Annotated in this window: 71 protein-coding genes and 2 pseudogenes (1 of these 73 only partly in view); 54 read left to right on the forward strand and 19 right to left on the reverse strand. The window is 71.2% G+C overall.

The features are described 5' to 3' along the window. The 6 genes from ACFWJX_RS07620 to ACFWJX_RS07645 all read left to right on the forward strand — a co-directional run. A protein-coding gene (locus ACFWJX_RS07620; protein WP_383238262.1) for a spermidine/putrescine ABC transporter substrate-binding protein crosses the window boundary here: on the forward strand, positions 1–977 show its 3' portion. 271 nt of this gene lie to the left of the window's left edge; 977 of the gene's 1,248 nt are visible here — the last part of the coding sequence; the start codon falls outside the window, past its left edge; the stop codon is at positions 975–977. A gap of 4 nt (positions 978–981) precedes the next feature. After that, entirely contained in the window at positions 982–2,133 is a 1,152-nt protein-coding gene (locus tag ACFWJX_RS07625; protein ID WP_383238264.1) for an ABC transporter ATP-binding protein, read from the forward strand. Continuing rightward, the gene (locus ACFWJX_RS07630; protein ID WP_383238267.1) at positions 2,133–3,062 is read left to right on the forward strand and encodes an ABC transporter permease; all 930 of its coding nucleotides are present in this window, start codon (positions 2,133–2,135) and stop codon (positions 3,060–3,062) included. The genes ACFWJX_RS07625 and ACFWJX_RS07630 overlap by 1 nt, the downstream gene beginning before the upstream one ends. After that, positions 3,063–3,863, forward strand: coding sequence for an ABC transporter permease (locus ACFWJX_RS07635; protein ID WP_383238270.1), 801 nt, complete (start codon positions 3,063–3,065; stop codon positions 3,861–3,863). Between the two features lie 22 nt (positions 3,864–3,885). Further along, positions 3,886–5,319 (forward strand): NAD(P)/FAD-dependent oxidoreductase, encoded by a 1,434-nt coding sequence (locus tag ACFWJX_RS07640; RefSeq protein WP_383238272.1) that lies wholly within the window; start codon positions 3,886–3,888, stop codon positions 5,317–5,319. 151 nt (positions 5,320–5,470) lie between these two features. Then, entirely contained in the window at positions 5,471–5,923 is a 453-nt protein-coding gene (locus ACFWJX_RS07645) for a hypothetical protein (RefSeq protein WP_383238275.1), read from the forward strand. Positions 5,924–6,227: 304 nt separating this feature from the next. Here ACFWJX_RS07645 and ACFWJX_RS07650 read toward each other — a convergent pair whose 3' ends face one another. After that, on the reverse strand, positions 6,228–7,853 hold the full coding sequence (locus ACFWJX_RS07650) for a PucR family transcriptional regulator (protein WP_383238278.1): 1,626 nt from the start codon (positions 7,851–7,853) through the stop codon (positions 6,228–6,230). A 116-nt stretch (positions 7,854–7,969) separates the two neighbouring features. Continuing rightward, positions 7,970–10,453, reverse strand: a complete 2,484-nt coding sequence (locus ACFWJX_RS07655) for an ATP/GTP-binding protein (protein WP_383238281.1) — start codon at positions 10,451–10,453, stop codon at positions 7,970–7,972. Positions 10,454–10,720: 267 nt separating this feature from the next. On the opposite strand from ACFWJX_RS07655, the gene gabT reads away from it, so the two are divergent. The 5 genes and pseudogenes from gabT to ACFWJX_RS07680 all read left to right on the forward strand — a co-directional run bounded on the left by gabT (position 10,721) and on the right by ACFWJX_RS07680 (position 16,221). Further along, on the forward strand, positions 10,721–12,055 hold the full coding sequence (gabT, locus tag ACFWJX_RS07660; RefSeq protein WP_383238284.1) for a 4-aminobutyrate--2-oxoglutarate transaminase: 1,335 nt from the start codon (positions 10,721–10,723) through the stop codon (positions 12,053–12,055). Between the two features lie 135 nt (positions 12,056–12,190). Continuing rightward, a pseudogene (locus ACFWJX_RS07665) lies at positions 12,191–12,405 on the forward strand (phosphoesterase); the annotation flags it as partial. Between the two features lie 243 nt (positions 12,406–12,648). After that, positions 12,649–13,521 carry an alpha/beta fold hydrolase gene (locus tag ACFWJX_RS07670; RefSeq protein WP_383238288.1) on the forward strand — a complete coding sequence of 291 codons (873 nt, stop codon included), beginning with the start codon at positions 12,649–12,651 and terminating at the stop codon, positions 13,519–13,521. A gap of 13 nt (positions 13,522–13,534) precedes the next feature. Beyond that, positions 13,535–14,206, forward strand: coding sequence for a phosphatase PAP2 family protein (locus ACFWJX_RS07675; RefSeq protein ID WP_383238291.1), 672 nt, complete (start codon positions 13,535–13,537; stop codon positions 14,204–14,206). A 569-nt stretch (positions 14,207–14,775) separates the two neighbouring features. Beyond that, complete coding sequence (locus ACFWJX_RS07680) at positions 14,776–16,221, forward strand: aldehyde dehydrogenase family protein (protein WP_383238294.1); 1,446 nt, start codon at positions 14,776–14,778, stop codon at positions 16,219–16,221. Between the two features lie 142 nt (positions 16,222–16,363). Here the strand turns inward: ACFWJX_RS07680 and ACFWJX_RS07685 are convergent, their stop codons facing one another. Continuing rightward, on the reverse strand, positions 16,364–19,204 hold the full coding sequence (locus ACFWJX_RS07685; RefSeq protein ID WP_383238297.1) for a glycoside hydrolase family 3 C-terminal domain-containing protein: 2,841 nt from the start codon (positions 19,202–19,204) through the stop codon (positions 16,364–16,366). A gap of 384 nt (positions 19,205–19,588) precedes the next feature. Here ACFWJX_RS07685 and ACFWJX_RS07690 point away from each other — a divergent pair, with 384 nt between their 5' ends. From ACFWJX_RS07690 to ACFWJX_RS07725, 8 genes are all read left to right on the forward strand, one after another. Beyond that, positions 19,589–21,283 (forward strand): extracellular solute-binding protein, encoded by a 1,695-nt coding sequence (locus ACFWJX_RS07690; protein WP_383238299.1) that lies wholly within the window; start codon positions 19,589–19,591, stop codon positions 21,281–21,283. 26 nt (positions 21,284–21,309) lie between these two features. Beyond that, positions 21,310–22,344, forward strand: coding sequence for an ABC transporter permease (locus ACFWJX_RS07695; RefSeq protein WP_383238301.1), 1,035 nt, complete (start codon positions 21,310–21,312; stop codon positions 22,342–22,344). Then, entirely contained in the window at positions 22,341–23,291 is a 951-nt protein-coding gene (locus ACFWJX_RS07700; RefSeq protein ID WP_383238304.1) for a carbohydrate ABC transporter permease, read from the forward strand. Before ACFWJX_RS07695 ends, ACFWJX_RS07700 begins: the two co-directional genes overlap by 4 nt. Positions 23,292–23,549: 258 nt before the next feature. After that, the gene (locus ACFWJX_RS07705; protein WP_383238307.1) at positions 23,550–25,775 is read left to right on the forward strand and encodes a WD40/YVTN/BNR-like repeat-containing protein; all 2,226 of its coding nucleotides are present in this window, start codon (positions 23,550–23,552) and stop codon (positions 25,773–25,775) included. Then, complete coding sequence (locus ACFWJX_RS07710; RefSeq protein ID WP_383238310.1) at positions 25,775–27,742, forward strand: beta-galactosidase; 1,968 nt, start codon at positions 25,775–25,777, stop codon at positions 27,740–27,742. Before ACFWJX_RS07705 ends, ACFWJX_RS07710 begins: the two co-directional genes overlap by 1 nt. After that, the gene (locus ACFWJX_RS07715) at positions 27,739–29,931 is read left to right on the forward strand and encodes a glycoside hydrolase N-terminal domain-containing protein (RefSeq protein WP_383238313.1); all 2,193 of its coding nucleotides are present in this window, start codon (positions 27,739–27,741) and stop codon (positions 29,929–29,931) included. Before ACFWJX_RS07710 ends, ACFWJX_RS07715 begins: the two co-directional genes overlap by 4 nt. Before the next feature lie 47 nt (positions 29,932–29,978). Further along, positions 29,979–30,692 carry a hypothetical protein gene (locus ACFWJX_RS07720; protein ID WP_383238316.1) on the forward strand — a complete coding sequence of 238 codons (714 nt, stop codon included), beginning with the start codon at positions 29,979–29,981 and terminating at the stop codon, positions 30,690–30,692. Between the two features lie 27 nt (positions 30,693–30,719). Continuing rightward, positions 30,720–30,854, forward strand: coding sequence for a hypothetical protein (locus ACFWJX_RS07725; protein WP_383238319.1), 135 nt, complete (start codon positions 30,720–30,722; stop codon positions 30,852–30,854). Positions 30,855–30,934: 80 nt separating this feature from the next. On the opposite strand, the gene ACFWJX_RS07730 is transcribed toward ACFWJX_RS07725, so the two are convergent. Further along, a complete protein-coding gene (locus ACFWJX_RS07730; RefSeq protein ID WP_383238322.1) occupies positions 30,935–32,983 on the reverse strand; it encodes a TIM-barrel domain-containing protein in 2,049 nt (682 codons plus the stop codon). Positions 32,984–33,096: 113 nt separating this feature from the next. Continuing rightward, positions 33,097–34,110, reverse strand: coding sequence for a LacI family DNA-binding transcriptional regulator (locus tag ACFWJX_RS07735; RefSeq protein ID WP_383238325.1), 1,014 nt, complete (start codon positions 34,108–34,110; stop codon positions 33,097–33,099). Between the two features lie 280 nt (positions 34,111–34,390). Here ACFWJX_RS07735 and ACFWJX_RS07740 point away from each other — a divergent pair, with 280 nt between their 5' ends. The 8 genes from ACFWJX_RS07740 to ACFWJX_RS07775 all read left to right on the forward strand — a co-directional run bounded on the left by ACFWJX_RS07740 (position 34,391) and on the right by ACFWJX_RS07775 (position 44,841). Further along, positions 34,391–35,269 carry an endo-1,4-beta-glucanase gene (locus ACFWJX_RS07740; RefSeq protein WP_383238328.1) on the forward strand — a complete coding sequence of 293 codons (879 nt, stop codon included), beginning with the start codon at positions 34,391–34,393 and terminating at the stop codon, positions 35,267–35,269. A gap of 42 nt (positions 35,270–35,311) precedes the next feature. Beyond that, on the forward strand, positions 35,312–37,246 hold the full coding sequence (locus ACFWJX_RS07745) for an acyl-CoA dehydrogenase family protein (RefSeq protein WP_383238331.1): 1,935 nt from the start codon (positions 35,312–35,314) through the stop codon (positions 37,244–37,246). 116 nt (positions 37,247–37,362) lie between these two features. Next, positions 37,363–38,619 carry a 1-deoxy-D-xylulose-5-phosphate reductoisomerase gene (gene dxr, locus ACFWJX_RS07750; RefSeq protein WP_383238333.1) on the forward strand — a complete coding sequence of 419 codons (1,257 nt, stop codon included), beginning with the start codon at positions 37,363–37,365 and terminating at the stop codon, positions 38,617–38,619. Next, positions 38,616–39,920 carry a M50 family metallopeptidase gene (locus tag ACFWJX_RS07755; protein WP_383238335.1) on the forward strand — a complete coding sequence of 435 codons (1,305 nt, stop codon included), beginning with the start codon at positions 38,616–38,618 and terminating at the stop codon, positions 39,918–39,920. The genes dxr and ACFWJX_RS07755 overlap by 4 nt, the downstream gene beginning before the upstream one ends. A 170-nt stretch (positions 39,921–40,090) precedes the next feature. After that, on the forward strand, positions 40,091–41,248 hold the full coding sequence (ispG, locus tag ACFWJX_RS07760) for a flavodoxin-dependent (E)-4-hydroxy-3-methylbut-2-enyl-diphosphate synthase (protein WP_383238338.1): 1,158 nt from the start codon (positions 40,091–40,093) through the stop codon (positions 41,246–41,248). A 305-nt stretch (positions 41,249–41,553) separates the two neighbouring features. Then, on the forward strand, positions 41,554–42,402 hold the full coding sequence (locus ACFWJX_RS07765) for a GNAT family N-acetyltransferase (RefSeq protein WP_383238341.1): 849 nt from the start codon (positions 41,554–41,556) through the stop codon (positions 42,400–42,402). A 79-nt stretch (positions 42,403–42,481) separates the two neighbouring features. Beyond that, on the forward strand, positions 42,482–43,012 hold the full coding sequence (locus ACFWJX_RS07770; protein WP_383238344.1) for a GNAT family N-acetyltransferase: 531 nt from the start codon (positions 42,482–42,484) through the stop codon (positions 43,010–43,012). Between the two features lie 125 nt (positions 43,013–43,137). Further along, entirely contained in the window at positions 43,138–44,841 is a 1,704-nt protein-coding gene (locus ACFWJX_RS07775) for a proline--tRNA ligase (protein WP_383238346.1), read from the forward strand. Between the two features lie 42 nt (positions 44,842–44,883). On the opposite strand, the gene ACFWJX_RS07780 is transcribed toward ACFWJX_RS07775, so the two are convergent. The 3 genes from ACFWJX_RS07780 to ACFWJX_RS07790 are packed head-to-tail and all read right to left on the reverse strand — an operon-like array spanning position 44,884 to position 46,891. After that, positions 44,884–45,777 (reverse strand): aminoglycoside phosphotransferase family protein, encoded by an 894-nt coding sequence (locus ACFWJX_RS07780; RefSeq protein WP_383238349.1) that lies wholly within the window; start codon positions 45,775–45,777, stop codon positions 44,884–44,886. Positions 45,778–45,803: 26 nt separating this feature from the next. Next, a complete protein-coding gene (locus ACFWJX_RS07785) occupies positions 45,804–46,346 on the reverse strand; it encodes a ferritin-like domain-containing protein (protein ID WP_383238352.1) in 543 nt (180 codons plus the stop codon). Further along, positions 46,343–46,891, reverse strand: coding sequence for a hypothetical protein (locus ACFWJX_RS07790; protein ID WP_383238354.1), 549 nt, complete (start codon positions 46,889–46,891; stop codon positions 46,343–46,345). Before ACFWJX_RS07790 ends, ACFWJX_RS07785 begins: the two co-directional genes overlap by 4 nt. A gap of 288 nt (positions 46,892–47,179) precedes the next feature. On the opposite strand from ACFWJX_RS07790, the gene rimP reads away from it, so the two are divergent. From rimP to ACFWJX_RS07835, 9 genes are all read left to right on the forward strand, one after another. Then, positions 47,180–47,698 carry a ribosome maturation factor RimP gene (rimP, locus tag ACFWJX_RS07795; protein ID WP_383238357.1) on the forward strand — a complete coding sequence of 173 codons (519 nt, stop codon included), beginning with the start codon at positions 47,180–47,182 and terminating at the stop codon, positions 47,696–47,698. Between the two features lie 2 nt (positions 47,699–47,700). After that, positions 47,701–48,687, forward strand: a complete 987-nt coding sequence (nusA, locus tag ACFWJX_RS07800) for a transcription termination factor NusA (RefSeq protein WP_383238360.1) — start codon at positions 47,701–47,703, stop codon at positions 48,685–48,687. Positions 48,688–48,789: 102 nt separating this feature from the next. Then, positions 48,790–49,086: a YlxR family protein gene (locus ACFWJX_RS07805; protein WP_359058210.1), complete on the forward strand. Its 297-nt coding sequence runs from the start codon at positions 48,790–48,792 to the stop codon at positions 49,084–49,086. A gap of 147 nt (positions 49,087–49,233) precedes the next feature. Further along, positions 49,234–52,356: a translation initiation factor IF-2 gene (gene infB / locus ACFWJX_RS07810; protein ID WP_383238363.1), complete on the forward strand. Its 3,123-nt coding sequence runs from the start codon at positions 49,234–49,236 to the stop codon at positions 52,354–52,356. A 179-nt stretch (positions 52,357–52,535) separates the two neighbouring features. After that, the gene (locus ACFWJX_RS07815; RefSeq protein ID WP_383238366.1) at positions 52,536–52,832 is read left to right on the forward strand and encodes a DUF503 domain-containing protein; all 297 of its coding nucleotides are present in this window, start codon (positions 52,536–52,538) and stop codon (positions 52,830–52,832) included. Between the two features lie 44 nt (positions 52,833–52,876). Then, the gene (gene rbfA / locus ACFWJX_RS07820; protein ID WP_073498925.1) at positions 52,877–53,329 is read left to right on the forward strand and encodes a 30S ribosome-binding factor RbfA; all 453 of its coding nucleotides are present in this window, start codon (positions 52,877–52,879) and stop codon (positions 53,327–53,329) included. After that, positions 53,326–54,231: a tRNA pseudouridine(55) synthase TruB gene (gene truB / locus ACFWJX_RS07825; RefSeq protein ID WP_383238370.1), complete on the forward strand. Its 906-nt coding sequence runs from the start codon at positions 53,326–53,328 to the stop codon at positions 54,229–54,231. Before rbfA ends, truB begins: the two co-directional genes overlap by 4 nt. 252 nt (positions 54,232–54,483) lie before the next feature. Beyond that, on the forward strand, positions 54,484–57,909 hold the full coding sequence (locus ACFWJX_RS07830) for a trypsin-like peptidase domain-containing protein (protein WP_383238373.1): 3,426 nt from the start codon (positions 54,484–54,486) through the stop codon (positions 57,907–57,909). Positions 57,910–58,079: 170 nt separating this feature from the next. Continuing rightward, on the forward strand, positions 58,080–59,033 hold the full coding sequence (locus tag ACFWJX_RS07835) for a bifunctional riboflavin kinase/FAD synthetase (protein WP_383238376.1): 954 nt from the start codon (positions 58,080–58,082) through the stop codon (positions 59,031–59,033). Positions 59,034–59,112: 79 nt separating this feature from the next. Here the strand turns inward: ACFWJX_RS07835 and ACFWJX_RS07840 are convergent, their stop codons facing one another. The 3 genes from ACFWJX_RS07840 to eccE all read right to left on the reverse strand — a co-directional run bounded on the left by ACFWJX_RS07840 (position 59,113) and on the right by eccE (position 64,952). Continuing rightward, positions 59,113–62,496, reverse strand: a complete 3,384-nt coding sequence (locus ACFWJX_RS07840) for an SCO5717 family growth-regulating ATPase (RefSeq protein WP_383238379.1) — start codon at positions 62,494–62,496, stop codon at positions 59,113–59,115. Positions 62,497–62,856: 360 nt separating this feature from the next. Further along, the gene (locus ACFWJX_RS07845) at positions 62,857–63,621 is read right to left on the reverse strand and encodes a hypothetical protein (RefSeq protein WP_383238382.1); all 765 of its coding nucleotides are present in this window, start codon (positions 63,619–63,621) and stop codon (positions 62,857–62,859) included. After that, on the reverse strand, positions 63,618–64,952 hold the full coding sequence (gene eccE, locus ACFWJX_RS07850; RefSeq protein WP_383238385.1) for a type VII secretion protein EccE: 1,335 nt from the start codon (positions 64,950–64,952) through the stop codon (positions 63,618–63,620). The genes ACFWJX_RS07845 and eccE overlap by 4 nt, the downstream gene beginning before the upstream one ends. 199 nt (positions 64,953–65,151) lie before the next feature. On the opposite strand from eccE, the gene eccB reads away from it, so the two are divergent. The 8 genes and pseudogenes from eccB (at position 65,152) to ACFWJX_RS07890 (ending at position 73,253) form a co-directional block, all read left to right on the forward strand. Continuing rightward, positions 65,152–66,678, forward strand: coding sequence for a type VII secretion protein EccB (eccB, locus tag ACFWJX_RS07855; RefSeq protein WP_383238388.1), 1,527 nt, complete (start codon positions 65,152–65,154; stop codon positions 66,676–66,678). A gap of 14 nt (positions 66,679–66,692) precedes the next feature. Continuing rightward, positions 66,693–67,946 carry a type VII secretion-associated serine protease mycosin gene (gene mycP, locus ACFWJX_RS07860; RefSeq protein ID WP_383238391.1) on the forward strand — a complete coding sequence of 418 codons (1,254 nt, stop codon included), beginning with the start codon at positions 66,693–66,695 and terminating at the stop codon, positions 67,944–67,946. A gap of 117 nt (positions 67,947–68,063) precedes the next feature. Then, positions 68,064–68,243: pseudogene (locus tag ACFWJX_RS07865) on the forward strand (WXG100 family type VII secretion target); the annotation flags it as partial. Positions 68,244–68,919: 676 nt separating this feature from the next. After that, positions 68,920–69,354 (forward strand): hypothetical protein, encoded by a 435-nt coding sequence (locus ACFWJX_RS07870; RefSeq protein WP_383238394.1) that lies wholly within the window; start codon positions 68,920–68,922, stop codon positions 69,352–69,354. Beyond that, on the forward strand, positions 69,354–71,132 hold the full coding sequence (locus ACFWJX_RS07875; protein ID WP_383238396.1) for a hypothetical protein: 1,779 nt from the start codon (positions 69,354–69,356) through the stop codon (positions 71,130–71,132). Before ACFWJX_RS07870 ends, ACFWJX_RS07875 begins: the two co-directional genes overlap by 1 nt. A 28-nt stretch (positions 71,133–71,160) precedes the next feature. Continuing rightward, positions 71,161–72,441 carry a S8 family serine peptidase gene (locus tag ACFWJX_RS07880; protein ID WP_383238399.1) on the forward strand — a complete coding sequence of 427 codons (1,281 nt, stop codon included), beginning with the start codon at positions 71,161–71,163 and terminating at the stop codon, positions 72,439–72,441. Positions 72,442–72,534: 93 nt separating this feature from the next. Next, positions 72,535–72,873, forward strand: coding sequence for a WXG100 family type VII secretion target (locus ACFWJX_RS07885; protein WP_073494890.1), 339 nt, complete (start codon positions 72,535–72,537; stop codon positions 72,871–72,873). A 77-nt stretch (positions 72,874–72,950) separates the two neighbouring features. Further along, entirely contained in the window at positions 72,951–73,253 is a 303-nt protein-coding gene (locus tag ACFWJX_RS07890; RefSeq protein ID WP_383238402.1) for a WXG100 family type VII secretion target, read from the forward strand. 748 nt (positions 73,254–74,001) lie between these two features. Here ACFWJX_RS07890 and ACFWJX_RS07895 read toward each other — a convergent pair. From ACFWJX_RS07895 to eccCa, 5 genes are all read right to left on the reverse strand, one after another. Beyond that, a complete protein-coding gene (locus ACFWJX_RS07895) occupies positions 74,002–74,538 on the reverse strand; it encodes a hypothetical protein (RefSeq protein WP_383238404.1) in 537 nt (178 codons plus the stop codon). A gap of 44 nt (positions 74,539–74,582) precedes the next feature. Beyond that, positions 74,583–76,880: a DUF6571 family protein gene (locus ACFWJX_RS07900; RefSeq protein WP_383238407.1), complete on the reverse strand. Its 2,298-nt coding sequence runs from the start codon at positions 76,878–76,880 to the stop codon at positions 74,583–74,585. After that, positions 76,880–77,401 carry a hypothetical protein gene (locus ACFWJX_RS07905; protein WP_383238410.1) on the reverse strand — a complete coding sequence of 174 codons (522 nt, stop codon included), beginning with the start codon at positions 77,399–77,401 and terminating at the stop codon, positions 76,880–76,882. The genes ACFWJX_RS07900 and ACFWJX_RS07905 overlap by 1 nt, the downstream gene beginning before the upstream one ends. 107 nt (positions 77,402–77,508) lie before the next feature. Further along, entirely contained in the window at positions 77,509–77,730 is a 222-nt protein-coding gene (locus tag ACFWJX_RS07910) for a hypothetical protein (RefSeq protein ID WP_383238413.1), read from the reverse strand. 64 nt (positions 77,731–77,794) lie between these two features. Then, positions 77,795–81,766 (reverse strand): type VII secretion protein EccCa, encoded by a 3,972-nt coding sequence (gene eccCa / locus ACFWJX_RS07915; RefSeq protein WP_383238415.1) that lies wholly within the window; start codon positions 81,764–81,766, stop codon positions 77,795–77,797. 316 nt (positions 81,767–82,082) lie between these two features. On the opposite strand from eccCa, the gene eccD reads away from it, so the two are divergent. Then, positions 82,083–83,588, forward strand: coding sequence for a type VII secretion integral membrane protein EccD (gene eccD, locus ACFWJX_RS07920; RefSeq protein ID WP_383238418.1), 1,506 nt, complete (start codon positions 82,083–82,085; stop codon positions 83,586–83,588). A 144-nt stretch (positions 83,589–83,732) separates the two neighbouring features. Then, a complete protein-coding gene (locus tag ACFWJX_RS07925; RefSeq protein ID WP_383238421.1) occupies positions 83,733–84,371 on the forward strand; it encodes a hypothetical protein in 639 nt (212 codons plus the stop codon). Here the strand turns inward: ACFWJX_RS07925 and ACFWJX_RS07930 are convergent. Next, positions 84,272–84,565: a DUF397 domain-containing protein gene (locus ACFWJX_RS07930; RefSeq protein WP_383238424.1), complete on the reverse strand. Its 294-nt coding sequence runs from the start codon at positions 84,563–84,565 to the stop codon at positions 84,272–84,274. The genes ACFWJX_RS07925 and ACFWJX_RS07930 overlap by 100 nt on opposite strands. A 326-nt stretch (positions 84,566–84,891) precedes the next feature. On the opposite strand from ACFWJX_RS07930, the gene rpsO reads away from it, so the two are divergent. The 5 genes from rpsO (at position 84,892) to ACFWJX_RS07955 (ending at position 90,317) form a co-directional block, all read left to right on the forward strand. Beyond that, positions 84,892–85,179 carry a 30S ribosomal protein S15 gene (rpsO, locus tag ACFWJX_RS07935; RefSeq protein WP_073494901.1) on the forward strand — a complete coding sequence of 96 codons (288 nt, stop codon included), beginning with the start codon at positions 84,892–84,894 and terminating at the stop codon, positions 85,177–85,179. A gap of 294 nt (positions 85,180–85,473) precedes the next feature. Continuing rightward, entirely contained in the window at positions 85,474–87,693 is a 2,220-nt protein-coding gene (locus tag ACFWJX_RS07940; RefSeq protein WP_383238428.1) for a polyribonucleotide nucleotidyltransferase, read from the forward strand. Then, positions 87,690–89,069, forward strand: a complete 1,380-nt coding sequence (locus ACFWJX_RS07945; RefSeq protein ID WP_383238431.1) for a M16 family metallopeptidase — start codon at positions 87,690–87,692, stop codon at positions 89,067–89,069. The genes ACFWJX_RS07940 and ACFWJX_RS07945 overlap by 4 nt, the downstream gene beginning before the upstream one ends. Positions 89,070–89,092: 23 nt before the next feature. Continuing rightward, on the forward strand, positions 89,093–89,845 hold the full coding sequence (dapB, locus tag ACFWJX_RS07950) for a 4-hydroxy-tetrahydrodipicolinate reductase (RefSeq protein WP_383238434.1): 753 nt from the start codon (positions 89,093–89,095) through the stop codon (positions 89,843–89,845). Between the two features lie 13 nt (positions 89,846–89,858). Continuing rightward, positions 89,859–90,317, forward strand: coding sequence for a hypothetical protein (locus ACFWJX_RS07955; protein ID WP_086766410.1), 459 nt, complete (start codon positions 89,859–89,861; stop codon positions 90,315–90,317). A 63-nt stretch (positions 90,318–90,380) separates the two neighbouring features. Here the strand turns inward: ACFWJX_RS07955 and ACFWJX_RS07960 are convergent, their stop codons facing one another. Both ACFWJX_RS07960 and ACFWJX_RS07965 read right to left on the reverse strand, forming a co-directional pair. Next, entirely contained in the window at positions 90,381–90,935 is a 555-nt protein-coding gene (locus tag ACFWJX_RS07960; RefSeq protein WP_359058242.1) for a hypothetical protein, read from the reverse strand. Positions 90,936–91,025: 90 nt separating this feature from the next. Beyond that, positions 91,026–91,262: a hypothetical protein gene (locus tag ACFWJX_RS07965; RefSeq protein ID WP_383238437.1), complete on the reverse strand. Its 237-nt coding sequence runs from the start codon at positions 91,260–91,262 to the stop codon at positions 91,026–91,028. Positions 91,263–91,480: 218 nt separating this feature from the next. Between ACFWJX_RS07965 and thyX the strand changes: the two genes are divergently transcribed. The 3 genes from thyX to ACFWJX_RS07980 all read left to right on the forward strand — a co-directional run bounded on the left by thyX (position 91,481) and on the right by ACFWJX_RS07980 (position 95,126). Beyond that, positions 91,481–92,221 (forward strand): FAD-dependent thymidylate synthase, encoded by a 741-nt coding sequence (gene thyX / locus ACFWJX_RS07970; protein ID WP_383238440.1) that lies wholly within the window; start codon positions 91,481–91,483, stop codon positions 92,219–92,221. A gap of 192 nt (positions 92,222–92,413) precedes the next feature. Next, a complete protein-coding gene (dapA, locus tag ACFWJX_RS07975) occupies positions 92,414–93,313 on the forward strand; it encodes a 4-hydroxy-tetrahydrodipicolinate synthase (protein WP_383238443.1) in 900 nt (299 codons plus the stop codon). A 127-nt stretch (positions 93,314–93,440) separates the two neighbouring features. Beyond that, positions 93,441–95,126, forward strand: coding sequence for a ribonuclease J (locus ACFWJX_RS07980; RefSeq protein WP_383238446.1), 1,686 nt, complete (start codon positions 93,441–93,443; stop codon positions 95,124–95,126). Positions 95,127–95,393 lie beyond the last annotated feature (267 nt).

Here is a 95,393-nt window from a genome sequence, read left to right on the forward strand (position 1 = left end):
CGGGCAAGCACCACCCGACGCTCGACGCGTTCACGAAGCGGACCGGCATCAAGGTCAAGTACACCGAGGACATCAACGACAACAACGAGTTCTTCGGCAAGATCAAGCCGCAGCTCGCCGCGGGCCAGGACACCGGCCGCGACATCGTCGTCCTCACCGACTGGCTCGCCGCCCGCCTCATCCGCCTGGGCTGGGTCCAGAAACTGGACCCGTCCAACCTGCCGCACGCGTACGCCAACCTGTCGGGCCAGTTCCGCAGCCCCGACTGGGACCCCGGGCGGGCGTACTCCTACCCCTGGCAGGGCATCTCCACGGTCATCGCCTACAACAAGAAGGCGCTCGACGGCGTCGAGGTGAAGTCGGTCTCCGACCTGCTCGACAACCCCAAGCTCAAGGGCCGCGTCGGTTTCCTCACCGAGATGCGCGACAGCATCGGCATGACACTGCTGGACATGGGCAAGGACCCCGGGAAGTTCACCGACGACGACTACGCGGCGGCGATCGCCCGCCTCCAGAAGGGCGTCGACAGCGGGCAGATCCGCCGCTTCACCGGCAACGACTACACGTCGGACATCACCAGCGGCGACTTCGCCGCCTGCATCGCCTGGGCCGGTGACGTCGTCCAGCTCAAGGCCGACAGCCCGGACATCGACTTCCTGATCCCGGACAGCGGTTACCTGACGTCCAGCGACAACATGCTGATCCCCAACAAGGCCCGTCACAAGACGAATGCCGAGCGGCTCATCGACTACTACTACGAGCCCCGGCCGGCCGCCGAACTCGCCGCCTACATCAACTACGTCTGTCCCGTCGACGGCGTGAAGGACGAGCTGGCGAAGATCGACGAGGATGCGGCGAACAACCCGCTGATCATCCCCGACAAGGCCATGCAGGCCAAGTCCCACGCCTTCCGCTCACTGAGCGCGAAGGAAGAGACGGCCTATGAAGCGCAGTTCGCGAAGCTCACTGGGGCGTGACGAGATGAAGACGACGACCGACGCCGGCGGCGATGTCCGCCTCTCCGGGATCAGCAAGACCTACGGCTCCTTCACCGCCGTCCACCCGCTCGACCTGACCGTCCCGCAGGGCTCCTTCTTCGCCCTGCTCGGCGCCTCGGGCTGCGGCAAGACCACCACCCTGCGCATGATCGCCGGCCTGGAGGAGCCCTCGTCCGGGACCGTCCACCTCGGCGACCAGGACGTCACGGCCCTCCCGCCCTACAAGCGGCCCGTGAACACCGTCTTCCAGTCCTACGCCCTCTTCCCGCACCTCGACATCTTCGAGAACGTCGCCTTCGGCCTGCGCCGGCGCGGCATCAAGGCCGTGAAGAAGCAGGTCGGGGACATGCTGGACCTGGTCCAGCTCGGTGAGCAGGCCCGCAAGAAGCCGCACCAGCTCTCCGGCGGCCAGCAGCAGCGCGTCGCCGTGGCCCGCGCCCTGATCAACCATCCCCAGGTGCTCCTCCTCGACGAGCCCCTCGGCGCCCTCGACCTCAAGCTGCGCCGCCAGATGCAGCTGGAGCTGAAGCGCATCCAGACCGAGGTCGGCATCACCTTCGTGCACGTCACGCACGACCAGGAGGAGGCCATGACCATGGCCGACACGGTCGCCGTGATGAACGCGGGCCGCGTCGAGCAGCTCGGCTCGCCCGCCGACCTGTACGAGAACCCGCGCAGCACCTTCGTCGCGAACTTCCTCGGCTCCTCCAACCTCATCGAGGCCGAGGTCGACTCCAGGAGCGGCGAGGACATCGTGCTCAAGGCGGGCGGCGGCAAGCTCGTGCTGCCCGAGGCCCGCTGCGCGGCGCCGGCGGCGACCGGCGGCAAGGTGCTCGTCGGCATCCGCCCGGAGAAGATCTCCCTCACCCACGCCGACGACGCGGGCGAGATCCCGGAGGGCCGCAACCGCATCACCGGCACGATCGCCGCCACGTCGTTCATCGGCGTCTCCACGCAGTACGTCGTCGACAGCGCCGTCTGCCCCGAGTTCGAGGTCTACGTCCAGAACGTCGACCGCGACACCCGGCTGGCCCCCGGCGCCGAGGTCGTCCTGCACTGGAGCCCCGCCCACACCTTCGGCTTCGACGCCGGACAGGCCATCGACGCCGGCCTGGAAGAAGAGGCGGCGGTCTGATGGCGACCCTCACGGAGGCGCCACCGCCTCTCGCCCCGACCGCCCCGGAGACCGGGCCGCCCCGCAGACGGGGCCGCTGGACGCCGTACTGGCTGCTGCTGCCCGGCATGCTCTGGCTGCTCGTGTTCTTCGCGCTGCCGATGATCTACCAGGCCTCCACGTCCGTGCAGACCGGCTCCCTCGAAGAGGGCTACAAGGTCACCTGGCACTTCGCGACCTACTGGGACGCGCTGAGCGACTACTGGCCGCAGTTCCTGCGCTCGGTCCTCTACGCGGCCGCCGCGACGATCCTGTGCCTGGTGCTGGGCTACCCGCTGGCGTACCTGATCGCCTTCCGCGCGGGCCGTTGGCGCAACCTGATCATGGTCCTGGTGATCGCGCCGTTCTTCACCAGCTTCTTGATCCGCACCCTCGCCTGGAAGACGATCCTGTCGGACGGCGGGCCCGTCGTCGGCGCCCTCAACACGCTGCACGTGCTGGACGTGACGAGCTGGCTCGGCTGGACCGCGGGGGACCGCGTGCTGGCCACGCCGCTGGCCGTGGTCTGCGGCCTGACGTACAACTTCCTGCCGTTCATGATCCTGCCGCTCTACACCTCGCTGGAGCGCATCGACGGACGGCTGCACGAGGCGGCCGGCGACCTGTACGCCAGGCCCGTCACCACCTTCCGCAAGGTCACCTTCCCGCTGTCGATGCCGGGCGTGGTCTCCGGCACGCTGCTGACCTTCATTCCGGCGTCCGGCGACTACGTCAACGCCGAACTCCTCGGCTCCACCGACACCCGCATGATCGGCAACGTCATCCAGACGCAGTTCCTGCGGGTGCTGGACTATCCGACGGCCGCGGCGCTCTCCTTCATCCTCATGGCCGCGATCCTTTTCATGGTCACCTTCTACATCCGCAGGTCCGGGACGGAGGATCTGGTCTGAATGCCCTTCGTCAACTGGTTCAAGAGGAAATTCGTCGTCATCGCGGGGCTTCTGACCCTCGCCTATCTGCTGCTGCCCAACGTCGTCGTCACGGTGTTCTCCTTCAACAAGCCGAAGGGGCGCTTCAACTACGAATGGCAGCAGTTCTCCACGGACGCCTGGAAGGACCCCTGCGGGGTCTCCGGACTGTGCGGCTCCCTGTCGCTGAGCCTCCGGATCGCCTTCTGGGCGACGCTCGGCGCGACCGCGCTCGGCACGATGATCGCCTTCGCGCTCGTCCGCTACCGCTTCCGCGCGCGGGGCGCCGTCAGCTCGCTGATCTTCCTGCCCATGGCCATGCCCGAGGTCGTCATGGCGGCCTCGCTGCTCACCCTGTTCCTCAACATGGGGGCGCAGCTGGGCTTCTGGACGATCCTCATCGCGCACATCATGTTCTGCCTCAGCTTCGTCGTGACGGCCGTCAAGGCCCGCGTCATGTCGATGGACCCGAGGCTCGAACAGGCGGCCCAGGACCTGTACGCCGGCCCGCTCCAGACCTTCCTGCGGGTCACCCTGCCGATCGCCGCGCCGGGAATCGCCGCGGGCGCGCTGCTCGCCTTCGCGCTCTCCTTCGACGATTTCATCATCACCAACTTCAACGCGGGCTCGACCGTCACCTTCCCCATGTTCGTCTGGGGCTCGGCACAGCGCGGAACGCCCGTCCAGATCAACGTCATCGGTACGGCCATGTTCCTCGTCGCCGTCCTGATCGTCCTGACCTCGATGGTCGTCAACAACCGCCGCAACAAGCAAAAGGCGTAAGCGCCTGTAGGGAGTTGGAATCATGGCCCCAAGCGCCATGAGCCGTGGCAGAGACAATCACTGGACGACGTCGCTCTCGGAGGCGCAGCCGGTTCCCTACTGGCTGGAGGATCCGGGAAAGCCCCACCCCGAGCCCGCGCTCACCGCCGCCACGACCTGCGATCTGCTGGTCGTGGGCGGTGGGTACAGCGGACTGTGGACCGCGCTGATCGCCAAGGAGCGCGAGCCGCAGCGGGACGTGGTGCTGCTGGAGGGCCGCGAGGTGGGCTGGGCCGCCTCGGGCCGCAACGGAGGCTTCTGCGCGGCCTCCCTCACCCATGGCCTGGCCAACGGGCTGACCCGCTGGCCGGACGAGATCCACCGGCTCGAAGAACTGGGCGCCCGCAACCTCGACGAGATCGAGGCGGCGATCGCCCGGTACGGCATCGACTGCGACTTCGAGCGCACGGGCGAGATCGACGTGGCGACCGAGCCGTACCAGGCGCGCGAACTGCGCGACTGGTACGAGGAGATCGACGCCAAGGGCCTCGCCGAGGGCGTCGAGTTCCTCGACGGCGACGCGGTCCGCGACCAGGTCGCCTCGCCCACCTTCCAGGCGGGTCTGTACGACCGCCGGGGAGTGGCCATGCTCCACCCCGCGAAACTGGCGTGGGGCCTGAAGCAGGCGTGCCTCCGCCTCGGCGTCCGGGTCCACGAGCACACCCCCGCGCTGACGCTGAGGCCGCACGGCGCGGGCATGGCCGTACGCACCCCGTACGGGCAGGTCCGGGCGCGGCAGGTCGCGCTCGGCACGAACGTCTTCCCCAACCTGGTCAGGCGGGTCCGCGCCTACACCGTGCCGGTCTACGACTACGCGCTGATGACGGAACCGCTGAGCGCCGGACAGCTCGACGCGATCGGCTGGAAGAACCGGCAGGGCCTCGGCGACAGCGCGAACCAGTTCCACTACTTCCGGCTCTCCGCCGACAACCGCGTCCTGTGGGGCGGCTACGACGCGATCTACCCGTACGGCGGCCGGGTGCGCGCCGAGTACGACGACCGGCCGGAGACGTACGCCAAGCTCGCCGAGCACTTCTTCACCTGCTTCCCGCAGTTGGAGGGGCTGCGCTTCACGCACGCGTGGGGCGGCGCGATCGACACCTGCTCGCGCTTCTCGGCGTTCTTCGGCACGGCCCACCGGGGGAAGGTGGCGTACGCCGCCGGTTACACCGGGCTCGGGGTGGGCGCGACCCGGTTCGGCGCCGAGGTGATGCTCGACCTGCTGGCCGGCGAGCCCACCGAGCGGACCTCGCTGGAGATGGTCCGTAAGAAGCCGCTGCCCTTCCCGCCGGAGCCCTTCGCCTGGACCGGCATCGCCCTCACCAAGTGGTCGCTGGCGCGGGCGGACTCGCACGACGGACGGCGCAACCTGTGGCTGCGGACGATGGACCGGCTCGGGCTGGGCTTCGACAGCTGACGCCTCGACAACTGACGCTTCAGCAGCCGACGATCCGGTGCCGTGTGAGCCGGTTCACTCCAACGAGGGTGTCCGACCTGCGTAATGCCCGCCGGAAACCTCCCTCTCCCTTGTGACGCGCACGCGTCGACGAGACACAGGGAGGTCCCACATGGCTGGGGCGAAGACGGCCGTCGAATGGCTGGCATCCGTCGCACCGGACCCCGAGGCCTGCCGCTGGGAATGGGAGCGCAACCCCCTCGGGGTCGCGCTCCTGCCCGCGGGCAGGGCCTGGGACGTGCTCATCCTGCCGGGCGAACTCGGCTATCCCACACTTGACGTCCTCACCCGCATCCTCGACCGGCCCGGACCCGTGCTGGCCGACTTCGGGGACAACCGGATGGGGTTCCTCGTGCCACCGGGCACGGCCGCCCGCTGGCTCGGCACCGGCATCCGCACGGCAGGGCCCGGCACCTGGATCGTCGTGCCCTATCCGGGCCGCTCGACCGGCGCCGTCCGCTGGCTGGTCCCGCCGGACGGCTCCGGCACGCTGACCGACCCGGCTCTCCTCGAACTGGCCATGCACGAGGCGGCGGCCGGCCCCGCGGGGGGAGCGATGGGCTGACCCACCCGCCCGGCTGACCCACCCGGCCGCCCGCATCGCCACCGTCCCCGGCCACCGACCTGGCCGGGCCGGGGAACCCAGCCCTGTCGGGAGGCGACCCGGGCTGACGGATACGCCCCGCCTGCCGCCGGGCTCAGTGAGGCGGCATCGGCCACCGCGCCCCGAGCCGGGCTCGACAGCCGTGCCGCCCGTACGTCCCGCCACCGACCTGGCCGGGTCAGTTAGCCAGCTCCGTCGGGAGGCGACCCGTTCACCGGCTTCGGCCGCCCGCGCGGCCGGCGCGGCGCTCACCGCTGCCCGGCGGCTACTCCGGTGCCGTCGCCTTCAGCGCCAGCCACAGCTCCATCCGTACGTCCGGGTCGTCCAGGGAACGGCCCAGGATCTCCTCGACGCGGCGCATGCGGTAGCGCAGGGTGTGCCGGTGGACGCCGAGGTCGGCCGCCGCCGCGTCCCACTGGCCGTGCCGGGAGAGCCAGGCGCGCAGGGAGGCCACCAGATCGCCCCGGCCCGTCGCGTCGTGCTCGTGCAGGGCCCGCAGCAGACCGTCCGCGAAGGCCTTCACCGCGTCGTCGGCCAGCAGCGGCAGCACCGAGCCCGCCGCGAGCTGCTCGTGCTCCACCAGGACCCGGCCCCGGCGCCGCGCCACCGACAGCGCCTGCTCCGCCTGCTTGTACGCGGCCGCCGCGGCGATCGGACCGGCCGGCCCGGACAGGCCGACGATCAGTTCGTCCTCCTCGCCCTCGGCCCCGGACACGCGCGCGTCCTCCAGCGCCGCCGCGTACGAGGCGACGGCCGCGGCCGCCGCGCCCTCGTCGGCGGCCAGCGCCACCAGCCGCTCGCCCTCGGGCACCACGAGGACCGTCTCCCCGGACCGGGCGGCCGCCGACTCCACGACCTCGGCGAGGGCGCCCAGGGTGTCCTTGGCCCGGTCGGCGGAGCCGGGCCCGCGCGAGGACGCGTCGGCGTGGCCCCGCACGGACGCCGGCTCGGCCACCAGTACCCGGAACGGGGCGTCCAGCAGACCGCCGTACAGCTCACCGGCGACGGCCCGCGCGTGGTCCGGCTCGCCCGCCAGCAGCATGCGCAGCACCGCCACGCCGATGCGCTGTTCCGCCGCCTGGAGGGAGCGGGAGCGTTCGGTGGTCAGGGTCAGCAGAGCGATCGCCGAGTGGACGGCGTAGCGCTCCGCCGTGCCGAGGGCCGAGGCCGTGCCGACCGCGAGGGCGGCCCGCGGGCGGCGGCCGGTGCCCAGGGAGTGCAGTTCGACCCGGTCGTCGTGGTCGGTGTGCTCCGGCCCGCCGACCACCGCCGAGGCCGGTACCGGACGTTCCCGAAGCCGCTCCACGTCCGCGGTGAGCCGCGCCGCCCGCCGCTCCGCCCACTCCGGCGCGGCGGCGACCACGGCGCCCGAGGCGTCGTACAGCGCGGCCCAGCCGTCGACCTGGGAGGCGAGCGCGGCGAGCAGGCCCTCCGGACCGTCCGTCAGCGCCTGCCTGGTCAGCTCGCGCTGCGCCGCGAAACCTGCCGTCACCGCCCGGTACTGGTCGGCCGCGATCGCCGCCGACACCTCCTTGCTGATGGCGAGGAACGGCGTGCGGCGGGGCACCTCCAGCAGGGGCAGGCCCTCCTCCTCGGCCGCGTCCACGAGGGCCTTGGGGATCTCCTCGTAGTTGACGCCGACGGCGAAGCCGAGCCCCACCACTCCGGCCCCCGCCAGCCGCTTCACATAGCGCCGCATCGCCTCGGGGTCCTCCGCGTCCAGCTTCAGGGCGGTGATCAGCAGCAGCTCCCCGCCCTCCATGTACGGCACGGGGTCGGCGAGTTCGCTGACGTGCGCCCAGCGCACCGGCACGTCGAGACGGTCCCCGCCCGCCCGCACGGCCAGCTTCAGCGCGGAGTGGTGGACGAGCGAGGCGAGCGTGGGGGGCATGGGACCTTCAGGTCTGAGGCGGACGCACGGGCGATCAGCGGGATGATCTTTTGGCCGCTTCGTATGAAGGGCCTGTGCCGATTCTGCCTCACTGTAGGGGTCGCCCGCGCCTCGCTTCAGCCGCGCAGATCCACCAGCAGCGGCGGCGCGTGCTCACCCTTGAGGCTGGTCAGGGACAGCACCGCGTGCCCCGGCGGCACCTCGTGCGCCAGCTGGGACGCCGACCACCGCTCCCGCTCCACCTGGCGCACGGTCACCGCGTCCGTGGTGACGGCCTTGCCGGTGACCAGCTTGCGCAGGGCGTGCAGGGCGCGGGTCATCGGCTGGTCGGCGAAGACCGTGTGCTTGGCGACCTCCGTCGTCTCCACCCACTCGGTGCCCCAGGTCTGCGCGAACCGGCTGCCGTCCCAGGTGGTGATCCCGGCGAAAGCCATCCGGCAGCCGACGGCCCCGTACAGCGGACCGTGCAGGGCCTCCGGGACGTCGGCGACCGTGCGCAGCGACAGCAGCACGCCCGCGTTCTGCGAGCGCAGCCGCTGGATCCGGCGCACCGACCCGGCGGTGACCGCGCCGGTCGCGTCGTCCAGGACCAGGGCGGCGAAGTGGGTGCGCCCGGCCTCCCGTACGACCGTGTGGAACTGGGCGAGGACGAGCCGGGTGATCAGCCGGCCGGCCTCCTCGTGGCCGCGCTCGGGCAGGTCGACGCGCACCCGCAGCGGGTGGTGGGCGACGGAACGCAGCGAGAAAGCCCGGTGCACGCCGCTCTCCGGCCCGCCGTTCCCGCCGTTCCCGCCGAAGAAGTCGGCGAAGGCCGGCCGGTTCAGCAGCGCCAGGCGGTCGGCGAGGGCGCGGCCCGGGTCGCCTGGCGCACCCGCCTGGCGGACGCGCGCGTCCAGCTCACGTCGCATGACCTCGTCGCCGGCCACCGCCTCGCGCAGAGCGGACAGCGCCGTCGGCTCGCCCTCCAGCAGCTCGCGCAGGACCGGCAGCGGCGGGAAGCGGCCGTGCACGGCCCGGTAGGGGCCGAGGAGCTGGGCGAGGGCGGTGGCCGCGCCCTGCGCGTTCACCGTGTCGAGGTCGCCCACCAGTGCCTCGGCGAGGATGGCGGCGGCCTCGTCGGGATCGTCGCACCCGGCGTACGGATCGAGGTCGTGCACCGACGAGGCGTTGCCGATCCGGACGATCACGTCGAAGGCGGAGTCGGAGCCGAGCGGGCTCCCGGCCGAGGAGACCGCGACGAGCGCGCACGTCCCGGTGAGCGCCTGGAGGGCCAGCGCCTCGGTGACCGGCTCCACGAGGGTGCGCGTCTTGCCCGAGCCGGACGGGCCGACCGCGAGCAGCGAGGTGCCCAGCACGTCCGGGCCGAGCGCGGCGCCCGCGTCGTGATAGGCGGCGGGGACACGGTCGCCGGCCACCCACCGCCCGATGCGGATCTGGCGCGCGAGCAGGTCGTGGCGGCCGGTGCGCCGGGGCAGGTCGCGGGAGCCGGAGGGGTGGGTCCAGGCGGCCCCGGCCTGGCGCAACACGGTCTCCCGGAATTCCGGCCGGCCGGCCGTCCACGCGCGCGCGACGCGCGCGCAGTCCACGTCGTTCATCCGCCCGGCCGCGACCTCGGCGGTCAGCACGTCGGCCGCCTCGTGCTGCCCGGCGTCGCGCAGCTCGGGCCACTCGGCGCGCGGGCGTTCCACGGGGGCGGGCGTACCGGGGTCGGCGGCCGCACGCCGGGTGGCGAGCCGTTCCTTCAGGTACGGCCACCAGCCGCCGACCAGCGCGAACGGCCACACCACGAGCAGGGTGATCACCGTGTACAGCGAGTTGGTGAACAGCCGGTCGGCGAACAGCTCGTAGCCACCGGCGATCAGGGCGATGAGGGAGAACAGCGGGTCGATGACGGGCAGGGCGTCCCAGCCCACCACCGGGAAGGCGGTCGGGAACACGAAGCTCAGCGCGACCAGGGCGCCCAGCAGCCCGAGCAGCGCCCGCGCGGGCTGCGGCCGGCGGCCGACGAAGTGGCGTACGGCGTCGGGCCAGGCGCCCAGCCGTCCCATGGCGAGCACGAGGACGGCGAAGAAGACGCCGTCGTAGACCACGCGGGCCTCGGCGCCCTCCATGTTCTTCGGGGAGGCGATCGTGCCGCCCCACCACCAGTCGTCCGGCGTGAACAGCCGCAGCGGAGCGAACTGGTACGGCAGGCCGCCCCGGCGCCACAGCGACCACAGCACCAGCGCCACCACGAACGGGATGAGCAGGCCGACGACGGTGACCGGCGCGAGCCGCTCAGAGGCCCGCGCGGCCTTCGGCAGCCGGTACCCGAACCGCCAGATACCCGGCCCGGCGGCCGCACGGGGCTCGTTCAGCCAGGCGGCCACCGCCGAGGAGGCCGGGGCACCCGGCCCGCCGGCGTGCGGCACGGACGGCGTACCGGCAGGCACGGACGGCGTACCGGGAGGCAGCGGCGGTGCGTCGCCCGGCCGGGGCGGGACCGCGGGCGGCGCCGGCACACCGGGAGGCGTCGTCGCCGGGCGCTCCGGCGGCACCGCCGGCCGCGGCACAGGATCCGCATGCGTACCCCGCGCGTCCTGCGTCCCGTCGCTGTCCATCGCCCTTGCCCCCTGACCAGCCGCTCCGTCCACCATCGCCGAGTCAATCTAACGCCCCCGCATGGGGAGTTCACCGCTTACGCGGCCGGGGCCCGGCGGCGGACCCCCGAGCGGCTATGTCCACGACGGACAACCGGCGCCGCCGACAACGCCCACATGGAGCATGCCCGCACCCCCTTCCCCGCCCTAGCCTGCGAGAAAAGAACCTGTGCGTCCGTGAGAACGCACCCCGGTACGCCCGGTACGCAAGATCATCAGGGAGCCCCCATGACCGCACTTCCGCAGGAGCGCCGCGTCGTCACCGCCATCCCCGGCCCGAAGTCGCAGGAGCTTCAGGCCCGCCGCGTCGCCGCGGTCGCGCAGGGCGTGGGCTCTGTGCTGCCGGTGTTCACCGCGCGCGCGGGCGGCGGCATCATCGAGGACGTCGACGGCAACCGCCTGATCGACTTCGGCTCCGGAATCGCGGTGACCAGCGTCGGCGCCTCCGCCGAGGCCGTCGTACGCCGGGCCGCCGCGCAGCTCGCCGACTTCACCCACACCTGTTTCATGGTCACCCCCTACGAGGGCTACGTGGAGGTCGCCGAGGCCCTGGCCGAGCTGACCCCGGGTGACCACGCCAAGAAGTCCGCGCTGTTCAACAGTGGCGCCGAGGCCGTCGAGAACGCCGTCAAGATCGCCCGCGCCTACACCAAGCGCCAGGCGGTCGTCGTCTTCGACCACGGCTACCACGGCCGGACGAACCTGACGATGGCGCTGACGTCCAAGAACATGCCGTACAAGAACGGCTTCGGCCCGTTCGCGCCCGAGGTCTACCGGGTGCCGGTGGCCTACGGCTACCGCTGGCCGACCGGGGCCGAGAACGCGGGCCCGGAGGCCGCCGCGCAGGCCATCGACCAGATCTCCAAGCAGGTCGGGGCCGACAACGTGGCCGCGATCATCATCGAGCCGGTGCTCGGCGAGGGCGGTTTCATCGAGCCGGCGAAGGGCTTCCTGCCCGCGATCAGCAAGTTCGCCGCCGACAACGGCATCGTCTTCGTCGCGGACGAGATCCAGTCCGGCTTCTGCCGCACCGGCCAGTGGTTCGCCTGCGAGGACGAGGGCATCGTCCCGGACCTGATCACCACAGCCAAGGGCATCGCGGGCGGCCTGCCGCTGGCCGCCGTCACCGGTCGCGCCGAGATCATGGACGCCGCGCACGCGGGCGGCCTCGGCGGCACCTACGGCGGCAACCCGGTCGCCTGCGCCGGTGCGCTCGGCTCCATCGAGACGATGAAGGAGCTGGACCTCAACGCGAAGGCCAAGGCGATCGAGGCCACGATGAAGGCCCGCCTCACCGCCATGCAGGACAAGTTCGACATCATCGGTGACGTGCGCGGCCGCGGCGCGATGATCGCCATCGAGCTGGTCAAGGACCGTACGACCAAGGAGCCGAACCCCGAGGCGACCGCCGCGCTCGCCAAGGCCTGCCACCAGGAGGGCCTGCTGGTCCTGACCTGCGGCACCTACGGCAACGTGCTGCGCTTCCTGCCGCCACTGGTCATCGGTGACGACCTGCTCAACGAGGGTCTGGACATCATCGAGCAGGCTTTCGCCCGCGTCTGAGCGGGACCTGTGCGTCCGGTCCGGGAGCCACGGAATTCCGGGCCGGGCAGAGCGTGTGAAGAAGGTGTGCGGGGTGGATGGCGGGAGGGAGATCCGTCTGTCGTCCCGGGAGTCACTGCCGTAGGTTCTACCCAGATGAGAGATACACCCCGCTCACAGGGGACTGTGGGCGAACCCAGGCCGGGGCCTCCCCAGCTTCGACCTGGTCGTGCCTCGCGCACACAACCGGAGCCCTCGGCTTCGGATCTCCTCACCGATCGGACGGTCGCTCGCCCCAAACCCCCCGGGGCGCGCGACATTCCGGTCCGGACGGCCACCTCGGAACCACCCCCCCTGTTCCGGGGTGGCCGACCTCCTTCTCGGACACCGATCTCTCGCACACAGGCCACTGACTGCGGACCCCGGTTCACGCCCCGGGGTCTTCTTTTTGAGGCGGAAGCGATACGATACGTATCGTCTCGCAGTCGCTCGGTTTCCCGGTCCCGGGTCCCCGTTTCCCGGTTTCCCGGTTTCCCGGTTTCCCGGTTTCCCGGTTTCCCGGTTTCCCGGCTTCTCCGAGCCGCCGTCCGCCGTCCGCCCCGCAGGAGGCCCCCATGCACCGCCACGTCGACGCCGCACCCGGCATCCGCCTCTGGGTGGAGGATCGCGGTCCCGCCGACGCGCCCCCGCTCCTGCTGATCATGGGCGCCCAGGCCAGTGGGGTCGGCTGGCCCGACCCGTTCGTGGACCTCCTCGCCGCCCGCCACCGCGTCATCCGCTACGACCACCGCGACACCGGCCGCTCCACGTGGGCGTTCGACGAGCAGCCGTACCCGATCACCGCGCTCGCGGCCGACGCCGTGACGGTCCTCGACGCCCTCGGTGTCGACCGGGCCCATGTCGTCGGCCTCTCCCTGGGCGGGATGCTCGCCCAACTGCTGCTCGCCGACCACCCCGACCGGCTGCACACCGCGACCCTGATGGGCACCCAGGCGCTCAGCAGCACGCCGTACGTACGGCCGGACGGCGTGGCGGTGCCCGTCGAGGAGCTGCCCGGGATCGACCCCCGGGTGCTGGAGCTGTGGGCCAGGCCCGTGCCGTCCGACCTGGACGCGGAGGCGGAGCTGGACCGGAGGGTCGAGCACTGGCGGCTGCTGAGCGGTGACGTCCTTCCCTTCGATGCCGCGTACACCCGCGCTCTGGAGCGCGGGATCATCGAGCACACCGGGCATCACCGGACCAACACCGCGCACGGCCGGGCCGACGCGTCCGGCATGGACCGCACCCGGCAGCTCGCCCGCACCGAGGTGCCCACCCTGGTGATCTCCGCGCCGGCCGAGCCGGTCTTCCCGCCGCCGCACCCGCAGCACCTCGCCCAGGTGATCCGGGGCGCTCGCCTCGTGGAGATCCCCGGCATGGGGCACGCCCTGCCGCCCGCGGTGCACGCCCCGCTGGCCGCCGCGATCCTGGAGCACAGCCGTTCCTGACAAGCTGGGGCCCATGTCGACCCGCTCCCACCCGGAGGCCGGGGGTGCCGCCCCGGCGCCACCGGCTCCCGGACGCCCCGCTCGGGGCGCCCTCCTGCTCGGCCTGCCCGCGCTCCTCCTCGCCCTGTGCACCTGGCAGGTCGCCGCCGAGGGACCCCTCCTGGACCTGGACGAGCGCCTGAGCCGGGCCCTCGTCCGGCCCGGCCGGGCCGCCGAGCTGCTGGCCGACCTGGGCAATGTGCAGGTCGCGCTGCCCGTGCTGGTGCTGGTCGCCGGGTACGCGGCCCGGCGGGCACGGTCGGCTGGCGTGCCGCGGTGGTGGCTGCCGCCCGTCGCCGGGCTCGCGCTGATGGTGCTGGTGCCGCTGATCGTCGTACCCCTGAAGGAGTGGACGGACCGGCCGGGGACGCCCGCCGTGCCGCCGGCGACCGGCTACTACCCGTCCGGCCACACCGCGACGGCGGCCGTGGCCTACGGCGCGGCGGTACTGGTCCTGCTGCCCTGGCTCGTCTCACGGCTCGCCCGCCGGGCGGCGGTCGCCACAGCCGTCGTGCTGGTCGCGGCCGTCTCCTTCGGTCTGTTGCGGCGGGGCTACCACTGGCCGCTGGACGTGGGGGCGAGCTGGTGCCTGGGTGCGGTGCTGCTGGGGTCGTTCCGGCTGTTCCTGCGGCGGGTCGCGCGGTAGCGGGCCGTTGGCCGGCGTAGCCCCGGCCGGCAGGGCTGCGGCTCGGTGGTCCGGGGTTTCCGGCGGCGTCAGTCCTGCTGCCCGGCCACCGGAGCGGCCGTCGTCATGACTGCCGTCCGTGAACCGGTCTCCGGACGCGGCGCCGCGGGCGCAGCGGCCGTTCCAGCGGCCGTTCCAGCGGCGGGTCGCGTGGTTGCCGGTCGGCAGGGGTGCGGCTTTGTGGTTCATGGCCTGGTGGCTTTCCCGGCGTTGCCCGGCAGGGGGGTGGTCGGCCGGCAGTGTGTGGCTCCGTGGCTCACGGCCCGGCGGCGTTCGTGGCCCTGCCCGGCACGCGGGTGGGGGGCCACGTCGAACCGGCGTGGGCCCGGTCTGCCTCGAACCGGCGTGGGCCCGGTCCGCTGCGGCCGGGCGGTAGCCGACCGTGCCAAACCGGCGTACCCCAGGCCCCCACCACTACGACTCGGACAAGCGACCCTCCGCCTCCGCGCCCCTACCGTGGAGCAGGAAAAGCCAGCAGCACACCCACTACGCGGAAGGGCCGGGACTCTCCTATGCCCCAGGAAAAGAATGTGGGGGCCACCCACGCCTTCTGGCTCGCCGGCCGCCAGGTCACCGGCGAGGACAGCTTCGACGTCACCTCCCCGTGGGACGGCCGTCTCGTCGGCAAGGTCGGCGTGCCGAGCGACGCGCAGGTCGAGGAGGCCGTGGCCGCCGCGTACGCCGTGCGGGACGAGTTCGCCGCCACCCCGGCGCACGTCCGTGCCGCCGCCCTCGACCACGTCAGCAAGCGGCTCGTCGAGCGCACGGAGGAGATCGCCCAGCTGATCTCCGCCGAGAACGGCAAGCCGATCAAGTGGGCGCGGGGCGAGGTCGGCCGGGCCGTGTCCGTGTTCCGGTTCGCCGCCGAGGAGGCCCGCCGGTTCAACGGCGGCGAGGCCCAGCGGCTCGACACCGACGCCGGCGGCCAGGGCCGCCTGGCCCTCACCCGGCGCTTCCCGAAGGGCGTCGTGCTCGGCATCGCGCCGTTCAACTTCCCGCTGAACCTGTGCGCCCACAAGGTCGCCCCGGCGATCGCGGCCGGCGCGCCGATCATCCTGAAGCCGGCCCCGGCCACCCCGCTCTCCGGCCTGATCATCGGCGAACTGCTCGCCGAGACCGAGCTGCCCGCCGGCTCGTGGAGCATCCTGCCGGTCTCCAACGACCGCATGCCCGCCCTCGTCCAGGACGAGCGGATGCCGGTGATCTCCTTCACCGGCTCCGAGAAGGTCGGCTACGCGATCATGGATTCGGTGCCGCGCAAGCACTGCACCCTGGAGCTGGGCGGCAACGGCGCGGCCGTCGTCCTCGGCGACTTCGCGAGCGACGCCGACCTCGACCGGGCCGCGACCCGCATCGCCACCTTCTCCAACTACCAGGGCGGCCAGTCCTGCATCTCCGTGCAGCGGGTCATCGCCGACGCCTCCGTGTACGACCGGCTGCTGCCGCGCATCGTCGCCGCCGTCGAGGCCCAGGTCACCGGCGATCCGTCCGACGACAGGACCGATGTCGGCCCGCTGGTCAGCGAGGACGCGGCCAGGCGCGTCGAGTCGTGGGTCGACGAGGCGGTCTCGGCGGGCGCCACGCTCCTCGCCGGAGGCAAGCGCGACGGCGCCTCCTACGCGCCGACCGTCCTCACCGACGTACCGGCGGACGCCACCATCTCCTGCGAGGAGGTCTTCGGGCCGGTCCTCACAGTGCGCAAGGTGGACGGCGAGGCCGAGGCCTTCGCCGCCGTCAACGACTCCAAGTACGGCCTCCAGGCGGGCGTGTTCACCCATGACCTCCAGGCCGCCTTCCGTGCCCACCGGGCGCTGGAGGTCGGCGGCGTGATCATCGGCGACGTGCCCTCCTACCGCGCCGACCAGATGCCGTACGGCGGCGCCAAGCAGTCCGGTGTGGGCCGCGAGGGCGTGCGGTTCGCGATGGACGACTACACCTACGAGCGCGTGCTGGTCCTCACCGGTCTCGCCCTCTGAAACGGACCCCGAGGCACTCTAGCTAATGGGAACCGTTTTCAGATAACCTCGCTCGTGACGCGAGCTCGTCGTCCCGGAAGGGGCCCGGCACCGATGCCTTCCGGTGCCGGGCCCCTTCTTCGCGTCGGCCGCTGCCGGACCCTCAGCCGGAGAAGCCGACGAGCGCGAGCCGCACCGGGCCGCGCAGTCTGAGACGCAGATCGTGGACGCCCTCGGCGGTGAAGGGGGCGTCGAGCGTGGTGGAGGCGTACGGCCCCGGCGTGGGCGTGCCCAGGGTCAGCGTCGCCAGGGGCGGGCCGCCTGCCAGGGAGACCTCCACCGTGCCCTCGCCGGCCACCTCCACGCTCACACCCGTGACACCGGAGCCGAAGTCGCAGTCCCGGTAGAGCAGTTCGGCCGTGCCGTCCGCCGACGCGGGCGTCACCGCGTCACCCGACACCTTCGTCCGGTCCACGATCTCCGTGCCGCTCTGCTCGTCGAAGTCGACGGCGGCCAGTCCGTCGCGCAGGACCGGACGCGGGGCGGCCCGCTCGCCCTCCAGGGTCACCGTCGTCCGCAGCCGGACGTCCTCGCTGGACGCGCCCACCAGCAGGTCGTACGGTCCCGGCTCGCGGCGCCAGTCGCCCCGCGCCACGTCCCAGAACGCGAAGGCGGACAGCGGCACCTCGAAGGACAGTGCCGTCCGTGCGCCGGGGGCCAGTGTGACCCGGTGGTGGGCCAGCAGCTCGCGCCGGGGGCGGGTGACCGACGGGTCCACCGCCCGCGAGTAGAGCTGGGCGACCTCGTCCGCGGTCACCTTCCCGGTGTTGGTCACCGTGAAGGAGACCCGCACCGAGCCCTCCCCGACCCGCACCGCCAGATCGGCGTACGCGAACGAGGCGTACGACAGGCCGTGCCCGAACGGGAACAGGGGAGTGCCCTCGAAGTACAGATACGTCTGACGGGTGCCGATCACGTCGTAGTCCAGCAGGTCGGGCAGGTCCGCGTCGTCGGCGTACCAGGTCTGCGGGAGCCGGCCCGCCGGGGAGACGTCACCGGCCAGGACCCGGGCCAGGGCGGTGCCCGCGGCCTGCCCGCCGTGCGCCGTCCACAGCACCGCGGACAGCTGCCCCGGCTCGACGGCGTACGGGTACGCCGACACCAGTGCCAGCACCGTGCGCGGATTCGCGGCTCGGGCGGCCTTCAGCAGCCGCTCCTGCTGTCCGGGCAACCGCAGGGTCGTACGGTCCTCGGTCTCGCGGCCGTTGATGTGCGGGTCGTTGCCCGCCACCACCACGACCACGTCCGCCCCGGCCGCCGCCCGCGCCACCGCCTCCTCGCCGCGCTCGGTGACGACGAGGTGGAACACCTCGGGATTCTCGTCGGCAACCTTCACGCCGTCGGCGGCGACAGAGACGTGGCGACCCGTGCCGAGATGCCGCAGGAGGTGACCGTCGCCGTGGGGTTCGAGACGGAACGTCTCCTGCACGACCCAGCCGCCGGGCTGGTCCGCGGAGGCGCGCAGGAAACCGTCCTCGGCGACCGAGAGGTAGCGGCCGTCGGGGGCGCGCAGGGTGAGCACGTCCTCGCCCCAGTCGACCAGCGCGAACTCTGTGCCGGCGGGGTCCGCGGTGAGCGGCGGGAGGTCGGTGCGGCCCGCGAGCAGCGCCGGGTCCAGGGCGCCCTCGGCGCCGCGCACCTCGTCGGTGGCCTCGGGGGCGGGCGGCACCTTGAGAAACGTTCCGGCGGCGGTCCTGAGCAGGACCCTGTCCACCCCCTCGGCGAACTCCACGCGCTCCGCGCCGAACCGCTCGTACAGCCCCTCCAGCGGAGTGGACCGGTGGATCAGGGTGCCGCTGTACCAGTCGAGCTTGCACTCGTCGGCGAGCAGGCCGACCACCGCGATCCGGGCGTCCGCGGCCAGCGGCAGCACACCGTCGTTGCGCAGCAGCACCACCGCCTGCTCGGCGGCCTCCCGCGCGAGGGCCCGGTGGGCCGGGGTGTCGAACTCGCCGGTGCCCGCGTACGGGTCGTAGTGCGGGTCGAACTCGCCCAGCCGGAACCGCACCGAGAGCTGGCGGCGGACCGCCGCGTCGATGTCGGCCTCGGCCAGCAGACCCTGCTCGTACGCCCCCGTCACCCGCGCGACGATCTTCGAGCCGTCCGTGCCGTGGTCGGTGAAGCTGTCCACGCCGGCGGTCAGCGAGGCCGCCGTCGCCTCCTCGTGGGTGTCGAAGTAGTGCTCGGAGTCGACCAGGTTGGAGGGCGCGCCCGCGTCCGAGCAGACCAGCAGCTCCTCCTCGGTCCAGGCCCGCAGCTGCTCGCGCAGGTACGGCGACACGTGGTTGGGGCGCCCGTTGACCAGGTTGTACGCCGGCATCACCCCGGCCACGGCGCCCGCTTCGACCGTCTCGCGGAAGGCGCGCAGGTCGTACTCGTGCAGCACGCGCGGGCGGACCGAGGACGAGGTGACGTCACGGCCCGTCTCGTTGTTGTGGGCCAGCCAGTGCTTGAGGACCGGAGCCGTACGCCAGTAGGTCGGATGGTCGCCGCGCAGGCCGTGTGTATAGGCGGTGGCGATGGCGGAGGTGAGCCTCGGGTCCTCCGAGTAGCCCTCCTCGTTGCGGCCCCACAGGGGGTGGCGCAGCAGGTTGACCGTGGGGGCCCAGACGTTGAGGCCGATCCGCTCGTCGCGGGCGCGCATCGCGCGGACCTCCTTGGACACCGCCTCGCCGACCCGCCGTACCAGCTCCGGGTTCCAGGTCGCGCCCATCCCCACGGCCTGCGGGAACACCGTCGCCGGGCCCATCCACGCCACTCCGTGCAGCGCCTCCTGACCGGTGCGGAACGCGCCGACGCCGAGCCGTTCCACGGCGGGCGCGAACTGGTGCAGGAAGGAGATCTTCTCCTGGAGGGTCAGTCGCGACAGCAGGTCGTCGATGCGCTTCGCGAACGGCAGATGCGGATCGCGGAACGGCGGGGCGGGCGGCGTGGATGCGGTCACGTGAGGTTCCCTTTGCGATGGAGCGGGGAGACGCTTTCGAAGCGCTTCGATGCTCATTCGACCCCGGGGTGGGTGTCAAGGGACCCCGCGGCAACAACTGGGACTCTTGAGCGACATTTCAAGTCGTGCATGAGCGCGGACCAAACCCGGATACCTCGGAGGAATCTTGGGAGCGACCCTTGTGCACCCCCATGCCTTCACTTAACCTCACAGCAACATCGAAGCGCTTCGACGATCCTTCGTCAGTGCGGAGCCGCCGCCGCGAGGCAGGCACACCTCCGACGATCAGGGACCGGGGACGCTTCAGCTCAGCCAGTTCCACTCGAGACACCGCAGCCGACGGCCACCGCCGGGTGTCCTGGTGCGCCATGAAGGGTTGACGCAATGACGCCGAACGCCGCTTCCGCCTCCTCCGGGCCCAGCCGGAGAAGCTTCCTCGCCTCCACGGCGGTCGCCACCGCAGCGGTGGCAGGAGGGATGCCGTTGCTCGCCGCCTGCGGTGGTTCGGAGAGCGGCTCGCGCGACGGCACCACCTCGGGCAAGGACGCCAAGAAGATCCTGCCGGCCTTTGTCGCCAGCAATGTGGTGTCGCCCGACATCCCGTCCAAGAACGGCTCCGCCGTCGGCTTCTTCAGCAAGCTCGACCCGGCGGGACTGAAGACCTCGGTACCGAAGAAGCTCGGCAAGGGCGGCAAGGTCACCGTGATGTCGCCGTTCTGGGGTTCGCCGCCGAAGGGCGGCAACCCCTACTACACGGCGATGAACGCCCTCACCGGCGTCGACGTCGTCTGGCAGAACCAGGACGGCAACACCTACGACCAGAAGCTCGGCGCCGTGCTCGCCTCCAGCGACGTGCCCGATGTCGTGGTCGTGCCCGGCTGGAACATGGGCGGCAAGATACCCAGCGCCATCCTCAGCAAGTTCGCCGACCTGGGCCCGTACCTCTCCGGGGACGCGGTCAAGGAGTACCCGAACCTCGCGGCGATCCCGACCGACGCCTGGCAGCGCTCCCTCTTCGGCGGCAAGCTGCGCGGCCTGCCGATGGCGGCGTCGTACGTGACGAACATCGTGCCCTTCTACCGCAAGGACCTCTTCGACGAGGCGGGCTACACGGTCCCGAAGACCACCGACGAGTTCGTGGCGCTGGCCAAGGAGATCACCAACGCCAAGGCGAAGGTGTGGGCCTGCGGTGACATGAAGTGGACCGCGTTCAACAGCTTCGGCGTGCCGTCCGGCGGGGAGAAGCCGCTCGGCTGGATCGTCCAGGACGGCAAGCTGGTCAACCGCATCGAGCTGGACGCCTACCTCGAGGCGCTGGAGTGGTCCCGCAAGCTGTTCGACGCCGGATACGTGCACCCCGACTTCAAGCTGGGCAAGAGCCAGGCCGTCGACCCGAGCACCAAGTTCGCGGCCGGCGAGTTCCTCATCTACAACAACGACATCTCCAGCTGGTGGGGACAGCAGGCCTCGCAGGCCGCCCAGAACCCCGACTTCCAGATCTGGGGCATGGACATCTTCGGCAACGGCGGCGCCGACCCGGTCATCTACGCCACCCAGCCGGCCAACATCTTCGCCTTCGTCAACAAGAAGGCCTCCGAAGCGGTCATCCGAGACGTGCTGGCCGTCGCCAACGTCACCGCCGCCCCGTACGGCACCAAGGAGTACATGCTCACCAACTACGGGGTGGAGGGGACCCACTACACGGTCAAGGACGGGGTGCCCACCAAGAACGACAAGGGCAACCAGGAGGTCGCCAACGCCTTCGTGATGATCGCGAGCCCGGCGCCGACCATCGCCCACCCCGACCTCCCGGACGTCACCAAGGGCGCGGTCGAGTGGCAGCAGCGGATGGGCGCCTTCACCAAGAAGTCGGCCTTCTACGGCATGCAGATCACCGAGCCCACCCGCTGGACCAACCTGTCCAACAACTTCGAGCAGTTGGAGGACGACATCGTCCGCGGTCGCAAGAAGATCAGCGACATGCAGGCGGCCGTCTCGGACTGGAAGAAGAAGGGCGGCGACCAGCTCCGCGACTGGTACCAGAAGCTGCTCGACGACAACGGCACGGCGGCGAGCTGACCGGCAGCGAGGCGAGGAGAACGGCCGTGTCCCACAGCACGGTGCCTCGGAGCAGGCCCGAGGCCGAGAAGACGGACAAGACCCCGGCGGAGTCCGGCGGAACCACCGGTTCCGGGGGGATACGGCCCTCGGGCAAGCTGAGCCTGCGGACCAGGTTCCGGCGCGACCGCGTCCTGCTGCTGATGACGCTGCCCGCGGTCGCCCTGGTCCTGCTCTTCAACTACCTGCCGATCCTCGGCAACGTGGTCGCCTTCCAGGACTACGACCCCTACATCAGCGACAACGGGGTCGTCTCCATCCTGCACAGCCCCTGGGTGGGCCTGGAGAACTTCCAGCGGCTCTTCGAGGACTCGGCGTTCTGGGAGGCGGTCCAGAACACCCTGGTGCTGTTCTTCCTCCAGCTCGTGCTGTACTTCCCGATCCCGATCGGGCTCGCGCTGCTCATCAACAGCGTGGTCAGGCCCCGGGTGCGGGCGGTGTCGCAGGCGATCCTCTACCTGCCGCACTTCTTCTCCTGGGTGCTGGTCATCGCCGTGTTCCAGCAGCTCTTCGGCGGCGCGGGGATCCTCTCGCAGCTGCTGCGGCAGCACGGGTACGACGGCATCGACATCATGACCGACCCGGAGACCTTCAAGTTCCTCATCACCGCGCAGAGCGTCTGGAAGGACGCCGGCTGGGGCATCATCGTCTTCCTCGCCGCGCTCGCCTCGGTGAACCCGGACCTGTACGAGGCCGCCGCGATGGACGGCGCCAACCGGTGGCGCCGCATGTGGCACGTCACCCTCCCCGCCCTGCGGCCGGTCATCGCCCTGCTGCTGGTGCTCCGCGTCGGCGACGCCCTCACCGTCGGGTTCGAACAGATCCTGTTGCAACGCGACGCGGTGGGACCGGGGGCCTCGGAGGTCCTCGACACCTTCGTGTGGTGGAACGGCGTCCGCAACCAGGACTTCGGCTACGCGGCCGCCGCCGGTCTGATCAAGGGCGTGATCAGCCTCGGTCTCGTGCTCATCGCGAACAAGGTGGCCCATCTCATGGGCGAGCAGGGGGTGTACAAGAAGTGAGCACCGTGACCGACCGGCCTGTGGCCGACAAGACCCCGCGCCCACCGGGCCGTTGGGCCGCCCCGCCGCGGCCCGCGTGGGAGGAGGAGCCCAGCAGGGCCGGCCTCGCCGGCAAGGGCATCGCCCTCGGGTTCGCCTGCCTCGCGATCGTCTTCCCGCTGTGGATCGTCCTCGTCACCAGTCTCTCCTCACGGAAGACCATCGATCAGGCCGGCGGCCTGGTGATGATCCCGAAGGAGATCAACTTCATCGCCTACCGGGAACTCCTCAGCGGCGGCCAGGTCACCCGGGCCGCGGTCATCAGCGTCCTGATCACCGTCGTCGGCACGGCGTTCTCCATGACGGTGTCCGTGCTGTGCGCCTACGGCCTGTCCCGCTCGGGGTCGCTCGCCCACCGCTGGATCCTGATGACCCTGCTGGCGACGATGTTCTTCAGCGCGGGACTGATCCCGACCTACCTGCTGGTGCAGTCCCTCGGCCTGACCGACACCTACCTCGCGCTGATCCTCCCGAGCGCGATCAGTGTCTTCAACATCCTGGTCCTGCGCGGCTTCTTCATGGGGATCTCGCAGGAACTCATCGACAGCGCGCGGATCGACGGGGCGGGGGACTTCCGCATCCTCTGGCAGATCGTGATGCCGCTGTCGCGTGCGGTGCTGGCGGTGATCACGCTGTTCTACGCCGTCGGGTACTGGAGCGCCTGGTTCAACGCCTCGCTGTACCTCAACGACCAGGACATGATGCCGCTCCAGAACGTCATGATCCAGCTGGTGCAGAAGCAGGAGGCGCCGGTCGGGATGGGGCAGGCCATCAAGACGGGCCAACTGTCGGCGCTGGCCGTACAGATGGCGGTCATGGTGATGGCTCTGCTGCCGGTGGCCGTGCTGTCCCCGTTCGTCCAGAAACACTTCAAGAAGGGGATGCTGACGGGGGCGGTGAAGGGGTAACGGCCCTGGCAGCGCGGGGACTGCCGGTGGTTCGTCGGCCGCGGGCCGACCGTGGCCGGTCGCGTGGTTCCCCGCGCCCCTTGGGTACGTCTACTCACCCCCGCCCCGAGCTGCGGGCATGCGTGCCGCCCGGGGCGGCACGGGTGGGCGCGGGCGGGACCCCCGCAGCGCCGGGCCGCGCGACCCACCCCCCCCCGGCACCAGCCCACCCGCACCACGCACCCCGGCCCCCTCCCCAAGCCCCCTGCGAGGTCACCCATGTCCACGTCCCCCCTCTCCCGCCGTACCGTCCTCGCCGGGACGGCAGCCGCCGCGGCCCTCACCGCCACTCCCGCCCTCCAGGGCCGCACCCACGCCGCGGAGCGAGCGCAGCTCCCCGCCAACACCTACCGCTGGCGCACCGCCGTCATCGGAGGCACCGGCTTCGTGACGGGCGTCCTGTTCCACCCCACGGTCAGAGGCCTCGCCTACGCCCGCACGGACATCGGCGGCGCGTACAGGTGGGACGACCGCACCGCCCGCTGGACCCCCCTCACCGACCACCTCGGCTGGGACGACTGGAACCTCCTCGGCGTGGAGGCCATCGCCGTCGACCCGGCGCATCCCGACCGCGTCTACCTGGCCCTCGGCACCTATTCCCAGTCCTGGGCGGGCAACGGCGCGATCCTGCGCTCCGAGGACCGCGGCGCCACCTGGACCCGTACCGACCTGACCGTGAAGCTCGGCGCCAACGAGGACGGCCGCGGCACGGGCGAGCGCCTCCTCGTGGACCCGCGCGACAGCGACACCCTCTGGCTGGGGACCCGGCACGACGGACTGCTCAGGTCCACGGACCGCGGCGCCACCTGGAAGCCGGCGGACGCCTTCCCGGCCGCACCGAACCCGACCGGCCAGGGCGTCACCCTGCTCGTCGCGGCCGGCCGCACGCTCTACGCCGGCTGGGGCGACGCCGACGGCACGACGGCGACGGCCAACCTGTTCCGGACGGCCGACGGCACCACCTGGGAGCCCGTCCCCGGACAGCCCGCCGGCACCGCCGCGAAGGTCCCGGTCCGCGCCGCGTACGACCGGCACACGCGTGAGCTGTACCTGACGTACGCCAACGCCCCCGGCCCCAACGGCCAGTCCGACGGCAGTGTGCACAAGCTGGCGACGGCCACCGGCAGGTGGACCGAGGTGACGCCGGTGAAGCCCGGCGGCACGACCGAGGACGGCTCCGCCGACAGCTTCGGCTACGGCGGCGCCGCCGTGGACGCCCGCCGTCCCGGCACCGTCGTGGTCTCCACCAACAACCGCTGGGCGGCGGTCGACACCCTGTACCGCACCACCGACGGCGGCCGCACCTGGACCTCCCTCAAGGACTCCGCGGTGCTCGACGTCTCCGAGACGCCCTACCTCAAGTGGGGCGAGGCCCTGCCCAAGTTCGGCTGGTGGATCCAGGCGGTGGCCGTCGACCCGTACGACTCCAGGCACGTCGTGTACGGCACCGGCGCCACCCTGTACGGCACCCGCGACCTCAAGCGCTGGGCCCCGCAGATCCGCGGCCTGGAGGAGACCGCCGTACGCCAGCTGATCTCGCCGCCGACGGGCGAGGCACACCTGCTCAGCGGGCTCGGCGACATCGGCGTGATGTACCACGAGCGGCTCACCGCCTCGCCGTCGCGCGGCATGGCCACCAACCCCGTCTTCGGCTCCGCGACCGGACTCGCGCAGGCCGCGCTCGAGCCGTCGTACGTGGTCCGGGCGGGCTGGGGCGACCACGGCAACGGCGCCTTCTCGCGGGACGGCGGCCGGACCTGGGCGCCCTTCCCGGCGCAGCCCGCCATCGCCAAGGACGCGCCGGGGCCGATCGCCGCCAACGCCGACGGCAGCGTGCTGCTGTGGTCCTTCGTGCACTGGGACGGCACCCGGTACCCGGCGCACCGCTCGGCGGACAACGGCGCCACGTGGACCGAGGTCCCCTCCTTCCCCAAGGGCGCCACACCGGTCGCCGACCCGGCCGACCCGGCGGTCTTCTACGCCTACGACACCGACGCGGGCACGTTGCTGGCCAGCACCGACGGCGGCCGAACCTTCGCCGCGCGGGCGACCGGACTGCCCTCCGGGGACACCCAGTTCAAGGTGGTCGCGGCGCCGGGGCGCTCCGGCGACCTGTGGCTGAGCGCCAAGTGGAACGGCCTGTACCGGTCCACCGACGGTGGCGCCGGATTCGCGAAGGTCGACAGCTGCTGGGCGTCGTACACCCTCGGCTTCGGCAAGGCCGCCGACGGGGCCGACTACCCCGCGATCTACCAGGTGGGCTCCACCGAGACGATCACCGCCGTCTACCGCTCCGACGACGGCGCGAGGACCTGGCTGCGGATCAACGACGACCGGCACCAGTGGGGCTGGACCGGCGAGGTCATCACCGGCGACCCGCGGATCCACGGCCGCGTCTACCTCGCCACCAACGGGCGCGGCATCCAGTACGGGGAGCCCGTCTGATGCCCGGCCTGAGCACGGCGACGAACGGCCGCATCCTCTACGGCGGCGACTACAACCCCGAGCAGTGGCCCGAGGAGACCTGGCCCGAGGACATCCGGCTGATGAAGGACGCCGGGGTCAACTCCGTCACCCTCGGCGTCTTCTCCTGGGCGAAGCTGGAACCGGGCCCAGGGGCAAGGGAGTTCGGCTGGCTGGACCGGCTCATGGACCTGATGCACGAGCACGGCATCGGGGTCGTCCTGGCCACCCCCACCTCCTCGCCGCCGCCCTGGATGGGCCACCTCCATCCGGACACCCTGCCCGTCGACCAGGACGGGCGCACCGAGTGGTGGGGCGGCCGCCAGCACTTCTCGCACTCCAGCACCACCTACCGCCGCTACGCCGCCGCCATCACCGAGGACCTCGCCGCCCGCTACGGCGGCCACCCGGCCCTCACGATGTGGCACATCAACAACGAGTACTGCACCTACGACTGGAGCGACGAGGCCGCCGCCCGCTTCCGCCACTGGCTCCAGGCCCGCTACGGCACCCTCGACGCCCTCAACGAGGCCTGGGGCACCGCCTTCTGGGGCCAGGGCTACGGCGACTGGGCCGAGATCCACACGCCCCGCCACGCCCACTACCTGAAGAACCCCAGCCAGGTGCTGGACTTCAAACGGTTCACCTCCGACATGCTCCTGGAGTGCTACACCGCCGAGCGGGACATCGTCCGCCGGGCCACCCCGCACACCCCGGTGACCAGTAACTTCATGCCGCTGTGGGCCGGCCAGGACGCTTGGCGCTGGGCCGCGGAGGAGGACGTCGTCTCCGTCGACCTCTACCCCGACCCGCGCGACCCGATCGGCGCCCAGCACGGCGCCCTCGTCCAGGACATGACCCGCTCGCAGGCCCGCGGCCCCTGGATGCTGATGGAGCAGGCGGCCGGCCCGGTCAACTGGCGCGGCGTGAACCACCCCAAGCCGCGCGGCCTCAACCGCCTCTGGTCCCTCCAGGCCGTGGCCCGCGGCGCCGACGCCGTCTGCTACTTCCAGTGGCGCCAGTCCCGCCAGGGCGCGGAGAAGTTCCACTCGGGCATGGTCAGCCACGCGGGGGAGGAGGGCCGTACCTACCAGGAGGTCAAGCAGCTCGGCGCCGACCTGGCCAGGATCTCCGGGCGGGTGACGGACCGGCACACCGTCAACGACATCGCGATCCTGCACGACTGGAACGCCTGGTGGGCGAGTTCCCAGGAGGGCCGCCTCTCCGCGCACGTCGACCACCCGGCCGTCCTGCACGCCTGGCACCGCGCCCTGTGGGAGGCCCACCTCACCACCGACTTCGCCCACCCCGAACACGACCTCGGCGGATACAAGCTGGTCGTCGTCCCGCAGCTCTACCTCCTCACCGACGCCGCGATCGACAACCTCCTCGCCTACGTCCGCGGCGGCGGCACCCTCGTCAGCGGCTTCCTGACCGGCGTCGCCGACGAGGACGACCGGGTCCGCCCCGGCGGCATGGACGCCCGGCTGCGCGAACTGTTCGGCATCCGCACCCTGCACGAGTGGTGGCCGCTGGACCCGGGGGAGGAGGCCGAGTGCGACGGCTTCCGCGGCACCCTGTGGTCGGAGGAGATCGAGAAGACCGAGGACGCCGTGGCGGAGGTCTCGTACAAGGGCGGAGAGCTGGACGGCCTGCCCGCCGTGCTCCGCAAGGACCGGGCCTGGTACGTCTCCACGCTCCCCGACCCCGACTCCCTGCGCGAGCTGCTCGCCCGGATCTCGGCCGGCGCGGGAGCCGCCCCGGCGCTCGACGGGCTGCCCGGCCAGGTCGAGGCCGTCCGCCGCGGTGACCTGCTGTTCCTGCTCAACCACGGGCGCGAGTCCGTGACCGTCGAGGTGCCGGGCACCCACCGGGACCTCCTGACGGACGCCGAGGTGAGCCACGTGATCACCCTCGGCCGCCACGGCGTCGCGGTGCTGACGTCATGACCGCCGGCCCCGTCCACGGCACCTGGGAGCCGAGCCCGGCCGCCCGCTGGGAGGACGGCTTCCTCAGCGGCAACGGCCATCACGGCGCCCTCGTGTTCGGCAATCCGAACGACGACCGTGTCATCGTCACCCACCACACCCTCGTCCGCCCCAACGGAGCCGAACACGCCGAGCCCCCACGGCTCGCCGCCGAACTCCCCGCCCTCCAGGACCGGTTGCTCGCCGGAGACCTCGCCGCCGCCGAGGACTTCACCGACGGACGGCCCCTGCAATGGGTGCAGCCCTTCCACCCCGCCTTCCAGATCCGGCTGCGGCGACCGGACGCCGACGCCCGCGACTACCGCCGTGGCGTCGATTTCACCACCGGCGAGGTCACCGCCGCCACCGCCGACTGGACCAGCCGCGTCCTCGTCTCCCGCGCCGACGACGTGATCGTCCAGCACATCACCGGCCCCGGCCTCGGCCTCGACATCACCCTGGACCACCGGCTCCCCAACGCGCCCGCCGGCCTGGGCGTCGGCCACGGCGCGCTGCTCACCGCGGAAGGCGCCGTCCTCAGCATCCGCGCCCGCTACCCGGACAGCGACCGCGCGTACACCGGCGTCACCCTCGTCGCGGTGACCGGCGGCCGGCTCTCCCTAGCCGCCCCCGGCGCCCGCGTCGAGGACGCCGACTCCGTCCTGCTCCTCACCCGCGTCCGCCGCCACACCGGCGACCTCGACGTCGCCGCGGAGACCCGCGCCCTGCGCGCCGTCCTCGCCGGACGGTCGTACGACGAACTCCGCGACCGCCACACGGCACTCCACCGCACCGCCTACGAACGGGTCGGCCTCGACCTCGCCGCCGACCCCGGCGAACGCGCCCTGCCCGGCTCGGAACTCCTCAAGCGTCCGGACAGTACCGCGCTGCTGGAGCGGCTCTTCGCGGCCGGCCGCTACCACCTGCTCAGCGCGAGCGGCCTCTTCCCGCCCCGCCTCACCGGCCTGTGGACCGGCGACTGGGACACGGCCTGGGCCGGGGCGTTCACCACCGACGCCAACCTCAACCTCCAGACGGCGTCGGCGGCGGCAGCCGCCCTCCCCGAGGTCACGGCGGCCCTCGCCGCCCTGATCCACGGGCAGGCGGACGACTGGCGCGAGAACGCCCACGCGATCTTCGGCGCCCGAGGAATCGTCGCCCCGCCGCACACTGACGGTGAGTCGGGACTGACGTACCACTTCCGCCGCGAATACCCCCTCCACCTGTGGACCGCCGGCGCCGACTGGCTCCTCAAGCCGCTCGTCGACCACGACGAGACCCACGGCGAACAGGACCCGCGCACCGCCGCCGCGCTCGCCGAAGTCGCCCTGTTCTACGAGGACTTCCTCACCCGCACCGACGCCGACGGGCACCTCGTCGTCGTGCCGTCCTACTCGCCGGAGAACCGGCCCGCCAACGCGAGCTGGGGAGCGGTCAACGCGGCCATGGACCTCTCCGCCGCCCGGCACGCGCTCCTCACCGCCGCCGAGTACCACCCCGACCACGCGGCCCGCTGGCGGGCCCTCGCCGACCGTCTCCCGCCGCACCGGACCAACGCCGACGGCGCGCTCGCCGAATGGGCCTGGCCCGGACTCGACGACACCTACGACCACCGCCACCTCAGCCACCTCTACGCCGTCTGGCCCCTCGACGAGATCAACCCCTACGACACGCCCCGCCTCGCAGCCGCCGCCCACCGCGCCCTCGAACTGCGCGGCGCCGAGAACGACTCCGCGCACGGCCACCTCCACCACGCGCTGATCGCGGCCCGGCTGCGCGACGGCCGACGCGTCACCGAGGCCCTCGCCCAGGTGCTGAAGGGCGACTTCTTCCACGCCTCCCTGATGAGCGCCCACTACCCCCACCGCGACGTCTACAACGCGGACGCCGCCCACACCCTGCCCGCCGTGCTGATCGAGGCACTCGTCCAGTCGACCCCCGACCGGCTGGTCCTGCTGCCCGCCCTTGGCCCAGCCCTCCCGGCGGGTGAACTCCGGGGCGTGCGCACCCGGTTCGGCGCCGACCTCGACCTGGCCTGGGGCCCCGACGGGGCCCGCGCCGTCCTCAGACCGCACCGCACGCACCGCATCGAAGTCCGGACTTCCTCCGGCACGGAGCCCCTCGACCTCGTCGCCGGAGAAGACCACGTCCTCACCCTGGGGACGTGGTAACTCCCCGCAGTTCCCCCGCATTTCCCCCCACCCATGGAAGGGACACCATGGCAACTCGCACGCTCGGCAGGGTCACCAAGGCCCTGCTCGCCCCCGCTCTGGCGCTCGGCGCCACCATCGGCCTCGCCGCCGCCCCCGCCCAGGCAGCCGTCTGGAACTCCTGCGACCAGTGGGGCAACACCAGCCTCAACGGCTACACCCTCTACAACAACATCTGGGGCTCCGGCGCCGGCAGCCAGTGCTTCTGGGCCAACTCCGGCACCAACTGGGGCGCCTGGGCCAACCACCCCAACACCGGCGGCATCAAGTCCTACCCGAACTCCAAGAAGGTGATCAACAAGACGATCACCTCGCTGGGCTCCCTCAGCAGCAGTTACAACGTCACCGTCCCGTCGTCCGGCGCCTACAACTCCTCGTACGACATCTGGGACACCGACTACGACTACGAGATCATGCTCTGGGTCAACAAGACCGGAGCCGTCGGGCCCCTCGGCACCTCGCAGGGCAACGTGACGCTGGGCGGTCACACCTGGACCGTCTACAAGGGCGACAACGGCGCCAACGAGGTGTTCTCCTTCATCCGCACCTCCAACTCGTCCTCCGGCACCGTCCAGATCCTCCCCATCCTCAAGTGGATCAAGGACACCAAGGGCTGGATGGGCAACGAGACCATCGGCGACGTCCAGTTCGGCTTCGAGATCACCTCGTCCTCGGGCGGCCTGGACTTCCGGACCAACAACTTGACCGTCAGCAGCAGTTGACCGGGCGGGGTGGGGCTTCGCGACCCCATGCGCAACCCCACCCCCCTCCGCGTCACCCTGATCGCCGCCGCGCCGCCTGCCACACCGGGCGCCGCGGCGGCGGCACCCACGGCACCCGCCTCCTCGGTGCCGCACCCCGTCGCGGCCCTCTCCGCCCCCTGACCTCGGCCTGCCGCTGACACAGGGAAACGCGGCCGGTCCCTCCCCTGGAAGGACCGGCCGCGCCCGTGCGCCCGCCGTGGCTACTCGGCCACGGGCAGCCGCGCCCCGTCCCGCAGGAACAGCGGGATCCGGTCCAGCGGAGCGTCGACCGTCACGGCCGCACCGCCCTCGTACGTCTCACCCGTCCACGCGTCCGTCCAGCGCGCGCCCGCCGGAAGGTAGGCCGTACGGGCCGTCGCGCCCGCCGTGAGGACCGGGGCGACCAGCAGATCCCGTCCGAAGAGGTAGGAGTCGTCGACGGACCAGGCCGCCTGGTCGTCGGGGAACTCCAGGAACAGCGGCCGCATCACCGGCAGCCCCTCCTCGTGCGCCTCCCGCATGACCTGGAGCACGTACGGCTTCAGTCGCTCGCGCAGCCGCAGGTACTTCTCCAGGACCGCCCCGGCCTCCTCTCCGTACGACCACACCTCGTTGGGGCCGCCGGTCATCTCGGGACCCAGCGGCGTGCCCGGGTCGCGGAAGCCGTGCAGGCGCATCAGCGGGGACAGCGCGCCGAACTGGAACCAGCGGACCATCACCTCGCGGTACTCCGGGTCGTCCGGGTCGCCGCCGTGGAAGCCGCCTATGTCGGTGTTCCACCACGGGATGCCCGACAGGGCGGTGTTGAGGCCGGCCGCGATCTGGCGGCGCAGGGTGGCGAAGTCGGTGCCGATGTCACCGGACCACAGGGCGGCGCCGTAGCGCTGACTGCCCGCCCACGCCGACCGGTTGAGGGTGATGATCTCGTCGTCGCCGCTGCCGGACGCGCGCAGGCCCTCGTAGAAGGTGCGGGCGTTCTCGGCCGGGTACATGTTGCCGACCTCCAGGCCCGGACCCGCCCAGTAGCGCAGGTTCTCCGGGAAGCCCGGCTTCAGCTCCGGCTCGCAGGCGTCCAGCCAGAACGCCGTGATGCCGTACGGGGCGAGGTAGTTGTCACGGACCCTGGACCACACGAACTCGCGGGCCTCGGGGTTGGTGGCGTCGTAGAAGGCGACCTGGACCGTGGAGGCGACCTCCTTGTCCGGCCAGTCGGCGTGCGCCATCGGACCGTACTGGGTGCCGATGAAGTAGCCGCGCTGCTCCATGAGCTGGTGGTTCTCCGACAGCGGGGACACCGACGGCCAGACGCTCACCACCAGCTTCACGCCCAGCTCGTCCAGTTCGCGGACCATCGCGGCCGGGTCGGGCCACTCCGACAGGTCGAACTTCCAGTCGCCCAGGTGCGTCCAGTGGAAGAAGTCGCACACGATGACGTCCAGGGGCAGCCCACGCCGCTTGTACTCCCGTGCCACCGCGAGGAGTTCGTCCTGGGTGCGGTAGCGCAGCTTGCACTGCCAGAAGCCCGCCGCCCACTCCGGCAGCATCGGCGTACGGCCCGTCACCGCGCTGTAGCGGCGCTGGGCGTCGGCCGGGGCGCCCGCGGTGACCCAGTAGTCGATCTGCCGGGCCGAGTCGGCCACCCAGCGGGTGCCGTTGTGCGCCAGCTCCACCCGCCCGATCGCCGGGTTGTTCCACAGCAGGGTGTAGCCCCGGCTGGAGGTGAGCACCGGGATGCCGACCTCGGCGTTGCGCTGGACCAGGTCCAGGACGAGGCCCTTCTGGTCGAGCCGCCCGTGCTGGTGCTGGCCCAGGCCGTACAGCTTCTCGTCGTCGTAGGCGGCGAACCGCTGCTCCAGGCGGTGGTGGCCGTTGCCGACGGCCGTGTAGAGACGCGAGCCGGGCCACCAGAAGTGGGCGCGCTCCTCGGCCAGCAGCTCCCGGTCGTCGGAGGTGTCCAGGAACCGGATCATGCCCTCCGCGTCCACCTCGACGGTCAGCGCGCCGACCGTCAGCCGCCCCCGCCCGTCCTCGATCTTGACCGTGGACGAGGCCGGCGGCGCCTCCGCCAGCAGCGCGCCGGGCAGACCGTCGAGGACGGGACCGCCGAGCCGCGCACGGACCCGCACCCCGTCCGGCCCCCACGGCTCGACACGGACGGTCTCCTGACGGCCGGTCCATTCCAGTGCGCCGTCCCGCTCACGGAAGGTACCGACGGTGGGAGACGACTGCGCCAGGCTGACCTGAGACTGGGTTTCGGCAGGTGAATTCACGTGGCGTGCTCCTGTGCTCCTGGAGGAGTGAGACATGGGGGTGCCACGGGCGGGCACCGGCGGGTTCGGGGTGTGCGGGAGGCGGGCTGGAGGCGTGCGGGGAGTGCGGTGGGTCAGGAAGCGGCCGGCGCGGGGCCCGAACTGGCGCGGACCGTCAGTTCCGGGGCGAGCAGCACCACGTCGTCGTCACCCCGGCGATCGAGCTTGGCGACCAGGTACTCCACGGCCCGCCGCCCCATCTCCTGCGCGGGGATGGCGACCGATGTCAGCCGCACCGACGCCTGCACGGCGACCTGGTCGGGACAGATGGCGACCACGGACACGTCCTCGGGGACGGCCCGGCCCTGCTGCCGCAGCAGCGCGAGCAGCGGCTCGACCGCCGACTCGTTCTGCACGACGAACCCGGTGGTGCCGGGCCGCTCGTCGAGGACCCGGGCCAGGGTCACCGCCATCGCGTCGTACCCGTTCTCGCACGGGCGGTGCAGCACCCGCAGCCCCAGTTCCTTCGCACGGGACCGGAGTCCTTCGAGGGTGCGCTCGGCGAAACCGGTGTGCCGCTCGTACACCGCGGGCGCCTCGCCGATGACAGCGATGTCGCGGTGGCCGAGCGTCGCCAGGTGCTCCACGCACAGCGCGCCGGTCGCGCTCCAGTCGAGGTCCACACAGGTCAGGCCCGTGGTGTCGGCGGGCAGCCCGATGAGGACCGACGGCTGGTCGGTGCCGCGCAGCAGCGGCAGCCGCTCGTCGTCGAGCTGGACGTCCATCAGGATCATCGCGTCGGCGAGCCCGCTGCCGGCGACCCGGCGCACGGCGTCGGGGCCCTCCTCGCCGGTGAGCAGCAGGACGTCGTAACCGTGTGTGCGGGCGGTGGTGGCGACCGCGATGGCGATCTCCATCATCACCGGCACGTACATGTCGGTGCGCAGCGGGATCATCAGCGCGATGACGTTCGACCGGCTGCTGGCCAGGGCCCGCGCGCCCGCGTTCGGGTGGTAGCCGAGCTGGCGGATGCTCTGCTCCACCCGCTCCCGGGTGGTCGCGGAGATGGACCGCTTGCCGCTGAGGACATAGCTCACCGTGCTCGCCGAGACTCCGGCGTGCTGGGCGACCTCGGCGAGGGTGACCATCCAGCTCTCCAAGATGTGTGAAGCGCTTCGACAGTGCGCAGGGGGAACAAGGGCGGGTGAGGGTGCTTTGACAGTAGCTCTAGCCGGAGTGGGTGTCCATAGGTTGTCGAAGCGCTTCGACAGGGTTTCTTCGGCGTTCGGCGGACCGTTTCGGCGGACGGTTCGGCGGACCGGTTCGCCGCGCCGGATCGGCGGGCGGATCCCGCGGTCCGCGGCAACCTTTCGCGCCCGCTGCGGCCACTGAGGGACGTACAGGAACCGTCCCCCGGAAGGACCCCCGATGCAACACCGCGGACCCCGCCTTTCCAGGAAGGCGAAGGGCCTCGTCGCCGCCTCGGTCGCGCTCGCGGCCGCCGTCGGCGTCACCGCCGCCCAGGCGGGCGAGTCGAGCAAGAAGTGCGCGGCGTTCGACACCATCCCGCTCGGCAAGTACTACGTGAACAACAACCTCTGGAACCAGGAGAAGGCCGTCGGCAGCCAGTGCGTCTGGGACAACTCCCAGTCCGGCGCCACCATCTCCTGGGGGACGGACTACGACTGGGCCAACAGCGCCACCGGCAAGGACCACGACGTGAAGTCGTACGCCGGCACGGTCCTCGGCTGGCACTGGGGCTGGAAGGCCGACAAGGCGGAGACAGGCCTGCCGATCCGGGTCGGCGACCGCAAGAAGGTGGCCGCGAGCTGGGACTTCTCCGTCTCCGCGAACCCCGGCGTCATGAACGTCGCCCACGACCTGTGGCTGCACGACAAGAACACCGCGGACTGGCAGGACCAGCCCACCGACGAGATCATGATCTGGCTCAACCGCCAGGGCGGCGCGGGCCCGCTGGGCACCAGGTACGGCAGCGTCAGCCTGGGCGGCGCCATGTGGGACCTGTACCAGGGTGACATCGGCTGGAACGTCTACTCGTTCGTCCGCCGCACCAACACCACCAAGGCCACTCTCAACCTCGACGACTTCACCCAGGCACTCGTCCGGCGCAAGCTCCTCGGCAACGACAAGTACGTCTCCGGAATCGAGTCCGGCACCGAGGTCTTCAAGGGAAAGGGCCGCCTGGACACCAAGTCGTACTCGGTCACCGTCGGCCGATCGGACGCGCGAGGGGTGGTGGGCTCGCCCGGGATCGGGTACCAACGATCGGGTAGCACCCATCGGTAACCAATGTGGTCCGAGATCCCGATTCGCGGCGAGGTGAGCCTCATGTCCGCACCACCCCTCAAGAAGCCCGTCGTCACCGAACGTGAGGCCCGTCAGGTGGCGGAGGCCGCCCGGGAACAGGACTGGCGAAAGCCCAGCTTCGCCAAGGAACTGTTCCTGGGCCGTTTCCGCCTCGACCTCATCCACCCCCACCCCCTCCCCGCCGACGAGGCCGTACGGCGCGGAGAGCAGTTCCTGGCCAAGCTCCACGAGTTCTGTGAGACGCGGATCGACGGAGCCCTCATCGAGCGCGAGGCCCGCATCCCCGACGAGGTCGTGCGCGGCCTCAAGGAACTCGGCGCCCTCGGCATGAAGATCGACCCCAGGTACGGCGGGCTCGGTCTCACCCAGGTGTACTACAACAAGGCCCTGGCCCTGGTCGGCTCGGCCAGCCCGGCGGTCGGCGTGCTGCTCTCGGCGCACCAGTCGATCGGTGTACCGCAGCCGCTGAAGCTGTTCGGCACCGACGAGCAGAAACAGCGGTTCCTGCCCCGCTGCGCCCGCACCGACATCAGCGCCTTCCTCCTCACCGAACCGGACGTCGGCTCCGACCCGGCCCGCCTCGCCACCAGCGCCGTACCCGACGGGGACGACTACGTCCTCGACGGGGTCAAGCTGTGGACCACCAACGGCGTCGTCGCCGACCTGCTGGTGGTGATGGCCCGGGTGCCCAAGAGCGAGGGCCACAAGGGCGGCATCACCGCCTTCGTCGTGGAGGCGGGCTCGCCCGGCATCACCGTGGAGAACCGCAACGCCTTCATGGGCCTGCGCGGCATCGAGAACGGCGTCACCCGTTTCCACCAGGTCCGGGTCCCCGCCGCGAACCGCGTCGGCCCCGAGGGGGCGGGCCTGAAGATCGCGCTGACCACCCTCAACACCGGCCGGCTCTCGCTGCCCGCCTCCTGCGTGGCGGCCGGCAAGTGGAGCCTGAAGATCGCCCGCGAGTGGTCGGCGGCCCGCGAGCAGTGGGGCAAGCCCGTCGCCCACCACGAGGCGGTCGGGGCGAAGATCTCCTTCATCGCGGCGACGACCTTCGCCCTGGAGGCCGTGCTCGACCTGTCCTCCCAGATGGCCGACGAGGACCGCAACGACATCCGCATCGAGGGCGCCCTGGCCAAACTCTTCGCCTCCGAGATGGGCTGGCGGATGGCCGACGAACTCGTCCAGATCCGCGGCGGCCGCGGCTTCGAGACCGCCGACTCCCTGGCCGCCCGAGGCGAGCGCGCGGTCCCCGCCGAACAGGTCCTGCGCGACCTGCGCATCAACCGCATCTTCGAGGGCTCGACGGAGATCATGCACCTGCTGATCGCCCGCGAGGCCGTCGACGCCCACCTCTCGGTCGCCGGTGACCTCATCGACCCCGACAAGTCCCTCCAGGACAAGGCGAGGGCGGGCGCCAACGCGGGCGTCTTCTACGCCAAGTGGCTGCCGAAACTCGTCGCGGGACCCGGTCAACTCCCGAACTCCTTCACCGAGTTCAAGCACGAGGTCGACCTCTCCCCGCACCTGCGCTACGTCGAGCGGCACGCCCGCAAGCTGGCCCGCTCCACCTTCTACGCCATGTCCCGCTGGCAGGGCCGCATGGAGACCAAGCAGGGCTTCCTCGGCCGGATCGTCGACATCGGCGCGGAACTGTTCGCGATGAGCGCGGCCTGTGTCCGCGCCGAGCTGCTGCGCTCCCGCGGCGAACACGGCCGCGAGGCCTACCAGCTCGCCGACGTCTTCTGCCGCCAGTCCCGCATCCGCGTCGAGGAACTCTTCAGCCGCCTGTGGGCCAACACCGACGACCTCGACCGCAAGGTCGTCAAGGGCGTCCTCGCGGGCACCTACGAGTGGCTGGAGCAAGGCATCGTCGACCCCTCGGGCGAGGGCCCCTGGATCGCCGACACCACGCCGGGACCGTCCGAACACGAGAACGTCCACCGCACGATCGGGTGACACCGCGCACACCTGGCCAGGGCTGTCCCCCCAAGAGTCCCCAAGAGCCCCCCATGAGGGGGACCGTGGGGGGACACCCTGTCCCCGCCCGTATGCGTTGCGGCAACAATGGGGGGATGAGCGACAGTCCAGCCCTCCTCGCCGACCCGCACCTCGTCTACGACCCCGTGGCGGGCGACGGCCCCAAGGACGTGGTGGTCCTCGGGTCCACCGGGTCGATCGGCACCCAGGCCATCGACCTCGTGCTGCGCAACCCGGACCGCTTCCGGGTGACCGGCCTGTCCGCCAACGGCGGCCGGGTCGCCCTCCTCGCCGAGCAGGCCCGCCGACTCCGGGTGCGGACCGTCGCGGTCGCCCGCGAGGACGTCGTCCCGGCCCTGCGCGAGGCCCTGAGCAGCGAGTACGGCACCGCCGAACCGCTCCCCGAGATCCTCGCAGGACCGGAGGCGGCCACGCAGCTCGCCGCCTCCGACAGCCACACCGTGCTGAACGGCATCACCGGCTCCATCGGCCTCGCGCCCACCCTCGCCGCCCTGGAGGCGGGCCGCACCCTCGCGCTCGCCAACAAGGAGTCGCTCATCGTCGGCGGCCCGCTGGTGAAGGCGCTCGCCAAGCCGGGCCAGATCATCCCGGTGGACTCGGAGCACGCGGCGCTCTTCCAGTGCCTCGCGGCCGGTACCCGCGCCGACGTCCGCAAGCTCGTCGTCACGGCCTCCGGCGGCCCCTTCCGCGGCCGTACGAAGGAGCAGCTGGCGCGCGTCACCGTCGAGGAGGCCCTCGCGCACCCCACCTGGGCCATGGGCCCGGTCATCACCATCAACTCCGCGACCCTCGTCAACAAGGGCCTGGAAGTCATCGAGGCACACCTCCTCTACGACATTCCCTTCTCCCGCATTGAGGTGGTCGTGCATCCCCAGTCGTATGTCCACTCGATGGTTGAGTTCACGGACGGATCGACACTGGCGCAGGCGACGCCGCCCGACATGCGCGGGCCCATCGCCATCGGCCTCGGCTGGCCCGAGCGGGTGCCCGACGCGGCCCCCGCGTTCGACTGGAGCAAGGCGTCGACGTGGGAGTTCTTCCCGCTCGACAACGAGGCCTTCCCCTCGGTGAACCTCGCCCGGCACGTGGGCGAGCTCGCGGGGACGGCCCCGGCGGTGTTCAATGCCGCCAACGAGGAGTGCGTGGAGGCGTTCCGCAAGGGCGCGCTGCCGTTCAACGGGATCATGGAGACTGTGACGAGGGTCGTCGAGGAACACGGCACCCCGCGCGCGGGAACCTCGCTCACCGTGCCGGACGTCCTCGAAGCGGAGACCTGGGCACGGACCCGGGCCCGGGAACTGGCGGCACAGACGGCGGAGGCCCGCGCATGACGACCCTGATGTTCATCCTCGGCATAGTGGTCTTCGCGTTCGGCCTGCTCGTGTCGATCGCCTGGCACGAGCTGGGGCACCTGTCCACCGCCAAACTCTTCGGCATCCGCGTGCCGCAGTACATGGTCGGCTTCGGCCCGACCCTCTGGTCGCGGAACAAGGGCGAGACCGAGTACGGCATCAAGGCGATCCCGTTCGGCGGCTACATCCGCATGATCGGCATGTTCCCGCCGGGTGACGACGGCCGCATCACGGCCCGCTCCACCTCACCCTGGCGCGGCATGATCGAGGACGCCCGCTCGGCGGCGTACGAGGAACTCAGGCCCGGCGACGAGACGCGCATGTTCTACACGCGCAAGCCGTGGAAACGGGTCATCGTGATGTTCGCGGGCCCCTTCATGAACCTGATCCTCGCCATCGCCCTGTTCCTCACCGTGCTGATGGGCTTCGGCATCCAGCAGCAGACCACCTCCGTCGCCTCCGTCTCGCCCTGCGTCATCGCGCAGAGCGAGAACCGCGACACCTGCAAGAAGACCGACCCCGCCTCCCCGGCGGCCGCCGCCGGCATGAAGAAGGGCGACAAGATCGTCTCCTTCGCCGGTCAGCGCACCGAGGAGTGGGCCACCCTCTCCGACCTCATCCGGGTCAGCGCCGGCAAGGAAGTCGCGATCGTCGTCGACCGGGACGGCCGCGAGGTCACCCTGAACGCGAAGATCGCCACCAACCAGGTCGCGAAGAAGGACGCCAACGGCACCTACGTCCAGGGCGAGTACGTCAAGGCCGGCTTCCTCGGCTTCAGCGCGGCCACCGGAGTCGTCAAACAGGACTTCGGCGAGTCCGCGACCTGGATGACCGAGCGGGTCGGCGACGCCGTCGACTCCCTCGCCGCCCTGCCCTCCAAGATCCCCGCGCTGTGGGACGCGGCCTTCGGCGACGGCCCCCGCGAACCGGACTCCCCGATGGGCGTCGTCGGCGCGGCACGGGTCGGCGGCGAGATCGCCACCCTCGACATCCCGGCCTCGCAGCAGCTCGCGATGTTCGTGATGCTGCTCGCCGGCTTCAACCTGTCCCTGTTCCTCTTCAACATGCTCCCGCTGCTGCCCCTCGACGGCGGGCACATCGCGGGCGCCCTGTGGGAGTCGCTGCGCCGCAACCTCGCCAAGGTGCTGCGCCGGCCCGACCCCGGCCCCTTCGACGTGGCGAAGCTGATGCCGGTGGCCTACGTGGTGGCCGGGATCTTCGTCTGCTTCACCCTCCTCGTGCTGATCGCGGACGTCGTCAACCCCGTGAGAATCTCCTAGCCGTGCGGCGTTCACGGCGGCCCGGCACGATCTGTGCCGGGCCGCCTTCCATTGAGTGGGTTTGACGGCCGCGAGGTGCTCGGGCAGGGGCCCGTGCCGTAATCTCGAAGCCTGGAGCCCGCCACCGACGGGACCTGGACCTTGATCCACGACTTGGGGTTGCACAGCAGATGACTGCGATTTCTCTCGGCATGCCGTCCGTTCCGACCAAGCTCGCCGAGCGCCGCAAGAGCCGGCAGATCCAGGTCGGGTCCGTGGCGGTCGGCGGGGACGCCCCCGTGTCCGTGCAGTCGATGACCACGACCCGCACGTCCGACATCGGCGCGACGCTCCAGCAGATCGCCGAGCTGACCGCGTCCGGCTGCCAGATCGTCCGCGTGGCCTGCCCGACCCAGGACGACGCCGACGCCCTCGCCACCATCGCCCGCAAGTCGCAGCTGCCGGTGATCGCGGACATCCACTTCCAGCCCAAGTACGTCTTCGCCGCGATCGAGGCCGGCTGCGCCGCGGTCCGCGTCAACCCGGGCAACATCAAGCAGTTCGACGACAAGGTCAAGGAGATCGCCAAGGCCGCGAACGAGCACGGCACCCCGATCCGCATCGGGGTCAACGCCGGCTCCCTCGACCGCCGCCTGCTCCAGAAGTACGGCAAGGCGACCCCCGAGGCCCTCGTCGAGTCCGCCCTGTGGGAGGCGTCCCTCTTCGAGGAGCACGACTTCCGCGACATCAAGATCTCCGTCAAGCACAACGACCCGGTCGTGATGATCGAGGCCTACCGCCAGCTCGCCGCCCAGTGCGACTACCCCCTCCACCTCGGCGTCACGGAGGCGGGTCCGGCCTTCCAGGGCACGATCAAGTCGGCGGTCGCCTTCGGCGCCCTGCTCTCGCAGGGCATCGGCGACACGATCCGCGTCTCCCTCTCGGCCCCGCCGGTCGAGGAGGTCAAGGTCGGCAACCAGATCCTGGAGTCCCTCAACCTCAAGCAGCGCGGCCTGGAGATCGTCTCCTGCCCGTCCTGCGGCCGCGCCCAGGTCGACGTCTACAAGCTGGCCGAGGAGGTCACGGCAGGCCTGGAGGGCATGGAGGTCCCCCTCCGGGTCGCCGTCATGGGCTGCGTGGTCAACGGCCCGGGCGAGGCCCGCGAAGCCGACCTGGGCGTGGCCTCCGGCAACGGCAAGGGCCAGATCTTCGTCAAGGGCGAGGTCATCAAGACCGTCCCCGAGTCCAAGATCGTGGAAACCCTCATCGAAGAGGCCCTCAAACTGGCCGAACAGATGGAATCCGAGGGCGTGACGTCGGGCGAGCCCCAGGTATCGGTAGCGGGCTGAGCAGGTAGCCAGCTGATCGCCGCAGGCGTCCTGGGGGCGCGGGGAAGGGCGCGCGCTCCGCGCCCATGGACCCGCACGGGTGCGACGGCTTGCGGCAGCCTCGCCGCAGGCGTCCCAGGGGCGCGGGGAACTGCGCGACCAGCCCCCACGCAGCCGCCCCCGCGGCCACGTATGCGCGTCGGATCTCTCGGTCCCCGAGATCATGCGTCGTCGGTGGCGCAGGGCCTCCGCACGACGGGCGGCGCCGCACATTCTCGGCGGGTACAGTGCGGAGATCAGGCAGACCCCAGTGTGAGGCCCCGCTCGTGTTGACGCAGACCACCTCCCGGGTCCTCGAACCGAGCGACCTCGACGCCGCCCTCGCCGTCCTCGACCGTGAGCCGGTGACGAACGCCTTCGTGACCTCGCGGGTGCAGGTCGCGGGTCTGGACCCGTGGCGGCTCGGCGGCGAGATGTGGGGCTGGTACGAGGACGGCATGCTGACGTCCCTCTGTTACGCGGGCGCCAACCTTGTCCCGATCTGCGCAACTCCCCGCGCCCTCCGCGCCTTCGCCGACCGCGCCCGCCGGGCCGGCCGCCGCTGCTCCTCCATCGTGGGCCCCGCCGACGCCACCGCCCTGCTCTGGCGCCTGCTCGAACCGCACTGGGGCCCGGCCCGCGAGGTCCGGGCCCGCCAGCCCCTGATGGTGACCGACCGCATGCCCGACGACATCGCCGCGGACCCGTACGTGCGCCGCATCCGCAAGGACGAGATGGACACGATCATGCCGGCGTGCGTGGCGATGTTCACCGAGGAGGTCGGCGTCTCCCCGATGGCCGGCGACGGCGGTCTGCTGTACCAGGCCCGGGTCGCCGAACTCGTCGGCGCCGGCCGCTCGTTCGCCCGCCTCGACGACCGGGGCAGGGTCGTCTTCAAGGCGGAGATCGGCGCGGCCACGCCCAAGGCCTGCCAGGTCCAGGGTGTCTGGGTGGCCCCGGAGTACCGGGGGAGGGGCCTGGCCGCCCCCGGCATGGCGGCCGTCCTGCGCTACGCGCTGGCGGACATCGCCCCGGTGGTCAGTCTCTACGTCAACGACTTCAACACGACGGCGCGGCGGACGTACCGGAGGGTGGGCTTCCAGGAGGTCGGCGCGTTCATGAGCGTCCTGTTCTGAAGTGCCCGCGGCACCCCGCCGTATCGACATCCGCTCCGCACCCGCCGGCCGACCGAAACCCCCCTGTAGGCTCCCCGACATGGACCTCGTCATCGGCCCCTTGGACCTTCCCACGCACGTGGACGAGGCCCTCGCAGTGCAAGCCGTGGCCTTCGGACTGGGCCCGGACGAGGTGGCCGTCCGCAGACAGATCGTCCTGCGCCACATGACCAGCCCCGGCGCCAGAGCGTACGGCGCGACCGTCGGAGACCGACTCGTCGGCTTCGTCTACGGCATGCCCAACGACCGCTCCCACTGGTGGTCCACCGTCGTCGAGCCCTACCTCCGCGCCAACGGCAACGACGTCTGGCTCGACGACTCCTTCGTCATCACCGAACTCCACGTCCACCCCGCCCACCAGAACCGCGGCGCGGGCCGGGCCCTGATCACCACGATCACCGACACCGCGGCCCAGCCGCGCTCGATCCTCTCCGCGATCGACGTCGACAGCCCGGCCCGAGCGCTCTACCACTCCCTGGGCTACCAGGACCTGGCCCGCCGCGTCCTCTTCCCGAGCGCGCCCCGACCGTACGCCGTGATGGGTGCCCCCCTCCCGCTGCGCCGCGCGTGACGGCCGCGCCGCGCGTAACGGATTTCCGGCCGCGCGGGGCTCCCGGCTAACCTCCTAGCCAGCACCCTCCCCACTCTCGGCCCGGTTCGAGCGGCGGGATCCCGATCGGCAGGAGTTCGTACACCATGGCCAACGCACCGGTCCAGCGCATGTCCCAGTTGATGGCGAAGACGCTGCGCGACGACCCGGCGGACGCCGAGGTCCTCAGCCACAAGCTCCTCGTCCGCGCCGGCTATGTCCGCCGCACCGCCGCCGGCGTCTGGAGCTGGCTGCCGCTGGGCAAGAAGGTCCTCGCCAACGTGGAGCGGATCGTCCGTGAGGAGATGGACGCGATCGGTGCCCAGGAGGTGCTGCTCCCCGCCCTGCTGCCGAAGGAGCCGTACGAGGCGACCGGCCGCTGGGAGGAGTACGGCCCCGAGCTGTTCCGCCTGCACGACCGCAAGGGCGGCGACTACCTCCTCGGCCCCACCCACGAGGAGATCTTCACCCTGCTGGTCAAGGACCAGTGCACGTCCTACAAGGACCTGCCGGTGATCCTCTACCAGATCCAGAACAAGTTCCGTGACGAGGCCCGCCCCCGCGCCGGCATCCTGCGTGGCCGCGAGTTCCTCATGAAGGACTCCTACTCCTTCGACACCGAGGACGAGGGCCTGGCCAAGTCCTACGCCCTGCACCGCGAGGCGTACCAGAAGGTGTTCGCGCGGCTGGGCCTGGACTACCGCATCTGCGCGGCGACCGCGGGCGCCATGGGCGGCTCGAAGTCGGAGGAGTTCCTCGCCCCGGCCGAGGCCGGCGAGGACACCTTCGCCGACTGCCCGAACTGCGACTTCGCGGCCAACACCGAGGCGATCACGTACGAGTCGAAGCCGGTCGACGGTTCCGCCGTGCCCGCCGCCGAGGAGATCCCGACCCCGGACACCCCGACCATCGAGACCCTCGCCGCCTCCCTCGGCGTGCCGGCCTCCGCCACGCTGAAGAACCTCCTGGTCAAGGTGGGCGGCGAGATCGTCGCCGTCGGCGTGCCCGGCGACCGCGAGGTCGACCTCGACAAGGTCGAGGCGCACTTCGCGCCGGCCACCGTCGAACTGGTCACCGCCGAGGACTTCGTGGGCCGCCCCGACCTGGTCCGCGGCTATGTCGGCCCGCAGGGCCTGGAGAAGGTCACCTACATCGCCGACCCGCGTGTGGCGCCGGGCACCGCGTGGATCACGGGCGCCAACAAGGAGCACACGCACGCGAAGAACGTCGTCGCGGGCCGTGACTTCGAGGTCGACGCGTACGTCGACGTCGTGGTCGTCCGTGAGGGCGACCCCTGCCCCAAGTGCGGCACCGGCCTCAAGCTGGACCGCGCCATCGAGATCGGCCACATCTTCCAGCTGGGCCGCAAGTACGCCGACGCCCTCAAGCTCGACGTCCTCGGCCAGCAGGGCAAGCCGGTCCGCGTCACCATGGGCTCGTACGGCATCGGCGTCTCCCGCGCGGTCGCGGCCCTCGCCGAGCAGAGCGCCGACGACAAGGGCCTGTGCTGGCCCGCCGAGGTCGCCCCGGCCGATGTGCACGTGGTCGCCGCGGGCAAGGCCCTCCAGACCGAACTGGCCCTCGACGTCTCCGAGAAGCTGCGGGCGGCCGGTCTGCGCGTCCTGGTCGACGACCGGGCCGGGGTCTCGCCGGGTGTGAAGTTCACCGACTCCGAGCTGATCGGCGTACCGAAGATCCTGGTCGCGGGCCGCCGTTCCGCCGAGGGCGTCCTGGAGCTGAAGGACCGCAGGACCGGGGAGCGTGAGGAACTGACGGTGGACGAGGCCGTCGCCCGCCTCACGACCGCGTAGGCGCCGAGACGTACGGGCGGGGTGTCCACCAGGCAGCCCGCCCTAGACCCACCCGGCAAACTCCAACAGCAACTCCGCATCCCTGGGCCGCCCCACACGCAGTGCCCGTACGCCCGACTCCACCGCCCGGAAGAGCGTCCACCCCCGCAACCGCTCCTGGTCCACCTCCAGCGACTCCGCGAGCCGCTTCACCCGCCGCCGGGTCGTCGCCGCCCCCGACGGAGAGGCGATCAGGTCCTCCACCCGGTCCCGGACCAGCCGCGCCAGGTCGAAGGCGCACTCACCGACCACCGGGTCCGGCCCCACGGCCAGCCACGGCATCCGTTCACCCGCGAGCACCTTGCTCTGCCGGAACGTCCCGTGCAGCAGCCGGTGCTCGGGCGGCGCAGCCAGCAACTCCTCGCGGGCCGCGAGCGCCGCGTCGACGAGCGCCCCCACCTCCGCGTCGGCACGCGCGCGCATCGCCTCGGCCTGCCGCCCGGTCCGCTCGGCCACCGTCTCGAACACGTGCCCGGCCGGCGGCTCCACCCACAGCCGCCGCAGCGTCCCGGCCGCCTCCAGCAGGGCCTTGGCCTCGGGCAGCGACCGCACCGACACATCCGGGTGCAGCCGCTCCAGCAGGAGCACCCCTTCACCCACCGGCCCCTCCACCAGCTGTACGGCGCCCAGACCGTCCCATTGGGTGAGCGCGGCCCGCTCCGCCTCCGGCCGGAACCGGGGCGGGGCCAGCTTCAGCACGGCCGGGGCCCCGTCGGCGTGCCGCACCAGCACCACCAGGCTGCTGCGGCCACCGGGCACCTGCACCCGCTCGACGGTCAACTCGCGCAGCGCGACGGCCTCCTGGACCGTCTCGGGCAGCTTCTCCAACCAGTCGTCACCGTCCGGCGCGCTCTCGCCGAGCGCCCTGACCAGACGCTGCGGCGGTTCGAAGGCCATACGCGAGTCGTCCTTTCCTGCTCCGGCTAGGCCGGCGGGGTGGGGGTGTGCGTGCCGGAGGGCGTCGATGCGGGTGTCGCCGAGCCCGCCTTCGTCGCCGAAGCCCCGGCCCCCGTGGCGGCCGGGTCGGTCCCCGCATCGGCCCGCTCGGCGAGACCAGGGAAGGCTACGCTCCCGCCGTGCCAGCGCACCGCACGGACCGCCGCCTCCCGCAGCGCCTCGGCGGCCTCGCGGCGCCGCGCACCGGTCGCCGCCCGGACCAGGTCGGAGTAGACGCCGGCGACGCGTTCCTCCAGCTCGGCGGCGAGCCGGACCGCCGCGGCGGAGTCCGGCACCGCGAACGGCAGGGCATAGGCGGCGCTCGCGGCGATGGGCTCGGTGCCCAGGTCGCGCACTTCACGCGCCAGCGCGTCCCGGCGCGCCCGATGTGCGTCGTACGCCGCCCGAGCCTCCGTGCGCCGCCCCTCACGGATCCGGCCGCCGACCACCCCGTAGCCGTACACCGCCGCGTGCTCGGCGGCCAGCGCGGCCTGGAGGGCCGTCAGCTCCCCGGTGTTCGGCTCGCTCATCGGGCCCCCTCCGTCAGCAGGTACGCGTGCGCCGCCCCGGAGGCCGCCACCGAGGCCAGCAGCCGGGCCGCCTCGCCCGGCAGGTCCACCAGCGCCGCGACCCGGCGGTCCGAGAGGGTCCGCTCGGCGCCGGCCAGGTCGGCGAGCGCGTCCTTGGCGTTCGCGGGAACGACGACGGACGGCGCGGGCGAGACACTCACAGAGGGCGAAGCCGAAGCCGATGCGGATGGCCTGGCGCCCCCCTGCGCACCCCCGAACGCCGTCACGTGCCGTACGACCTCCGCCCGCAGCGGCGCCAGCCGCGCCGTCAGCGCCGGGTGGACGGCGAGGACGGCGTCGTAACGCTCCAGCAGCCCCGCACTGTCCGCGGCCGCACGCGCGCGAGCACGCTCCTCCGCCGACGTCGGGCCGGCACCCGGGTTCTCCTTCCCCGAGCCCTCCTTGTCGGAGGAGCACCCGGCCATCAGGGCGGCCCCGGCGGCCGAGGCGAGCAGAGTTCTTCGGCGCGGTCCGGAGAGGGTGCGCACAGGCGGCGGGAACGGCACGGCAGACGTCCTCGGGGAATCTCGTACGAAAGGAACCGATCACGGGCCGCTCACGCACGGGCAGGCCCGTGATCACCGTACCCGCGCCTCGGCCCCGCACCACTCACCGGCACCGCCCCTGCCCCGCCGGGAGTCACCGCGAGTCACCGGGAGTCACCGGGTGTCGGCAGGTGTCGTCGGGCGCCGGTGGGCCACTCGGTGGACGGCAACACACCCCGCGACCGGATACCCTTTGACCAGACACGCGACCCATCCCACAACAGCACACGCGGCCGAGGAGTCACCCGGATGAGCACCACCCAGAGCGAGAGGCTGCGAGAACTGCTCGAACCGCTCGTCACCTCCCAGGGACTGGACCTCGAAGAGATCGCCGTGGACTCCGTCGGTCGCAAGCGAGTGCTGAGCGTGGTCGTCGACTCCGACACCGGAGCGGACCTGGACCAGATCGCCGATGTGAGCCGCGCGCTCTCGGCGAAGCTCGACGAGACGGACGCGATGGGCGAGGGCGAGTACACCCTCGAGGTGGGCACCCCGGGCGCGGAGCGCGCCCTCACCGAACACCGCCACTACGTCCGTGCCACGGGCCGGCTGGTGAAGTTCCAGCTCCACGAGGGCGGCGAGATCGTCGCCCGCATCCTCGACGTGGACGACGACGGCCTCGATGTCGAGGTGCCGGGAGTGAAGGGCCGCAAGGCCACCGCCCGCAGGCTCGCCTTCGCCGACATCGACAAGGCCCGCGTCCAGGTCGAGTTCAACCGCAAGGACAGCGACGTCAACAAGGACATGAAGGAAGAGGAGGAGGCGTAGCCGTGGACATCGACATGAGTGCCCTGCGGGGCTTGGTGCGGGAGAAGGAGATCTCCTTCGACCTGCTGGTCGAGGCGATCGAGTCGGCCCTCCTCATCGCCTACCACCGCACCGACGGAAGCCGCCGCCACGCGCGCGTGCGGCTCGACCGGGAATCCGGTCATGTGACCGTGTGGGCGAAGGAGGACCCCGAAGACCTCGAGGAGGGCCAGGAGGCCCGCGAGTTCGACGACACCCCGTCCGATTTCGGCCGTATCGCCGCCAGCACGGCCAAGCAGGTGATCCTCCAGCGCCTGCGCGACGCCGAGGACGACGCGACGCTCGGCGAGTACGCGGGCCGTGAGGGCGACATCGTCACCGGCGTGGTCCAGCAGGGCCGCGACCCGAAGAACGTGCTCGTCGACATCGGCAAGCTCGAGGCCATCCTGCCGGTGCAGGAGCAGGTCCCGGGCGAGACGTATACGCACGGTCTGCGGCTGCGCTCGTACGTGGTGCGGGTGGCGAAGGGTGTGCGCGGTCCGTCCGTGACGCTCTCGCGGACGCACCCCAACCTGGTGAAGAAGCTGTTCGCGCTCGAGGTGCCGGAGATCGCCGACGGGTCCGTCGAGATCGCCGCCATCGCCCGCGAGGCCGGCCACCGCACGAAGATCGCCGTACGGTCCACCCGGTCGGGTCTCAACGCCAAGGGCGCCTGCATCGGCCCCATGGGCGGCCGTGTGCGCAATGTCATGGCCGAGCTGAGCGGCGAGAAGATCGACATCGTCGACTGGTCGGACGACCCGGCCGAGATGGTGGCGAACGCCCTGTCGCCGGCCCGGGTGTCCAAGGTGGAGGTCGTCGACATGGCGGCCCGTTCCGCGCGCGTGACCGTGCCGGACTACCAGCTGTCGCTGGCGATCGGCAAGGAGGGGCAGAACGCCCGTCTCGCCGCCCGTCTGACCGGCTGGCGGATCGACATCCGGCCCGACACCGAGCAGCCCGGGGAATAGATCCAAGCCGCAGCACGCTCAGATCACGTCAGTTATACGCGCGGCAACTGTTCGACCGCTGCCCCGAAGGGGTGAGGTCGCCGCGGGGAGGTAGACTTAACTGTGTCTGGCCGGACGCACACCAGAGCATGCCCTGAGCGCACCTGTTTGGGGTGCCGGGAGCGGGCGGCCAAGACGGAACTGCTGCGCACCGTGGCGATCAAGGACGCATGCGTCCCCGATCCTCGCGGTACGCTGCCCGGCCGGGGTGCGTATGTGCATCCCGCCCTGGTCTGTCTCGATCAGGCGGTACGCCGCCGGGCGTTCACGAGGGCGTTGCGAGCCCCGGGAGCGCTCGACACAAAGGCGTTGCGCCAGTACGTCGAGCAGACGACCGTTGCCGAACAGGCAACACCGTAAGAAGGCGTCGCACGGAACCCCCGTGCGGCTCTGGTACCCCGCGAGTTGGAAGTAGGTCGAGATTGCGATGAGCACTCGATGAGCACGCGATGAGTACGCCCATGAAGTAGCGACGGTCCGGACACACCCGGACCTAAAAGGAGCGAAGTGGCTAAGGTCCGGGTATACGAACTCGCCAAGGAGTTCGGGGTGGAGAGCAAGGTCGTCATGGCCAAGCTCCAGGAACTCGGTGAATTCGTCCGTTCGGCGTCTTCGACCATCGAAGCGCCCGTTGTACGCAAGCTGACTGACGCCTTCCAGGGTGGTAGCGGCAAGCCCGCCCCCCGCAAGGCAGCCCCCAGGCCCGCGGCGCCCTCACCGGCGCAGGCGGCCCGTCCGGGTCCGGCCGCACCGCGGCCGGCCTCTCCCAAGCCGCCGACGGCTCAGCAGCCCGAGGCGCCCGCCGCGCCCGCGGCTCCGGCCGCCTCGTCGGCTCCGTCGGCCCCCGCGCCGGCGGCTTCCGGTCCGTCGGCCTCCGGCCCGCGTCCGGGCCCCAAGCCCGCGCCGCGTCCGGCCCCGGCCGCCCCGGAGTTCACCGCTCCGCCGGCGCCTCCGGCCGCACCGGCGGCTCCGGCCGCCCAGAAGCCGGCCTCCCAGGGCCCGCGTCCCGGCGCACCCCGTCCCGCCGGCCGTCCGGCCGCCGGTCAGGGTCAGCAGGGCGGTCAGGGCCAGCGCCCGGCCCCCGCGCAGGGTCAGCGCCCCGGTGGCGGCGCCCAGCGTCCGGGCTCGCGTCCGGCCGGTCCGCGTCCGGGCAACAACCCCTTCACCTCCGGCGGCAACGCCGGTATGGCCCGTCCGCAGGCCCCGCGCCCGCAGGGCGGTCCCGGCGGTCCGCGTCCCGGCGGTGCCGGTGCCCCCGGCGGCGCTCCGCGTCCCGCGTCGCCCGGCGCCCCCGGCGGCGCTCCGCGTCCGCAGTCCGCGGGTGGCGCGCGTCCGTCCCCGGGCGGCATGCCCCGCCCGCAGGGCGGCGCTCCGCGTCCCGGCGGCGGCCCCCGTCCCAACCCCGGCATGATGCCGCAGCGTCCGGCTGCCGGCCCCCGCCCCGGTGGCGGCGGTCCCGGCGGTCGTGGTCCCGGCGGCGGCGGTCGTCCCGGCGGTGCCGGTGGCGGCGGCGGTCGTCCCGGTGGCGGCGGCGGCTTCGCCGGTCGTCCCGGTGGCGGCGGCGGTGGCTTCGCCGGTCGTCCCGGCGCCCCCGGTGCCGGTGGCGGCGGTGGCTTCGCCGGTCGTCCCGGTGGTCCCGGCGGTGGCGGCGGCGGTCGTCCCGGCTTCGGTGGCCGTCCCGGCGGTCCCGGTGGCCGTGGTGGCACGCAGGGCGCCTTCGGTCGTCCCGGCGGTCCCGCGCGTCGCGGTCGCAAGTCGAAGCGTCAGAGGCGCCAGGAGTACGAGGCCATGCAGGCCCCGTCGGTCGGCGGCGTCATGCTGCCTCGCGGCAACGGACAGTCCGTCCGCCTGTCGCGCGGTGCCTCGCTGACCGACTTCGCCGAGAAGATCGGCGCCAACCCGGCGTCGCTCGTCGGCGTGATGATGAACCTCGGCGAGATGGTCACCGCCACGCAGTCCGTCTCCGACGAGACGCTGAAGCTCCTCGCGGACGAGATGAACTTCGTCCTCGAGATCGTCAGCCCCGAGGAGGAGGACCGCGAGCTGCTCGAGTCCTTCGACATCGAGTTCGGCGAGGACGAGGGTGGCGAGGAGTTCCTCGTCGCGCGTCCGCCGGTCGTGACCGTCATGGGTCACGTCGACCACGGTAAGACCCGACTGCTCGACACCATCCGCAAGACGAACGTCGTCGCGGGCGAGGCCGGCGGTATCACGCAGCACATCGGTGCGTACCAGGTCGCCACCCAGGTCAACGACGAAGAGCGCAGGATCACCTTCATCGACACCCCGGGTCACGAGGCGTTCACCGCCATGCGTGCCCGTGGTGCCAAGTCGACCGACATCGCGATCCTCGTGGTGGCGGCCAACGACGGTGTGATGCCCCAGACGATCGAGGCGCTGAACCACGCCAAGGCGGCCAACGTGCCGATCGTGGTCGCGGTCAACAAGATCGACGTCGAGGGCGCCGACCCGACCAAGGTGCGCGGTCAGCTCACCGAGTTCGGTCTGGTGGCCGAGGAGTACGGCGGCGACACGATGTTCGTCGACATCTCCGCCAAGCAGGGGCTCAACATCGAGCAGCTGCTGGAGGCCGTGGTCCTCACCGCGGACGCCTCGCTCGACCTGCGGGCCAACCCGGAGCAGGACGCGCAGGGCATCGCGATCGAGTCCCACCTGGACCGTGGCCGCGGCGCCGTCGCGACCGTCCTGGTCCAGCGAGGCACCCTGCGGGTCGGCGACACCATGGTGGTCGGCGACGCGTACGGCCGTGTCCGCGCGATGCTCGACGACAAGGGCGAGAACGTGGAAGAGGCGGGTCCCTCGACCCCGGTCCTCGTCCTCGGTCTCACCAACGTCCCGGGCGCCGGCGACAACTTCCTCGTCGTCGACGAGGACCGCACGGCCCGCCAGATCGCCGAGAAGCGCGCGGCGCGTGAGCGCAACGCCAACTTCGCCCGGCGCGGAGTCCGGTTCTCCCTGGAGAACCTGGACGAGGCCCTCAAGGCCGGTCTGGTGCAGGAACTCAACCTCATCATCAAGGGCGACGCGTCCGGTTCGGTGGAGGCTCTCGAGTCCTCGCTGCTCCAGCTCGACGTCGGCGAAGAGGTCGACATCCGCGTGCTGCACCGCGGCGTGGGTGCCGTCACCGAGTCGGACATCGACCTGGCGACCGGCTCCGACGCGATCGTCATCGGCTTCAACGTCCGTGCGGCCGGCCGTGCCGCACAGATGGCGGAGCGCGAGGGCGTCGACGTCCGGTACTACTCGGTGATCTACCAGGCCATCGAGGAGATCGAGGCGGCCCTGAAGGGCATGCTGAAGCCGGAGTACGAGGAGGTCGAGCTGGGCACGGCGGAGATCCGCGAGGTCTTCAAGTCGTCCAAGCTGGGCAACATCGCCGGTGTCCTGGTCCGCTCGGGCGAGGTCAAGCGCAACACGAAGGCTCGACTCGTCCGCGACGGCAAGGTCATCGCGGAGAGCCTCAACATCTCCGGTCTGCGTCGCTTCAAGGACGACGTCACCGAGATCCGCGAAGGCTTCGAGGGCGGTATCAACCTCGGCAACTTCAACGACATCAAGGTCGACGACGTCATCGCGACGTACGAGATGCGGGAGAAGCCGCGGGCGTAACACCCACGGTTCGTGCCGGCCGGCGGGGCGCTGTCCCCGCCGGCCGGTGCGGCGTTCCGGCGGCGGTGAGCGGGGAAAACCCCGTCGAGCCGCGGCCGGGATCGTTGTACCGTTCTTGATGCCCCTGTCCGTTCAGGACAGGGCCATCGATCCCGTACCGGCGGGTGAACCGGTTACACATGTACGTGGGGACTCTGTCCTTCGACCTCCTCCTCGGTGACATACGTTCGCTGAAGGAGAAGCGCTCCGTCGTCCGCCCGATCGTCGCCGAGCTCCAGCGCAAGTACGCGGTGAGCGTGGCCGAGGTGGACCACCAGGACCTGCACCGCCGGGCGGTGATCGGCCTGGCCGTGGTGTCCGGGGACACGGAGCATCTGACCGATGTACTGGACCGGTGCGAACGGCTGGTCGCCGGCCGCCCCGAGGTGGAGCTGCTGTCGGTCCGACGCCGCCTCCACGGCGAACACGACGACTGACCACACCAGAGAACGCAAGAGAAGAAAGAACGGGAGACGGACCAGTGGCCGACAACGCGCGCGCCAAGAGGCTGGCGGACCTCATCCGAGAGGTGGTGGCCCAGAAGCTACAGCGCGGGATCAAGGACCCGCGGCTCGGCTCCCACGTCACCATCACGGACACCCGCGTCACGGGTGACCTGAGGGAAGCGACCATCTTCTACACCGTGTACGGGGACGACGAGGAGCGGGCCGCCGCGGCCGCGGGCCTGGAGAGCGCCAAGGGTGTCCTGCGCTCCGAGGTCGGCCGCGCGTCGGGCGTGAAGTTCACGCCCACCCTGAGCTTCGTCGCCGACGCCCTCCCGGACAACGCCCGCACCATCGAGGACCTCCTCGACCGTGCGCGCCAGTCCGACGAGAAGGTGCGCGAGGCGTCCGCGGGTGCCGGGTACGCCGCCGGCGCCGACCCGTACAAGAAGCCCGACGAGGACGACGAGACGGACGACGCCGCCGAATGAGCCCGAAGCAGACCCCGCCCGACGGCCTTGTCATCGTCGACAAGCCGTCGGGCTTCACTTCGCACGACGTCGTCGCCAAGATGCGCGGGATCGCCAGGACCCGCCGCGTCGGCCACGCCGGCACGCTCGACCCGATGGCGACGGGCGTCCTCGTCCTCGGCATCGAGAGGGCCACCAAGCTCCTCGGGCACCTCGCGCTCACCGAGAAGGAGTACCTGGGGACCGTCCGGCTGGGGCAGAACACCCTGACGGACGACGCCGAGGGGGAGATCACCTCCTCCACCGACGCCTCCGGGATCGCCCGGGACGCCATCGACGCCGGGATCGCCAAGCTGACCGGCCGGATCATGCAGGTCCCGTCCAAGGTCAGCGCCATCAAGATCGACGGCGTGCGCTCCTACAAGCGGGCCCGTGACGGCGAGGACTTCGAGATCCCGGCCCGCCCGGTCACCATCTCCTCGTTCACGGTGTACGACGTCCGGGACGCCGTCGCCGAGGACGGCACCCCCGTCCTGGACCTGATCGTCTCGGTGGTCTGCTCCTCCGGCACCTACATCCGGGCCCTCGCCCGCGACCTGGGCGCCGACCTGGGCGTCGGCGGTCACCTCACGGTGCTGCGCCGGACCCGCGTCGGCCCGTACAAGCTGGACTCCGCGCGCACCCTCGACCAGCTCCAGGAGGAGCTGACGGTGATGCCGATCGCGGAGGCCGCCGCGGCCGCGTTCCCCCGCTGGGACGTGGACGAGCGGCGGGCCCGGCTGCTGCTCAACGGTGTGCGGCTGGAGATGCCCGACGAGTACACGGGCACCGGCGCGGTCGCCGTCTTCGACCCCGAGGGCCGCTTCCTGGCGCTCGTGGAGGAGCAGAAGGGCAAAGCCAAGAGCCTGGCCGTGTTCGGCTGAGGCCCTCCGCTTCGCTTCGCCCGTGGAGCGGCGAGCACGGGGTCCTGCTCCGCCGCCGCTCCACGGTCCCCCCTCGGTTCCCCCACCCCTAGGGTGTATCCGACGGAGCCCGTTCATTCACCCGTCCGGACGGGCGCTCGGAGTGAACCGAGGGAGTGCACGGGGGCGCTTTCGGATCGTGCCCTGTCCCGCCGATCACCGCGCGCCTACCGTCGACCCAGAGGGCACGCGGGCGCGGCGGGAGGTACGGCGATGGCGGGACGGAGCCCGCGCACCGGCGACGGCCGCCACACACCGCGGCACGACCCCCGGACGGCGCGCGCGGACGACACGCGCCCCGGCACCGAACCCACCCTGGTCCGCGTCCAGGACCTCGCCGGGCGCCCGCGCGGCACCGGCTTCCTGGCCGACCACCACGGCACCGTCATCACCAGCCACGAGGCCGTCGACGGCCTCACCCGCCTCGTCCTGTACGGCGCCGGCGACCGCGGCTGCGTCGTCACCGCCGATGCCGTCACCCCGCTGCCGGAGCTGGACCTGGCCCTCGTCCGCACCCAGGGCCTCGACGCGGACCCCCTGCCGGTCACCGCCCGCGAGGGCGTCGGGAGCGGCACCTATGTCCGGCTGCCCGCCGGCTGCTGGCGCGAGGCGCGGGTGCTGACGGCGACCTCCGTGACGTACACGGCCACGTCCCGCTTCCACCGCCTCGCCGACTGTCTGGAGCTGGCCATCGGCACGGCGGGGCGGGACGCGCTGCGGCTCGGCGGGGGCGCGGCCGGCGGGCCCGTGCTCGACGCGGAGACCGGCGCCGTCGTCGCCGTCCTGGGCACCGCCCTGCGCTCCGACCACCACGACACCCGCTTCGCCGTCCCGTTGCGCCCCGGCCCGCCAGGCGGCCCCCTCGCCGACCTGCTCGCCCGCAACGCGGCCACCGTCCCCGCCTACGGCGCCGACCTCAACCTGGCGGGCCTTCTCGAACTCGCGGCCACCTCGGTCGGCTCCGACGGACCGTCCGCCGACTCCCGCGCCCTGGTCGAACGGGCCGCACCGGCACGGGAGTTCGCCGCGTTCGCCGACAGCCCGGCCGTCGTCCTCGGCCTCGTCGGCGCCCCAGGCAGCGGCCGTACGACCGAACTCGCGGCCCTCGCCGACCGGCGCTCCCGAGGGGCGGCACCGGCGCCCACGCTCTGGCTGCGCGGCGCCGACCTGCGGGACGGGGACGACTCGGTCGCCGACGCGGTCCGCCGCGCACTGAGCCGCGCCGCCCGGATCGTCGCCACGTCCCGCCCGGTCCCCGCCCTCGACGACCTGACCCCGGAGCGGCTCGCCCACCACGCCCGCGCCGCGGGCCGCCCGCTGCTGCTCCTCCTCGACGGTCCCGAGGAGATGCCGCCCGTCCTTGCCCACCGCCTCCCCGAGTGGACCGAGGGCACCGCGGACTGGCTGCGGGAGACGGGAACCCGGCTGGTGGTGGCCTGCCGGGCGGAGTACTGGGAACAGGCCGGCCCGCACTTCCCGGCGGGCATGCTGTACGGCCGTACGGACCGGGACCTGCCGCCCCGCGTCCCCCTCGGCGACCTCACCGAGGCAGAGGCCGACGCGGCCCGCGCCCGGCTCGGCATCCCCGGTACCGCCCTCGTGGGCCCCGACGCCCGGCATCCGCTCGTCCTCCGGCTGTACGCGGAGGTCCGCGCCGCCCTCCCCGACACCGACGACGGCACCCCCGTCTGCCGCGACGAGGTCCTCGCCGCCCACCTCGACCTGATGTGCCTGCGGATCGCGGTCCGGCTGGCCGCCGAGAACGGCGTGCGCGGCACCGCCGTACGACGGCTCGCCGCGAAGGTGTCCGGGCAGGTCCACGAGGCCGCCCGGCGCAGCCTCGGACCGGGACAGGGCGAACTGGACCGGGCGTCGTTCGAGGCGGTGTTCCCGTGGGGGCCCGCGCCCGCCCGGCTCGGCGGCGGCACCGGCTGGGCGTCCGCCGTCCTGGCCGAAGGGCTCCTGGTGCCCGCCGGCGGCGGCTACCGCTTCGCCCACGAGGAACTCGCCGACTGGATCCAGGGCCTCCACCTCGACCTGGACGAGGCCCTGCGCGTCCTCGTCCACCGCCCCCGCATCCCCGAGGGCACCCACCCGCTGCCCGTCCCGCACCACCGCATCGGCCCCGTCGTCGAGGCCCTCCTGCACCTGGGCCGACAGCAGGGCGCCCGGCAACTCGCCGCCCGGATGGACGAGTTGACCCGCGCCCTGGAGGCCGACCCGGAGTCCTGGTGGGCCGCCCGGCTGCTCGCCGAGACCCTGCCGCGCGTCCCGGACGCGACCCCGTACGCCGGTGTCCTGCGGCTCCTGGCCGACCTGGTCGTGGGCCGCTGCGACCGGCCCGGCCGCACCGTCGCGTTCGGCCCCGGCTTCTGGACCGCCCTGCCGCTCCCGGCCGACCTCCGCCTCGACCTCCTGCGTCGGCTGGTCCTCGCGGACCCGGCGCCGGACGCCGAGGACGTGCCCCGCCACCTCGACGCCGTCGCCCGGCAGCTCGCCGCCGACGCCACCGCCGTACAGCCACTGCTCGCGCGCTGGTTCGACGACGAGCGGCCGCTGCCCGCGACACCGCACGCCACCGTGGCGACGGCTGCGCAGGCCCTGCTGTACACGCACCGGCACCGGGGCCTGGACGACCTCACCGAGGTCCTCGTGGAGCGTGCGCACCCGCGTGCCGACGAACTCCTCGCCGTGCTGGCCGAGGAGGAGCCCTCCGCGCTGTGCCGGGCCGTCGACCGATGGGCGCACGACGAGCGGCCGGAGCGGCGTGCCGCGGCGATGACGTACGGACCGCGCGCGGCGCCCCGGGCGTGCACCCGCGCCGACCGCGAGCTGCTGCGGTACGCCGCCCTCGCGATCCTCGCCCGGCCCGCCGACCGGACCCTGCACGGCGGCGCGCTCGCCCTGCTCGTCCGCGACCCCGAGGCCCGCGACCGGCACCTCCCGCGGGCGTTGGAGTGGTTCGCGGCGGGCGACCCGAAGCTGCCGCCGAGCGCGCTGCTCACCGCCCTCACCACCCACCCGGAACCGGTCCTCGGCGCCTGCCGTGCCCGGCTGGACCGCCTCGGCACGGACACCGGGCCCCTGGCGCGCGCCCTCGTCGACGCCACCACCCCCGCCCTGGCCCGCCGGGTGGCCCTGCTCCTGCGGGAGGCTCTGGAGCGGCGCCCGGAGGCGGTCGGGGACCTTGCCTCCTATGTCGATGAGCGCCTCGACGACGGCACCCCGGTGTTGTTTCCGCTGGTCACGGGGTTGCTGGAAGGCGGCCCCGAGCCTCTGCGGGCCGCCCTGGCCGGTGTCCTGGCCGGGCCAGGCGCCCTCCGCCGGGAGCTGCTGGACTTCCTGCTGGCCCACGAACGCGAGCCCGCCGTCCTGGACGCCGTGCTGCACTCGGCCGGCCGGCTCAGCGGCCCGGACCAGCGCGTCCTCCTCCACCGCACCGGCCTCCTGCTCGGCCGCACCCCGGACGGCGCCGCCCGTTTCGACCGCGGCCTGGTCGACCTGGCCCGCCATGTCCCCGGCTTCGCGGCACAGGTCGCGGGCTGGCTCACCGGCGAGCCGGGGGAGTGGGCGGGACTGGTCGGCCCGAGCACCCGCCGCACGATCGAGAACCTGGCGGGCCCGCGGGTTCCCGCCTGATCAGGGGCCGGACGGGACGGCCCCGGGCAGTGGGGCGAGTCACAGCGCCCATGCCGATGCGGGCCGGAGACACCCGGCATGGCACCCTTAGAGCTGCGTATGCGGTCAACGGAACACATGAACACACCACCACACGACAAACACGGACACAGGTTCGAGGAGCGGTCACAGTGCAGCGCTGGCGTGGCTTGGAGGACATCCCCCAGGACTGGGGGCGCAGCGTCGTCACCATCGGCTCTTACGACGGCGTCCACCGCGGACACCAGCTGATCATCCGGCACGCCGTGGACCGGGCCCGCGAGCTGGGCGTGCCCTGCGTCGTCGTCACCTTCGACCCGCACCCCAGTGAGGTCGTGCGGCCCGGCAGCCACCCGCCGCTGCTCGCCCCGCACCACCGCCGCGCCGAACTGATGGCGGAGCTGGGTGTGGACGCGGTGCTCGTCCTCCCCTTCACCACCGAGTTCTCGAAGCTGTCGCCCGCCGACTTCGTCGTCAAGGTCCTGGTCGACAAGCTGCACGCCAAGGCGGTCGTCGAGGGCCCCAACTTCCGCTTCGGCCACAAGGCCGCGGGCAACGTCGAGTTCCTCATCGAGCAGGGCAAGGTCTACGACTTCGAGGTCGAGGTCGTCGACCTGTTCGTGTGCGGCGACGCGGGCGGCGGTGAGCCGTTCTCCTCGACGCTGACCCGGCGCCTGGTCGCCGAGGGCGACGTCGAGGGTGCCGGTGAGATCCTGGGCCGGCCGCACCGCGTCGAGGGAATCGTCGTGCGGGGCGCTCAGCGCGGCCGCGAACTCGGCTTCCCCACGGCGAACGTGGAGACCCTCCCGCACACCGCGATCCCGGCCGACGGCGTCTACGCCGGCTGGCTGCACGCGGCCGGCGAGGCGATGCCCGCCGCCATCTCGGTCGGCACCAACCCGCAGTTCGACGGCACCGAGCGCACGGTGGAGGCGTACGCCATCGACCGCGTCGGCCTCGACCTGTACGGCCTCCATGTGGCCGTCGACTTCCTGGCCTTCGTCCGCGGCCAGGCCAGGTTCGAGTCCCTGGACGGGCTCCTGGAGCAGATGGCCGTGGACGTGAAGCGCTGCCGGGAACTGGTGGCGGAGTCGGGCAGCCGGTAGCGGACCCGTTCCTACGACGGCGAAGGGCGGCCGGTGTCAGTCGACACCGGCCGCCCTTCTGTCGTCGGCCGCGTGGCCGCTACTGCTGAGGGGGCGGGGGAGGAGGCGGAGTCCGGCCGTCCGGGGCCTGGGCGTGGGGCGGGTAGCCGGGCTGGTGCTGTTGGTCGTGCTGCTGCTGAGGGTGCTGGTTGTGGTGCGGGTACGGCTGGCCGGGCTGCGGCATCTGCGGGTACGGCTGCTGCGGCTGGCCCTGCGGTTGCCCCTGCTGGGGGTACGGCTGGGCGCCCGGCTGCTGGGGGGCGGCAGGGTACGGCTGTCCGGGATGGGACTGCGGCTGTGACTGCGGCTGGGGTTGGGCCTGCGGCTGGTACTGGTACTGCTGGGGGTGGCCGGGCTGGCCCGGCAGGGGCGGAGCGGCGACCGGCGGCGGGTTGCCGTCGCTGGTCCACAGGCCGTGCATCTGCTGGTGCCGGACGAAGTCCTCCGCGACCATCGCCGCGAGGTTGAAGTACGACTCCCGCACCTTCGGCCGCATCATGTCGAGGTCGACCTCGGCACCGGCGGAGAGGTGCTCGTCGAACGGCACGACGACGACACCCCGGCAGCGCGTCTCGAAGTGGCTGACGATGTCCTCCACCTTGATCATCTTGCCCGTCTCGCGGACACCGGAGATGACGGTGATGGAGCGTGAGACCAGTTCTGCGTACCCGTGCGCGGACAGCCAGTCCAGCGTCGTACTGGCGCTGCTCGCGCCGTCCACCGACGGCGTCGAGATGATGATGAGCTGGTCGGCGAGGTCGAGCACCCCGCGCATCGCGCTGTAGAGCAGACCGGTGCCCGAGTCGGTGAGGATGATCGGGTACTGCTTGCCCAGCACGTCGATCGCGCGCCGGTAGTCCTCGTCGTTGAACGTGGTGGAGACGGCCGGGTCGACGTCGTTGGCGATGATCTCCAGGCCGGAGGCGGCCTGCGAGGTGAACCGCCGGATGTCCATGTAGGAGTTGAGGTACGGGATCGCCTGGACGAGGTCACGGATCGTGGCCCCGGTCTCGCGGCGCACCCGGCGGCCGAGCGTACCGGCGTCCGGGTTCGCGTCGATCGCGAGGATCTTGTCCTGGCGCTCGGTGGCGAGGGTGGAGCCGAGCGCGGTGGTCGTGGTCGTCTTGCCGACCCCGCCCTTGAGACTGATGACGGCGATGCGGTAGCAGGACAGCACGGGGGTCCGGATCAGCTCGAGCTTCCGCTGCCGCTCGGCCTCCTCCTTCTTCCCGCCGATCTTGAACCGGCCACCGCCGGCCGTCGGACGGCTGCTCTTCGCCTTCTGCTTCTTGTTGTTGAGCAGCCGGTCGGAGGACAGCTCCACGGCCGCGGTGTAACCCAGCGGTGCGGCACCGGGATTGACCGGCTGCCGCTGGTCGTGCTGAATCGGCTGCGGCCAGGCGGCACCGGCACGTGGGTCTACGGGGGGGTGGGGCGGCTGGGGCTGCGGGGGGGCTTGGGAGGGCTGGGCTCCGGGCTGCCCTGCGTGTGGGGGCTGTCCGGGGAAGCCCTGCGGGGCGCCCTGGGGGGCGGCGGCCGGGTGTTGCCCGTCCGGCTGGTGGGGGATGCCGGGGTGGGGCTGGGGGGCCTGCGGCGCTTGTGGGGCGTGAGGCGCTTGCGGGGCCGGGGGTTGGGGGAAGCCGTAGCCGCCGGGGGCGGTCGGCGCCTGCGGAGCCGGAGGGGCGGGCTCCTGCTGGGGGTTGGACGCGGGCGCCGTCGGCGGCTGGGCCTGCTGCGGGAAGCCGTAGCCGCCGGGGGCGGCGGGGGGCGTGGGGGCCGGGGGTTGGGGGAAGCCGTAGCCGGCGGGGGCGTTGGGTGCCGGGGGCTGCGGGAAGCCGTAGCCCGGCTGGGAGTTGGATGCGGGTGGCGGGCTGCCCGGCTGGTGCTGGGCCGCGGGAGCGGGGGGTTGGGGGAAGCCGTAGCCGGCAGGGGCGCTGGGTGCCGGGGGTTGCGGGAAGCCGTAACCGGGCTGCGCGTCGGGCGCGGGCGGGGTGCCCGGCTGCTGGGCGGCGGGGGGTTGCGGGAAGCCGTACGCCGGCTGGGGCGCGGGCGGCGCTGCCGGTGCGGCGGGCGGCGGGTTCCAGGCCGCCGGCGCGGGCGGCTGAGCCTGCGACTGCGCGGGCGGCTGCGGAGCCGGGGCGGCCTGCTGCGGCTGAGGCTGCGACTGCGCGGGCGGCTGCGGAGCCGGGGCGGCCTGCTGCGGCTGAGGCTGCGGCTGTGCGGGCCATTCGGCTGCCGGTGCGGGCGCGGCGGGCTGGTACGACGGCGGCAGCGGCGGCAGCCCGCTCTGCGGGGCCGGTGGGGGAGTCCAGGCGGGCGGAGCGACCGGCGCGGGCTCCTGCGGAGCGGGCGGGGCCGTCTCTGCCGGGACGGCGTCCGCAGGGTCGGGAGCGGGTGCCGCCTCCGCGGGCACGGCAGCCGACGGTTCGGGCTCGGTCTCTGCCGGGGCGTCCGACTCGGCGGTGGGCACGTCGTCCGACGCGTCTCCGTCCGCCGACTCCTCGTCCGGGGTCTCGGCGACGGGGGACACGGCTGCGGGAGCCTCGTCCTCCTCGGCGGCCGACTCGTCCTGCCGAACCCCGTCCTCCACCTCCCTGGACACGGCGTCGGCGCCGGTCTCCTCGGCCTCCGCGTCGGAGCCCTCGTTCACCTCGTCGTTCGCTGCCTCGGCGTCCGCCTCGTCGGCCGTGGCGTTCGCCTCGGCCTCGCTGTCGGCCTCGTTGTCGGCCGCGGTGTCCGAGGTTTCGGCCCGTTCCGCGATCTGGCGCTTCAGGGCGACCGCCGAGAAGCGCATGGTCGCGCCGCTCTCCAGATCGCCGTTCCCTGAACCGTCCTCGTCATCGGCGGGGGGCGTCGCCGGCTGAGGCTGCGGCTGCTGCGGCTCGAACCCGCTGTCCGCCGGCAACTGGGGCACGGCGACCGGCTCGCCGACGGGCGTGGCGGGCGCCGCCGGGACTGCGGGAGCGGCGGGTGGCGCGGGCGGAGTGAAAGGCGCCCCCGGAGCCGGAGCCACGGGCGGCGCGTACGGCGCCCCCGGCCCGGCCACCGGCGCAGGCGCGGCAGGCGTGAAGGGAGCGGCAGGTGCAGGCGGAGCCGGAGGGGCGTACGGCGCACCGGGCGTCACGTTCGCGTGGGCAGGCGGAGCCAGCCCCGGAATCGGGTCACCGGCGGGGAACCCGCCCCCCGGACCACCGGGCGCACCCGCACCGGGAGCCGGGCCCGATCCAGCGCCCGGCTCGGACCCGGGCTCCGTGCCCGACGCCGTCCCCGACCCCGAATCCCCAGCCGCGTTCTGCGTGTACCAAGCGGGCGGCGCGTAGTCGATGGTGAACTCGCCCGTCGTCTCGATGGCGGACTCCGCGTCGGGCTGGTCATCGCCGGGTGTGGCCCAGCCCCCGCGGATCCCGTCCCGATCGCTGCTCACAGTTCCTCCTGGTGTGGTCGCGCACCCTCGAGCCGTGCCGGGGCGACCATTTCTCGTCGTACGCAGTGGTCCGAGGCGGTCCGGGGTCGTCCGAAGTGCCGGCCCTCCCCCGGGACGTCGACGCCCACCCCACGGTTTCCGGCATCGCGCCCGGCACCAGCCTAATCATCAGACGCCCCGCCCAGGCAGGCCCGCCCACCCTCGGCACCAGTCCATCACGTCACCGGCTCCCCGACGAGTGAGCCCGCGAGCGTCATGCCGCCTGGCAAACCGGCCATAACGACACAAGTGCCGTACGAGAAAGGGCGGAAGGACGGCGGGCGACGAATGGACGGCAATCCGGGAAGCCGGAAAGTCACCTCAGTCCATGCGCCGAGGCGTGCCCAGCAGGCCGATCTCCGCGTCCGTGGGCTGGGTCATCACGTACTGCCGGTCGCGGTCGGCGCACCAGAGGGTGAAGCCGTCGGCGAGCGTGGGCAGGGCGTCCACGTCCGCGCGCGGGAGCGCCAACGCGCGGCCCAGTTCCGCCGACTCGTCGGGCGAGATCCGCTGCACGCCGACGAGCCGGGCCTGCCGCAGCAGCCGAGGGGCGACCGGCGACAGATACGGCAGCAGCGTCAGCACGGCCTGCCACGGCCCGGAGGCGACGCGTCCGCGCGGCGGCCGCATCCCGCAGTCCCGCACCACCAGCACCGGCGTGCCCGCCGACGCGCCCTGCGGGGGCACCCGGCCGACCTCGTACACCGCCAGGCCGTTCTGCCCGCCGCCCATGGCGTGCACCATCTGCGCCCACGCCTGCGGCCGGCCCGTCTCCACGGCCACGCGGGCCCCGGTGGCCGCCGCTCTGAGCGCGAGCACCTGAGCGGTCCACAGGCCTCCGATGAGGACGACGTCGTACGGCGTGGGCCGGTTGAGGCCCAGCACGGCGGGCCGCCCCTCGGCGTCCACGCCGATGACGACGCCGTCGTCTCCGATGGGCAGCGCGAGCGCGCCCAGTTGTTCCACGGACACCGAGTGCCGCGCGTGCCGCGGCCCGATCAGTCCGAAGCCGGCGCGCGGCAAGCGGCGTCCGGCGGATTCGGGGGAAGGCTCCGGCGCACCGGTCCGTGTCGTCGTCGCCGTCACCGAACACCTCCGAGGGGCAGCGTGGCCAGGATGCCGGGCACCTGTTCGCGGTCGAGGCGGGCGAGTCCCGCGCCGGTGTGCCGGGCCGCGCCCTGCACCGCGCGCCGGGCCGCCACGAGTTCGTCGTCACTGCGTCCCGTCACCCGGACGTGTCCGCTCAGGGACACCTCCTGCCGCTCGCCGCGCGCGAGGGTGAGGCTGAACGTCGTGGCCAGCGCGGGGATCGCGGTGATCAGGGCGACGAACTGCGGCAGCGACGGGCCGCTGCCGCCGCCCAGCGCGGGCCACCGGCGTACCCAGTACGTCGTGTGCCGCCGGTTGTCGCACCGCCAACTCCGGCCGGACTCCTCGGTGCGCCGGTCCACCGCCCCGGTCCGCCCGGCCTCCGCCGTCACCAGCGGGTTGGCGCAGACCGAGGTGGCGAGGGCGGCCGTCAGCCCCTCCTCGTCGAGCACGGTGGCACGGAACCCGGCGCCGGTCAGCCGGCTCGCCAGATGGTCGGCCGCCCGTACGACGCACCTCTGCGCGCCGGTGAGACCGCCACCGCGCGCGGCCACGGCCTCCGGGCACAGCTCCGGGTCCAGCTTCAACGCGATCCACGTGATGCGTACCGCCGGTGCGCCGGTCTGCTCCTGGAGCGGCGCGTAGTTGGCGACCGCCACGGACTGGCGCGGCAGGTGCAGCGCGGGCGCGGGCTGGGTGTGCAGCACGATCTGCGCGGACTCCAGGCGGATGCCGTCCACGTCGAGCGCGTCGTGCACCAGGGCGAGCGGCAGCGGCTGCCGGCTGCGCTCGGCCCGCAACGCGGTCGCGTCCGCCTCGACCTGGAGGACGGCGGTGACGAACGTGCCGTCGCCGACGATCCCGACGGGCCGCCGGTCACGGCTGCCGTACTCATAGGTGCGCAGGCTCGGGTCGCACTCCAGCGCCGGGGCGAACCCCGGCTCGGTCCCGGGCGGTATCTCCAGCTTGGTGGCCTGCCGGCGGCGTACCTTCAGCGCGCGTGCGGTGGCCAGCCACTCCGGCAGCGAACGGCCGCGGCGGCGCGCCACGGAGAGCACCACGAGCACCGCGGCGACGACACCGGCCACACCCAGGGCCACGGGCCCGATCGCCCAGCCGACCAGCAGGACGGCGACCGCGATCTGCCACAGGACGAGGCGTTGCAACCGGAATGCCCCGGCGTGCCCCGAACGCACCTTGGGCTGGAGCGCCCCCGGCGCCGCCGACCGCTGTGGCGCCTGCGGTGACCGCGCCGGCTGCGGTCCGGACGACGAGGAGCCCCGCGTCCGCGACCGGCCACCGGAGCGCACGCGCGTTCCCGAAGCCATCACTCCATCTCCCCGTTCTGCTCACGTCTCGCCCGTATTCCAGCACCCCACAGGGCACTTGACGGCCCGGGAACCCTACCCGCTCCCCAAGTCCGCGCGGATACCAGGCATAGTAGGGGGCCGCTCCGACATCGGGGGCGGGGGACCGCGTCACCCGCGCGTGCGGCCCGGACGGGACAACGGGGAGAGACACAGACAGATGGCATCCCGGCGCGATCAGCTCAACGCCTACACCTTCGCGAAGCGCCGCATGCTCGCGGCCTTTCTGCAGTCGTCGCCGGACGGTTCGGAGGAGGGAGCGCCGCGACCGCTGCGCTCGGTCCTGCCCGGCATCATCGTCGGCGTGATCGTCATGGCGGTCTTCGGGGCGTGGGGCATGTTCAAGCCGACCGCGCCCAAGGGCTGGGACGAGCCCAACGCCAAGGTGATCGTCGCCAGCAAGTCGACGACGCGGTACGTCGTCCTCAAGACCGACGGCCAGGTCCAGCTCCACCCGGTGCTCAACATGGCCTCCGCGAAACTGCTCCTCGCCGACGGACAGGGCGACGTCGTCACCGTCGCCGAGTCCGTCCTCGACAAGGGCAAGATCCCGCACGGCGTCACCATCGGCATCCCGTACGCGCCCGACCGGCTGCCCCCGGCGTCCGAGGCGGGCACCGGGAAGCGCTGGGTGGTCTGCGAGCGTCCGGGCGCGGGCGGCGGCGGTTCCGTCCAGAAGGCCGCGCTGGTGCTCTCCTCGCGCGACATGAACGTGACCGACGACAAGGGACGCCTGCGCGGCGGCCAGCTGCTCTACGTGACGGACCCGCAGGGCAAGCGCTACGTCGTGGACGCGAGCGGCGCCGTGTACCCCATCGACAAGGGCGACGAGCTGCTGCTGCGCGCCGTCGTCGGCTCCGGCCGGGAGCCCCAGCGGGTCTCCGCGGAGTGGCTCGCCACCCTGCACCCGGGCGACGCGATCACCTTCCCGGCGATCACCGGCCAGCCGGGCGCGGCGGCCGGGGCACCCGGGCAGCTGGACGCGTCGGTCAACAAGGTCGGCATGGTGCTCAAGGCGTTCGACAACAACACGGAGCAGTACTACGTGGTGCTGCCCGGCCGGGTCGCCCCGGTCTCCGCCTTCATCGCCCAGCTGCTGCTGTTCAGCGAGGAGCTGGCCCCGCTCGGCCAGGCCGGACAGGCCCACGAGGTCAGCCCGGGAGCGATCGTGCCGGGCCAGGCGTTCGGCACCGAGCACAACTGGCCGACCGGCGACCCCGCGCCCGTCAACGAGGCGTCGGCGGCCTCCGGCAGCCGCAGCACCATCTGCAACGTCCTGCGCGACGTGGACGCCGGCTCGGGCGCCACCACCCTGAGCACCTGGGTCGGCACCGACTATCCGGCCAAGCTGCCCACCGGATCCTCCAGCGCCTACGTCACCCCCGGCTCCGGCCAGCTCTACCGCCAGTTCCAGGGCGAACAGACCAAGACCGGCCCGGTGTTCCTGGTCACCGACACGGGCCTGCGCTACGTACTCCAGTCGAACGCCGACAGCGCCACGGACGACGCGGGAATCGGCACCACGGCCAAGGAGCGCGAGCAGCTCCAGCGGGAGGCGCAGCAGGCGCAGAACAGGCTCGGCTACAAGGACGTGGACCCGGCGCCGATCCCCGCCGCCTGGTCGGAGTTCCTGCCGACCGGCCCGCGTCTGTCGACGGCGGCGGCACGTCAGCCGCAGGGCTCGTGAGGAGGCGGGCGACAGTGCTTCGGGCGACAGCGCTTCGTACGACGCTGGCGGCGGCCGCGACGCTGCTGACGACGGCCACGGTCCTCGCACCCCCCGCGGAGGCGGCCGGCAAGCTGCCCTACTCGGACCAGTGCCAGTTCCCCAACGGCCTGTATCCGGGCCGCCCCTGGTCCCTCCAGCGCGTCCTCCTGGACGAGCTGTGGAGCCGGTCCAAGGGCAAGGGCGCGCGCGTGGCGGTCATCGACACCGGTGTGGACGTCAAGAACCCGCAGCTCACCGGCGCGGTCGACGCCAAGAGCGGCATCAACCTGCTGCCGAAGAACCTCAAGGACGAGGACGGCGACCCGATCGAGCGGGGCAAGGAGAACGGCACGACCGACACCGTCGGCCACGGCACCAAGGTCGCCGGCATCATCGCGGCCCGCCCCGTCGCGGGCACCGGCTTCGTCGGTCTGGCCCCCGAGGCGACGATCATCCCGATCCAGCAGAACGACGCGGAGGGCCACGGCGACACCGCGAGCCTGGCCGCGGCGATCCGCCACGCCATCCGGGCCAAGGCCCAGGTCATCAACATCTCCCAGGACACCTCGAACGCGGTCCAGCCCGACTCCGACCTGGAGAAGGCGGTCGACGAGGCGCTGGCGCAGAAGATCGTGGTCGTGGCGTCGGCCGGCAACGACGGCCTCGGCGGCAACGTCAAGAAGACGTACCCGGCGTCCTACAAGGGCGTCCTCGCGGTCGCCGCCTCCGACCGAAACAACGAACGCGCCTCCTTCTCCCAGTCCGGCGACTTCGTCGGCGTGGCGGCCCCCGGCGTCGACATGATCTCCACGGTCCCCCAGGGCGGCCACTGCTCCGACAACGGTACGAGCTTCTCGGCGCCCTATGTCGCGGGCGTGGCGGCCCTGATCAAGGCCAGGCACCCCGACTGGACCGCCGCCCAGGTCGTCGCCCAGATCGAACAGACCGCGGAACGCACGATCGCCGGCCACGACCGCCTGGTCGGCTGGGGCGTGGTCGACCCGGTCCGCGCCCTCACCGAGGACGACCACCCGATCGAGTCCCCGAACCCCCAGGACGGCCTCACCCGCGCCCAGGCCCCGACGGCCGCGAAATTCCAGGTGGGCGAAACCCCCGACGAACGCAACGCCCGCCTCGCCACGTACGTGGCCGTGGCAGCGGCGGTCCTGGTCGCGGGCCTCGGCGGCACAGCGGTGGCGATCCGGGACGCGCGACGGCGAGCACGGAGGGTGACGGGAGGGGAGTAGGGGCATCTCCCCGTGCACCGGGGGGAGTTGGGTCACCCATTCAGTAGGATCATCGCAATAGCAAGCGAAGTGCGAAGCGACATGTGACGCCGGTCCAACGGGGGTCGGAGATACAGCATGGGCGTGCCCGGAGCCGGCGCGGGGAAGGCAAACGGCCCCGATCTGCGGGCGTCCGCGACGGACCTCACCAAACTCGCCGACGACCTCGACGGCATGCGGGACCACCTCGACAAGCAAGTCCGCCGCATGAACGCGGTCGTCGACAGCATCGAGGCCGACTGGCGCGGCCCGGCGGCGTAGGTGTACCGCGACTTCCACCGGGCGCGGCCGGGGACGACTACCGCACGACCACCGACCCACACGTCGTGGCCCGTCTCGTCGGCGAACTGCATGAACTGCTCGTCCTCGACCTGGAAGAGTCCGACCACGCCTCGGCCGTCGCCTAGCTGGGCATGGAGGTCGGACCCGTCGGCCCCCTACTCACCCAGCGGCTGGCTCACCCTCACAGCAAGCCGACTCAGCCTCCCGCGCGCCGAGTGCGGACCCGGGATCTCTGACACACGTACCCGGTGACGTGTGGGGGTGAGGGGACGGCGATGGCCGAACTCGACGAGGGGCGTGACGAGCCGAGAGCAGGAGGAATGGGCGCTGGGCATGAACACGATGTCACCTCGGGTGCCCACCTCGGCTCCGGTTGCAACGGAGAGTGATCCGGACGGCTGGTCCATGGCAACGGGCACAGTCCATGAGTGGCCGGCCGGCGCCCGACGCCCGGTGCTGCAACGGCGGCCCAGGTGATGGCTGTTACATCCTGTGAAGGATCGGTGAAGCCGCGGCCGGTAGTAGCAAAGCTGTTTCATATGACAGTTGGGGCTGTCGCAGGAAGTCACTACAGTGGTCATGTTGCGGTCATGAACACTTGAGGAGCGCGGGCTGCTCAGGACGGCCGCGGACAACGGGGAGGGAAAGCTTCGTGCTTCCTGCAGACATGGGCGGTGGTGCCGCCGACGTACGGCGTGGCCTGATGGCGCTTTCGACGTTCAAGAAGCGCGTGGACGACCTGCTGACCGCCTTCGAGGACTCGGCGGGCGGCTCGTCCAAGGTCGCGACGCACAGCCTGTCAGAGACCGCTTTCGGGACGGGGAACTTCCCGGAAGCGAAGACGCTCCACCTGGAGTACGAGCGCGTCCACGAGCGCATCACGACGCTGTCCAAGTCGCTCGGCCTCCAACTCGAGGCGATGCAGATCGCCGTCCACGGCGTGGACGTCACCTTCGACAATCTCGAAGACGACCTTCGATACCGGTTCCACCAGATCCGGACCGAGGTCAATCAGGAACGCGACGAGATGCTCAACGAGCACCTCAAGCGTGACAACAACGCCGACCACACGGACGCGGGGTACTGATGAGCGGCGGAAACAAGAAGCCGGACCACTACCAGGCGGAGCGCCAGGACGCAGCCCAGCAGAACTCCAGCATCGACAACCTCAAAAACAGGGCCGCCGTTCTCAGCCCGCCTTCCCCCGGCAGTCCTGCCGGCTTCGGCAAGACCAACTTCGAGGGCTACGACCTCAACCAGATGATCGACATCGTGGAGTCGGCGAGCCCGGAAACGCTGGAGACCGCTGCCACGGCCCTCGTCGACGCCCGTGACGCCATCACCGAGGCCGCCAACGAACTCAGCCGCAACCTGGGCGCCGTCGACTGGGAGGGCGAGGCCCACACCGCCTTCTACAAGTGGGGCATGGACCTGACCACCACCGCCCTGGCCCTCGCCAGCTACGCCGACGAGGTGGGCACGCAGGTCCTGGCGGCAGGCTCCGGCCTGGCCTCCGTACGCAAGTCCATGCCGCCGCGCGACACCCGCCTCGTCCGCAAGACGGTCGACGAGATTCCGACGCCTGCGCAGGTCGATACCAACAAGGACTACGCAGCGGCGGTCAAGGCCGAGAAGGACCGCCAAGAGGCGATCAACCAGATGTACCGGCTGGCGTCGTTCTACACGGTGTCCAGCGGGATGATGCAGCTGGCTGAGGAGCCGGTGTTTCCGAAGATGCCGGATGTGGGGGTGCCGCCTCCGCCGCCGGGCTTTGAGCCGGTCAAGCCGGGAGAGTCATCGCACTCGCTCTCGCGCACGAATGACCCGGAAGCCAGGCGCGAGCACTCGGTGGAATCTGGAGTGGTGCGGCCACGTGCGGAGGATCTGCCGTCGGTTAGTAAGAAGGCCGACGTGGTGGACGATTCCGTCCTGCCTCCGAAACATCATGTAGGTACACAGATCGACAGTGTTGGCACATTGACGCCACAGGAGACCGGGAAGCCGACGACCGTCACACCGCCCACGACGGCAGGCCCCAGTGCCACGCCGGTGGGGACGGTTCCTCCCTTTGCCCCTACCCCGGTCCCCTCGACTTTCCGAGGCTCGACGGGGCGTACCTCAGGGTTCAGCGGCACGCCGGTAAGCAAGCTTCCTACCTCAGCTCAGGGGCGAGTGGGTGGTGTGCCGGGCGGCACCGCCGCAGGGCGCACCGGAACTGGTCCCATCGGACCGGCGGGACGCGTCTCAGCGCCAGGCAATGCAGGTGGCCGTGGCGTCGGTCCCATGGGCCCTATGGGGCGCGCTTCCTCCCCTGGGCAGGCAGGTGGCCGGAGCGGCGCCGGTCCCATGGGGCGAGGTGTGGTCGGCGGGGTACCTAGAGCCGGAGGGCAGGCCGCCGGACGCTCCGGGGATGTGTCCCGAGGCCCGGTCACTGGCATGGGTGCTACGAACCCCGTGCGCCCAGGCGCTGGGCGCACGGGTGCCGGGCGTACCGCAGATGGTGTCGTGGGCGGGAGGCCTGTCACTGGTGGGGCACCGGGTACCAGCGGCTCCAGGTTGCCGCGCGGCACGGTTGTCGGCGGTGAAGGTGCACCTACGTCGCGCGATACGGGCGAGAGGCCTGGTCAGCGCGGGGTGATCGGGACCGCCGGTTCGACAACGGGCGCTGGAAAGACCGCTCGCCGTCCTGCAGGCAGCCCTCCTGACGGCGTGGTCGGAACGCCGAAAGGTCGAGCTTCCGGAAGGGGCAGCGGTAACACGCTCGGCGGTCCGGGCGGAACGCGTGGTTCCGCGCGCAACCAAGGTGCCGGCGAGACACGCTCGCGCCGAGACGAGCGGCGCGATGACGCGTCGCCGACCGACTGACCGGACAAGAGCGAGGACAGGCAGAGGCATGGTGGCAGGGATCAGCCGGCGCGGCGGGCGAAGCGCGTCTTTCGCGGGGCGAAATGGGAGACGGGTCTCCGCCGTCTGTTCAGCGTTCGGTGCTTTGGCAGTCCTCTCAGCAGGTCTGGCTCCGAGCGCTTCGGCCGCCGACGGCCAGTCCCAGCAGTGGTACCTGTCGGCGATGAAGGCCGACGACATGTGGAAGGTGAGCACGGGCAAGGGCGTCAAGGTTGCCGTCATCGACACGGGTGTCAACCCTGATACGCCTTCGCTCAAGGGGCAGGTGCTCGCGGGCGAGGTGCCGCAAGCGGTCGGTTACAAGGCGACCGAGGACTACGACGGTCACGGTACTAGCATGGCGGAACTGATTGCTGGTACCGGGGCCCAAGGCGGTCTGAAGGGGCTTGCTCCGGGGGCGAAGATCGTCCCGTATCGGATCGGGATGAAGGACATGAAGGATGAGAGCGAGAAGAAGAAAGCTCCGCCGCTTACCGATGTGATCAGGGCCATCGCTGACAGTGACGCCAAAATTATCAGCATGTCCTTTACCGAAGACATTCAACGCCCCGAGATTCTGGCGGCGATCAAATATGCTTACAGTAAAGGGAAGTTGATGGTGGCGGGCACTGGCAATGACGCCGCAGAGAAGAAATTCATCGGGTATCCAGCTGCCTATCCATATGTAGTCGGCGTTGCCGCTGCGGATGATGCTGGAAAAGTTGGCAAATTCTCGGAGCACGGCAACTACGTCGATCTGGCGGCCCCTGGCCTCGACGTGCCCACCTGGTGTGACGAGACGTTCCAATCGTATTGCGTCGGCGTGGGAACGAGCATGGCCACCGCCATCACCTCCGCCTCCGCCGCCCTCATCTGGTCCGCCCACCCCGACTGGACGGCGAACCAAGTCCTCAGCAGCCTGATCGAGACAGCCGGCCGCGACTGGGCCAAGGACGATCCGAGCACGTACCTCGGATACGGGCTGATCCGCCCCCGCAAGGTGCTGGAGGACAGCAACTTCAATCCCGGCGCGGCCGGTACCGACCCTCTCGCGAAGGAGAACGCGAGGGGTGTCACGGGCGTAGACACGAACAACTCGTCCTCCCCTTCCGCATCAACCTCGTCACAGCCGCCGAAAAACACTGCAGGCGGCCAGACTTCGGCGGCAGGATCGAATTCGGACTCCTCCGACGACAACACCACGATGTGGGTGGCCCTCGGGGCCGCGGCGGCCGTGTTGGTGATCGGCGGCGGCGCATTCGCCGTGGTTCGTTCACGACGGGGCGCATGACGACCGCAGTACCACGGCCAGTCACACACAACCGTTCTGGTGCGGTGACGCACGCAGAGCAGAACCACAGCTCTCACGAAAAGGAGTGCCGAAATGGTCGACCGCAAGCTTAATGACGGCGACGTACAGAAGCTCCAGACAGAAGTCATCGACCGGTACGACAACATCCGGGGATCGCTGGCGAAGCTTCAGGGCACGATCGACATGATCGAAAAGGCCTGGACGGGCCAGGGCGCCAACGCGTTCAACGTCAAGCAGACGGAAATCAACGGCCACATGGTCGCGATCGGCAAGATGCTCGATGACTTCCTTGAGGGCATCCACATGAACAAGACGGACAAGCGCAACCTCGAAGACCAGATCGAGGCCGATCTCAAGCAGATCTCGGTGGATGACCTCGGTGGGAAGACGTCGGCGCTGAACAGCTACTGACGAATCATCGGCGGTACTGAGCAACACCGTTGTCCGGGCTGCGCAGTCCGGCTGAAATCTCAAGGAAACGAGGAAACATGTCCGGAGTCCACTACGACGAGCTTGCCGTCACGTACGGCACCATGGACGCGCTCGCCACCGAGCTCGGCGACCAGGCCAAGAAGCTCGAGGAGGACCTCGAAGCCCTGAGGCAGGCCGTGCTCAACGTGTCCGCGGGCTGGGGCGGCGAGGCGTTCCAGACGTTCCAGGGCAAGAGCGAAGAGTGGAACAAGCACGCGCGGGGCATCCACGCGGCGCTGGTCCAGATCTCGCAGAAGGTCCACACCGCCGGCGGCGACTACCGCGGCGGCGACCTGAAGGGCGCGAGCTACTTCCAGTAGAAGCGCGAAGTCGTAAAGAAGCCAGGGTGGGCACGCACGGGAGGTGCCCACCCTGGCTTTTTCAGTGCCGGCCCGTTGCCCGCACTTGTTCGGGTCCAGTCGGTGCTGACACTGCGGCGTTCGATTCACCGTTGAGACTGGGCGGCCGAATGGAAACGTTGTTTCCTCGCGTGGCGGCGGGAACAGTGCCAGCAGGCCCGGTTCAGTGGCCCCGCGCAACGACCCCGTCCTCACCGTCGGAGCATCCCGACATGACGGTTCCTACGACGAGAGGTGGACGAATGGGTGTTGCGCCGTCGAGTCAGGCGAGCCCGCCGGGAGCCTGGTCCAGAGGAGTCATGTCCGGGGTCCTCTTCGGAGGGGTGGCCGCAATGGTGTCCGTTCCTACGATCGGTAGGGCATGGGCTGCTTGTGACGTCGGCAGCAATGCGGCCAACAGCATCAGCTTGCTCTTCCTCACGCCTCTTATCTGGATCGCCGCTGCGGTTCCGTGGGTCATCCTGCACGGCACCCTCGGACGATGTCACCGACGGGTAGCAGTGATCACAGGGTTGGCCTTCACTCTGTGGTTCACCTGGTTCCTCGTGACATGGCTCGGCATGCCGGACTCCTACCCGGCACCCTTGTGCCCGGCTAACGTCCCGCCCTGGTGGCCGAGCTTTCTCCCCGCGTGACGGCGCGGCGTAAGCTGCGAGCGACGCTCCTCCGATCAGACAGGGAGCATCAGCAACCTCATGTCGGCGCCTTCCTACCGTCCGGCGCCCGACGTGCACTCGGCTGATTTCTCGACGCTCTTGGTGAAGGAGACAATGAGGCGCTTCATCGCTTCGGGGTCAGGTTTTTTGGAGCTCGGTGCTTGGATCACTGCGTACAATTCCTGCTTGTACTTCGTGTCAACGCAACCATGAGTCTTGCCGTATGCCTCATACCCCGAGTACTGGTATCGCCCTTTCTCCGCCGATCGGTCGACCGTGTCGATGGAATGGGTGGCGGCAACAAAGGCGGCTGTCTGGCCCTCGTCCACCCACATTTGCACTGCGGTCACGATCAGTACGCCGTCGACGATGACCTGACAGCCTTGGGTGCCTGGGTAGGACCTGTCCTTGACAGTGACCTTGTCTCCCCCCGGAAGGATGTTGGTGAGGGCTTCACCATCGACCGCCAAGCCGCACAGGGCGCGTGGAATTGCATAATTGCGTTTCTGCTCTTCACTGCCGCACCCCGAGAGCAGAAGAAGAAGCATCAGGGCAGCAGTGGAAAGTAGGATCGGTTTTCCTGCTGCCATTCGTTTAGGATTCATCAGTTTTCTTCTCTCGGTACGAAGCGGAATCAAAGTCCCGTTATGCTGCCAGGAACTGCTCCGTCGATAATCCCCCGGGCATTCAGGTAGCCTTGCGCCGCGGCCTTGTTTGCAATCATTCCTGCATCGCCGACATCCATCGACCTATACTTCTCCGCCGCAGCTCGTGCTCCGTCCTCAGCGATTGCCCCATTTCTTACTTGGCCCTCCATCCAGAACTCTCCACCGGTCTTTTGGGCTTCCGCCAAGGCCTGACCCTCGGCACCTCGGAACACCGATTCAAGCACAACGCTGGTGACCGTGCCCGCTGTTCCGCCGGCCACTGCTCCGATCCACGGCGTTGCGATGAAGGAGGTACCTACCCCGACAACGGTTCCCACTCCACCGGAAATCAAGTTCTTCCGCTGAGCCACTGAGTGTTCATATCCCTTATCCTTGTTCGATGCCTCGGAACCGATGGCCTCTTGTACACCCAGATTGAGGGTTCCGGACACTTCGCCCGATTGCAATGCGATCAGTTCGATGACGAGCTTTTTGTCGTCGGAGGAACGCTGGGCTTCGGGAAGATTGGGATCCAAGTGGTAGTCCATCAACTTCCCCATGTATGCCTTCTGGCCGACCTCCACAGCGGCGTAACCTTCTGCGTTCTGACCGACCGCGAAGAGGAGCTTGGACGCGTCGGCATGATGGAGTTCGGCCTCAGTGCCAGCGAGCGGGTACCTTCTCTCGACGTTCTGCCACTTTCCGTCCGGGTCGGAGTCCCTGGGTACGTCGCTCATGGCGCGGCTAATATCCGGCAAATACTCGGAGGTGATCTGACCAACGCTGTCGGACATGTATCCGAACTCGGTCAGCCGCTTGGGATTCTCGCCAATTGACGCTACGAGGCTCTCCATGAGCTTTGCCTGATCTGCATTGTGCGGAGGCGTGTCCACCGTAGGCAGTTCCCCGGCCGGATGCCCCGTCGTAGCCGCCTCCAGCGCCGCGGCCAGGTTGTTCCGCCCGGCGATGCTTTCCTCGCCCTTGTCGTCCCGGTCCTGGGGCCAGTCGCGTTCTTCGAAGAGATAGTCGAAGTTGCTGAGGGTCCGCCGGCCCTGCTTGCCTTCGGTGGCGTGGGTGAAGTCGTGGTCCTCGTCCTTGGTGACGAAGGTGCCGTTGAAGAAGTCCGTGGCCGCGTCAGGGCTGTTGGAGAGGGCCTTGAGGTAGCCGGTCATCGGGTCCCAGCCCGAGTCGGTGCCCGTGCGGTTGAGCAACGGGTCGCCGCCGGCACGGCCCCAGGCGCCGTGGCGGCCGTTGCCCGTGAACTTCTTCTCCGTCTCGATCAGCTTGTCGCCGTAGTTCACGAGGAAGCGGTCGTCGTAGTCACCCCACCGCATGAGGTTGGACATGACCTGACCGCCGAGCGGGAAGCCGCCGCTGCGGCCGACCGGTTTGTCGACCAGGTCGACCATGTTGGACTTCCACGTCGTCATGTCGGCGCTGTCGCTCTGCGAGGCCGTGGCGAGTGTGAGGCTGAGGTTCTTCTGAAGGTCGTCGAACTGGTCGCCCCGTGCCTGCCCGAGCTTCCAGGCGCCGTGCGGGTCGTTGAGGCCGGTCCAGAAGTCCAGGGTCCCCTGCGCCCCCAGGTGGCCGGCGAAGCGCTGCGCAAACAGTTCGTCGCCGGCGTGCTCCTTGAGACCTTTGTTGAGCCGGTCGAACTCCGACGGTGACAGGTCCTCGGGCTTCTGTTTCGCCAGGTCAGCCAGGTTCTCGGCATCCTTGAGCGCCTTGGCCGCGGAGTCCCGGTCGGAGTAGTCGACGTCCGAGAAGCCCAGCTTGCTCTGGTCGGCGATGGCCATCAGCACGGTGCCGGCCGTGGTGTCGCTCTCGGTGGCCTTGTCCAGAATTCCCTGGATCTCGTCGCGCAGCGCGATGATGGCGCCCTTGTTGTCCTTGTCCTGCACGGCCCGGCCCTCCGGCGGGACGTTCGTGGTGACGGTGAACCCGCCCTCGTAGCCGATCACCGCGAGGTTCTTCTGGCGACCTCGTTCGATGGCCCCGGTCAACTGGCGTTGATACAGCTTCAGTTCGTCCCGGGTGTCCTGGAGGATCTTGTGGATGGACGACGCCTGGCTGTGTGCGTCGGTGAACTCGCCGGCCGTCTTGCCGATGAACGCCTTGGAGACGGTGGCGTTGACACCTGCCCAGCGGGCCTGGTTCGAGGCGCCGCGCAGGCCCTTTTCGGCCGCGTCCACCAGCTTCTCCAGGTCGCCGACCATTGTCGACCAGTCGTCCACGGCGTCGTCGAGCGAGCTGAAGTCCGCGTTGCGCAGGGCGTCGAGATCCATCAGTCCTTCTTGCCCTTCGTGTCGTCCTTCTCGCCATAGACCGAGTTGGGCGGGCCGGGTTCGCCGACGCGTTCGTCGAAGCCCGCGTCCAACAGGTCGATGCTGCTCATCTGGCGGCGGATGTAGTGGTCGTCGCCGGCATGCAACCTCTTCGTGACGGACATGTGGTTCGAGATGTGTGCGCAGGCGTCCCGCAGGGACCCCAACTGCTCGTCCCACCGCAGTGCGACGTGCTGGAGAGCGCCGCCCAGGGCGAAGCCGCCCTTGCTGAGGGTGCCGGCGGCGCTTTCGCTCGTGGGCACCGCCCTGCGGCCCCTGTCCCACAGATCGTTGTAGAGCTTGAACGCGTTGATGCCGATCTTCGCCAGGTCGCCCTGGTTGGCTCTCAGGTCACCGTACTGAGCGGGATCCGGCGCGGGACGCACCGGGCCGCTGCCGGGATCCAGTTGGTTCAGCTGCATGTGAGGCGCTCCGCCCGCGGCCGTCTCCGCCTTCAGCTGTTCCCATTCGTCCCACGCCATGCGTCAACCTCTTCCCCGTATCCCCGTAGCGCTGTATCTCCGTGGAGCCCGCACATCGGGCGAGCCGGCTCCACCCAAGCAGCCGCCCCACGCCCACCACCGTCGTCTCACATCTCAGCAGCCAGCGAAAAAGTCCATATGGCCATGCCCACCAAGACCGCCGCACACAGGAAGGCCACGACCCGTTGCGACCGATACGCCGAGTCGGACGGCTCGTTCGCCGACGGGTCCCGGAACCGCTTGGCCTGGAAGCGCCACCACAGGGCCCGCTGGTCGGCCGAGCCGAGCCCGGCCAGCACCAGAGCCAGCAGGAGCAGGAAAACCCCCACACCTACCATCTGTATGTCCCTCCCCCCTCGGGCTCGACAACCCGGTCGCGCCGGGGACGACGCCTCAGTGCGTCTCGTCCGGAACCAACCCCACCTGTACCAACGGCTTCCCCCGCCGTCGCGACACGAAGATCCCCCGCCCCGCGGGCATCGGCCGCGGCCGTACCCCGCCGAGGAGGTCGCCCTCGCCCGGGTCGCCCGCCAACACCACGCCCTGCGCGCCGAGTTCCTTGATGCGCTGCATGAACGCCTCGTACGAGGCACGCCCCGCGCCGGCCGTGGAGCGGGCGACGATGAAGCGGACGCCGACGTCCCGGGCGAAGGGGAGCAGTTCCGTCAGCCCGGCCAGCGGGTTGCCGCTGGACGTGGCCACGAGGTCGTAGTCGTCGATGACGACGAACACCGTCGGTCCGCGCCACCAGCTGCGGTCCCGGAGTTGCTGTGCCGTCACGTCGGCCGTCGGCGACCGGCGTTTCATCAGGTCGGCGAGCGCGGACATGTGGTGGTCCATGGCGTTGGACATGGGGATGTACTCGGCCAGGTGCGAGGGCGGAGTCGTACCCAGCAGGGAACGCCGGTTGTCGACCACGAAGAACTTGCACTCGTCGCCCGCGTAACGCTCCGTGAGCTGCTTGATCAGCAGGCGCAGCAGGTTGGACTTGCCCGACTCGCTCTCGCCGAAGACGAGGAAGAAGGGGTCCTGCTCGAAGTCGAGGTACACCGGTTCGAGGTTGTTCTCGTCGAGCGCGAAGGCGACCCCGCGCTGCGGGAACCGGTCGCCCGGGGGAAGCTGCGCGACCGGGAACTCGCGCGGCAGCAGCCGTACGTCGGGAGCGCCGGGCGCCTCCCAGTGGCGGGAGACCTCCGCGGAGAGCGCCTGGGTGGCGTCGGCGAGGTCGGTGTCCGAGGCGAGACCGTCGATGCGCGGCACCGCCGCCATGAAGTGCAGCTTCTGCGGCGACAGACCCCGGCCGGGCACGCCCGTCGGGACGTTCGCGGCGGCCTTGCGGTCCAGCTCGGAGTCCATCGTGTCGCCGAGCCGCAGCTCCAGGCGGTTCATCAGGTGGTCCTTGAGGGCGGCCCTGACCTCCATCGAGCGCGAGGCCGTCAGGACCAGGTGGATGCCGTAGCCGAGACCGCGGGCGGCGATCTCGTGGATCACCTGGTCGAGTGCCTCGTAGTCGGAGCGGAAGTTGCCCCAGCCGTCGATGACGAGGAAGACGTCACCCCACGGCTGGTCGGTGACCGAGATCTCGCCCCTGGCCCGCCGCGCCCGGAACTCGGTGATCGACGGGATGCCCGCGGAGCGGAAGTACTCCTCGCGGCGGGTCAGCACGCCGTACACCTCGGCGACCGTGCGCCGCACCCGCTCCGGGTCCAGCCGCGAGGCCACCCCGCCGACGTGCGGCAGTCCGGCCAGCGAGGCCATGCCGCCGCCACCGAAGTCGAGGCCGTAGAACTGGACCTCGTGGGGGGTGTGGGTGAGGGCGAACGCCGAGATCAGCGAGCGCAGCAGCGTCGACTTGCCGGACTGCGGGCCGCCGAGGATCTGCATGTGGCCGGCGGCGCCGGAGAAGTCCACCCAGAGGGCGTCACGGCGCTGCTCGAACGGCTTGTCCACCAGGCCGACCGGGACGACCAGGCGGCCCGCGCCCTCGTAGCCCGGCTGCGTGAGCCCGCGGCCCGGTACGGCCGTGAGGCCCGGCAGGAGCGCGTCGAGGGAGGGCGGGCTGTCGAGCGGCGGCAGCCACACCTGGTGGGCCGCCGGTCCCTGCGCCTCCAGCCGGCGCACGATGACGTCGAGGACGGTGTCGGCGAGGGCCTCGTCGACCTCGGGATCGTCCGCGGAGGCGCGCTGCTGGGGCACCGGCACGTACCGCACCGGCACCTCGGCGGCCGTGAACAGCACCGGCTGCCGGTCCAGCGGCAGCGGACCGCCGCCCAGCGCCGCCCGCTGCGGTCCGGAACGGTAGACGCCGGAGACGTACGCCGCCTTGAACCGCAGCATCTCGTCCGTGCCGAACTTCAGGAAGCCGGAACCCGGCACGTTGGGCAGCGTGTACGCGTCGGGCACGCCCAGGGCCGCCCGCGACTCCGCGGCCGAGAAGGTGCGCAGACCGATGCGGTACGACAGGTACGTCTCCAGGCCGCGCAGCCGCCCCTCCTCCAGGCGCTGCGAGGCCAGCAGCAGGTGCACGCCCAGTGAGCGGCCGATGCGGCCGATCTGCACGAACATCTCGATGAAGTCCGGCTTGGCGGTCAGCAGTTCGCTGAACTCGTCGATCACCAGGACCAGCGAGGGAATCGGCTGGAGCGGGGCGCCGGCCGCGCGCGCCTTCTCGTAGTCGTGGATGTTGGCGTAGTTGCCCGCGTCGCGCAGCATCTCCTGGCGGCGGTTCAGCTCGCCGCGGATGGAGTCGCCCATGCGGTCGACCAGCGTCAGGTCGTCCGCCAGGTTGGTGATCACGGCCGCGACGTGCGGCATCTGCGCCATGCCGGCGAAGGTCGCGCCGCCCTTGAAGTCGGCGAGGACGAAGTTCAGGGTCTCCGAGGAGTGGGTCACGGCGAGACCCAGCACCAGGGTGCGCAGCAGTTCGGACTTGCCGGAACCGGTCGCGCCCACGCACAGGCCGTGCGGGCCCATGCCCTCCTGTGCCGCCTCCTTGAGGTCCAGCATCACCGGACGGCCGTCCTCGCCGACGCCGATCGGCACACGCAGCCGCTCCGCCATCGAACGCGGCCGCCAGGTGCGCATGGGGTCGACCGAGGCCGCGTCACCGAGGTTCAGCAGGTCGGTGAACTCCAGGTTGGCCAGCAGCGGTTCGTCGTCGTCCCCGCCGGAGGCCATCCGCAGCGGCGCCAACTGCCGGGCGAGCACCTCGGCGGACTCGTACGACAGCGCGTCGGGCGTCCCTTCGTAGACCGCCCCGTGCCCCGACTCCAGGTGCAGCACACCCGGCTCGACGACGATGGACAGCTCGCCGCCGGCCCCGGTCAGCTCACCGGGGACCACCTCCAGGACCGTCACGCCCTGGAGCCCTTCGGGGTTGGCCAGGAACGAGTCGGGCGGCAGCGAGACGCCGTCGAGCACGACGACGACGTGCGGTTCCTCCGCCAGCGGGGCCGCGTTCGGGTGGAACCGTGGACGGCCGGCGAGCCGGGAGGCGATCAGGTTCTCCAACTCGCGCGTGTCACCGCCGATCAGCCTGCGGCTGCCCGCACCGTCCACCGTGCCCGGCGCCTGCACGTGCGGCAGCCACTTGGCCCACTCCCAGTGCGGGAGTTCCTCCCGGCCCGCCGCGACCACGAGGATCAGGTCCTGCGGGGAGTGCAGCGCGGCCAGCGAACCCGCCATCGCGCGGGCGGAGGACCGTACCGACTGCGGATCGCCGCTGACCGTGACGTGGTAGAAGGCGCGCAGGGAGACCGCCATCGGCAGGGCGTCCAGGGTGCTGTGGACGGCGAGGAAGCGCTGCAGCGCACCCGCCGTCAGCGGCTCCAACTGCTCGACGGGGCCGGTCTCGGGGGTGACGAGCGGGGTGGCCAGCGACTGGGCGCCCAGGCCGATGCGGACCTGGGCGAAGTCCTCGTCCCCGGGCCGCCGTTCCCACACCCGGCTGCCTTCGGCGACCAGCGCCCACAGCTGCTCGGGGGAGGGATGCAGGTAGTACTGCGCGTCGCGCTGCGCCTTCGCGGTGTCGACCGTCCTGAGCCGGGTCTGCGACAGGTAGCTCAGATAGTCGCGGCGCAGGTCCGCCAACTGCCCCTGGTTGCCGCGGCGGAAGCGGATCACCATCGCGACGGACATGGCGATCGTCGAGGCGATCATGACCATGCCCATGATCCTCATGAACGGCTGACCGCTCGTGAAGAAGAAGACGACCGAGCCACCCATGCCCAGTGTGGGCAGCAGTTGCATCAGCACGCTCTCCTGATTGCCCCGGGGCAACTCCGGCGGAGGCTGCACGGCGATCTCGCCCGTGGGCACCTCGGACGGCAGGGCCCGGGGAGGGCGCTTCACGACGATGTGGCTCACTGCTCACCAATTCCCTTGCCGGCCCCGGGTAAGTACCGTCCGCCACCCCGTGTCAGGCGGACGCAGGCCGCCGCGTGATCCTACTGACTTCTTGTGCGACGAGGGCGGTAGGGTGCCGGATGTTCGCGTGAGCACATGCGAGTCGGTCCGGGAAAGCCGGGACATTCCGTGAGATCCGGAACGGTTCGGCGCTCTCCGGCCGCCCGACGGCGGCCGTTTCGCCGCCCGCCCGGACCCACCGGTCCCACGCGGCACGACAGGGCCCAGAAATTTTCACACCGCCGACGCGGAACCATCACTGAGGGGGAGCAGTCAGGTGAGCATCACGGCCTCCGCGGCAGCCACTGGAGGAGGGCAGGGACCGGGCGCGGCCTCCGGGGCGGGCCTCGGCTTCTGCCGGGTCACGATCGTCGCGCCCGACAGCCGGATCGACGTGGCGCTGCCCGACGACATCCCCGTCGTCGACATCTACCCGGAGATCCTCCGGCTCTCCCGGCAGAGCCCCGCCGAGGGAGCGCCGGTCGGCTACCACCTCGTACGCCGGGACGGCACCGTCCTCGACGGCTCCCGCTCGTTCGCCGCGCAGCACATCCTCGACGGCGAACTCCTCACGCTGCGCCCCTTCTCCGAGTCGCTGCCGCCGGCCGTCTTCGACGACGTCTCCGAGGCCGTCGCCGCCGCCGTGACCCGCGAGCACGCCCTGTGGGGCGGCGACCTGACCCGCGCCGCCGGCCTGGTCGGGGGAGGGGTCCTGCCCGTCCTGCTCGCCTTCGTGGCCTGGACGGGCGACCCGCGCCACGACATGCACTCGCTGCCCGGCGTCCTCGCCGCCGTCGTCGGCGTCCTCCTGGTCGCCCTCGCCTGCGTCCGCGCCCGCGTCTACGACGACCGGCCCTCCGCCATCGCCCTCGGACTCGGCGCGCTGCCCAACGTCGGCGTGGCCGGCTCGGGGCTCCTCGAACTCGCCGACGGTCAGGGCATCGGCAAACTCCAGTTCCTCCTGGCCTGCGCGGCGGTACTGCTCGCCGCGGTCCTCCTCACCCTGTGCTCCCCGGGCGGGGACGGCCCGTTCGTCGCCTTCGTCGTGGCGTCCGGCGCCGGAGTCGCGGCCGTGTTCGCGGCGATCCTCGCGCACTGGACGCCGTCCGAGACCGCCGCCCTGTGCGCCCCCGTCGCCGTCGGCGCCCTGGCCTTCCTGCCCGGCCTGTCCATGCGCTTCGCCCGGCTGCCGATCGGCTTCGACACCCCCGCCACCACCCCGCGCAGCGCGTACGGCGCCGACCCCGCCCCCCAGGAGCCGGTCGACGTCGAGCGGATCACCGCCCAGGCCCGCCGCGGCCACGAACTCCTCGTCGGACTGGTCGGCGGCTGCGCCCTGATCGCGGTCGGCGCCTGCGCCGTGCTCGGCTTCTCCGACGACATCTGGGCCCAACTCCTGGCCCTGGCCGTGGGCATCGCCCTGCTGATGCGCGCCCACCTCTTCCGCTACACCGCGCAGGTCGCCCCCGTCCTCGCGGCCGGCCTGGCCTCCCTCGTGCTGCTCGGCCTCGGGCTGGCGCTCAACCCACCGCTGTCGGTGTTCCGCGACGCCCTCACGGGCGACCGCACCGACCTGGACATCCGGACGATCTGGCTCGTCGCGGCGATCGCGGCGGCCTCCGCGCTCGTCACCGCGATCGGTCTGATCGGCTCGCGCGGCGGCCTCACGCCGTTCTGGGGACGGTTCATGGAGATCGCCGAGGGCTTCGTCCTGCTCACCCTGGTACCCCTGGCGCTGGCCGTCTTCGACGTCTACGCGGCCGCCCGGGCGATGACGAGCTGACCGCGGCCGGACCCGGCCGCCCACGACAGGGCACGACCGGAAAGGAACGTCGAGCGTGAGCTTCGGCGCCCCCCGGTCCGGTCCACCCAGTCCACCGTGACCCCAGTCCACCGTGACCCCAGTCCACCGTGACCCCAGTCCACCGTGACGGCCGAGACCGTCCGGACCAGGCGCCGCCGCAAGCTGCTGATGTGGCCCCTGACCATCGTCCTCGCAGCGGCGCTCGGCACCGGTGGCCGGCTCCTCCTGACGGACGGCGACGACGGCGGCGACGGCGACGACGGCGGCGACGGCGACGACGGCGGCGGCAAGGACGACAAGACGGGGACCGCCGCCGCCCAGAACCGCCTCGACGTCCGCGAGACGGTCAGGAAGCCGCCCGCGAGCACCCTCGGCACCGTGGCCTTCCGCTTCTCCGTGGACGACATGAGCCCCGGCGAGCGGTACGAGATGCCCGGCATGTGGGCCACGGACAAGATCCTCGCCGAGGGCGTCAACCAGACCGTCGTAGGCCTGGCCCCCGGCACCGACGCCGCCTCGGCGACGAGAGGCGGAAGCCACCTTCGACGGCCCGATCTGCGGCTACGCCCGCATGTGACCGGCGAGAACCGCACCGCCGTCCTCGCGACCACGCGCGTGTGGCGGCCGGCAACGGCCGACCGCCACACCGCTCACGGCACCACCTACTGCGCCGCCAGCCCGCCGTTGTGCGGCGCCGGCTCCAGGTCGAACTCGCCGTCCCGCGCGCCCAGGACGAAGGCCCGCCACTCCGCCTCCGTGTAGCGCAGCACGGTGTCGGGGTCGAGCGACGACCGCATCGCCACGGCACCGGCGGGGAGGTAGGCGATCTCCACCCGTTCCTCGTGCTCCTCGGTGCCGGGCGCGCTGTGCCACTCGACGCCGGAGATGTCGAGGGCGTACAGCTCGTCCCTCTCCCGCTCCTTGCGCGCCTTGATCTCCTCAGCCGTCTCCGCCATGTCGCAGCGACCCCTTCCCGACGTACGGACGAACAACGTTCGTGTACGGACGAACAGCGTTCTCTCATGAACGAGCGATCCGAGCGTTCACCCTAGTGGCCCTCCGGGCGCCGGCTCAGCGGTTCGCGGACCGCGGCGAATCCGCCCGCCACCCCCTGGTACCCTGATGAACGGCCGTTTGTGTACGCACCCCCGGATCGCCCTCAGGAGACCCTGATGGACCTGGAGGCCGCGCCCAGCGGATCCCCGCCTTCCGAGTAACGGAAGCTCCCCCGAGACACAGACCGGGGGCACTCGGTGGCCACCACAGACTACGAGGAGTACGCGTGTCGCTCGACGCCGCTACGAAGAAGCAGATCATCGGCGAGTTCGGCCAGAAGGAGGGCGACACCGGCTCCCCCGAGGTCCAGGTCGCCATGCTCTCCCGTCGGATCTCCGACCTGACCGAGCACCTCAAGACCCACAAGCACGACCACCACTCCCGTCGTGGTCTGCTCATCCTGGTCGGTCAGCGCCGCCGGCTGCTGCAGTACCTGGCCAAGAAGGACATCCAGCGCTTCCGCGCCCTGGTCGACCGCCTCGGCATCCGCCGCGGTGCGGCCGGCGCCAAGTAGGACGCCATGAAGGGAGCGGTTCCCGTCACTGTCGGGGACCGCTCCCTTTGCCGTACGTACGCGAACGTGCGGAGTGTCACCCACGCTTTGTAGTGTGGTAGCAGAACGCAATACGCACGACACAGACGAGGAGAGGCGCACGTAGCCGCCGCCGGTCCTCGGTAGTGGCCCCCGGGGGGACGTGAACCCGGGTGCTTCGATCGAAGACCGGCCCGCACCGCACGGAGCGCTTCTCCGCCACCGTCCCCCTGCCACACGGGCAGCCCAGGGGACGAAGACGAGGAGAAAACGCTAGTGGAGAACGAGACCCACTACGCCGAAGCCGTCATCGACAACGGCACTTTCGGCACCCGCACCATCCGCTTCGAGACGGGCCGTCTGGCCCGCCAGGCCGCCGGCTCGGCCGTGGCCTACCTGGACGACGACACCATGGTGCTGTCGGCCACCACCGCGTCCAAGAACCCCAAGGACCAGCTCGACTTCTTCCCCCTGACGGTGGACGTCGAGGAGCGGATGTACGCCGCGGGCAAGATCCCCGGCAGCTTCTTCCGCCGTGAGGGCCGTCCCTCCGAGGACGCCATCCTCACCTGCCGCCTGATCGACCGCCCGCTGCGTCCGTCCTTCAAGAAGGGCCTTCGCAACGAGATCCAGGTCGTCGCCACGATCATGGCGCTCAACCCCGACCACCTGTACGACGTCGTGGCGATCAACGCCGCGTCCGCGTCCACGCAGCTGGCCGGTCTGCCCTTCTCCGGCCCGGTCGGCGGCGTCCGCGTCGCGCTGATCCGCGGCCAGTGGGTCGCGTTCCCGACGCACACCGAGCTCGAGGACGCCGTCTTCGACATGGTCGTCGCCGGTCGCGTCCTCGAGGACGGCGACGTCGCGATCATGATGGTCGAGGCCGAGGCCACCGAGAAGACCATCAAGCTGATCGAGGGCGGCGCCGAGGCGCCGACCGAAGAGGTCGTCGCCTCCGGTCTGGACGCCGCGAAGCCCTTCATCAAGGTGCTCTGCAAGGCCCAGGCCGACCTCGCAGCCAAGGCCGCCAAGCCGACCGGCGAGTTCCCGATCTTCCTCGACTACCAGGACGACATCCTGGAGGCGCTGTCCGCCGCCGTCCGCCCGGAGCTGTCCTCCGCGCTGACGATCGCGGGCAAGCAGGACCGCGAGGCCGAGCTGGACCGCGTCAAGGCGCTCGCCGCCGAGAAGCTCCTGCCGGAGTTCGAAGGCCGCGAGAAGGAGATCTCCGCCGCGTACCGCTCGCTCACCAAGCAGCTGGTCCGCGAGCGCGTGATCAAGGAGAAGAAGCGCATCGACGGCCGCGGCGTCACGGACATCCGTACGCTCGCCGCCGAGGTCGAGGCCATCCCGCGCGTGCACGGTTCCGCGCTGTTCGAGCGTGGCGAGACCCAGATCCTGGGCGTCACCACCCTCAACATGCTCCGCATGGAGCAGCAGCTGGACACCCTCTCCCCGGTGACCCGCAAGCGCTACATGCACAACTACAACTTCCCGCCGTACTCCGTCGGCGAGACCGGCCGCGTCGGCTCCCCGAAGCGCCGCGAGATCGGCCACGGCGCTCTCGCCGAGCGCGCCATCGTGCCGGTCCTGCCGACGCGCGAGGAGTTCCCCTACGCGATCCGTCAGGTGTCCGAGGCCCTCGGCTCCAACGGCTCGACGTCCATGGGCTCGGTCTGCGCCTCCACCATGTCGCTGCTGAACGCCGGTGTGCCCCTCAAGGCCCCCGTCGCCGGTATCGCCATGGGCCTGATCTCCCAGGAGATCAACGGCGAGACGCACTACGTCGCCCTCACCGACATCCTCGGTGCGGAGGACGCCTTCGGCGACATGGACTTCAAGGTCGCCGGCACCAAGGAGTTCGTCACCGCCCTCCAGCTCGACACCAAGCTGGACGGCATCCCGGCCTCCGTCCTGGCCGCGGCCCTGAAGCAGGCCCGTGACGCCCGCCTCCACATCCTCGACGTGATGATGGAAGCGATCGACACGCCGGACGAGATGTCCCCCAACGCCCCGCGGATCATCACCGTCAAGATCCCCGTGGACAAGATCGGCGAGGTCATCGGCCCCAAGGGCAAGATGATCAACCAGATCCAGGAGGACACCGGCGCCGACATCACGATCGAGGACGACGGCACGATCTACATCGGCGCTGTCGACGGCCCGTCCGCCGAGGCCGCCCGTGCCACGATCAACTCGATCGCGAACCCGACCATGCCGGAGGTCGGCGAGCGCTACCTGGGCACCGTCGTGAAGACGACGACCTTCGGCGCGTTCGTGTCGCTGCTCCCGGGCAAGGACGGTCTGCTGCACATCTCGCAGATCCGCAAGCTCGCCGGCGGCAAGCGCGTGGAGAACGTCGAGGACGTCCTCGCCGTGGGCTCCAAGGTCCAGGTCGAGATCGCCGAGATCGACTCCCGCGGCAAGCTCTCCCTGATCCCCGTGATCGAGGGCGAAGCGGCCGAGGACGACAAGAAGGACGACGCCGAGCAGTGACGTCCCGTAGCTCCAAGGTGACGGCCCGCCCCTCTTCGGAGGCGCGGGCCGTCGCCCGTACCCAAACCCTCATCAAGGGCGAGAACGGCATCGGCACGGTCCGCAAGACCACCCTCCCGGGCGGCCTGCGCATCGTCACCGAGACGCTCCCCTCGGTCCGCTCCGCGACCTTCGGCATCTGGGCACACGTCGGCTCCCGCGACGAGACCCCGGCGCTGAACGGCGCCACCCACTACCTCGAGCACCTGCTCTTCAAGGGCACCCGGCGCAGGTCCGCGCTCGACATCTCCTCCGCCCTCGACGCGGTCGGCGGCGAGATGAACGCCTTCACGGCGAAGGAGTACACGTGCTACTACGCGCGCGTGCTCGACGCCGACCTGCCGCTCGCCATCGACGTCGTCAGCGACATGCTGACCGGCTCCCTGATCCTCGAAGAGGACGTCAACGTCGAACGCGGCGCGATCCTCGAGGAGATCGCGATGACGGAGGACGACCCCGGCGACTGTGTGCACGACCTGTTCGCACACACCATGTTCGGCGACAACGCCCTCGGCCGCCCCGTCCTCGGCACGGTCGACACCGTCAACGCCCTCACCGCCGACCGCATCCGCCGCTTCTACAAGAAGCACTACGACCCCACCCACCTGGTGGTCGCCGCCGCGGGCAACATCGACCACAACAAGGTCGTACGGCAGGTCCGCGCCGCCTTCGAGAAGGCCGGCGCGCTCAAGGAGCCCGACGCCACCCCCATCGCCCCGCGCGACGGCCGGCGCACCATCCGCACCGCCGGCCGGGTCGAACTGATCGGCCGCAAGACGGAACAGGCGCACGTCGTCCTCGGCATGCCCGGCCTGGCCCGCACCGACGAGCGCCGCTGGGCCCTCGGCGTGCTGAACACCGCCCTCGGCGGCGGCATGTCCTCCCGGCTGTTCCAGGAGGTCCGGGAGAAGCGCGGCCTGGCCTACAGCGTCTACTCGTACACCTCCGGCTTCGCCGACTGCGGACTGTTCGGCGTGTACGCCGGCTGCCGGCCCAGCCAGGTGCACGACGTGCTGAAGATCTGCCGCGACGAACTCGACACCGTCGCCGAGCACGGCCTGTCCGACGAGGAGATCGGCCGCGCCATCGGCCAGCTCCGCGGCTCCACGGTCCTCGGCCTGGAGGACACCGGCGCCCTCATGAACCGCATCGGCAAGAGCGAGCTGTGCTGGGGCGAGCAGATGTCGGTCGACGACATGCTGACCCGGATCGCGGCCGTGACCCCGGACGAGGTCCGCGAGGTGGCCCGCGACATCCTGGGGCAGCGGCCGTCGCTGTCGGTCATCGGGCCGCTCAAGGACAAGCAGGCGTCCCGTCTGAACGAGGCCGTCGCGTAACCCCTCCCGTAAGGAAGCAACAGATGAGCAAGCTGCGCGTGGCGGTTCTCGGCGCCAAGGGCCGCATCGGTGCCGAGGCGGTCCGGGCGGTCGAGGCCGCCGAGGACATGGAGCTGGTGGCCGCCCTCGGCCGGGGCGACACGCTGGAGACGCTGGCCGAGACCGGCGCCCAGGTCGTGGTGGAACTGACCACCCCGGCCTCGGTGATGGACAACCTCGACTACTGCGTACGGCACGGCATCCACGCTGTCGTCGGCACCACCGGCTGGACGGAGGAGCGCCTCGCGCAGCTGACCGGCTGGCTGGAGCGGTCCCCGGAGACGGGCGTGCTCATCGCGCCGAACTTCTCCATCGGGGCCGTACTGACCATGAAGTTCGCGCAGATCGCGGCGCCCTACTTCGAGTCGGTCGAGGTCGTCGAACTGCACCACCCCAACAAGGTGGACGCCCCCTCCGGCACCGCCACGCGCACCGCCCAGCTCATCGCCGAGGCCCGCCGCGCCGCCGGCTCCGCCCCGGCCCCGGATGCCACGGCGACGGCCCTGGACGGCGCCCGCGGCGCGAACGTCGACGGCGTACCCGTGCACGCCATCCGGCTGCGCGGCCTGCTGGCCCACCAGGAGGTCCTGCTGGGCGGCGAGGGCGAGACCCTGACCGTCCGCCACGACTCCCTGCACCACAGCAGCTTCATGCCGGGCATCCTGCTGGGAGCCCGCCGCGTGGTGACGACTCCGGGCCTCACCTTCGGCCTGGAACACTTCCTGGACCTGAACTGAGCCCCTGACAGCCATGCGCGCAAAGCTCTCCTACGCCCTGACGGCCGCCGTCCTGGTCTTCTACTTCGTCCTGGCCGGCAGCCGCGGCGTCATGCTCATCCGGTCCGGCACGCTTCTCACCGTCACCTTCGGGGTGGCGGTGCTGATCCTGCCGGTCATCGGCGTCTGGTTCCTGTGGAAGAACACCCAGTTCGTCCGCAGGGCCAACCAGCTCGCCGCCGAACTCGACGCCGAGGGCGGTCTGCCCGTCGACGAGTTGAAGCGCATGCCCAGCGGCCGTGTCGACCGTGACTCGGCCGACGAGGTGTTCGCCCGGCGCAAGGCCGAGACGGAGGCCGCTCCCGACGACTGGCGCACCTGGTTCCGCCTCGCCGTCGCCTACCACGACGCCCGGGACACCCCGCGCGCCCGCAAGGCGATGCAACGCGCCATCAGCCTGCACGGCGCCGCACGGCACCCCGCCTCGCCCTGAGGCCGCACGCGAGGGGGCCCGGTCCGCACACCCGCGGACCGGGCCCCTCACGTATGCGTTGCCTCAGGGCCGGCGGTACTCGTCGGCCCACGCCTCCACCGAGTCCGCGGCCCGGTCGAACGCCTCCGGCCGCGCCAGGAAGTCGGCCCCGTGCGTGGTCAGCAGCGGCAAAGGCCCCTCCGAGGCCCGGTCCCGCCGTACGACGGTGAGCGCCTGGCCCTGCACGGTCCGCGGCAGCCCCATCCAGCGCACCGGCTGCTGCGCGGTCCGCACCGCCACGACCCGGTTCCAGGTCACGGTCCGCGTGACGAAGAAGTTCACCTGCCGCACCCCGCGCGAACTCACCCACACCCCCATCCGCAGCAGCCGCAGCGCACCGGCGATCACCAGCAGCGAGACACCGAAGATGACACCGGCCTCGGACACCGAGCCGGTCAACGCGATGACCACCGCCGCGAACAGCACGTACGACGCCAGCAGCAGGCACAGCGCGGCCGCCGCGACCCGCCACGGGCCGGGCCGGTAGGGCCGCCGCCAGTGCTCACGGTCGTCGAAGGGCAGCGCGACGTCGTCCGCGGCCTCGAATGCGCGGTCGGCCGTCAGGAAGGGCAGGGGCACGGCTGGTCCTCACTCGTCCAAGCGTGGGCTGTGCCGGTGAGGCTATCCGCCTGTGTCCCCGCTCACCACCTTCGGGGGTCCGGACGGGGGTCAGCGGCCCTGGGAGGCCTGTGACTGCTGGGTCTGGGGGGAGTGGTCCAGGGACAGCGCCGGCATTCCGATGACCAGCGAACCCACCAGCGCGGCCACAATGGTGAGCCCCAGGAGCCAGCGCCCGGCAATCTCCCGGAGGGAGGACCGCTCGGGGGGCGGGGGAGCGACATTGCTACGGAACCTGTCGGCCTCGGCGAGGAAGGCGAAGGGTACGGGTTCGCGCCGGCGGAACATGGTGGGTACTTCCTCCTGGGAGACAGCCGTCAGTGATACGTCGTCAGTGGTGTGTCGTCAGTGGATGTCGTCAGTGATACAGACGAGCGAGTGCCCGAAAACGTGCCCCATATCGGCAGACGTCCCGCACGAATCTCGCGGAGCCCGGCGACTTCCCGCTCGGCGGCCCCCGTAAAGTTGGCGCCGCTCCGAAGACGCGATGGAAGGACCCCCGAACCGTGACTCCCACCCCCGACGACGAGTCCAAGATCGAACTCCGGAGCGACGTCACCGTCGAACTGGTCAAACACACCGCGTCCGACGCGGACGTGCTGTTCGCGGCCCGCGTCTCGACCGCCGGCGAGCAGTCCCTGGACGAGCTGAAGAAGGACCCCGAGCGCTCGAAGGGCCTGATCAACTACTTGATGCGGGACCGCCACGGCAGCCCCTTCGAGCACAACTCGATGACCTTCTTCATCAGCGCACCGATCTTCGTCTTCCGCGAGTTCATGCGGCACCGCGCGGGCTGGTCGTACAACGAGGAGTCGGGCCGGTACCGGGAGCTCCAGCCCGTCTTCTACGTCCCGGGCGCCTCCCGCAAGCTCGTGCAGCAGGGGCGCCCCGGCAAGTACGTCTTCGTGGAGGGCAGCGAGGAACAGCAGGAACTGGTCGGCCGCACCATGGAGGATTCCTACCGCCAGGCCTATTCGGCCTATCAGGAGATGCTCGCCGCCGGCGTCGCCCGCGAGGTCGCCCGAGCGGTCCTCCCGGTCGGCCTGTTCTCCTCGATGTACGCCACCTGCAACGCCCGCTCCCTGATGCACTTCCTCGGCCTGCGCACCCAGCACGAACTGGCCAAGGTCCCGTCCTTCCCGCAGCGGGAGATCGAGATGGTCGGCGAGAAGATGGAGTCCGAGTGGGCGCAGCTCATGCCCCTCACCCACGCGGCCTTCAACGCCAACGGCAGGGTCGCCCCGTAACGGAGACGTATGTACGGATCATCCGCGCGAAGTGTCCGTATTGCGGCATTTGGAGAAGTTCATCTAGCCTGATCAAACGGACCCGGCACTGCTTGAACCCCCGAGCAGGCAGTGCCGGGCTCCGCATTTGTCACCACTTGTCGCCTGCCCCGAGGGCAGACCCCACCCTGAGCAACGAGTAGCGTGTTACCCATGGCTCCGACCTCCACTCCGCAGACCCCCTTCGGGCGGGTCCTCACCGCCATGGTCACGCCCTTCACGGCGGACGGCGCACTCGACCTCGACGGCGCACAGCGGCTCGCCACCCACCTGGTGGACGCAGGCAACGACGGCCTGATCGTCAACGGCACCACGGGTGAGTCACCCACCACCAGTGACGCGGAGAAATCGGACCTGGTACGCGCTGTCCTGGAGGCCGTCGGAGACCGGGCCCACGTGGTGGCCGGAGTCGGCACCAACGACACCCACCACAGCATCGAGCTGGCGCGCACGGCGCAGCGGACCGGCGCACACGGCGTGCTCGTCGTCACGCCGTACTACAACAAGCCCCCGCAGGAGGGCCTGTACCGGCACTTCACGGCCGTCGCCGACGCCACCGAGCTGCCCGTCATGCTGTACGACATCCCCGGCCGCAGCGGCGTCCCCATCAGCACCGAGACGCTCGTCCGCCTGGCCGAGCACCCGCGGATCGTCGCCAACAAGGACGCCAAGGGCGACCTCGGCCGCGCGAGCTGGGCCATCGCCCGCTCCGGCCTGGCCTGGTACTCCGGCGACGACATGCTGAACCTGCCGCTGCTCTCCGTCGGCGCGGTCGGCTTCGTCTCCGTCGTCGGCCATGTCGTCACCCCGGACCTGCGCGCCCTCGTGGACGCGTTCACCTCGGGTGACGTCCAGAAGGCCGCGGAGATCCACCAGAAGCTGCTCCCGGTCTACACAGGCATGTTCCGCACCCAGGGCGTCATGACCACCAAGGCCGCACTCACCCTCCAGGGCCTCCCCGCGGGCCCGCTGCGGCCGCCGATGGTGGAACTCACCGCGGAAGAGATCGCCCAGCTCAAGATCGATCTTGCCGCCGGCGGGGTACAGCTCTGACACCAGACTTCACAACTGAATACGGCAGGCCACCGGTGCCTGCGCACATCCACAACTGCTTCTGCACGAACGTCACGAGCGCCACGTGCCCGACCGGTACGTGGCGCACGTGTTTGAGGAGAGTCTTTTGAGTCATCCGCACCCTGAACTGGGCCCGCCCCCGCCGCTCTCCGAGGGAAGCCTGAGGGTCACCCCCCTCGGCGGCCTCGGCGAGATCGGCCGCAACATGACGGTCTTCGAGTACGGCGGTCGCCTGCTGATCGTCGACTGCGGAGTGCTCTTCCCCGAGGAGGAGCAGCCTGGAATCGACCTGATCCTGCCGGACTTCACGTCCATCCGGGACCGGCTCGACGACATCGAGGGCATCGTCCTCACCCACGGCCACGAGGACCACATCGGCGCCGTCCCCTACCTCCTGCGGGAGAAGCCGGACATCCCGCTGATCGGCTCCAAGCTGACCCTCGCTCTCATCGAGGCCAAGCTCCAGGAGCACCGCATCCGCCCGTACACCCTCGAGGTGACGGAGGGGCACCGCGAGCGCATCGGCCCGTTCGACTGCGAGTTCGTCGCGGTCAACCACTCCATCCCGGACGCTCTCGCGGTCGCCATCCGCACACCGGCCGGCATGGTGGTCCACACGGGCGACTTCAAAATGGACCAGCTCCCGCTGGACAACCGCCTCACGGACCTGCACGCGTTCGCCCGGCTGAGCGAGGAAGGCATCGACCTCCTCCTCTCCGACTCGACGAACGCCGAGGTCCCGGGATTCGTCCCGCCCGAGCGGGACATCTCCAACGTCCTGCGCACGGTCTTCGCGAACGCCGGCAAGCGGATCATCGTGGCGAGCTTCGCCAGCCACGTCCACCGCATCCAGCAGATCCTGGACGCGGCCCACGAGTACGGCCGCAGGGTCGCCTTCGTCGGCCGCTCGATGGTCCGCAACATGGGGATCGCCCGCGATCTGGGCTACCTGAAGGTCCCGCCGGGACTGGTGGTGGACGTCCGCACCCTCGACGACCTCCCGGACCACGAGGTGGTCCTGGTCTGTACGGGCTCGCAGGGCGAACCGATGGCCGCCCTGTCCCGCATGGCCAACCGTGACCACCAGATCCGCATCGTCGACGGCGACACCGTGATCCTGGCGTCGTCGCTCATCCCCGGCAACGAGAACGCGGTCTATCGCGTGATCAACGGCCTGACCCGCTGGGGTGCGAACGTCGTCCACAAGGGCAACGCCAAGGTGCACGTCTCGGGCCACGCGTCCGCGGGCGAGCTGTTGTACTTCTACAACATCTGTCGGCCGAAGAACCTGATGCCGGTCCACGGCGAATGGCGCCACCTGCGCGCCAACGCCGAGCTGGGCGCCCTGACCGGCGTCCCGCACGACCGCATCGTCATCGCCGAGGACGGCGTGGTCGTCGACCTCGTCGAGGGCAAGGCCAAGATCACCGGCAAGGTCCAGGCGGGTTATGTCTACGTCGACGGCCTCTCGGTCGGCGATGTGGGCGAGCCGGCGCTGAAGGACCGGAAGATCCTCGGCGACGAGGGCATCATCTCGGTCTTCCTGGTCGTGGACTCCTCGACCGGCAAGATCACCGCCGGTCCGCACATCCAGGCCCGGGGCTCGGGTATCGACGACTCCGCCTTCGGAGCCGTCGTCCCGAAGATCAACGAGGTCCTGGAACGTTCGGCCCAGGACGGGGTCGTCGAGCCCCACCAGTTGCAGCAACTCATCCGCCGCACACTGGGCAAGTGGGTCTCCGACACCTATCGGCGCAGGCCGATGATCCTCCCGGTCGTCGTGGAGGTCTGACCGACCAACGACGCCTGGCGGGCGTCAACCTGGAGCGGGGCCCCTCGATTTGCATCGGGGCGCCCCGCTCCAGTACGTTTACGGCTCCGCCTGAACGGGAACCACCTGACGCCTAGTGCGCCGGACCGGTGACCGGGAGGGGCCGGGAAATCCGACTCAGAACTTCTGATAAAGTCGGAACCGCCGGAAAGGGAAACCGCGAAACAAAAGCGGGAACCTGGAAAGCACCGAGGAAATCGGATCGGGAAACGGTCTGATAGAGTCGGA

It is taken from the genome of Streptomyces sp. NPDC058335 (assembly GCF_042723915.1).
Lineage (GTDB): Bacteria > Actinomycetota > Actinomycetes > Streptomycetales > Streptomycetaceae > Streptomyces.

Bases quoted from the DNA above. Each gene is read 5' to 3' on its own strand.
- ACFWJX_RS07625 (WP_383238264.1), top strand. From the start codon at position 982: ATGAAGACGACGACCGACGCCGGCGGCGATGTCCGCCTCTCCGGGATC.
- ACFWJX_RS07630 (WP_383238267.1), top strand. From the start codon at position 2,133: ATGGCGACCCTCACGGAGGCGCCACCGCCTCTCGCCCCGACCGCCCCG.
- ACFWJX_RS07635 (WP_383238270.1), top strand. From the start codon at position 3,063: ATGCCCTTCGTCAACTGGTTCAAGAGGAAATTCGTCGTCATCGCGGGG.
- ACFWJX_RS07640 (WP_383238272.1), top strand. From the start codon at position 3,886: ATGGCCCCAAGCGCCATGAGCCGTGGCAGAGACAATCACTGGACGACG.
- ACFWJX_RS07645 (WP_383238275.1), top strand. From the start codon at position 5,471: ATGGCTGGGGCGAAGACGGCCGTCGAATGGCTGGCATCCGTCGCACCG.
- ACFWJX_RS07650 (WP_383238278.1), bottom strand. From the start codon at position 7,853: ATGCCCCCCACGCTCGCCTCGCTCGTCCACCACTCCGCGCTGAAGCTG.
- ACFWJX_RS07655 (WP_383238281.1), bottom strand. From the start codon at position 10,453: ATGGACAGCGACGGGACGCAGGACGCGCGGGGTACGCATGCGGATCCT.
- gabT (WP_383238284.1), top strand. From the start codon at position 10,721: ATGACCGCACTTCCGCAGGAGCGCCGCGTCGTCACCGCCATCCCCGGC.
- ACFWJX_RS07670 (WP_383238288.1), top strand. From the start codon at position 12,649: ATGCACCGCCACGTCGACGCCGCACCCGGCATCCGCCTCTGGGTGGAG.
- ACFWJX_RS07675 (WP_383238291.1), top strand. From the start codon at position 13,535: ATGTCGACCCGCTCCCACCCGGAGGCCGGGGGTGCCGCCCCGGCGCCA.
- ACFWJX_RS07690 (WP_383238299.1), top strand. From the start codon at position 19,589: ATGACGCCGAACGCCGCTTCCGCCTCCTCCGGGCCCAGCCGGAGAAGC.
- ACFWJX_RS07705 (WP_383238307.1), top strand. From the start codon at position 23,550: ATGTCCACGTCCCCCCTCTCCCGCCGTACCGTCCTCGCCGGGACGGCA.
- ACFWJX_RS07710 (WP_383238310.1), top strand. From the start codon at position 25,775: ATGCCCGGCCTGAGCACGGCGACGAACGGCCGCATCCTCTACGGCGGC.
- ACFWJX_RS07715 (WP_383238313.1), top strand. From the start codon at position 27,739: ATGACCGCCGGCCCCGTCCACGGCACCTGGGAGCCGAGCCCGGCCGCC.
- ACFWJX_RS07720 (WP_383238316.1), top strand. From the start codon at position 29,979: ATGGCAACTCGCACGCTCGGCAGGGTCACCAAGGCCCTGCTCGCCCCC.
- ACFWJX_RS07725 (WP_383238319.1), top strand. From the start codon at position 30,720: ATGCGCAACCCCACCCCCCTCCGCGTCACCCTGATCGCCGCCGCGCCG.
- ACFWJX_RS07735 (WP_383238325.1), bottom strand. From the start codon at position 34,110: ATGGTCACCCTCGCCGAGGTCGCCCAGCACGCCGGAGTCTCGGCGAGC.
- ACFWJX_RS07740 (WP_383238328.1), top strand. From the start codon at position 34,391: ATGCAACACCGCGGACCCCGCCTTTCCAGGAAGGCGAAGGGCCTCGTC.
- ACFWJX_RS07745 (WP_383238331.1), top strand. From the start codon at position 35,312: ATGTCCGCACCACCCCTCAAGAAGCCCGTCGTCACCGAACGTGAGGCC.
- dxr (WP_383238333.1), top strand. From the start codon at position 37,363: ATGAGCGACAGTCCAGCCCTCCTCGCCGACCCGCACCTCGTCTACGAC.
- ACFWJX_RS07755 (WP_383238335.1), top strand. From the start codon at position 38,616: ATGACGACCCTGATGTTCATCCTCGGCATAGTGGTCTTCGCGTTCGGC.
- ispG (WP_383238338.1), top strand. From the start codon at position 40,091: ATGACTGCGATTTCTCTCGGCATGCCGTCCGTTCCGACCAAGCTCGCC.
- ACFWJX_RS07770 (WP_383238344.1), top strand. From the start codon at position 42,482: ATGGACCTCGTCATCGGCCCCTTGGACCTTCCCACGCACGTGGACGAG.
- ACFWJX_RS07775 (WP_383238346.1), top strand. From the start codon at position 43,138: ATGGCCAACGCACCGGTCCAGCGCATGTCCCAGTTGATGGCGAAGACG.
- ACFWJX_RS07780 (WP_383238349.1), bottom strand. From the start codon at position 45,777: ATGGCCTTCGAACCGCCGCAGCGTCTGGTCAGGGCGCTCGGCGAGAGC.
- ACFWJX_RS07785 (WP_383238352.1), bottom strand. From the start codon at position 46,346: ATGAGCGAGCCGAACACCGGGGAGCTGACGGCCCTCCAGGCCGCGCTG.
- rimP (WP_383238357.1), top strand. From the start codon at position 47,180: ATGAGCACCACCCAGAGCGAGAGGCTGCGAGAACTGCTCGAACCGCTC.
- ACFWJX_RS07815 (WP_383238366.1), top strand. From the start codon at position 52,536: ATGTACGTGGGGACTCTGTCCTTCGACCTCCTCCTCGGTGACATACGT.
- truB (WP_383238370.1), top strand. From the start codon at position 53,326: ATGAGCCCGAAGCAGACCCCGCCCGACGGCCTTGTCATCGTCGACAAG.
- ACFWJX_RS07830 (WP_383238373.1), top strand. From the start codon at position 54,484: ATGGCGGGACGGAGCCCGCGCACCGGCGACGGCCGCCACACACCGCGG.
- eccE (WP_383238385.1), bottom strand. From the start codon at position 64,952: ATGGCTTCGGGAACGCGCGTGCGCTCCGGTGGCCGGTCGCGGACGCGG.
- eccB (WP_383238388.1), top strand. From the start codon at position 65,152: ATGGCATCCCGGCGCGATCAGCTCAACGCCTACACCTTCGCGAAGCGC.
- ACFWJX_RS07875 (WP_383238396.1), top strand. From the start codon at position 69,354: ATGAGCGGCGGAAACAAGAAGCCGGACCACTACCAGGCGGAGCGCCAG.
- ACFWJX_RS07880 (WP_383238399.1), top strand. From the start codon at position 71,161: ATGGTGGCAGGGATCAGCCGGCGCGGCGGGCGAAGCGCGTCTTTCGCG.
- ACFWJX_RS07885 (WP_073494890.1), top strand. From the start codon at position 72,535: ATGGTCGACCGCAAGCTTAATGACGGCGACGTACAGAAGCTCCAGACA.
- ACFWJX_RS07890 (WP_383238402.1), top strand. From the start codon at position 72,951: ATGTCCGGAGTCCACTACGACGAGCTTGCCGTCACGTACGGCACCATG.
- ACFWJX_RS07895 (WP_383238404.1), bottom strand. From the start codon at position 74,538: ATGGCAGCAGGAAAACCGATCCTACTTTCCACTGCTGCCCTGATGCTT.
- ACFWJX_RS07900 (WP_383238407.1), bottom strand. From the start codon at position 76,880: ATGGATCTCGACGCCCTGCGCAACGCGGACTTCAGCTCGCTCGACGAC.
- ACFWJX_RS07905 (WP_383238410.1), bottom strand. From the start codon at position 77,401: ATGGCGTGGGACGAATGGGAACAGCTGAAGGCGGAGACGGCCGCGGGC.
- ACFWJX_RS07930 (WP_383238424.1), bottom strand. From the start codon at position 84,565: ATGGCGGAGACGGCTGAGGAGATCAAGGCGCGCAAGGAGCGGGAGAGG.
- dapB (WP_383238434.1), top strand. From the start codon at position 89,093: ATGAGCAAGCTGCGCGTGGCGGTTCTCGGCGCCAAGGGCCGCATCGGT.
- ACFWJX_RS07955 (WP_086766410.1), top strand. From the start codon at position 89,859: ATGCGCGCAAAGCTCTCCTACGCCCTGACGGCCGCCGTCCTGGTCTTC.
- ACFWJX_RS07965 (WP_383238437.1), bottom strand. From the start codon at position 91,262: ATGTTCCGCCGGCGCGAACCCGTACCCTTCGCCTTCCTCGCCGAGGCC.
- dapA (WP_383238443.1), top strand. From the start codon at position 92,414: ATGGCTCCGACCTCCACTCCGCAGACCCCCTTCGGGCGGGTCCTCACC.